Origin of the sequence: Stenotrophomonas sp. TWI1149 (genome assembly GCF_039673155.1) — a bacterium.
GTDB classification, from domain to species: Bacteria; Pseudomonadota; Gammaproteobacteria; order Xanthomonadales; family Xanthomonadaceae; genus Stenotrophomonas; species Stenotrophomonas maltophilia_AA.
On sequence record NZ_JBDJLB010000015.1, the window covers coordinates 1 to 114,349 of the forward strand.

Sequence of the window (114,349 nt, forward strand, 5' to 3'; positions counted from 1 at the left end):
GGCGCAACAGCGGGCGCGGTAGCTGCAGGCATGGGCGCGGGCGTGGCAGCCACGGCGGTGTGCGGCACTTCGGGGGTCACCGGCGGCTGCGCCACCGGCGCCGCGGCCGGGGCCGATGCCGGCGTCACGTCCTGCAGCGCGGGCGCGTTGTTCGTCGGCGTCGCCGCAGCCGGGGGCGCCTGCGTGGGCGGCAGCACTTCCAGCTGCGCCACGCCGACCGGCGAGGCCGGGGGTTTGCTGACCGGTTCGCCGCGCAGCAGCCACCACAGCGCGACACCGAGGTTGAGGATGACCAGGACGACGATCAGGGCACGGGTGAGCATCGGCTGATCCTAGCCTGCCGACGGCGGTTGATGCACGGCCCAGCGGGCCAGCCCGTCGAGCACCAGCGAAGGCTGGAATTCGGCATCGCCGAGCAGCGGCAGCAGGGCGGGTGCACCGCCCCCGTGGACCAGCAGGTGCGGCAGCGTGCCGAGCCGTTCGCCCCCCCGTACGCGGCTGCGTTCGATCAGCGCCACCGCGGCACCATCGCAGCCGGACGCCAGCGCATCGGCGGTGTCATTGGCGAACTCGCTGTAGTCGCCGCCGGCTGCGGGCAACTGCACCGCACGCGCATGCAGCGCTTCGCGCATGGTGGTCGGCGAGGCCGCGATGCGGCCGCCGTGGTGCTGGCCATCGGCATCGAGCAGATCGATGGTCAGCGCTGTGCCCACGCCGGCGATCAACACGGCCTGGCCCCGCGCCGCCACGGCCAGCAGCGCCAGATAGCGGTCCACGCCGAAGCGACCAGGATCGGCATAGGCGATCCGCACCCCGGCGTACTCGGCCTCGGTGCGCGCCACGCGCACATGGCGGAAGCGCGCCTGCAGCACATCCAGCATGGCGGCGGTCAGCGAGGGCGCTGCGACGCTGGCGACATAGGCGGTGTCGCCCGACGGCAGCGCATCCAGTGCCGCGGCCGGCATCGCTTCGGCGCCATGCGGCCATGCCTGCACATCGCCCGCGCGCACGCCCTGCAGCGGGGCGAACTTGAAGCGCGAATTGCCCAGATCAAACAACCAGTCGCTCATTGCGCCCTCACGCTGACTTCGCCCGCATGGAAAACCCGTTCGCTGCCGTCGATGCGCACGCGCAGCGCGCCATCGTCGGCCAGACCCAGCGCCGTGCCGGCAAACAGCACGCCGCCTTCTTCCACCTGCACCTCGCGCCCGGCCAGGCTGTCCAACACGGCATAGCGCGCGAGGAACGGCGCAAGACCGTCCTGCTCGAACGCGTCCAGTGCCGGCAGCAGGACCGCGAGGATGCGTGCGACCACGGCGTTGCGCGACGTCTGTGCGCCGGACAGCGTGTCCAGATCGGTCCAGGGCTGGGTGATCTCCGCGGCGAACGCGGCGGGCATGCGCACGTTGACCCCCAGGCCGATCACCGCACGCGCGGGCCCGGCGAACTCACCGCCGCCCTCGATCAACAGGCCGCCGAGTTTGTGTCCATCGACGACAAGGTCATTCGGCCACTTCAGCGCGACATCCCGAAAGCCCGCCTCGCGCAGCGCCTCGGCCACCGCCACCCCGGCGACCAGGCTCAGCCCGCCCAACCGCGACAGGCCACCGGCAAAGCCGCGCAGCACGGAGAGATAGATGTGCGCCGCCAGCGGCGAGGCCCAGGCCCGTCCGCGGCGTCCGCGGCCACGGGTCTGGCGCTCGGCCAGCAGGACCATCGCCCCGCGCTCCGGCGCGCTGCAGCGCAGCAATTCACTGTTCGTTGACGCGACCGACCAAGCCACCTGCAGGGAGGCGAGCTGGCCCGCGGCCGGGGCCGGCAGCGCGGCCTGGATCGCGTCGGCATCCAGCAGATCCAGCGGTTGCTGCAATTGGTAGCCGTCACCGGCGCGCCCGTCGATATCGACGCCCGCCGCTCTAAGTCCTTGAATCCGCTTCCAAATCGCGGCGCGGGTCTGGCCCAGTTCGCGCGCCAGCGCGTCGCCGGACAAGCGCCCGGCGCCCAGTTTGGCCAGCAGTTGGCGGTCGTCCACGGCAGCTTCCATCGGGTAAACGGGAAAAGTATGCGGGAAAGCCGCCGCCAGCGCCCGCCCGGAGCCTTCCAATCCCCCGGCGGAATCGGGCTAGAATCGGGAACTTCACCCGCCGCTGGATGTTGACGATGCGCCCGTTCGCCCATTGCCTGCTCCTCCTGATGGCCCCGCTGGCCGCGCATGCTTCCGATGCGCTCACCACGGCGGGCCGCGGCGCGTGTGTCTATTCGGCCAGTGAAAACGAGCGCAGTGCGCCGGCATCGGCATCTGCATCCGCCGCACCCGCCACCGTCAAGCCCAGCGCCAGCAGCGGTACCAGCACCGGCGGCGGCGGCGATGAGGACGTGCTGCCGCGCCTGCGCGCGCCGAAATGGCACAGCTTCCTGCCGGGTATGTTCCGCTGATCGAACGACTGTTGGGCTGGCTGCGCCGCACGCCACGCGAGATCGACCCCACCCTCTGGGGCACCACCTGCCGCCGCGCCGCCTGGCTGCAGCAGCTGGACGCTGCCCGCCGCGAACGCCTGCGCGTCCTCGCCGCCCGCTTCCTGCACGAGAAAACCATCAGCCCGGCCGCCGGACTGCAGCTGGACGACGCCGATGGCGTGCTGCTGGCCGCGTTGTGCTGCCTGCCGCTGCTGGAGCTGGGTGAGGTGGGTCTGCGCGGCTGGTCGCAGCTGATCGTCTATCCCGACGCGTTCCGCGTCCACCGCAGCCAGGTGGATGCCGCCGGCGTGCTGCACGAATGGGACGATGCGCTGATCGGCGAATCCTGGGACAGCGGTCCGCTGATCCTGTCGTGGGCCGACATCCAGGCCGACATCGCCGATCCGGAGGCCGGGTTCTGCGTGGCGGTGCATGAGATGGCGCACAAGATCGATGCACTGGACGGCGCGATCGACGGCACACCGCCGTTGCCGCGTGCGTGGCAGAAACAGTGGGCGGCGGATTTCCAGCAGGCCTATGACGCGTTCTGCGCTGCGGTGGACCAGGGTCGGGAAACGCAGATCGATCCGTATGCGTCCGAGGCGCCGGAGGAGTTCTTCGCGGTGGTCAGCGAGTACCACTTTTCCGCACCGGCGCTGCTGGCATGCGAGATGCCGGCGGTGGCCACGCATCTGCAACGGTTCTATGGTCCGTCGCCCCTGATGCGGTGAGGTGCGCCACGACCAACGGTCGTGGGCTACCTGTCCGATGGCTGGGTCGCGACCAACGGTCGTGGGCTACCTGTCCCGTGGGAATGCCGGCGATACAGATCGATGATGCACGTTGGGTGGGTACAGGCCATCGGTAGGTACCGACCATTGGTCGGTACGGCCTTTACGGCCCCGGCGGCAACTTCACTTCGAAGCGTGCACCACCCAGCTCCGGCGAACGCTTCACCTGCAGCTCGCCGCGGTAATCCTTGATCAGATCCTGCACGATCGACAGACCGATGCCGTGGCCCTGCACGCGCTCGTCGCCACGCACGCCACGCTGCAGCACCTTGGCGATGTCCTCCGGTGCGATGCCCGGGCCATCGTCATCCACCGACAGCACCAGGCCCGCACGACGCGCACCCGGTGCCGGCAACGGATGCGCGGTCAGCAACACGCGGCGCTTGGCCCACTTGAACGCGTTCTCCAGCAGGTTGCCGAGCAGTTCCTGCAGATCGCCGGGCTCGCCATGGAAACGCGCGGCCGGATCGATGTCGAACTCGCACAGCACGCCCTTGGAGGCGTAGACCTTCTCCAGGCCACGCACGATCTCTTCGGCGTTGGACTCGATCGGCAGGGGGGCGGAGAACAGCTTGTGGCCGGACGACGCCGCGCGCGCCAGCTGGTACGACACCAGGTTGTTCATGCGCCGCAGCTGCACGTCGAATTCTTCGCGCAGATCGTCATCGCGCGCGCCGCTGTCGAGCTGCGTGCGCAGCACCGCGAGCGGTGTCTTCAGGCTGTGCGCGAGATCGGCCAGGGTGTTGCGCTGGCGCTCGAGGTTTTCGCGCTCGCTCTCGATGAAGGCGTTGATGCTGTCGGTCAGCGGCTCAAGCTCGCGCGGATGGCGTTCGCTCATGCGCTCGGTTTCACCGCGCTGGACCTTGGTCAGTTCGTTGATCACGCGCCGCATCGGGCGCAGGCTCCACTGCAGAATGACCGTCTGCAGCAGCAGCAGGATCAGGCCGATGCCGCCGAGGTAGAACCATACCCGCCCGCGGAACACGCGCAGCTGTGCGCCGAGCGCACGCGAGTCTTCGAGCACGTAGATGGTGTACGGGAATTCGGTGGCCGGATCGGCGTCGGCATCCCAGACCAGGCCCATGCCATAGCGGTAGGCCGAGCCCTCGCTGCCGTCGATCTGGATCATCGGCAACGGGCCTTCGAAGACTTCCTGACGCGGGGCCAGCATGCCGCCGCCCACGGTCGGCAGCATCGGGCCTTCGGCGGACATGGAGTTGCCCTTGCCGTCCGGCATCACGACCTGCAGATAGAGGCCGCTGCCAGGAACGTCGAAGCGCGGATCCGGCGGCTGCTCGCGGATGTACAGCGAGCGGTCGCGGGTGAAATCGATGCCGGCCGCATACGCGGTGGCGTAGTTCTTGAGCCGCTCGCGCAGGTTGGCCTTCGCGGTATCGGCGAAGGCGGCATCCAGCGCATAGCCGGCCAAGGCCAGGAAGGCCACCAGGCCCACCGAGGCGGCCAACAGCTGGCGCGCCTGCAATGAGCGCGGCCGCCAGCGTTTAAAGAACCACAGACGGCCGGACATCATCTATCGCCAGCCGCGGCTCAGCCTTCGTTGCGCGGAATGGCGAAGCGGTAACCGCGGCCACGCACGGTTTCGATCGGCTTGAGTTCGCCGTCGGCATCGAGCTTCTTGCGCAGGCGGCCGATGAAGACTTCCAGCACGTTCGAGTCGCGGTCGAAGTCCTGCTGGTAGATGTGTTCGGTGAGGTCGGCCTTGGAGACCAGTTCACCGGCATGCATCATCAGGTACTCGAGCACTTTGTACTCGTAGCTGGTGAGGTCCACGTTGCTGCCGTTGACGCTGACCGTCTGCGCGGCAAGGTCCAGCGCGACCGGCCCGCACTCCAGCGTGGGCTTGCTCCAGCCGGCGGCACGGCGCAGCAACGCATTGACGCGGGCCAGCAGCTCTTCGACATGGAACGGCTTGACGAGGTAATCGTCGGCGCCCTGCTTGAGGCCCTCGACCTTGTCCTGCCAGCTTGAACGCGCGGTCAGGATGAGCACCGGGAACTTCTTGCCCTCGTCGCGCAGCGCCTTGATCAGTTCCATGCCCGACATCTTGGGCAGGCCCAGATCGATGATGCCGACGTCGAACGGTACTTCGCGGCCCATGTACAGACCTTCCTCACCGTCCTGCGCAGCATCTACGGCAAAGCCTTCGCGCTTGAGCCGGGCTGCCAGTGTTTCCCGCAGCGGGGCTTCGTCTTCGACCAGAAGGATACGCATGAACTCTCCCTAGTGTCCTGGGTATGGCCCCATGGGGCCAGTGGGTAATGCAGATGACTGCGGACAACTATCCCTGTTCAGGGGTTATCGCCGCGTAGTGATGACATATCCGAGCGCGGCGTGCGGGGCTGTGAACGCGATGTCGCGGGATCGTCCATATAGCGGACGCGGCCGCGGTCATCCATGTACTTGACCCGGTTGATGTCGCGCCCGTCGAAGGGCACGCGCTCGGCGCCGAGGATGTGTCCACCGGTAGTCCGCTGCACCCGACGGACCGCATCGGACAGCGAGCGCTCCTGCGGACCACCGCGTTCGGCCGTGCGCATCATCTCGGCACGGGCGGCTTCCGGCGGCATCTGCGCCCACGCACTGGCGGAGGCAGCTGCGCCCGTCGCCAGAAGGGCGAAGGCAGCGATGCGGCGGTGGCGGGTCACGGAGAACATCGGTCTGATCCTAGCGGAGCGCGGCTAAACGTTCAAAAGTTGTGAATCGGCAACCGCCAGCCTGGGCCGGCGCTTTACGAATCTTTAGCGAATTCTTGGTTTTAGCCAGTGAATCCGGTCTGAACTTTTCCGGTTGCCTCCCCGCTTTGTTCATCTAAGTGAACATTGGCGGCCAAAGCGAGGCCCTTGTCAAGCTGACAGGGTGATGCGGTTCACGCCGCGACGCGTTCGGCCTGGGCGCGGGTCACCGCCAACGCCTGGTCGATCAGGCTCCAGTCGGCCCCGACGCGGTGCGAGCCTTCGCTCAGGATCTGGCGGAAGGCGCGCCCACCGGGTTGGCCGTGGAACAGCCCCAGCAGGTGGCGGGTGATGTGCTTGAGCGCCAGCCCGCGGGCCAGCTGAGCCTCGATGTACGGCTGCATGGCGCGCAGCAGCGCCTCGCGCGACTGCAGCGGGGCACCGGTCTGGGCCGCCTCCAGCTGATGCAGCACGTAGGGGTCGTGGTAGGCCGCACGGCCCAGCATCACTCCGTCCAGCGCCGGCAGCTGGGCCTGCGCGGCCTCGACCGTGGCCAGACCGCCGTTGAGGACGATCTGCAGCTGCGGGCGGTCGGCCTTGAGACGGTGCGCCCAGTCGTAGCGCAACGGCGGCACTTCGCGGTTTTCCTTCGGCGAGAGGCCCTTCAGCCACGCGTTTCGCGCATGCACCACGAACATCGCGCTACCGGCGTTGGCCGATTGATCGACGAAGTTGACGAATGTTTCGTAGTCGTTGTCGTCATCCACGCCCAGGCGGCACTTCACCGTCACCGGGATGTCCACCGCTGCGACCATCGCGCCCACGCACTCGGCAACCAGGGCCGGCTCGCGCATCAGGCAGGCACCGAAGCGCCCGGCCTGGACCCGGTCGGAGGGGCAGCCGCAGTTGAGATTGACCTCGTCGTAGCCCCACTCCTGCGCGATGCGTGCGGCCTGGGCCAGCACGCCCGGATCGCTGCCACCGAGCTGCAGCGCAAGCGGATGCTCGCTGCCGTCGAAGCCGAGCAGGCGCTCACGGTCGCCATGGATCACCGCGTTGGCGTGCACCATCTCGGTATACAGCCGTGCACCCGGCGCCAGCAGCCGGTGGAAATACCGGCAATGGCGATCCGTCCAGTCCATCATCGGAGCGACGGACAGGCGCAGGGAGGCGGCGTAACGCGCGGTGGCGTCGGTGATGGGCTGGGTCATGGGGCGCGGGGCTATCTGGATTCACTGGCAATACCAGCGCAATCAATAGTTTACCCCCCTGAGCTGAATACTGCCCGGGGGAGCCGAAGCTGCACCCCAGGGCCGACGGCGCTGCGCGGATACCGCGCGCGTCCCGGGAGACCCGTCGAACAGCCTCACGGCGCGTACGTGGGCCCATCCCATCCATCAAGGTACTTCGGCAAGTCGTCCGACACGTCGACGACGCGCTGCCGATAGAACAGGTGCATGGTGGGAGCCAACGCCGCGTCAAGCTGCCCGTCGGTCGCACGGGCAACCAGCGCATTGGGGACGACGCGCATGCCCAGGCGATTGGTGCCGAAGAGAATGTCGCCGCAGACGCCACAGAAGGTCTTCGCCACCTGTTTTCCGGGATGCTGGAATGTCAGCGCCACGCCGTCTTCAACACGAACGGCAGCGGCTTCCCATGCGGTTGCGGACAACAAGGACGTCCCGTAGAAGCCCCTGCAGGTGGAACAGTGGCAGTTCGCACGCGCTGCGGGCGCGCCATGCAGTTCAACGGAAACCTTGCCGCACAGACAGGTAAAACGAAGTGACATGGTGACCTCGATGGCGCGACGAGCGTTGATTGTAGTGCGCCATCGGCGACCACACCCTGGCCGCGTCCGCTGGCCAGAACCATCACTGTAATGTCCGTCGCGCCTGTCATGGTTATTTCCGCAGGGCTGGCGCAGGCTTGACCCGAAACGCACAGCCACAGGCGAGAATGCCCCCATGAACCCTCCCGCGCACACCGCCTGATGTCCCTGCTCCGCCCTGGCACCTTCGACCCCAGCACCGAACAAGGCGTGCTGCGCCTGTCGATCGCCGCGTCGCTGGCAATGGCCGCCGCCGCGGTGGCCTTCGGCCTGCTGGCCAACTCCTCGCTGATCATCTTCGACGGCATCTATGGCCTGATCGACGTGGTGATGACCTGGCTGTCACTGCTGGTGGTCCGCCTGATCAGCCTGTCGACCCACGTGGATACCCTGCAGTCCCGCTTGAACCAGCGCTTCACCATGGGTTTCTGGCATCTGGAGCCGATCGTGCTCGGGGTCAGCGGCACGCTGATGATCGGGGCCGCGCTGTACGCCGCGGTCAATGCGGTGGACGCACTCATGTCCGGCGGGCGCGAGATCGCGCTGGGGCCGGCGATCCTGTTCGCGGTGATCTCGATCGTGGCCGAAACCGGGCTGGCGCTGTTCGTGCGCCGTGCGAACCGGTCGATCGGCTCGGACTTCATCGCGCTCGATGCGAAGAACTGGGTGGTCGCGGGGAGCATGTCGGCGGCGTACCTGGTCGCCTTCGTCGGCGGCTATGTGCTGGGCGGCACCGAGTGGGCGTGGCTGGTCCCGTACATCGATCCGGCGATCCTGCTGGTGGTCTGCCTGTTCGTGGTGGTGGCGCCCTTGGGCACGGTGCGCCAGGCGCTGTCGGACATCCTGCTGATCACGCCGCTGGACCTGCAGGCGCATGTCGACGCGGTGGCGCGCGACATCGTGGCCAAGCACGGTTTCCTGGAGTACCGCAGTTACGTGGCCAAGGTCGGACGCGGTGAGCAGATCGAACTGTTCTTCGTGGCGCGCGCGGACGATCCGCCGCGGCCGCTGATCGAATGGGATCGCCTGCGCGATGAGATCGGCGAGGCGCTGGGCGAGGAGTCGCCGGATCGATGGCTGACGATCATGTTCACCACCGACCGGGAATGGGCTATCTAGAAAAGGCTACGACTTGCGGGGCGGTCCCTTCAACGTCCGCGCAGTCTCGGCTTTCCACGGCCTCAGTTCTCACTGGGAGGCCGCGACGGCTTTTGCGGCTGTGCCGGGCTTACGGTGACCCTTCCGGTGCCCCCACCGCCTCCGCCTCCACCGCCAATCGGCCCGGTGTATCCACCACCACCACCACCACCACGGCCACGGCCTCCGCCACCGCCAGGCCTGCCCGGCGGTTTCGAAACCTGATTACGTGGGTTTGTACCCTCCCAGTCTCCAGACTCATTTTTTACGTAGTCAACACACCTTGATCCATTGCATATCACGATCACATCACCGACAAAAACATTGAAGTTTGGTGAACCGAGCAGGCCAGGCGTTTTCAACTTTTTAACATATGTAGAGATAAAGACGCCGGTGGTCCCATCAACCGGCGGGTATCCCAACCCACAGGAAGTACAAGTCAATGGTCCATATCGATTTTGATTTGCGAAAATCGCTCCTGCCGCCGTCAATCCCGCAACAAAGATTCCACCAAAGATTGCCACGACAACTATTCTCTTCCTCATTGCTTATCTCTCGATTGCCTCTGGCAACATCCGCGTACGATTTCTTCAGCCAAGCGGCGCCCTTGCGATTGCTGCCGCCATGACAGTTCGTTTCTGTGCTGCTCAGTCAGCTCTGACATGTAGGGCAGCGGATGTGTTTGATACGCAGCAAGTGCGTACGCAAATGCTTTGATAGGGTCTTCTCGAACAATCACGCCATTGGTGTGTGCGCGCGAGAGCGATAGCAGTGCATCGTGACTTCCAGATGCAGCAGCGCCTTCCAAGTATCGCGCTGCGCGTGCTTTCCATTCGGACACGCGCTCGGAATCTTTCAGATAGTTGCTGCGCCCGCCTAACGTGTACTCCGGATTGACGCCGTACATCAGCATTGCCTCAATGCTCCCTTGCTGAGCAGCTCGGGTAAGCCAGTCTCCCTCCATTAATTCTTGGTCCACTAGAAGTGATTCACAGGCCCGGAATCGCTCTGCTGCTTCTGCATCGGCAGAAGTTGCATTCGGAAGCATGAAAGCCGCGCACTCTCGCGTGGAAAGAAATATCTCGTAACTTGCGACCGCGTCACCGCTATCAGACGCATGAAGCAGGGAGGTGACAAAGGAAAGAGCGTCTGCATCAGAGCGCAATGATCCCCTGCGCGTGATGCTGAAGACGCCGTTATTGATAGACGTCACGACTCTCGGGTCGAGCCTTCTTGAACTTAGGAGCGCCTTGTATCCTGAGCTGATAACCGTCGCTGGATGATTCATCACTGGTTCTTGATTGCTCTTGTTGCCAAGGCGTGAACTCTCTGAAATAGGCTCCGTCCTTGAAGGCTTGGCGGTCGCGTCCATCGATGTGACATAGACCCACAAGAGCGCAGCAAGACAAGTCCCTCCAATTGCCAGCCAAGTGATCTTGGATCTGCTGGCCCCACGCACGGGCTTGTCTGATTTCTCGATCACTGTAGAGCTAGAAAGGCTCACGTTTATCTAAGCTCGGATGCGCGAGCGAGCGCGACAGCGCAACTATGAAGGTTACCTTCCACTCATCAGATCAGTCGCTCTAGTAGGCGACTGTAAGTTTTATCCGCGCTAATGCATCGGAACTAACTTGCTGCGTGGACCAGACTCCATCCAGGCACCGCTTCCAGCCTCCGCTGCCGCCGCGACTGCCCGGTCTGCGCCTTTAACGCGCGCTAGAATGCTTCTTCGCTGCCGTAGCCCACCTCGATGGCGATGCGCTTGAGCGAATGGCTACGGCGTAGCGCCTGCTGCACGAGGCAGGTGTGCCGGCCCTGCAGATAGTGGCCGGGCGTGCTGCCGATGGTGTGGCGGAAGCTGTCGGCAAAGGCGCTGCGCGACATGCCGGCGCGCTGCAGCAGCATCACTCGTGCCCAGCTATCCAAAACAGAGAATGGCATCCGTCAGAGACAATCATCTCAAGAAGATCCGTGAAGGACGTGGCGATGAGAGTTGTTGAATCAGCCGTAGGGTAAATGTCCCAGTGGGAGTCATTACTTCGGCATTTGAGATTTCTGGCGGCAGAACCCCCGTTGAATTCTTACCAAAGGGTTCGAATTGTGGTCTCTCGTCATCAGACCTTCATGACGCAACAGCCCCATGCTTCCACTGCCGCGGCGACTGCCCGGTCTGCGCTTTGAACGAGCGCGACAATGCCGCTTCACTGCCGTAGCCCACCTCGATCGCGATACGCTTGAGCGGATGGCCGCGGCGCAGCGCCTGCTGCACGAGGCGGGTGCGCCAGCCCTGCAGATAGTGGCCGGGTGTGCTGCCGATGGTGTCGCGGAAACTGTCGGCGAAGGCGCTGCGTGACATGCCGGCGCGCTGCGCGAGCGACTCCAGCGTCCACTCGTCGGCCGGCGCTTCGTGCATGGCGACCAGCGCGTGGCGCAGCCGCGGATGGGCCATGCCGGCGAGCAGGCCGACACGGATCTGGCCACTCTCCATCAGCGCACGCAGGATCTGGATCAGCACCACCTCGAACAGGCGATCCAGCAGGGCCTGGCGGCCGCAGCGCTGCGCGAACGCTTCTTCGAACAACAGCGACAGCACCGGCTGGCCGCCATACAAGCCCTCCAGCGGCAGGCACACGATCGGCGGCAGTGCCGCGGCGACCGGGTTGTTGGCGCCCCCTTCGAACTGCAGATGGGCGCAGGCGAAATCCGCACCCCGCGTGGCATCGGTGACGAAGCGGTGCGCGAGCGGGCGCGGGTACAGCAGTACGCTGGGCGTGGTGATCTGCAGCGTGCTGCCGTCCGGGTGCTCGACACGCACCTCGCCGTCGCGGATCAGATGCAGCTGGCCGCGCTCGCCGTCGGCCGGCAGATCGTTGATGCCGCACAGCGCGCCGGCGTGGAAGACCTCGGCCGAGACCGCGAAACGGTCCAGCAGGGATTGCAGTCGATCGACCATGGCGGACTCCAGATCAAGTTTTCTGGACGAAATGTTGCCACAAGTACGAGGTAGGCGCGCACAGTACACCTGCCATCTGGCCCACCCCTTTCACTCCGCAGGAGAGTCCCATGTCCATTGCCAACGTTCTGTATACCGCCCAGGCCACTGCCAACGGCGGCCGCGACGGCCGCGCCGTCTCGTCCGACAACGTGCTGGACATCCAGCTCTCCACCCCGCGCGAGCTGGGCGGTGCCGGCGGCCCGGGCACCAACCCGGAGCAGCTGTTCGCGGCCGGCTACTCGGCCTGCTTCCTGGGCGCGCTGAAGTACGTGGCCGGCCAGGCCAAGGTCGCCCTGCCGGCCGAAACGCAGATCACCGGCAAGGTCGGCATCGGCCAGATTCCGACCGGCTTCGGGATCGAAGTGGCGCTTGAAATCTCGGTCCCGGGCCTGCCGCGCGAGCAGGTCGAAGAACTGGTGCAGAAGGCCCACATCGTGTGCCCGTACTCGAACGCGACCCGCGGCAACATCGATGTGACGCTGACCGTGGTCTGATCCACCCGAGGCGCGCGATGCGCCTGCAATCCACGTACGGCCGGGCCTTGTCCCGGCCGTACGCGTGTGTGCGCGCCGTGATGCCGTGAGTCAGGATTGCTTCGTATACTGCCCGCCGGACAATGGAATGAAGGAATCAGGCATGCAGGCGAATTTCAAACAGTCCCTTCTGGTCGGCATCACGCTGACCGCGCTGATCGCCAGCGGTGCGGCGATGGCGCGCTCGCCGGTCTCCACGGCGCAGCCCGGCAAGGGCATCAGTGCCTCCTTCACCACCTGCCAGCAGCGCGCCCAGGGCGCGATCGCCCAGGCAGCGTGCATCTCGCAGGAAACCAAGCTGCAGGATCAGCGCCTGAACCGGGTCTACAAGGCGCTTCAGGGCAAGCTCGACGCCGCCGGCAAGACCAAGCTGGTTGCGGCGCAGCGTGCCTGGCTGGAGTCGCGCAAGCGCGACGGCGAGCTGGAGACCGTGATCTTCGACAGCACCCAGCCCGGCAACCTGCAGGGAAGCGAGATTGAAATGCGCCGCCTCGGCGCACGTGCGGACCAGTTGCAGGGCTACGTCGACCTGCTCGACTGAGCCGCGCCACGCTGGAATGCAGACCCGGCCCCCGGCCGCCCCCCGATTGCACAGAAACAAGGAAGTAAGCCATGCCCGACAACATCGATACCCGCAACCTGGATGCCACCTCCGGCGCGGTCTACTTCGCGGTAGGCCGTGGCACCGAAGGCGGCCCGGCGTCGTACCATCTGTCCATCGCCGGCATCACCCGCGGTACCCGCGAGCCGGACTGGGGCGAGGTCAGCAGCGTCGCGCAGAACAGCGGCTACAGCCTGGGCGCGATCCAGGTCGATTTCGGCCAGCGCGGTACCTGGCCGGTCGGCGCGATCGGCGATCGTCCGCTGGCGGCGGGCGAAAAAACCTATGTGGATGCGGTGATCGACCAGGCCCAGGCCTACGCGAGAACGCACAATCTGCCGTTCACCAACGATCGCGCCGACCTGCGTGGCGACCTGCTCAGCCACGGCAACGGGCTCAGCGGCCGTTCTTCGATCCGCTTCATGGACGAACAGACCCGCGACAGCATCAACGCCTGGGCCGGTTCGGACGAAGGCAAGCAGTGGATCCACGCCAACATCGATTACCCGCAGGTGCGCAACGCCACCCAGACCGCGATGTCGATCCTGGACGCGCACGGCAGCCATATTCCCGATGAGCGTCGTTTCGAGGCGATCAGCCTGCTGGCCAAGACCGCCAACCAGATGCCCGGCCAGCTTTCAAAGCTGGAAAAGGTGCTGGAGAACGGCGGCGACTACGACGCCCTGCGCACCAAGGCCGGCGAGATCCGCGCCACACACACCTACTACGATGGCCCCAAGGCCGCCGACATCGCCGCGCGCTACGAAGACGCCTACGCGAACAACAAGGACGCGATGGACCGTGCCCACACCAAGGTCAGCAGCCGTGACTACGCGCCGGCCGGTGAGCGCAATGATGCGGACATCCGCGTCGCGCTCGACCAGATCCATCCGCCGCGCCAGCAGAGTGCCGCCTCGAGCGTGCTGAAGGAAGGCGCCAGCGGCAAGGAGGTGGGCAAGCTCGAGTCCAATCTGGCGGTCCTCGGCTACACCGCCGCCAACGGCCAGGCCCTGAACGCCGACAAGCGCTTCGACGGCGACACCCGCGCGGCGGTGGAAGCCTTCCAGCGCGCGCATGGGCTGGAGCCGGTGGACGGCAAGGCAGGCCCGGCCACCCTGGGCGCGATCGACCGTGAAGCACGTCAGCTGCAGACCGCACTGGCCGCGCAGGGACATACGGATGCCAACGGCCGCGCGCTGAGCGTGGACGGGCACCTGGGCGCCGGTACCCGCGCCGCGCTGGGTGCTTACCAGCAGGCGCACGGTCTGGACCCCAGCGGCGTACTGGACGCGCAGACCCGTGAAGCGATGGCCGCACCGGCGCGCACCCAGGCACCGGCCGACAGCGCGCCTGCGCCGGAACCGGCGCAGCGCGATGGCGCCGCGCTGCGGCCGCTGAGCGACCCGGGCAACGCCCAGCACGTGCTGTACATGGAAACCCTGATGCGCGTGCATGAAGCCGAAGAGGCCCGCGGCATCGGCCACGGCCCGCACAGCGAGCGCCTGGCCGGCGCCCTGACGGTGGAAGCCGCACGCGCCGGCCTGCACACCATCGACCGCGTCGAGCTCAACCAGGACGGTTCGATGGCGCGCGCCGTGCAGGCCAATGCGCTGCGCGACGAGGCCGCGTTGAACCGCACCAGCGCGCCGGTGCAGACCGCCGACGCGATGGGCCAGTCGCTGGAAGAAAGCACGGCCCGCGCGCAGCAGGCCGGCGACCAACAGCGGGAGCAGCGGCTGATGGATCAGCAGGCCCAGCAGCATGGCGCACGGGCCATGTCGGCCTGAACCCGGCCGCCAGCGACCGGGCTTTACCGGTCGCTGGTGACCAGCTGCACCACGCTGGAGAAATCCAGTTTGCCGCGACCGGCCTGGTGGTTCATCGAGTACAGGTTGCGGGCCAGCTCGCCCAGCGGGATCGAGGCGCCGACACTCATCGCCGCTTCCACCGCCAGGCCCATGTCCTTGAGCATCAGGTCGCTGCCGAAACCGCCGCTGTAACCGCGCGACGCCGGGGCGTTGTCCAGCACGCCGGGCCACGGGTTGCACACTTCGGTGGCCCAGCTGCGACCGGTGCTGACCGCCATCATCTGCGAGAGCACCTTCGGGTCCAGCCCGTGTGCGACGCCCAGCGCGATTGACTCACCGGTCACCGCCATGATCACGCCCAGCGCCATGTTGTTGCACAGCTTGGCGACCTGGCCGGCACCGCTGGCGCCGACATGGAAGATGTTCTTGCCCATCGCCTGCAGCAGCGGGCGGGCGCGTTCGAGCGCCTCGGCTTCGCCACCGACGATGAAGGTCAGGGTGCCGGCCTGGGCACCGGCGGTGCCGCCGGAGACCGGGGCATCCAGCATCTGCAGGCCACGTGCGGCGGCTGCTTCGGCGACCTTGCGGGCGGTGGCCGGGGCGATCGTGCTGCAGTCGATGACCAGCGCGCCGCCGGGGATATCCGCGAGCAGGCCGTCATCGCCGAGGTAGACGCCTTCGACATGGCGGCTGGCCGGCAGCATCGAGATGACGATCTCGGCGTCGGTCAGCGTATCCAGCGCCGAGGTGGCGGCAGTGGCGCCGGCGTCGACGGCGGCCTGCACCGCGGCAGGCACCAGATCGAACACGCGCACGGCGTGGCCGGCTTTGGCCAGGTTGGCGGCCATCGGCCCCCCCATGTTGCCCAACCCGATGAATGCAATACGGCTCATGCGTGGCTCCTTTCAGGGACGGTGGCACCGAGGTCGGCCAGCGGATGCGCGGCATCGGACCACGGCGAAACGAAGAAGGTGCGGGCCCACTCGGCCGTCGCGTCAGCCAGCGTGCGCGGCTGCCACTGCGGGGTGCGGTCCTTGTCGATCAGCAGCGCACGGATGCCTTCGGCGAAATCGCCATGGGCCGCCGCGTGCAGGGCTGCGATGTATTCGATGCGATAGACCTCGGCCAGCGAGGCGCCCTCGGCCAGGTGCTGCAGCTCGAACGCGAGTCGCGCCGAGCCCGGCGCACCGGCGGCGAGCGTCGCTTTGGCGGTGCTCAGCCAGGCATCGTCCGTCTCCAGCGCAAGGACCGCCTCGACGATCGCGCCGACGTCGTCGCTACTGCACAGCGCATCGATCGTCGCGGCGTTGCGCAGCAACGGGCCGGTGGCCGCATCGCTGGCGTGCTGCTGCAGCAGCGCGGTCAGCTGTTCGTGATTGCGCTTGGCCTCGGTGCTCCAGTGCACGTCCGCCAGCGCGTTGAACACGGTCTCGCGCTGCGCCTCGGCGATGTGGATATCCGCCAGACCGGCATAGATCGCATCGCCTGCGTTGAGCGGCGCGCCGGTCAACGCCAGGAACAGGCCGCCATGGCCGGGCACGCGCGGCAGCAGCCAGCTGCCACCGACATCCGGGAACAGGCCGACCGTGATCTCCGGGAATGCCAGCTTGGAGCGCTCACTGACCACGCGGTGGCTGGCGCCGGACATCAGGCCGATGCCACCGCCCATGACGATGCCATGGCCCCAGCACAGGATCGGCTTGGGATAGGTGTGGATCGCGTAGTCGACGCGGTATTCGACGTCGAAGAATTCGGCCGCGTAGGCGTTGTCGCGGATATCGGTCTTCCCGCTCCCGCGGTACTCGACCATGCTGCGGTACAGGCTGTGCAGGTCGCCGCCGGCGCAGAACGCCTTCTCGCCCGCGCCCTGCAGCACCACCAGCGCGATGCCGTCATCGCTGGCCCAGGCATCCAGCCGCTCGCGCAGCAGGTGCGCCATCGGCAGCGAGAAGCCGTTGAGGGTGCGCGCTGCGTTGAGCGTGGCGATACCGATGCGCGTGCCATTGCCGGCCTGGCGCTCTTCGAACAGCACCGGGGCCGCGTCGTTGGCGACGACGGTGCTCATGCGTTCTTCCACTGCGCGGCGCGCTTTTCCAGGAAGGCGTTCACGCCCTCGGCCTGGTCGGCGCTGTCGAACAGATCGACGAAGGCTTCGCGCTCGGCCACCAGTGCCGAGGCGTGGGTGCCGGTGCGGGTGGCCTGCACCAGGGTCTTGCAGGCGGCGATGCTGGTCGGGCTCTGCTTGCCGGCCTTGTGCGCCCACGCCAGGGCCAGGGCCAGGGCCTCGCCCTTTGCAACCTTCTCTTCCACCAGGCCGATACGCAGCGCGGTGTCCGCATCGATGCGTTCGCCGAGCAGGATCATGCGCTTGGCCCAGCCTTCACCGACCAGGCGCGGCAGGTTCTGGGTGCCACCGGCGCACGGCAGCAGGCCGACGGTGGCCTCCGGCAGCGCCACCTGGGCGTGTTCTTCGATGATGCGCAGGTCGCAGGCCAGCGCGCATTCCAGGCCACCGCCCATCGCGTAGCCGTTGATTGCCGCGATGGAGACACCGCGGAAACCAGACAAGGCTTCGAAGGCCTCACCGAAGCGGCGCGCGGCTTCACGAGCGGCCGCCTTGTCGCCGGAAGCGAACTGCTTGAGATCGGCGCCGGCCGAGAAGAACTTTTCGCCGTCGCCGGTGATCACCAGCGCGTAGATCCCGCGGTCTGCATTGAGCGCGCCCACGAGATCGCGCAGCGCGGACAGGCTGTGCACGGTCCAGGTATGCGCCGGCGGGTTGTCGAGGGTGATGACCGCGACGTGGCCATCGGCCTCGACCTTCAGGCCGACATGATCATGCTGGCGCCAATCCATCATCGCAGTTCCTCTTCGGTGTTGAGCAGGTGGCGGGCCACGATCACACGCATGATCTCGTTGGTGCCTTCCAGGATCTGGTGCACGCGCGAATCGCGCAGCAGCCGTTCAATCGGGTATTCGCGGATGTAGCCGTAGCCGCCGTGAATCTGCAGTGCGTCGTTGCAGATGTTGAAGCCGGCATCGGTGGCGAAGCGCTTGGCCATCGCGCACCACACATTGGCATCGCTGGCACCGGCGTCGAGCTTGCGCGCGGCGGTATGCACCATCTGCCGGGCGGCGACCAGCTGGGTGGCCATGTCGGCCAGCTTGAACTGCAGCGCCTGGAACTCCGACAGCGCCTTGCCGAACTGGCGGCGCTCGCCCATGTAGCGGCGGGCGGCATCCAATGCGCCCTGGGCAGCGCCCAGCGAACAGGCGGCGATGTTGATGCGGCCGCCGTCCAGGCCCTTCATGGCCAGCTTGAAGCCGCTGCCTTCCTCGCCGAGCAGATGGCTGACCGGCACGCGCACGTTCTCGAACGTGATGCCGCGGGTCGGCTGGCTGTTCCAGCCCATCTTCTCTTCCTTGCGGCCGTAGCTGATGCCCGGCAGATCGGCCGGCACCGCGATCGCACTGATGCCACCGGCCCCGGCGCCGCCGGTACGGGCCATCACCACCAGCAGCTCGGTGGCACCGGCGCCGGAGATGAAGGCCTTGGAGCCGTTGAGCACGTAATGGTCGCCGTCGCGTACCGCACTGGTCTTCAGCGAGGCCGCATCCGAGCCGGCACCCGGCTCGGTCAGGCAGTACGAGGCCAGCTTGGTGCCGGACGAGAGGTCTGCACCCCACCCCGCACGCAGGCTCTCCTGGCCCCATTTGGCCACCATCCACGACGCCATGTTGTGGATGCTGACATAGGCCGCCGTGGACGGATCCACATTGGCGAGCTCCTCGATGACGACGGCGGCGTCCAGACGGCTCAAGCCGCTGCCACCGACCTCGGGGTCCATGTACAAACCACAGAACCCGAGTTCCCCTGCCTTGGCGATCGCCTCGCGCGGAAAGATGCCCTCCGCATCCCATCGCGCGGCGTGCGGCGCCAGTTCGGCCTGGGCGAAGTCACGCGCTGCCTCTCTATAGGCCTGCTGCGCTTCGTCGAGTTCCATCGTCATCGAGTGGCTCATGGTCGAACTCCGTTGTTGCTTACTTCAGGCTGATGGTGGTGTTGACGCCATGACCCAGCGTCTCGTCATCGAACCAGCGCGAGGTGATCGTCTTGGTCTGGGTGTAGAACATCACCACCTGCTTGCCGTACGGGCCCAGGTCGCCGAGCTTGGAGGCGCGCGAGCCGGTGAACGAGAACAGCGGCACCGGCACCGGGATCGGCACGTTGATGCCGACCTGGCCGACGTCGATGTCTTCCTGGAACTTGCGCGCAGCCGCACCGGACTGGGTGAACAGCGCAGTGCCGTTGCCGTTCGGGTTGGCGTTGATCAGTTCGATGGCGTCCTCCAGCGTCTCCGCTTCCAGGATCACCAGCACCGGCCCGAAGATTTCCTCGTCGTACACGCGCATGCCCGGGGTCACGCCGGCGAAGATGGTCGGACCGACGAAGTTGCCCTTCTCGAAGCCATCCACCTGCGGGTTGCGGCCGTCGAGCACCAGCTTGGCGCCCTGCTCCACGCCCGAAGCGATCAGGCCTTCGACACGTTCACGCGCGGCGCAGGAGATCACCGGGCCGACATCGGTCCCGGCGACGCTGCCACCGCTGACCTTCAGCGTCTTGGCCTTGGCCACCAGGTCCGGCACCCACGCGCGTGCTTCGCCCACCAGCACCAGCGTGGAGGCGGCCATGCAGCGCTGGCCGGCCGCACCGAAGGCGGCACCGACCATCGCGTTGAGGCTCTGTTCCTTGTTGGCGTCCGGCAGCACCACGGCGTGGTTCTTGGCGCCCATCATGCACTGCACGCGCTTGCCGGCCAGCGAGGCGCGGTTGTACACATGCGTGCCGACGCGGGTGGAACCCACGAAGGAAACCGCCTTGATATCCGGGTGATCGCAGATCGCGTTGACCACGTCTTCGCCACCGTGGACGACGTTCAACACGCCCTTGGGGATGCCGGCTTCCAGCGCCAGTTCGACCAGGCGCATGGTGACCATCGGGTCCTGCTCGGACGGCTTCAGGATGAAGGTGTTGCCGGTGGCGATCGCCATCGGGAACATCCACAGCGGAATCATCGCCGGGAAGTTGAACGGGGTGATGCCCGCGCAGACGCCCAGCGGCTGCAGCAGGGTGTAGGTGTCCACGCCGTTGGCCACGTTGTTGGCCAGCTCACCGAGCTGCAGGTTGCCGATCGCCGCAGCATGCTCGACCACTTCCAGGCCGCGGAACACATCGCCTTCGGCATCCGGCACGGTCTTGCCCTGCTCGGCGCTGAGGATGTGGGCCAGCTCGCTCATGTTCTCGCGGATCAGCTGCTGGTACTTCAGGAAGATGCGCGCACGGGTGCCGATCGGGGTCTTGCGCCAGGTCTTGAACGCTTCCTTGGCCGAGGCGACGGCGGCGTCGACCTCGCTGGGGGTGGCGAACGGGACCTGGGCCAGGACGTCCTGGGTGGCCGGATTGACCACGTTCTGCCAATGCGAGCTGGCCGATTCGATGAACTGGCCATCGATCAACATGCGGATACGGGGCGCTGCAACAGTCATGGACAATCCCGACGGGTCGAAAGTTGTTGGCATTATTCACAGTGCCATCCTCGATTTCCGGGCTGTATACGCTTAATCTGGCCAATGCCCGCTACGATTCTTGTGAATTCTGTGAATAGCCAGCCCGTCCAACGCCAGATCGGCCTGCGCCTGCTCAAGCTGCGCGAGCAGCGGGGCTACAGCCAGCTGGCGCTGGCCAAGGCCCTGGGGCTGTCGGCCAGCTACCTGAACCAGATCGAGCGCAACAAACGGCCACTGACCCCGGCGGTGCAGGGCAAGCTGCGCGAGGTGCTGGGTGATGTCAGCGACCTGTTCGAGGTCGATGACCCCGGCGCGCTGCAGGAATCGCTGGGCGAGACCCTGCGCGACCTGGGCCTGGCCGATGTCAGCAGCACCGAACTGCGTGCCATGGCCGGCAACCTGCCGCAGATCAGCCGTGCCCTGCTCGACCTGCACCGCCGCCACCTGATGCTGCGCGAGCATGCCGCCGCGCTGGAGTTCCAGCTGGGCGACGTGCATGCGGGGCAGGCGCTGCCCGCCGGCGACCAGGTGCGTGACTTCTTCAACCGCATGCACAACCACATCCCCGAGCTGGATGACCTGGCCGAGCAGTTGTTTGGCGAATGGGGGCTGGTGGCGGGGCATGTCGCGCCGCGCCTGCGCCAACTGCTGGCCGACCGCCACGGCGTGCTGGTGGAAGTGGGGCCGCTGCAGGCCGGGCGCGAGAAGCGCGTCTACGACGGCGGCAGCCGCACCTTGTGGCTGCCCGACTACCTGGAGCCGGGCCAGCAGGCGTTCCAGATGGCCGCCGAGCTGGCCCTGCTCGGGTATGCGGCGCAGATCGATGCGGTGATCGCACGCGCGGGGTTCGGTGAAGCCGAGCAGATCGCGCAGGCGCGGATCGGCATGTCCAACTATTTCGCCGGTGCGCTGGTGATGCCGTATGCGCAGTTCCTGCGTGCCGCCGAGCACAGCGCGTACGACATCGATGCGCTGGCCCATCGTTTCGGCGTGGGCTTCGAGGCGGTCTGCCATCGCTTGAGCACACTGGCGCGACGCAGCGCGCCGGGGCTGCCGTTCTTCTTCATCCGCGTGGACCGCGCCGGCAATGTCTCCAAGCGGCATTCGGCGACCGACTTCCACTTCTCCCAGGTGGGCGGCTCCTGCCCGCTGTGGATCGTGTACGAAGCCTTCAACCAGCCAGGCCGCGTACTGACCCAGACCGCACGCATGCCCGACGGGCGCCGCCATTTCTGGTTGGCGCGGCAGGTGAGCAGTGGCCCGATCGGGCATGGCCAGCCGCGCAAGACCTTCGCCGTGGCACTGGGCTGTGATCTGCAGCATGCCGAGCGCCTGATCTACACGCGCGGGCTGGACATCCAGAGCCCGGGCAACTCGGTGTCGATCGGCCCGGGCTGCCGGGTGTGCCCGCGCGAGGACTGCATGCAGCGCGCATTCCCGCAGCTGCCGGGACGGGGCTGATACGGCCCGGTGGCGGTTGGATCGTGCCGGCCAACGGCCGGCACCTACCGGGTTACAGCACTACCGACCGCTGACCCGTTCCCCCGACAAGGTAGTGCCGGCCGCTGGCCGGCTCCACGTAGCGCGCAGTGCCGGCCAACGGCCGGCACCTGCCGGTTTGGAGGACACCGATCTAGTAGATCGGCGTCACCTTCATCTGCGGCAGCGGTCGCGGTGCGCCATCCGTGAGGTCCGGCCCGAGGTCTTCCCAGGTCTGGCCCTGCTCGACCATGTGCCGCCACAGCTGCTGCGACTCGCGGCGTTTGTCTTCCGAGCTCAGGCGGTAGGACGGCGGCACCGGCGTGCCGGTGGCCACACTTTGATACGCCGCTTCGTACGCCGCCACCCGTTGTGCGGGGTCATCGGTGCGCGCCACATCCAGCGTGTAGCGCTGGTAGGCCGAGGCCAGGTTGCGCCAGCGGATCCAGTAGTGATTGGCGAAGGAAAAGTCGCAGAAGCGTTCGCCAGCGATGCTGCCCTTGTCGGCGATGCGGCTGAGCACGGCCTGCGGCATGTCCAGGTTCATGCCGCCCTCGTCGCCCTCCAGCGCGACATGCACGATGCGGTCGCGGTAGCCCGGTGCGCGGGCCTGCAGCACATCGCGCCAGTTCTGCATGGTCGACACGATCGAAAACAGGAAGCCGGACATCTCCGCCGCCGCCAGCGGCTGCGCGATGGAATGGTAGCTGCGCTGCCAGCCATGGCGGTTCTCGGTCGGCAGGAACACCGCCTGCTCCGCACGCGCATGCGGGTCGCCATGAGCCAGCACGCTGACCGCCTCGGCGTGGCGCGGATACACCAGATTGATGCCGAACGTCGGCCAGCGCGGCAGCGCGGCGTCGAACAGGTGGATCGGGAAATTGCTGCTGATCCCACCATCGGAGAACCAGCAGACGCGGAAGGCCGCGATCACCGGGCCACAGCTCTGGCCGCCACTGGTGAGCCCTTCCATGCTGTCGGCGACGTTGGTGTTGTCGCGCCGTGGCTCGGCGTCCGCGACCGGCTCGCAGCGACGCTCGCGGCGCGCCGGCTCGTGCAGCGGCACCGCGCTGATCAGCAGCGGGAAGCTGAGGCTCATGCGCGTGGCGACCAGCACCGGCAGTTCCTCGCCATCGACCAGGCGGTAGTAGTCGCGCCCATCGACGTGCTCCGGCGTGCCTGCACGTGCCACCAGCCAGTCGACCACGCTTGCCGGGAACAACTGCGCGAACTCCTCGCGCAGGAACCAGAAATGCGCCGCACTGAACGGCAACGTGCGCGGCTCGCTGTGCGAGATGCAGGTGGTGATCATCTGCAGGGTGATCGCGTGCGCGCCGCCCGGCTCACCGGGATAGCGCGGCGCGGCGTGCAGATCGCCGAAGGTCAATGGCTGGTCGTCCGGCTTGCCGGCCAGTGCCTGCAGCCGTGCGTGCAGCCAGTCGGTCAGGGCCGGCGCGGACGCATCGGGCTGGGTACTGCCATTGCACAGGCCGAGCAGGTTGCGCCGTGCCACCCGCGCGACGCGCAGCGCCGAGGCCAGCACGCCGGCGCCATACGCGCACAGCAGCGAGGGCAGCAGCGTGGCCCAGATGCCGTCGATGCCACCGGCCAGGTAGCCGATGCCGAGCAGCCCGGCGAGCGCAACCAGCAGCTCCACGGGTGCGATCGCGAACACTGCCGCGAGCAGGCAGGCGATCTTGCGCAGCAGGCCGGCCTTGCCAGTGAGCATCACCAGCAGGCGATACGCGGTACGCGCGCCGTAGGCCGGCTGGAACAGGCTGTGGATGAACCCCTGCCGCGACAGCTGCGCCGAAACCTCGGCCAGCCCGGGAAAGCCGACCGTCGCCGCGACCGGCTCACCGGCCTGGCGACGCCGATCACCCAGTGCGGCGGCCGCTGCCACCGCTGCGGCGATGGCCCCGGCCGAGGTGCCGCCGATGCTCTTGAAGCGGTACTCGCGGGCCAGCGACAGCACCGCATTGGGATACACGATGCCGCTGGTGATGCCGCCCTTCATGACCAGATCGCAGTACTTGTCCGCCACGTTGCCGCCCTCTGTCCGCCGGTGCGCGGCCGATCCGCGCACCCTCCCCGCCTGGTCCCGCAACGATGCAGGGACCGGGGAGGTCGATGGCGACAGTATCGCCCGCGCGCTTCTCAGGGCCTGAGAAGCGCGGCACGGAACGGCTTATTCGGCCTTGCCGGACTGCGGCACGCGCCTTACCTGGGACAGGTCGTAGCCGAGCGCGGCGATGCGGGTCATGGCCGCCTGGTAGTCCGCATCGGAGATGGTCGGCGTGCGCGCCATCAGCCACATGTAATCGCGTTTGCTGCGCCCGACGATGGTCTGCCTGTAGTCGGAATCGAGATCCACGATCACGTACTCGGCCTGGATCGGCCAGATGAACTGCATGCCCCAGACGGCGCCGCCGGTGCCCTCCTTGACCGTCCCGATCGGGTGCATGGTCTTGATCGGGGCCTGGAAGCTGCCCTTGCGGTAGCGGAAGGTAGTCTGGATGCGACCGTCCGGACGCAACGCATAGGACTCCACCGCATCGAACGCTTCACGCTCGGGGCGGCTGGGGATATGCGCGATCACATACCAGTCGCCCATGAAGCGCGGCACGTCCACGTGGGCCACGGGCGGGATCGGACGGGTGTTGCCACTGCAGCCGCCGAGCATCATGCCGACGGCCAGCAGGGGGATGAGAGCGCGGATCGACATGACGGTTTCCTCCAGGAACGTGGGGTGATCACGGACGGTTGAACAGGTAATGGGCCACCTGCCACTGTTGGCCCTGCTGATAGCCGAACAGCTCCGCGCAGGCCATCCAGAACATGCGCCAGCGCTGGTGCCACAGCGCGGCCGAGGCATCGCCGTAGGTCTGGCGCAGCACAGCCATCACCGCCTCTTTCTCGCGGTCCTGGTTGGCCAGCCAATGGTTGGCGGTGCGCTCGTAGTGGGTGCCATCGAGCAGCCAGCGCTGCTGCAGCTGCAGGTGCTGCTGGAAGAACAGCAGGGTATCGGCGGCCGGCATCAGGCCACCGGTGAAGAAGTGGCGACCCATCCAGTTGTCATCGCCCTCGGTCTCGAACGGGTACATCAGCGTGCGGTGCACGAAGATGTGCACGAACAGCTTGCCCTCCGGGCGCAGCCAGCGGTGGATGCGCTGCAGCAGCTGCGGGTAGTTGCGCATGTGCTCGAACATCTCGATCGACACGCAGCGATCGAAGGTCTCCGCATCCAGCATCAGATGGTTCACGTCACGGGTCAGCACGGTGACGTTGATCAGGCCACGCGCGCGGCACTGGCCCAGGATGTACTCGCGCTGGCTGTTGGAATTGGATACCGCGGTGATCTGCGCGTTCGGATAGCGCTCGGCCATCCACAGCGTCAGCGACCCCCAGCCGCAGCCCAGCTCCAGGATGTGCTGCCCATCGGCCAGCTGTGCGCGCTCGCCGTACAGCGCCAGCATCGCCTCTTCAGCCTCGTCCAGCGTTTCCGTGCCGGTGGCGTAGTAGCAGCTGCTGTACTTCAGGCGCTTGCCCAGGCAACGGTGGAAGAACTCGGCCGGCACCTCGTAGTGCTGGCGGTTGGCGGCATCCACGTGCAGCGCCACGGCGCTGCTGGCCAGCCCGGCGATGCGCGCGGCAAAGCGCTGCGACTGCACCTGCTGGCCGCCGGCGAGCTCTTCGCGCAGGCGCTGCTCGCACTGGCGGCGGATGCCCAGCCGCAGCAGGGCATCGGGCAGCAGTCCGCGTTCGGCCAGGCCGGTCAGGCCCGGTGCGTAGTCCGGTAGCGGAAGACGGTCACTGGCGACATTCATGGGGAAGATTCCTTGCGGGCATGCGACGAGCGGGAGGGGAACCACGGAAACAGCATCGGCGTGGTGCGCTGGTACTCGCGGTAATCCTCGCCACGCGAACGCAATGCCTGCGCCTCGGTGAAGGGAATCCCGCTGACCCAGCGCAGGAACACGTACATCACCAGTGGCCCGGACCAGGCCAGCCACCACAGCGGCGACTGCACGGCGAGCAGCACGTAGGTGAACCAGTGCAGCCACTCGAAGAAATAGTTGGGATGCCGCGAGTACCGCCACAGCCCGTCACGGCAGGTCTTGCCCTTGTTGGCCGGATCGGCACGGAAGCGCGCCAGCTGACGATCCGCCAGCGATTCGCCGCCCACGCTCAGCAGCCACATCGCGATGGCCGCGATCAGCCAGCCCCAGCCCTGGGGTGCCGGATTCACCGACACCGCCACGAACGGCAGCGCGAACAGCACGATCAACAGCGCCTGGAACTGGAAGAAGCCGAAGATCTTTCCCTGGTGGCCGTTCCAGTGCCTGCGCAGGTGCTGGTAGCGGCCATCCTCGGGCTCGCTGCGCACGCGGTGCCACAGGTGCAGTGCCAGGCGTGAGCCCCACAGGCCGCCCAGCACCGCCAGCGCGATCCGCGGCATCGCCGCGCCGTCGCCCAACAGTGCCAGCAGCAGGGCCGACGCGCCGACGCCCTTGGCCCAGAGCACATCCACCACGCCGATGTTCTGGTGCCGGCGCTGCCACCACCAGCCCAAGGTCATGATCACGGCGGCGTACAGCCACACCCACCACAGCATCTTCATCGTGTCTCTCCCGGAACGAGTGGGCGCATCGGTGCGGCGTGGCGCTGCCAATGACGGGCGCACGCCGCAAGTACCGGCAGCGCGATCGCCCAGCCGATGCCAAGCAGCAGCACGCCGTGCCACTGCGGTGTAGCGAACACCACCGACGACCAGCCGCGCGCGGCGGACAGATACGCCAGCGGCGCCAGCAGCAGGCCGACCAGCGTGGCAATGACCAGATGACGCTGCAGCACCGCGAACGACACCGTGAGCGTCATCGCGAACGCGGCCCACAGTGCGAGGATCCAGACCGGGGCGACCCACGCGAGTTCATTGCCGGCCGCGTAAAGCACCCACCCGGAAGCGCCGGCCAACCCGTCAACGACCAGCCCGCAGCCGATCGCCACCAGCATCAGTTTGAGTTCGACCGACGGTTGTGCCGACAACGCCAACTGGCTGCCCACATACACCGCCGCCGCCACCAGCGCGGGCCAGCGCAGCCCGTGGCCGGCACCGATCACGGCGCACAGCCAGACCAGCTGGTTGCCGATCACGTTGGCCCAGAAACGGGGCACCTCAGCCCTCCCCGGCGATCAGCGCGGGCCGGTAGCCCGGACGCGCCATCAGCAGGTGCGAGACACCGATGGAGCGCTCCAGGAAGCCACCTTCGCAGTACGCGAGATAGAACTCCCACAGACGGATGAAGCGTGCATCGAAGCCCTGCGCGCGCACTGCGGGCAGCTGGGCCAGGAACCGCTGGCGCCACGCGCGGAGGGTGAGTGCATAGGACGGGCCGAAATCGTGCTGGCCGATCAGCTGCAGGTCGCTGCTGCGGGTCTTGGCCGCGACGATCGCGTTGATCGAGGGGATGAAGCTGCCGGGGAACACGAAGCGCTTGATGTAGTCCACGCTGCGCCGGGCCTGCTCGTAACGCTGGTCTTCGATGGTGATGGCCTGCAGCAGCGCGAGGCCATCGTCCTTGAGCAGGCGGGTCAGCGTGGCGAAGTAGGTGTCCAGGTACTGCGCGCCGATCGCCTCGATCATCTCGATGGAGACCAGCTTGTCGTACTGCCCGTCCAGATCGCGGTAATCCTTGAGCAGCAGGGTCACCTTGTCCTGCAGGCCGGCCGCCTCGACCCGCTGCTTTGCCAGCGTGTACTGCTCGACCGAGATGGTGGTGGTGGTGACGTGGCAACCGATATGGCGCGCCGCGTACAGCGCGAAGCCGCCCCAGCCGGTGCCGATCTCGACCACGCGGTCGCCCGCAGTCAGCTGCAGCTGCTCGCAGATGCGCGCCAGCTTGCGCTCGGACGCAGCCTCCAGCGTGTCGTCCGGGCTGGCATACAGCGCCGAGGAGTACATCAGGTCCGGCGACAGGAACAGCGAGAAGAACGGATTGCCCAGGTCGTAGTGCGCGGCGATGTTGCGGCGGCTGCCTTCGCGCGTGTTTCGGCGGAGCCGGTTCCAGCCTTTCAGCAGCCAGCCGCCCAGGCGGGCCGGGCCGCGCTCCATGCCGTCGAGCAGATCGCGGTTGCGTACCAGCAGCTGCACCAGCGCGACCAGGTCATCGCAGCGCCAGTCACCGCGGATGTAGGCCTCGCCCGCACCGACACTGCCCTGCGCGGCGACCGCGCGGTAGAAGCCGGGGTCGTCCACCCAGACCGTCACCTGGGGCGTGGCGTCCGGATCGCCGATCACCACATCGCCCACGGCGTCGCGCAGCCGCAGATGCCCGCCGCGCAGCGGCGCCAGCTGCGCCAACAGGCGTGCGCGCAGGAACCCTTCGAGGGCGGACGGTTGCGGCACGGCCACCGCACGGGTCATGTCGTTCATGGGGATTTTCCGGCAAGAGAAGGATGGTCGTGGACGGGGGTGCGCTTCAGCCACAGGCGCAGCGCCTGCCAGTGGATCGCGGCAACGACCTTGAGGGTCATCAGCGGGTAGCGCAGCAGCACGCCGGCCAGGCCACGACCGGTGAGCGGATGGCGCCGCATGACCAGGTCGGCATCGAACTGGCATGCGCCCTCGCGCCAGACCTGCATGTGCACGTGCAGGTCGTCGCCCGGCGCGGTGAAGCGCCAGCGGTACTCGCAGTCCATCGGCATGAAGGGCGAGACATGGAACTGCTTGTCGAACGTCCAGCACAGCGCGCGGCCCCGGGCGTCGGCCTGCGCTACCGGCAGCACGTAGGCATGGCGCTCCTTCCACGGCGTGTTGGTGATCTCCGCGACGATGCTGTCCAGCGTGCTGCCATCGGCGGCATAGCAGTAGTAGAAGCTCACCGGATTGAACACATGCCCGGCATAGCGCGGATGCGTCAGCAGGCGGATCGGTCCGGCAGGCGCGCGGCCCAGTGCCTCGGTGATGCGTGCGCGCACGGCATCGGCCAGCGGCTGATCGGGTACGCCGAGATAATCGCTGCGGCGGAACTCGACCACGTTGCGGCGGCCGACCGACCACAGCCAGCGCCGCTCGAACAGGCGCGGCAGTTCGTCCAGGTCCAGCAGCAGCTGCGCGATCGGGTAGCGGAATGCATGCGCGTGCGGCGCGTGCCGCCGATGGCGCATCCAGCCGCGGTAGATCGCACTGGCGCTCATGCCGGCAGCGCCTCGGCCAGCGGCCAGTACGACTCGGCATCCAGCGCCTGCAGCGCATCGACCACGCGTCGCGCACTGCGGATGCCATCCTCGTGGAAGCCCCAGCCCCAGTACGCACCGGCGAACCAGGTACGGCGGTGGCCCTGGATCTCCGCCCAGCGCTGCTGCGCCCGCACCATCGCGTGGTCGTGCACCGGATGGGCGTACTGCAGGCGGCGCAGCACGGAGGCCGGATCGATCGCAGCGCTGCGGTTGAGGGTGACCACCAACGGCGTCGGCGTGTCGATGCCCTGCAGCAGGTTCATGCAGTAGCTCACCGTGCACGGCGCCAGCGGATCGCGCGGTACGTGCGCGTTCCACGCCGCCCACGCCTTGCGGTCGCGCGGCAGCAGGCTGGCATCGGTGTGCAGCACGACCTCGTTGTGCTGGTAGCGGATCGCGCCCAGCACCGCGCGCTCGGTGAGATCGGCATCGGACAGCAGGGCCAGTGCCTGGTCGCTGTGGCAGGCCAGCACCAGCTGGTCGAAGCCTTCCAGCCCGGTAGCGCTTTGCACGCGCACGCCATGCTCGTGGCGCTCCACGCCGAATACCGGGCACTCCAGGCGCTCACGCACCTGCCAGCGACGGCGCAGCGCGTCGACATACCGCGCCGAGCCGCCCTGCACCACGCGCCACGGTGCGCGCCCGGTCATCTGCAGCATCTGGTGATTGGCCATGAACTGCACGAGGTAGCGCGCCGGGAACGCGGCCAGACTGGCCGTCGGCGACGACCACAGCGCCGAGGCCATCGGCAGCAGGTGTTCGTCGATGAAGGTGCGGCCGTAACGGCCCTTGTCCAGGAATTCGCCCAGCGAGGGGCCTTCATCGTCGCGCTCGAGCAGCGCCGGCGCCTCGCGGTAGAAACGGCGCAGGTCGCGCAGCATGCCCCAGAAGCGCGGCGACACCAGATTGCGGCGCTGGCAGAACAGCGTGTCCAGCGAGGTGGCGTTGTACTCCAGCCCGCTGCGTTCGCTGTGCACCGAGAAGCTCATCGTGGTCGGCTGCGAGGCCACGCCCAGTTCGTCGAACAGTCCGGTCAGCAACGGATAGTGCGCGGGATTGAACACGATGAAGCCGGTATCCACCGCCTGCGTGCGGCCGTCGATCTCCACCTCGTGCGTGTGGGTATGGCCACCCAGGTAGTCATTGGCCTCGAACAGCGTCACTTCGTGCCGCTGGCTCAACCACCACGCACTCGCGAGGCCGGCGATGCCCGATCCGATCACGGCGATACGCATGTCAGTGCTCCGCCTTGGCCAGCACCCAGGCCGGCACGGGTTTGAGATCACGCACCAGCCCGAGCGCCGCCATCGCCCGCAGGCCATACCAGGTGACATCCACTTCCCACCAGTAGAAGCCCTGTCGCGCGGTCCCCGGGAAGAAGTGATGGTTGTTGTGCCAGCCTTCGCCGAAGGTCAACAGGGCGAGCCACAGATTGTTGCGGCTGTCGTCCCCGGTGTTGAAACGCTGGCGGCCGAAGCGGTGCGCCAGCGAATTGATCGTGACCGTGGCATGGAACAGCACGACAGTGGAGATGAAGAACCCCCACACCAGCATCTGCCCACCGGTGGTGCCCCACGACGGCGCGATGCGCTCCAGCAGGGCACCCAGGCCGAACAGCGCGGCGGCCAAGGCGATCGGCACCAGCGTGTCGAAGCGATCCAGCCAGCGCAGCTCCGGGTACTTCGCCAGGTCGGGGATGCGCGACCAGTCGGTACGGAAGCCCTCGACCGTGAGGAACCAGCCCATGTGGCTCCACCAGAAGCCATGCACCGAGGGCGAATGCGGATCGGCCGCCGTGTCGGTATGGCGATGATGATTGCGGTGATGCGCGGCCCACCACAACGGGCCGCGCTGCACGCTGGAGGCGCCGATCAGCGCGAAGAGGAACTGCACGGCGCGCGAGGTGCGGAAGGTACGGTGCGAGAAGTAGCGGTGGTAGAAGGCGGTGATCGCGAACATGCGCACCGCGTACAGCGCGACCGCCACGCCGACCGCGACCCAGGACACGCCCACCCAGATCACCGCCAGGCAGGCCAGGTGCATCGCGGCGAACGGGATCGCCCGCACCCAGTCCACGCGCTGTGGCTGGCCGGTGGCGGCCGCCGCATCGGTGCGGGTGTCGAACCAGCGCAGCAGCGTTGCCCAGCGGCGTCGCTGTGCGGTGCGTCCTGCGTCGGGGGTGGGGCTGACCGACATGACTCGCTTCTCCTGAGGCGTTATCAGGAGATACGGGAGCGGGCGCCGTTTGGATGCACGGATCCGGAAAAATAGTCCGGACCCATGCGGTTACAGGTTCGCGATATCGCCCTTGGCGATGATCGGGCCGGTCGGAATGCCCTGCGGCGCGCCGGTGGAGGGCTCCAGCGTGATCGCCAGCACCGAGCCGTTCACAAGTGCATCACGCAGGGTGTCGGGCACGGCCACGGTGTGGGCACGGTTGATCGAGACGAGGCCCAGCGAACGCGGGGCGCCACCGGCCGGGATCAGCCACAGCTCCGGCGCGCGACCGGCCGCGTCTGCCGGTGCCGGGACGGGCACCATCAGCACCTTGCCCTGGGTCGTGTCGACCGAGGCCAGCCAGCCCGGCGTGCCATCGTCGTGCAGCAGCGGGGTCACCGGCTTGGTCGCCTGCTCCGGTTCGGCCGGGGCCGTCGGGGTGCTCGGCGTGACCGCCACCGGGGTGGACACCGGTGCGGCAGGCTCCAGATCGCGGCGGCTGAACACGGCCACCAGCGCCAATGCGGCGGCCAGCGCGGTCATGCCCTGCCAGAACCCGGTGCGCTGCCACAGCCGCGGCGAGGCCGTGGCTGCCGACGGCCAGCCCAGCGAGGTCCGGATGCGCGGCCACAGATGCGCGGGCACGGCTTCGCTTCCGAGCGACTCCAGCATCGGAGCGAGGCGGTTTTCCCACTGCGTCACCAGCCGGCCGAAGCCGGGATCGCTGGCGATGCGGCGCTCAACCTCGGCGCGCCGGGCAGCGTCGAGCACCCCCAGCACGTACTCGCCGGCGAGGATGTCGGCGCTCGGCGGTTCGCCGTCGTCATGCAGATCGTGGCGGTCGCGGCTGTTCATCGTTCCAGGCACACCCGCAGTTGGCCCAGGCCCCGGCGGATCCAGCTCTTCACCGAGCCCAGCGGCGAGCCGATGCGGCGCGCGAGTTCTTCATAGCTGGCGCCATCGAGGAAGGCCAGCCGGATCAGCGAGCGACGGCGCGGCTCCAGCGTGTCCAGGCAGTCCTGCAGGCGCTCGTGATCGGATGCCTGTTCGGCCACCTGGGCGGGCTGCGGCGCGAAATCGGGCAGTTCCTCGGCCACCGACAGATCATCCAGCGCGCGCGGCGGCGCGGCGCGCAGGCGGTCGATCGAGCGGTTGCGGGCCATCATCGACAGCCAGGTCATGGCCGCGGCCTTGGCACGGTCGAACTGTGCCGCCTTGTGCCAGACCGTGGTGAAGACCTCCTGCAGCACCTCTTCGGCATCGCCGCGGTCGCGCAGCACCTGCAGGCAGATCGCGAACAGGCGGCCGGAGGCAAGCTGATAGACCGATTCGAACGCCTGGCGATCGCCTCCGGCGACCCGGACGAGCAACTCGTCCAGGCGGTGTGATGCGGCGGCGGCGGCGTCCAGCTCGGGCATTGCAGGCTCAATGTCGATAACGGGCGTATCGGCATCCTGCTTGCTCCCGGCGCTGTCTGCAAGGGGGCGCTCAGGCACCGCATGTCTTCACCAGCGGCTGCGTGCGGGCAGCGGACAACTCGGCCGCAGACGTGGCGACCGGTGCGGCCGGAAACTCGACCCGCACCTGCGGGAACCTGCCCTTCTCATCGCGGATGTTGCCGGTGCCGGTGAACTGCAGAAGACGCTGGTCCGCAGTGGCATAGACCAGGGTGACCGGGGGCACCGCGAAACCGAACCACGCATCGAGCTTCATCTGCAGCTGCTCGGCCGGCTGGCCCTGCCAGGTCACCGCACCGGTACGTTGCAATTTCAGTGGTACCAGGCGCTGACGGCTGGGCAGCAGGAACTGGAACGCCACGCTCTGCCCCGCCTGCAACGCAGACCAATGGCTGCGCACCGCCGCGTCGAAACCGGCATCCACCACCGCGCCCGGCGGAACCGCGATGGCGCGGCTGAATGTCGGTGCCTGCGCGCTGGCGCGGACCGATACCTGGCGAGTGGCGGCACCGCCGCGCACACCTTCCTGATAGCCGTCGCGGCCATCGTCTAGGGTGAAATCCGGTGTCTGCGGGCTGCCTTGCGGGGTTATCCACTTGCGCGCGAAGGGGCGCCCATCGCTGCAGCGGTACAGCACCAGCCGCGACTGTGCCTCGGGCGGCCCCTGCAGCCAGTGGCTCTCGCGGTACAGCAGGGTGCTGCCGACGGCCGCATAGGCGCGGCCCTCCTGGCGCTGGATGGATTGCGCCATGCCCGGCAACGGGCACAGCGCCAGCAGCAGGCACGCGGCGATGGGGACAGGCGGGTGGCGCATGCGCGACTCCAGGTGATTGTCCTGAAGAGATACGCAGCAAGTGCCCGGGCGGATGCAGCGGGCGGCAATCCGTACTCTGGTCGTCCCGGGCCAGAAGGCCCAGTACACCCCCAGCCAGGCGGACTGGTCACGGGCGTCGCTGGCGAACTGCCCGTTGTAGGTCAGATCCACCGTGACCCGGGCGCTGGGTGCAGACCGCAGCCCCAGGGCCGACACCGCGCCGGCGCTGGCGCGTTTCTTCGAGACCAGCGAAGGCTTCTGGATGAATCTGAAGATGGTCTACGACGCCGCCAAGGCACGCGATGAACTGGCAGAGGTCTTATCGAGGATAGTTCCCTATCACCACAAGACGTGAAGCGTAAGTGCCGATCTCAAGGAAGAGGGCGGGCGGCGAATTGCCTGAAAAGTGCTTGCGGTATGAGGCCTGTTCGCCGGCCGGCCTGACCAGAATCGGTCCGAGCAACCGGCCAATACAGTTTACTTCTTGCTCACCTTGACGGGACCGGCCTAAGTAAATAGATAATTCATTTAGGACCGCATCTTACAGGGGGAATGGAACTTGGGAATTTTTGATAAGGGCGTGGAGCCACAAGAGTTTGAAAGCTTCAAGAAGGCTGTGAGCAGCCGATTTGACGAATTGGAACGAAAGGTTGTTTCTTCCACATCTGAGTCTGCGGAGGCGGCGCGTGAGTCTCTAGCCGCGATCCAAGCTCATCGCTTGACGGTTGATCATACCGCAGCAGAGATGTCGTCAGCTCGATCGGAGATATCCGAGGCACTGCAAGAGATTTCTAACGCAATGTCGAGTCTCACCTCGGGAAAGGAGAGGTTCTTAGAGGATGCAAGCACGCTTGAGCAATCCGCAAGAGCTGCACTGAACGTCTACGCAGAAGCGTCGGCTGCCAACGAATCCGTACAGCGCTCTGTTTCTGAGGCCCAAGCTCGCCTGGAGAAGGTCGATGGATTTTTGGAACAGGCCGACGCGATCCCGACTGAACTCGAGGCTCTGTCCAAACAGTCTCAGGATGCGAAGTCCCAAGCAGACAACATCAAGTTACTCCTTAATCATTCGTTGAAAAGAAAAGCCGAACTCGACGAACTTCACAAGGAAGTCTTCGGGCACGACGTTGAAGGCGAGGACGGCAACACCGAGCGGGTGGACGGCCTTCGAGACGAGTTGGAAAAGACGTATGAATCAATCAACTCTCGCCTCTCAGCGCTGTCCAATGAGTCGGACAACGCCGTTTCAAAAATTGAGGAAGACCATCGCAAGGTTCTGGAAGGTCAGCAGCTCGAGTTCTCGTCGCTTATAGATGGCGGCAGATCATCGCTTTCGGACGTTTCTGAACAGCTAAAGGCCCTACTCCCAGGAGCCCTCGCAGCTGGGCTTAGTGCCGCCTATGAAAGCAAGAAGGACGACGAATCAGCCTTCTTGAAGCTACATGAGAAGAGCTTTAGGCATGCAGTTTTTGGCCTCATCGCAGTATCCCTGATTCCATTCGCCGTTGGCATCTACCAGCTTGTGCATGGTGTTCTGCTGACAGAGGTTATTAGGGACACGCCGCAGATGGTCATCTCCATTTTGCCGCTCTACTTCCCCGTTCTATGGCTGGCCTACTCTTCAAACAAGCGACTCAACTTATCTAAACGTCTCATCGAGGAATACACGCACAAAGCGGTTCTCGGCAGAACATTCTCAGGCCTTTCGAACCAGATTGAATCTCTGTCCGATGGCGGCGAAGTAAAGAATGAGCTAAGGACCCGACTCCTCTTCAACGTACTTCAAGTGAGCGCTGAAAACCCTGGCAAGTTGATCACTGACTACAACAAGACCGATCACCCTGTGATGGATGTGCTGGAGAAGAGTGCGAAATTGTCTGAATCGGTTGAGACGCTCTTGAAGATTCCCGGCTTCGGCGCCCTTGCAAAGGTACTGTCTGAGAAACGCGACAACCTGCTGAAGCAGCAGGACTCCAAGATCGAAGCTGGTATGGCCGCAAACGAAGAGCTGGACCCACGGCCCACTGACGGCTCGAAGGAAGCCTAATGATTAACGCATCGACTCATCCTTCTCGCCGTGGAGCCACGTGGAACTTCTCCTTGACCAGCGGTTCGGTCCGAACTAGATTGTCCGGGCCGAAGGTATCCATCGCTTCATGCAGATGAAGGGATGGATTTAAACGGGAATCCGGTGAAGGCGCCTCGTGCGCCCATTCCGGAGCTGCCCCGCAGCGGTGAATGGAAACGACTCCTGCCAACAGCACTGGGCCTTCGCGCCTGGGAAGCGGCAGGTACTAGGTGGGCGTCCGCGCCCGTGTCCATCAGCCCGAATACCGGCCCCGGCCGGAGGACACGACCGTCCTCCGATTCGACCTGGAACGTCCGCGGGGAGGTTGCCGGGGCCTGCCGCCACGCCGCCTGCATGGCGCTGCCCCCGTGCGTCCGCTTCACGGCATCCGGTTCGCCCGCGGGGGCGAAGGTCGCTGGCGGGGCGGAACGGGCTGCAAGGCCCCGGACGGCGCGCGGTTCCTTCGTTCCTCAATGCCCCTACGCAATGAGGACACGTTCCAATGACCACTGTTACCACCCTGGGTTTTCCGCGCATCGGCGCCAAGCGCGAACTCAAGCGCGCGCTCGAAGCCTTCTGGTCCGGCGAAAGCAGCGCCGCGTCGCTGCAGGACACCGCGGCCGAACTGCGTGAACGCCACTGGCAGCTGCAGCGCGAGGCCGGCGTGGATGTGCCGCCGAGCAACGATTTCAGCCTGTATGACCAGGTGCTCGATGCCGCCTTCCTGTTCGATGCGATCCCGGCCCGCTACCGCGCGCTCGCCGATGCCGAGCCCCTGAGCGGCTACTTCGCGATGGCGCGGGGCCTGCAGCGCGATGGCATCGACCTGCATGCGCTTGAAATGACCAAGTGGTTCGACACCAACTACCACTACCTGGTGCCCGAACTGCGTGCCGGCCAGACCTTCACGGTGCGCGGCGACAAGCCGCTGGCCGAATACCGCCAGGCCAAGGCGCTGGGGATCGAGACCCGCCCGGTGCTGATCGGGCCGGTGACCTTCCTGCGGCTGTCCAAGACCACCGATGGCAGCAACGCGCTGGACCTGCTCGATGCGCTGCTGCCGGTGTACGTGCAGCTGCTGGGCGAGCTCAAGGCCGCCGGCGCTTCGTGGGTGCAGCTGGATGAGCCGCTGCTGGTGCAGGACCTGGACGAGGCCACGCGGGCCGCGTTCAAGCACGCCTATGCGGTGTTGGCCCAGGCCGCCCGCCCGAAGGTGCTGGTCGCTACCTACTTTGGTGCGCTGGAGGACAACCTCGATCTCGCCGCGTCGCTGCCGGTCGATGGCCTGCATGTGGATCTGGTCCGCGCGCCGGAACAGTTGGATGCGGTGATCAAGGCGCTGCCGGCCGGTCGCGTACTGTCGGCCGGGCTAGTCAACGGCCGCAACATCTGGCGCACCCACCTGGACAACGCGCTGGTGCTGGCGCGCTACGCGCACGGCCATGTGGGCAGCGATGCGCTGTGGCTGGCGCCCTCGTGTTCGCTGCTGCACAGCCCGGTCGATCTGGACCACGAAAAGAAGCTCGATGACGAACTGCGCAGCTGGCTGGCGTTCTCCCGGCAGAAGCTCGGCGAGCTGCGCGTGCTGGCCGACGCGATCGATGCGCCGGCACGCGCCGAGGCGCCGCTGGCGCACTCGCGTGCGTGCATCGAATCCCGTCGCCGCTCGCCGCGCGTGCACAACCCGGCCGTCGCCGCGCGACTGGCCGCGCTGGCCCCGGCCGATGCCCAGCGCCACAGCCGCTACCCGCAGCGTCACCTGGCCCAGGCCGCCGCGCTCAAGCTGCCGCGCTTCCCGACCACCACGATCGGCTCGTTCCCGCAGACGCTGGAGGTGCGTGAGGCGCGCGCCCGCAACAAGTCCGGCAAGCTCTCCGATGCCGACTACGATGCCTTCCTGGCAACCCAGACCGAGCACTGCGTGCGCGTGCAGGAACAGATCGGGCTGGACGTGCTGGTGCACGGCGAGTTCGAGCGCAACGACATGGTCGAGTACTTCGGCGAGCAGCTGGATGGATTCGCCTTCACCAGGAACGGCTGGGTGCAGAGCTACGGCTCGCGCTGCGTGAAGCCGCCGGTGATCTTCGGCGATGTGACCCGCCCGCAGCCGATGACGGTGCGCTGGTCGCAGTACGCGCAGTCGCTCACCCAGCGGCCGATGAAGGGCATGCTGACCGGCCCGGTGACGGTGCTGCAGTGGTCGTTCGTGCGCGATGACCAGTCCCGCGCGGATACCTGCCGCCAGATCGCGCTGGCCCTGCGCGATGAAGTGACCGATCTGGAAGCGGCCGGCATCGGCGTGATCCAGATCGACGAGCCGGCGATCCGCGAAGGGCTGCCACTGCGCCGCGCGCAGTGGCGCGACTACCTGGACTGGGCGGTCGAAGCCTTCCGGATCAGTGCCAGCGGCGTGCGCGATGCGACCCAGATCCACACCCACATGTGCTATTCCGAGTTCAACGACATCATCCACTCGGTGGCCGCGATGGACGCGGACGTGATCTCGATCGAGACCTCGCGCTCGCGCATGGAACTGCTGGATGCCTTCGTGCGCTTCCAGTACCCCAACGAGATCGGCCCGGGCGTGTACGACATCCACTCCCCGCGCGTGCCGGACAAGGCCGAGATGCTGGCACTGCTGCGCAAGGCCGCCGAGGTGCTGCGTCCCGAGCAGATCTGGGTCAACCCGGATTGCGGGCTGAAGACCCGTGGCTGGCCGGAAACCCGTGCCGCGCTGGAAGCACTGGTGGCCGCTGCGCGCGAGCTGCGCGAGGAAACCGCGGACGCCAACGCCGCCTGATCTGCCCTTTGTAGACTGCCCAAGGACCCCATCGCCGCCGTTGCCGGCGGTGGGGTCGACGAGAAATCCATGAACACGCCCCAGCTGACACCGATCGACCGTCCCACCCTGTCCCTGCCCGATGGGCACACCAGGCTGCTGCTGCATTCGTGCTGCGCGCCGTGCTCGGGCGAGGTCATGGAGGCGATCACCGCCTCCGGCATCGACTACACGATCTTCTTCTACAACCCCAACATCCACCCGGTGAAGGAATACGAACTACGCAAGCAGGAGAACATCCGCTTCGCCGAGAAACATGGCGTGCCGTTCGTCGACGCTGACTACGACACCGACACCTGGTTCTCGCGTGCCCGCGGCATGGAGAACGAGCCCGAGCGCGGCATCCGCTGCACGATGTGTTTCGACATGCGCTTCGTGCGCACCGCGCTGTATGCGCACGAACATGGCTTCCAGGTGATCAGCAGCTCGCTGGGCATCTCGCGCTGGAAGGACATGAACCAGATCAACGACTGTGGCCACCGCGCCGCCGCACACTACCCGGGCATCCAGTACTGGGATTACAACTGGCGCAAGGGCGGCGGCGCCGCGCGGATGGTGGAGATCAGCAAGCGCGAGCAGTTCTATCAACAGGAATACTGCGGCTGCGTGTACTCACTGCGCGACGCCAACCGCCACCGCCGCGAGACCGGGCGCGAGCGGATCACGCTGGGGGTGCTGTATTACGGCGATGGCACCTCCAAGCAGGGCGACGCCGACTGACCGTTGCGGGGGCGTCGGCTAGACTGGACGCCCCCACAGCCGTGAAGCCGCCATGAGCCGTTACCCCGCCGATGTCGCGTTGGTCGTGATCGACCTGCAACCGGACTTCATGCCCGGTGGCGCGCTGGCCTGCGTGGACGGCGATGCGATCGTACCGGGCATCGCCGCGGTGCTCGCCGAGCGCCATTACCGCACCGTGGTGGCGACCCAGGACTGGCATCCGGCCGACCATGCCTCGTTCGCGAGCCAGCACCCGGGACAGCTGCCGTTCGAGGCGATCCTGCTGCACGCGCAGCCGCAGACCCTGTGGCCGGACCACTGCGTGCAGGGCAGCCCGGGCGCTGCATTGCACCCGGGCGTGGACTGGACCGTGGCCGACCTGATCCTGCGCAAGGGCACCCGGCGCGACGTGGACTCCTACAGCGCCTTCCGTGAGAACCACGGCCCCGACGGCACCCGCCCGGCCACCGGACTGGCGGGCTGGCTGCATGAGCGCGGCATCCGCGAGGTGCATGTGTGCGGCCTGGCGCGCGATTACTGCGTGCTGTGGAGCGCCCAGGACGCGGTGAAGTCCGGGTTCCGGGTCAAATTCCATTGGGACCTGACCCGGCCGGTCACCGAGGCCAATGACGGCATGGTGCGTGAGGCGTTGGCGAAGGCAAAGATCGCGGTTGCCTGACGGGCGAACCCGGGCGCCGGCCAGAAAGCGTACCGACCAACGGTCGGTACCTACCGGATCAAAGCGCAGGCAGCATCAGGCAGCCGGCACCGCACCCGGTTCAGCGGAACACGACGGTGCGATGCCCGTTGCGCAGAATGCGATGCTCCACATGCCGGCGTACCGCGCGGGCCAGTACCTGCGATTCGGTATCGCTGCCCAGCCGCACCAGGTCGCGCGGCGTCATCGCATGGTCCACGCGTGCGACGTCCTGCTCGATGATCGGGCCTTCGTCGAGATCCGGGGTCACGTAGTGCGCGGTCGCGCCGATGATCTTGACCCCGCGCGCGTGCGCCTGGTGGTACGGCTGCGCGCCTTTGAAGCTGGGCAGGAAGCTGTGATGGATGTTGATCGCGCGCCCGGCCAGGGCCTCGCACAGGCGCGGCGACAGAATCTGCATGTAGCGCGCCAGCACCACCAGGTCGATCTGCTCGCGTTCGACCAGGTCGATGATCTGCTGCTCCTGCACGGCACGGTTGTCGGCGTTGACCGGCAGGTGATGGAACGGCACGCCGTAGGAACCGGCCAGGGCGGCGAAGTCCTCGTGATTGGAGGCCACCGCCGCGATGTCCACCTGTAGCTGCCGGCTGTGCGCACGGAACAGCAGGTCGTTGAGGCAATGCCCCTGCCTGCTCACCAGCACCAGCAGGCGCGCACGGCGGCGGGCGTCATGCAGCTGCCAGTCCATCCCGAACTCGGCGGCCAGCGTGGCCATGCGCGCTTCCACGTCACCCAGCGACTGCTCGGCGGCACGGTCGAAATGCACGCGCAGGAAGAACCGGCCGCTCTCGTCGTCGCCGAACTGCTGGGCATCGAGGATGTTGCAGCCCAGCTCGAACAGCAGGCCGGACACACGGTAGACGATCCCGGTACGGTCCGGGCATGACAGGGTGAGGATGGAATCGGGGCGCATCCGGCCAGTGTAAGCGAGCACCGCCGACGTGCGGACAATGCTCTCAGATGCAACCAAGTCGATAGGCCTACCGGGGATGGGGTCGACCTGCTTCGTTGCTTAGTTCCAAGCGTTCCAACGCTCTCCGAATGGTATCAAGCTCCGCGCCGTCCCCATTCCATCCAGTCGCACTGACGACAAGCGCTCCATTGTGCAGCAAATGGAACACCGGCGTCTCAAGCGTTTCCATCGGCTCCCATGCTTTGCCAGTTGACTGCGCATACATGGGATACGTCGGGTGATTGTCGTTCCATGCACGCATGGAGCCTTCCGGCCAGGCAGGCTCCCTAGGGACAACGAGCTGTATATAAGGGAGTAGCCACGCGTAACGCGGGTTGCTCAAAATTGCATCCAATGCTCGCCTGGAGAACCCGCACGAAGGGTGAACAGTAGCGATGACTTGTATACCTGCTTCAACGCGTGGAGAGAGAACCATGTGCTTAAGCCGACCCTGATCGACCATGTCAATGACATTCAATCCCCCCCCTAGTTCCGTATCCAGCGTTGGCAACGCAGGAACAGGGATCCCGTATCGCTTCTGCAGCTCATTTGCATCATCGAAGCGCCTTATGGATACGAGAAGACCATGCAACTTCAGGTGGTGCCGCAGTTCGGCCTTATCACGATCTGCAAGAGCCGAGTGCAGGCATTGGAGTCTTTCCACCCATTGAGCATTCCTGCGATAGAAGGCTATGAGCGCTGTCGAAGAGAAGACATCATCAACATCTTCATCTTCCATGCCGGCACATCCCCGCCGAAATATCGTTTCATCAACCAATGCACCGTAGGTTTCATTAAGCAATCTTCCGCGCTGTTGGGGGTGTAAGCCCCAACAGCGCAATTTCCTGAGCCACGATCTTCTCGTGAATACTTGGACTGGAAGAGTGCACCTGAACATCAGGCATCGATATCGCCAGAACCAGCAAGGTAGCGATCATCGCCGGCACGAGCTCAGCAGCCGGTCATACAAATCTGCTGGGATGATGCACTGCACGTGGATCGGCCGGTACATGCATAGCCGATATGATCATCCTCCATCGGCGGCCGAGCGAGACTTCGAATTTTCTCGTCATCCAAAGTCTCCACACGCAACTGTGGTAGTTTTTCCAACGTCCTCTCTGCACCGAATAGCGAAAGAAGCCTGTGGGCATCGCGGTAGGTCAGCTCGCTGACAATGTCCTCATACCCAAGACTGGTAATTCCCGCTTCATTGAAACGCAACGAGGCAACGAATCGCTGACGCGCCGGAGTTGACAGAACGCGGAGCGGCGAATCAGGCGATAGATTTTGGATATGCTCCTGTAAGCGGACTTGGCTGTTGATCGGCGCGTGTCGCTGCGCGATCAGTAGTTGCTGTATCTGGAAATCTGACTCTGTCCTGGCTTTGACTTCTATTTGTGAAGGCGCTGCCAATGCACTGAATGAGACAGCGATAAGTATCGATGAGACATAGGCAATTCGGACGTTCATGGTGGAGTCCTTTGTAGAGTTGGCCGCTTAGCTCTCACGGCCATCGCAAACTATTCCTACTCTGCTACCGGAACTGCCGCTTTTGTCACAGGATCGCCAGAATCGCTTGATCGCTGATTCTTGATTGATATGGAATTGATCGAACCCAGGCGTCGGGCACCTACACCGACGCCGGATCCACCTTCTCCACATCGATGCCATAGCGGTCGATCGCCACCTGCAGCTGGGCCCGTTCGATCCGGCCCTCGTCGGCCAGCGACTTGAGCGCGGCGAGCACGATGAAGTGGCGGTCCACTTCAAAGAACGTACGCAGTGACTCGCGCGTATCCGAGCGGCCGAAACCATCGGTGCCCAACGCGGTGAAGCGGCGGCCGTCGATGAAGGGGCGGATCTGGTCGCCGACGATCTTCATGTAGTCGGTGGCCACGATCACCGGGCCCGGGTGCGCGGCCAGGCACTGCTGCACATACGGCACCCGCGGCTCCTCCACGGGGTGCAGCAGGTTCCAGCGCTCCGCCGCCAGGCCATCACGGCGCAGTTCGGTCAGGCTGGTGGCGCTCCACACATCGCTGGCGATGCCGAAGTCCTGCTGCAGCAACGTGGCCGCGGCTTCCACTTCGCGCAGGATCGCGCCGCTGCCCATCAGCTGCACGCGCAGCGCCGGGTCACTGTCGGCGACAGCCGGGTGCAGCAGGTACAGGCCCTTGAGGATGCCGGCTTCGCTGCCTTCCGGCAGTGCCGGGTGCGGATAGGCCTCGTTGAGCACGGTGATGTAGTAGTAGATGTCTTCCTGGTCCACGTACATCCGGCGCAGGCCGTCCTGGATGATCACCGCCAGTTCGAAGTTGTAGGTCGGGTCGTAGGACACACAGCTCGGGATCACCGAGGACAGGACGTGGCTGTGGCCGTCGTCGTGCTGCAGGCCCTCGCCCATCAGCGTGGTGCGGCCGGAGGTGGCGCCGAGCAGGAAGCCACGGGTGCGTGCATCCGCAGCGGCCCAGGCCAGGTCACCGACGCGCTGCAGGCCGAACATCGAATAGAAGATGTAGAACGGAATCGTGGCCAGGCCGTGGTTGCTGTAGGCGGTGCCGGCGGCGATCCACGAGCAGATCGCCCCGGACTCGTTGATGCCTTCCTGCAGGATCTGGCCGTCCTTGGCTTCCTTGTAATAGCTCAGCTGGCCGGCATCCTGCGGCGTGTACAGCTGGCCGAGGTAGGAGTGGATGCCGATCTGGCGGAACAGGCCTTCCATGCCGAACGTGCGCGATTCATCGGGCACGATCGGAATGATCAGTTTGCCCAGTTCGGGATCCTTGAGCAGCGTGGTGAGGATGCGCACGAAGCCCATCGTGGTGGACTGGCCACGCTCGCCACTGCCCTGCAGCTGGGTGGCGAACGCCGAGAGCGCCGGCACCGGCAACGGATCGACATGGGTCACGCGCGCCGGCAGCTGGCCGCCCTGGGCCTGGCGACGCTGTGCGAAATAGCGCGCTTCGGCACTGCCCGGCGCGGGACGCAGGTACGGCATGTCCTCCAGCTGGTCGTCGCTGACCGGCAGGTCAAACCGATCGCGGAACGCGCGCACGGCGTCGGCGCTCATTTTCTTGAGCTGGTGGTTGATGTTCTGGCCTTCACCGGCCTCGCCCATGCCGAAGCCTTTCACCGTCTTGGCCAGGATCACGCTCGGCCGACCATTGCCGGCGACGGCCTGCGCGTAGGCGGCGTACACCTTCTGCGGATCGTGGCCGCCGCGGGCGAGTGCCCAGATGTCGTCATCGCTCAGGTCCGCGACCAGCGCCAGCAGTTCGGGATACTTGCCGAAGAAATGCTCGCGCACGTAGGCACCGTTCTGCGACTTGAAGGTCTGGTAGTCGCCGTCCACGCATTCCATCATGCGTTGGCGCAGCAGGCCGGTGCTGTCCTTGGCGAGCAGCGCATCCCAGCCACCCCCCCAGATCACCTTGATGACGTTCCAGCCGGCGGCACGGAAGGTGCCTTCCAGTTCCTGGATCACCTTGGCGTTGCCGCGCACCGGGCCGTCGAGCCGCTGCAGATTGCAGTTCACCACGAACACCAGGTTGTCCAGGCGCTCGCGGCCGGCCACCGAGATGGCGGCCAGCGATTCGGGCTGGTCCATTTCACCATCGCCAAGGAACGCCCAGACCTTGCGGCCCTGGTGCTCCTTCAGCCCGCGGTATTCCAGGTAGCGCATGTAACGCGCCTGGTAGGCGGCGGTGAGCGGGCCCAGCCCCATCGAAACCGTGGGGAACTGCCAGAAGTCCGGCATCAACCGCGGGTGCGGGTACGAGGACAGTCCGTCGCGGTCGGATTCGCGGCGGAAGTTGTCCATGCGTTCGGGCGCGATGCGGCCTTCGACGAACGCGCGGCCGTAGATGCCGGGCGCCGAGTGGCCCTGGATGTAGATCATGTCGCCATCGAAGGTATCGGTGCGGCCACGGAAGAAGTGATCGAAGCCGACGTCGTACAGCACCGCCGCGGACTGGTAGGTGGCGATGTGGCCACCCACGTTGGAGTGCTTGCCGGCGCGCAGCACCATCACCATCGCGTTCCAGCGGATCATCGCGTTGAGGCGGCGCTCGATGCCGAGGTCGCCCGGATACGCCGGCTGGCGTTCGACCGGAATGGTGTTGGTGTAGGCCGTCCACACGCGGCCATGCAGGTCGCCATGGCGGGCCGTGTCCAGCTCGCTCAGCTGGTCCATCAGGTAATGCGCGCGCGGGCGGCCGGCGGCGTGGATGACCGCCTCCAGCGACTCACGCCATTCCTGGGTTTCCTGCGGGTCGGTATCGAGAGGGGCGAGCGCTGGGTTCATGTGCATCTCCGGGAAAGGCGGCCAGGCCGTGCGCAGGACGCGACGGCAGCGGGGGCGGCACAGCGCGGAAGCGGCGTCGCCCGGGCAACAGCGCCGGGCGAGCGGGCAACCTGGCGGTTGCGGGACAGGCACGATAAGCAGCCGCCGCCGGGGCGGGTAGACCGGATGGGCTTGGCGCTTTATAAAGAAATTCTTTCCAATGGAGCGCGAGAATGGCGGCCAGCATGAACATTCTCCAGTCAATCCGCAGCTTCATCCGGACCGCCGATGCCGGCAGTCTGGCCGCGGCCGCGCGCACGCTGGGGGTCAGCCCGGCGGCGGTGGGGCAGAACATCGCCCGGCTGGAGGCCCATCTGGGCGTGCGCCTGCTCAACCGCACCACGCGCACGCTGGCCCTGACCGAACGCGGCGCGCTGTACCTGGCCCAGGTGCGCCATATCGAGCGCGACCTGCAGCGCGCCCAAGCCGCGGTGACCGACCTCGATGCCACGCCCGAAGGACGGCTGCGGATCGCCAGCAGTACCGCGTTCGGCCGGCACGCGCTGGCGCCGTTGCTGCCCGCGCTGCAGACCCGGTTCCGGCGCCTGGCGATCGAACTGCTGCTCACCGACCGCAGCGTGGACCACGCGCACGAAGACGTGGACGTCAGCATCCGGATCGAGCCGCAACTGGAGGAAGGCCTGGTGGCGCGGCCGATCGCGCAGGTGCCGTTCGTGTTCTGCGCGGCGCCCTCGTACCTCGCGCGGGCCGGCATCCCGCTGACGCCGGAGGCGCTGCGCGAGCATCGTTGCCTGCTGTTGCGCTACCCGCTGGACGGGCGTTACCTGCCGTGGGGCTTCGTGCGCGATGGCATGCGATTCGATGCCGAGGTGACCCCGGCGCTGGTCAGTGACGACATCGATGCGCTGGCCGCCATGGCGGTGGCCGGCGGCGGCATCACCCGGCTGGCGGCGTTCGTGGCCGCGCCCTATCTCGCGCGTGGCGAGCTGCAGGCGCTGTTCGAACCCGGCGATGCGGCGAGCACCCAGGCCTCACCGGAGCCGATGCGGTTGTTCCTGTGCGTCAGCGATCGCCGTGATCTGACGCCCAAGGTGCGGGCGCTGATGCAGCACATCATCGAGGGGCTGCCGCCGGCGTGGCGGGTGGATGTCGGCTGAGTGCAGGGTCACCCGGAGGCCGGCCAGCGGCCGGCACTCCCGTCAGCGTGTCAGCGTTCCGGCGCGATGAACACACCGCGCGCTTCGCGCGGTTCGCAGCGCAGGTACTGCGGGGCCGGGGCGACAGAATCGCCCAGTGCCGCGGCGGCATGCCACGGCCAGCGCGGGTCGTAGAGGATGCCGCGGGCCAGCGCGATCGCATCGGCATGGCCGTGGCGCAGGATCGATTCGGCCTGCGACGGCTCGGTGATCAGGCCCACCGCGATGACCGGCATGCGCAGCTTGTGCGCCTTGATCGCCTGCGCGAACGGCACCTGGTAGCCCGGCGACAGCGGGATCTGCTGGCGCGGGTCGTTGCCACCGCTGGAGACGTGCAGGAACTGGCAGCCGCGCGCATCCAGCACGTGCGCCAGGGTCGTGGTCTGTTCGATATCCCAGCCGCCGGCCACCCAGTCGCTGGCGGAGATGCGCACACCGACCGCGATGCGATCGGAGACGGCCTCGCGCACGGCATCAAACACGCGCACCAGCAGGCGCATGCGGTTTTCCAGCGAGCCACCGTACGCATCCTCGCGGCGGTTGCTCAGCGGCGACAGGAACTGGTGCAGCAGGTACCCGTGCGCGGCATGCAGTTCGATCAGGTCCATGCCGACGCGTTCGGCGCGACGAGCGGCGGCCGCGAAGGCTTCGACCACCGCATCGATACCGGCCAGATCCAGTTCGGTCGGCGTCGGATCGGTCTTGGCGAACGGCAGCGCAGACGGCGCGACCGTGGGCCAGGCACGCGGATCGGACGGGTCCATCGCGCCGCCGCCTTCCCACGGCTTGTTGACCGAGGCCTTGCGGCCGGCGTGACCCAACTGCACGCCCAGCGGCATCGGCGACCACTGCTTGACCGAGGCCACGACCGAGGCCAGCGCGGCTTCGGTGGCGTCATCCCACAGGCCCAGGTCGGCCCAGCTGATGCGGCCTTCCGGCAGCACGGCGGTGGCTTCCAGGATCAGCAGGCCGGCGCCGGACTGCGACAGCTGCCCGAGGTGGATGCGGTGCCAGTCATTGGCAAGGCCGTCGACGCAGGAGTACTGGCACATCGGCGCGATCACGATGCGGTTGGGCAGGGTCAGCGGGCCGAAGGGGATGGAGGAGAAGAGCTGGCTCAAGGGGGGAACTCGGGAAGAGGAAATGGAACCGGGCGCCATTGCACTCCTGTGCGGCGGCGGAGGCAACCGTGCCAATGGATCAGTGTTTCGTAGCGGCTCAGGCGGCGGCGGTTCCTGGCAGCAGGAAGGCCAGCGCGTCGGCGCAGGACTGGTCGACTTTCAGGCTCAACAGCGCGTCCGCGCGGGTAAGGCCGCGGTTGAGCGCGGCGATCGGCAGCCCGGACTGGGCCGCGGCCTGCACGAAGCGGAAGCCGGAATAGACCATCAGCGAGGAGCCGACCACCAGCACCGCATCGGCCTGCTGGAGATGCGCGTGGACGGTCGCGACCCGCTCGCGCGGCACGCTTTCGCCGAAGAACACCACGTCCGGCTTGAGCACGCCGCCACACAGCGGGCACGCCGGCACCTGGAAGGCGGAGAAATCCATCTCCAGATCGGCATCGCCATCGGGCGCCTGCCCGGCTTCAAGATGCTCCCAGCCGGGGTTGAGCGCCAGCAGCCGGTGCTGGAACGCCTCGCGCGGGGTGCGGGCTTCGCAGCCCATGCAGCGCACCTGGTCGAGCCGCCCATGCAGATCGATCACCGCCTCGCTGCCCGCCCGCTGGTGCAGGCGGTCGACATTCTGGGTGAGCAGCAGCTCGACCTGGCCACGGGCTTCCAACGCGGCGAGCGCGGCATGCGTGCCGTTCGGTTGGGCCCAGCCGAACCGGGGCCAGCCCAGCAGGCTGCGCGCCCAATAGCGCTGGCGCGTGGCCAGCTCGCCCATGAAGGCCTGGTAGGTGACCGGCGGGCTGCGCTTCCACTGCCCATCGGCATCGCGGTAATCCGGGATGCCCGAATCGGTGCTGCAGCCGGCGCCCGTCAGCACGAACAGGCGCTGGGCGCGGTCGATGAACTCGGCGAGGGGGGTGCTCATGATCAGCAGATGGGGGCGCAGGCGTGGAGAGGCAATCGCTGGCCGCTCACGGACCCGGGATGTCGCCCGGCAGCGGCGGAACGGTGGTCGGATGGCCGTCGGCATCCAGCGCGATCATCACGAAGTGCCCGCGCGTGCAGAGCTTGCGCTCGCCGTTGTGCAGGTCCTCGGCGATCAGTTCGACCTCGACCTTCATCGAGCTGCGCCCGACCTCCACGATGCGGCCGACGGTCTCGACCATCTGGCCGATGCGGATCGGCAGCTTGAAATCGACCTGGTCCGAGCGCGCGGTGACCACGGTGCGGCGCGAGTAGCGGGCAGCGGCGAGGAACGCCGCCTTGTCCATCCACGCCAGCGCCTGGCCACCGAACAGGGTGCCCATGTGGTTGGTGTGGTTGGGGAACACGATCTCGGCCATGCGGACTTCGATGGGCGGGACGGTCTCAGGGTTGGGGGTCATGGCGGGGGCCGGGAGTGGGGTGGGGTGGGGTGGCGCGGATGATACGACAGGGGGTGGGTTGGTCGCGTAGAGCACAACAAAAAGCCCCGGAACATGTCCGGGGCTTTTCGGAATCACGACGTAAGCGTCAGATCAGAACGACATGTCGAACGACACTTCGCCCTTCACGCCCACCTGGTAGGCCGAGGAACGGCGCTCGAAGAAGTTGGTCAGCTCCTGCACGTCCTGCAGCTCCATGAAGCTCAGCGGATTGCGCACGTTGTACTTCTTTTCCATGCCCAGGCGATGGAAATGATTGTCCGCGCAATGCTGCAGATACTGGCGCATGTCGCGCGTCGAAATGCCCGCCACGCCGCCCGACAGCACGTCCTCGGCGAACTGCACTTCGCACTCGATCGCGTCGGCCAGCATGTCGTAGACCTCCTGCTTCATCGCATCGTCGAACAGGTCCGGCTCTTCCTCGCGGATCACGTCCACGCACTCGAACGCGAACTCCATGTGCGCGCTCTCGTCGCGGAACACCCAGTTGGTGCCCGAGGCCAGACCGTTGAGCAGACCGCGCGAACGGAAGTAGTACACGTACGCGAAGGCCGCGAAGAAGAACAAACCCTCGATGCACGCCGCGAAGCAGATCTGGTTGAGCAGGAACTGGCGACGCTCGTCACGGGTCTCGATGCGCTTCAGGTTCTGGATCGAATCGATCCACTTGAAGCAGAAGTCGGCCTTCTTCTTGATCGAATCGATGTTCTCCACCGCGTCGAACGCCTTGGCGCGCTCGTCCGGATCCGGCAGGTAGTTGTCGAGCAGGGTCAGGTAGAACTGCACGTGCAGCGCTTCTTCGTACAGCTGGCGCGACAGGTACATGCGCGCTTCCGGCGCGTTCAGATGCTGATACAGGTTCAGCACCAGATTGTTGGACACGATCGAATCGCCGGTGGCGAAGAACGCGACCAGGCGGTGGATCAGGTGGCGCTCGCCCGGCGACATCTTGCCGTGCAGGTCGCTGATGTCGATCTGGAAGTTGATTTCCTCGACCGTCCAGGTGTTCTTGATCGCATTGCGATACATGTCATAGAACTGCGGGTAGCGCATCGGGCGCAACGTCAGTTCGAAACCGGGATCGAGCAGCATTTGACTCGGCTTGTCGGCCATGGTGTTTCGTCCTTCTTGGCGACTACCGACCAACGGTCGATAGCTACCGAATGTGTGATTTTCCGGCGGAACCGGTGTTCCCGGGTAGGCAACGACCGTCCGTCGGTCCACCCGGCGGTGCCGGCCCGGTGGGCCGGCACGCCTTGTTTACTGGCACGCCTCGCAGCTTTCCGGGTTTTCCAGCGAGCAGGCGACGGCCTCGACCGGGGTGTAGCTGCTGACGGTCGTCTTGGCGATCTTGGTCGCCGGGCGCGAACGCAGGTAGTACGTGGTCTTGATGCCCTGCTTCCAGGCGTACATGTACATGGAGGACATCGCGCCGATGTTCGGGCTTTCCATGAACAGGTTGAGCGAGGCGGACTGGTCGATGAACGCGCCGCGGTCGGCGGCCATGTCGATCAGCGAACGCATCGGCAGTTCCCAGGCGGTGCGGTACACGTGGCGCAGCGTTTCCGGGATCTGGGTGATGCCCTGGATCGAGCCTTCGGCCAGCTTGATCGCGTCGCGCATTTCCGGGGTCCAATGGCCGAGCTTCTTCAGCTCGTTCACCAGGTAACGGTTGACCTGCAGGAAGTCGCCGGACAGCGTTTCGCGCTTGAACAGGTTGGACACCTGCGGCTCGACGCACTCGTAGCAACCGGCGATCGAGGCGATGGTGGCGGTCGGGGCGATCGCGATCAGCAGCGAATTGCGCAGGCCGTGTTCCTTGATGCGCTCACGCAGGGCGTCCCAACGTGCGGTGTCTTCCGGCACCACGTTCCAGGCATCGAACTGCAGCTCGCCGCTGGCCGCACGGGTGTCGGCGAAGGACGGGTGCTTGCCGCGTTCCTGCGCCAGCTCGCACGAGGTTTCCAGCGCGTGGAAGTAGATCGATTCGGCGATCTTCTTCGACAGCGCGCGGGCCTCGGCACTGTCGAAGGCCAGGCGCTTGCGGAAGAACACGTCCTGCAGGCCCATGCAGCCCAGGCCGACCGGACGCCAGCGCAGGTTGCCGCGGCGGGCGGTTTCGATCGGGTAGAAGTTCAGGTCGATCACGCGGTCGAGCTGGCGCACGGCCAGGCGCACGGTGTCGGCCAGCTTGTCGAAATCGAACTCGCCGTGGGCATCGAAATGGTTGCCCAGGTTGATCGAGCCCAGGTTGCACACCGCGGTCTCTTCGGCCGAGGTGATTTCCAGGATTTCGGTGCACAGGTTGGACAGATGGATCACGTTGCCCGGACGCAGGGTCTGGTTGCTGGCGCGGTTGCACTTGTCCTTGAAGGTCATCCAGCCGTTGCCGGTCTCGGCCAGGGTACGCATCATCCGCGAGTACAGCTTGCGTGCGGAGATCGTGCGCTGGGCCTTGCCCTGGGCTTCGGCCTGCAGGTAAGCCTGCTCGAAGGCTTCGCCGAACAGATCGGTGAACTCGGGCACCACGCTCGGATCGAACAGCGACCATTCCTGGTCGGCCTCGACGCGCTGCATGAACAGGTCCGGCACCCAGTTGGCCAGGTTCAGGTTGTGCGCACGGCGCGATTCGTCACCGGTGTTGTCACGCAGCTCGAGGAAGTCCTCGACGTCGGCGTGCCAGGTTTCCAGGTACACACAGGCCGCGCCCTTGCGCTTGCCGCCCTGGTTCACCGCCGCCACGGACGAATCCATGGTCTTCAGCCACGGCACGATGCCGTTGGAATGACCGTTGGTCGACTTGATCAGCGAACCACGCGAACGCACCCGGCTGTAGCTGACGCCGATGCCGCCGCTGAACTTGGACAGCTGCGCGATGTCGCCGTACTTGGCGTAGATCGACTCCAGCGAATCCTGCGGCGAATCCAGCAGGAAGCACGAGGACAGCTGCTCATGCGTGGTGCCGGAGTTGAACAGCGTCGGGCTGGACGGCAGGTAATCCAGGTTGCCCATGCGCTTGTACAGCGCCAGGGTTTCCGGCACGTCTTCGCTCAGCGCGCTGGCGATGCGCAGGAAGAACTGCTGCGGGGTCTCGATCACCTTGCGGGTGTGCGGATGACGCAGCAGGTAACGGTCGTACAGGGTACGCAGACCGAAGTAATCGAAATGCAGGTCCAGCGACGGATCGATCGCGTCGTTGAGCTTGCGGGCGTTGATCTGCACGAAGTCGAGCAGGCGCGCGTTGATCAGGCCCACTTCGTGGCCGCGGCCGACCGACTGCGAGAACGCATGGATTTCCTGGCCGGACACTTCCTTGGCGATGAAGTTGGCCAGCAGGCGCGCGGCGAGGCGGCCGTATTCCGGTTCTTCACCGATCAGCAGCGCCGAGGTGCGGATCGACAGTTCGTCCAGCTCCTGGGTGGTCGCGCCGTTGTACAGGCCGGAGATGGTCCGGGTCGCCACGCGCATCGGATCCACCGCATGCAGACCTTCGCAGCAGCGCTGTACGGCGCGCACGATCTTGTTCAGGTCCACCAGTTCGGTCGTGCCGTTGCGCTTGGTCACGCTCATGGCGGTCGCGGTGGGCGGCGAGGTCAGCAGGAATTCGCTTTCCTTATCGATGTCGGTGCTGGTTTCGATGCTCACGGCGTTTTCCTCTGGGCGTGATTGGAAGTGGTACAGCGTCGCCTGCGTTGCAGGCCGAACCGGCGCACGGATCTACAGGGTGGACCTGCGGCGTCGCAGGAGCCGCGACAGCGCAGGCAGGCCTGCGGGCGGATTCCCCTGCGTCACCGGTCCTCTCCCCCCGGAGAGTCGTGCGACCGGCACCACACGCTGTACGTGCGTGCGGTTGTCAGTAGGTCTTCAGGCCATCGGCGTGAAGGCGATTCACCCGTCGACTTGTGGTCGGCGGGACCGACGGCCACAAGATAGTGGGGGTACCAGGTGTCGTCAACGCCAAATGTAGTGAATTTCCCCAATCCCTTGCGGCGCAAGGACCGGGCCTGAGGGGCGTCCGACGAACGGTCTGGACCTGTCGAAACCGAGTGCGCAGTCAAGGCCGGATGACCGGATTGTCCTCCTCGAAAACAGAACAACGGGCGCTCACATGGCCCTAACGAATCGCCGCCGGCCAGGGTGACTTCCGACCCGCGCCGGGGTCGCCGCGGGGTGCCACGCTCCGATGCGTCTCCTTTATATGAACGCGACCATGCGCCTGCCCCTGACCGGATGTCTGATGTTGGGCCTGACCCTGGCTGGCACCGCCGCTGCCGGCCAGAGCAAGGCGCCGGAGCTCTCCTCGCGCCAGTGCGGGGTGAGCACGCCCTACAACGTGCTGGTGGACAGCGGCGGGATCTGGCTGCGCAACCGCGAGCAGGTGCCCGCGGAAATCTTCTTCCACGATGGCGAGCTGAACATCGACCGCCAGCCGATCCCGGTCAGCGACGCCGACGCCCAGCGGCTGCGCCAACTCGAATGGGGCACCCGCCAGCTGGTGCCTGCCGTGGCCGGGGTGGCCGGGGAGGCCACGGATATCGCCTTCGATGCGCTGGGGGCCACGGTGGAGATCATGACGGGCAGCCGTCGCAAGGCACGCGAGGTGGAAGGGCTGCGCAAGGATGCCCACGATTACGTCGGCCGTACCCTGGGCCGCGGGATCTGGGAGCAGGACCTGTTCGGTACCCAGTTCGAGGCCCGGATCGAGCAGGCCGCCGAGTCGATGTCGGCCTCGCTCGCCCGCGGCGTGCTGTGGACGATGCTGACCGGCGGCTCGGATCGGATCGAGGCGCGCGCCGAAAAGATGGAGGCCGACCTGGAGCGTCGCATGGACGTCCGCGGGCAGGCGCTGGAGGCGCAGGCCCGGTCGCTGTGCACGCAGGTGCTGGCGCTGGATGCGATCCAGCAGTCGCTGGAGGTGCGCTACCAGGGCAAGCCGCTGGCGATGATGGTGATGGACCGCGAGGAGGACGCGGCCGCGCCGATCGCGCACGAACAGCCGCGCGGGGACGCGTTGGTGTTGCCGCCGTTGTAGAGAGCATCCACGCATGGCGTGGATCTACATCACGGCCTGTCCGGGCCCGGCGTGGGATTACGCGCGGTGCGGGGTACCCAGGTATTCGGCGCTCTGCATTTCGATCAGGCGCGAGGCGGTGCGCTCGAACGCGCCCTGCAGGCGGACGCCCGAATACAGCGCCACGGGGGAATCGGTCGCGGTGCAGACCAGATTGACGTGGCGGTCGTACAGCTCGTCGATCAGGTTGACGAAGCGGCGCGCGGCATCTTCGTTGAGCGTGTCGAAGTGCGGGATGTCGCCCAGCAGCACGGTGTTGAACTCGTGCGCGATCTCGATGTAATCCGAGGGGCCGCGCGGGCCTTCGCAGAGCGCCTTGAAATCGAACCAGACGATGCTCTTGCCGCGGCCGCGCACCGGAATCTTGCGCGCCTCGATCTCGATGTTGCCCGCCTTGGCTGGCTGCCCACCGCTGAGCTCGGCCCAGCGGCCGGCCAGCCAGGCATCGCTGCCGGCATCGATCGGGGACTGGTACACCGGCGAGCGGGTCAGCGCACGCATGCGGTAGTCCTCGGTGCCTTCGGCGTAGAGCTCCACGCAGTAGGTCTGCAGCAGTCCGATCGCGGGCATGAAGCTGTCGCGCTGCAGGCCGTTGAGATACAGGTTCTCGACGGCGGTATTGGAGGTGGTCACCAGGGTCACGCCCTCGGCGAACATGCGCTCGAGCAGGCGCGCCAGCAGCATCGCATCGCCGATGTCGGTGACGAAGAACTCGTCCAGCACCAGCACGCGCAGCTTGCTGCGCCACTCCTGGGCGATCTTCGCGAGCGGATCGCTCTGCCCCTGGTGCTCGCGCAGGCGCTCGTGGATGCCGCGCATGAAGCGATGGAAATGGGTGCGGTACTTCTGCTCGATCGGCAGGCCGTCATAGAACAGATCGACCAGGAAGGTCTTGCCGCGCCCCACCCCACCCCAGAAATACAGGCCCTTGACCGGTTCGGGCTTCTTCCAGAATGCGGAGAGGCGATCCAGCCAGCCGTCCTGCGCGCTGTCGACCAGCGCGAGATGGATGCGATCCAGCTCGGCCAGGGCGGCGTGCTGGGCCGGGTCGTTCTGCCATTCGCCCCGGGCCACGCCATCGGCGTAGCGCTGCGACGGGGTCATCACGGTGTCGCTCATGCCGCGTCGGGGGCCGCGTCAGGGGCGGGATCCGGCAGCCACTGCTTGAGGCCGTGGATGAGCGCGCCGCGCAGGTCGACGATCTTGCGGTGGAAGAAGTGGCTGGTGTCGGGCATGCGCACCAGTTCGTGCGGTGCATCCAGGCCGTCCAGCCAGTCATAGACCGCCTGCGGATCGACGATCTCGTCTTCCTCGCCCTGGATCACCAGCCACTGGGCCGGCGGCTGCATGCCGTCGAAGTCCCAGCGCCCGGCGGGCGGCGCGATCGAGATCAGCGTGGTCGGCTGCAGGTCGCCGGCGGCGCGCAGGGAGACGTAGGCGCCGAAGCTGAAACCCGCCAGCCACAGGGCCTGGCCCGGCCGCTGCGCACGGACCCAGGCGGCGACGGCCTTGAGGTCGTCCTGCTCGCCCACGCCATTGTCGAACGTACCGGCCGAGTCGCCGACGCTGCGGAAGTTGAAGCGCACGGTGGCGATGCCCAGGTCGCGCAGCGAGCGCGCCGCCATGGTCACCACCTTGTTGTGCATGCTGCCGCCCTCGGTGGACAGGGGGTGGCAGACGATCGCCACCACCGGCTGCACCGCGACATCGGCCTCGGGCAGATCAACCACGACATCCAGCGGACCGACCGGTCCGTCCAGCGTCAGCGCACCGCTTTCTTGGGGAAATGGGGGATTGTGCATGGCGTCATAATACCGTCCCTCCGCGTGCTTCACCGCCGCCCCCGCCGGATCCGTACATGCACTATCTGGTTTTCAGCGTTCTCTGCAGCGTGCTGGTCTCGGTCCTGCTGAAGCTGGCGCCGCGCCAGCGGCTGGACATGCCGCAGGTGGTGACCTGGAATTACCTGGTCGCCAGCGTGCTCAGCGCGGTGCTGCTGCGGCCCTCGCTGGCCTCGCTGCAGAGCGCGCATGCGCCGTGGGCTGCCCTGCTCTGCCTGGCCGTGGCGCTGCCGGCGATCTTCCTGATGATGGCCCGCGCGGTGACCCGCGCCGGGATCGTGCGCAGCGACGTGGCCCAGCGCTTGTCGCTGCTGCTTTCGCTGCTGGCCGCGTTCCTGGTGTTCGGAGAGACCGCAAACGGCTGGAAGCTGGCCGGGCTGGGCCTGGGCCTGCTGGCGATCCTGGGCATCAGCGTGCGCCCGCGCGCCGGGGCGGCCGAGCCAACCGGCGGGCGGGCCTGGCCGTGGCTGCTGGCGGTGTGGGTGGGCTATGCCCTGGTCGACATCCTGCTCAAGAAGGTGGCCTTGTCGGGCACGCCCTCGATGGCCGCGCTGCTGGCCAGCTTCAGCCTGGCCTTCGTGCTGATGCTGGCGCTGCAGCTATGGCGCCACCTGCGCGACATCGCCCGCCTGCAGTGGCGCAACGGGGTCGGCGGCGCCCTGCTCGGCCTGCTCAACTTCGGCAACATCCTGTTCTACGTGCGCGCCCACCAGCACCTGCCGGACAGCCCGGCGGTGGTGTTCGCGGGCATGAACATCGGCGTGGTGGTGCTGGGTGCACTGGTGGGCATCGTCGGTTTCGGCGAGCGCACCAGTGTGTGGAACCGGGTGGGCCTGGGGTTGGCCGTGGCGGCGATCGGGTTGATCGCGTGGGGCACGTGGTGAGCGATTGATGTGGTGCCGGCCCGCGGCCGGCACTCCCCGGGCAACGCGACGGTGACCGGGCGTGCCGGCACACCCGTGCGGTATCAGCGATCAAACCCCAGCAGCAGCGGATCATGGTCCGAGCTGCGCCATGGGCCGGCTTCGTTGCGGTCGCGGTAGCCGACATCGTCGGCCTCGTCGGCATTGATGTGCCACTCCGCTGCCGCGCGCAGGCGCTGCGCCATGCCCGGGCTCAACAGCGCGTGATCCAACCGGCCCGTCATACCGTTGTAGACATAGCTGTAAGGCCGTTCGACCTTCGCCACCGCGAACGCATCCTCCCAGCCGGCCGCGTGCAGGGTGCGGATCGGGTCTTCCATCGCGTAGGCGTTGAAGTCGCCCAGCAGCACCGCATCACGGGTGCCGGCACCGGTCGGGTCGCTTGCCAGCCACTGGTCCAGCCGCGTGGCCGAGGCAACGCGGGTGGCGTTCCAGCAGGCCTGGCCGTCCTTCTGGTCGGCGTCCGCGCCGGTCGCTTCCGAGCAGCCCTTGGACTTGAAGTGATTGGCCACGACCACGAACGGCGCACCCTTGCCGGCGCGGAAGGCCTGCGCCAGCGGCACACGGCTGCGCTCGCCGAAGGGCTCCTGCTCCAGCACGGCGGGGGCACCGACCGGGGTCACCCGCGAGGCGCGGTAGATGATGCCGACCCGGATCGGGTTGTCGCCCGGGCCCTGCTTGGCATCGATGAAACGCCAGTCGGCCTCCTTGCCACGATCCGCATTGAGCGCGTCGACCAGCTGTGCGATCGCCGACTGCGGGCCGTAGCCATCGTTCTCCAGTTCCATCAGCGCGGCGACATCGGCACCGAGGGCGTTGATGGTCGCCACCAGTTTGGCCTTCTGCGCCTGGTGCTCGGCCAGGGTGCGGGCGCCGCGCAGGGTCGGGTAACCGCCGCCCTGGCCGTCGCCATTGAAGAAGTTCTCGAGATTGAACGCCGCCACGTGCAGCGCGCCCGCCACCACCGGCACCGCCGGGCGCTCCAGCGCGGGCAGGTTCAGGGGACGGGTCACCTGCAGGCGGGTGGTGCCCGTGGGATCGATGCGGACGATGCCTTCGACATTGCGCAGGACCATGCCGGTGCGCAGGTTTGCGGCCATCGGCAGGTACGCCACCGGGCCGGGATCGCGGGGATCGCGGGCATCGCTGCCATCATCCAGCACCAGCCGGCGATGCAGGTTGTCGGCCACCACCTGCGCATGCCCCGCCGTGCCCGGTACGGCCACTTCGCTCGGCTGCCAGAGGCGGCCGCCGAAGGCCACGGTCAGCTCACCGGAACGCGACAGCCCATCGGTGCCGGCCAGGGTCAGCGGCGCGGCGATGCGGACCTTCTGGCCGTCCAGCGTGCGCCAGTCGGTCGGCGGCGCGGTCAGGGTGACCGTGGCCGACGTGGTCGGCGCCGGACGCACCTGCGGCGAGGTGGCGGGCTGCGGCTGGGCGGCATGGACCGCGCCGGACAACGCCAGCGCAAGGGCGAACACGAGGGGGGTACGGCGCATCGGAAGCAGGACTCCAGGGAAGTGCGACAAGGCTAACCATATAAAGTGAAACGCCGCCCTTCGGCGGCGTCGGTGGCCTGATCCGGCAAAGCCGTCATTTCAGGTTGGCGAGCATCCAGTCGACCGTGGCATGGATCTGCTCCTCGGTCAGCGCCGGATTACCGCCCTTGGGCGGCATGATGCCGCCGTCCGGGCCGGTGTAGCCCTCCACGGCATGCTTATAGAGCGTGTCCTTGCCCTGGGCGATGCGCGCATCCCAATGCCCATGGTCCAGCGTCGGCGCCTTGCCGACGCCATTGGTATGGCAGGCGGTGCAGAGGTTGTCGTAGATCACCTTGCCGTCGGTGGTGCCGCCATAGGCCACCTGCGAGGCGGCTTTGACCAGCGCGGCAGCGTGAGCGGCGGCCTGCGCGGCGGCACCGGTGCTGCCCGCATAGACCGCACCGGCGGGCGCGATGCGCTGTTCGGTGCGCTTGGCCGCCATCGGCGAGACTTCCGGGGGAATGCTGGTATGCAGGTAGGCCGCGAAGATGATCAGGCCAAGTGTGATGGCCATCAGCAGCGCGATGACCATGGAAAAGCGTTTCAGGAACTCGAGGTCGTAATTCCGCACTCTCTATACCCCTGGCTGGTAGTCGTTGGACCACGGCTTGTCGGCCGAGTATGACCAGCGTCGGCGGCGCTGCGCAAGCGACCTGCCGGTGTCGCAATGCAGCATCCGCGCGGCTCAGGCGCCGGCGGCGCGCAGGCAGAAAACACAGATCGACTCGACCAGCGCATCTTCGTCGCCATGCGCGTCGCGGCTCAGAGCGGTCGGGCCGACCAGCGCCTCGGTGAACGCGCCCACGATGCAGGCCGCGGCGACATGGGTGTCCTGCTGCGGGAAGGTGCCTGCCTCCACGCCATCGGCGACGATGCGCCGGAACACATCGCCGAACAGACGGCGGCAGCGGATGCGCTCGGCTTCCACTTCGGGATCGACCGGCTCGGCGATGAAGGCATAGGCCAGCCCGGGGCCTGCCAGCGCGCGCCGCACGAAGGCGGTGATCGCGCGGCGCAGGCGCTCCGGCGCGGGCAACGGCTCGGCCGCGATCGCCTCGAAGATGCGCAGTTCGTGGTCCACCGCGGCGGTCAGCACCTCGACGAACAGCTCGGCCTTGGACGGGAAGTGCCGGTAGATCAGGCCGGTCGAGACCCCGGCTTCGGCCGCCACGGCGGTCACCGGGGCATTGCGGTAGCCGCCGGCGGCCACCAGCGCACGGGTCGCCAGCAGGATGCGTTCGCGGGCGCCGGCAAGGCGTTCTTCCATCAGGGCGGAGCGTTTATAGGCCATTTGTTGATTCTATGTTCAATTTTTGAATTTGTGTTCACTTCTTTGTCGAACCCGGCTACGCTGGGGGTACATCGCCCGCGGGACGGCCCTGTCAGCCCGTCCATCCCTCCCGGCGCGTCCCATCCCTTGTTGTTGCGGAGTCGCCCATGCACGTCCCGACCATGAACTTCGATCTCGGCGAAGAGATCGACCTGCTGCGCCAGAGCGTGGCCCATTTTGCCTCCGCTGAAATCGCGCCGCTGGCCGCCCAGGCCGACGAAGAGAATCTGTTCCCCAATGCGCTGTGGCGCAAGCTCGGCGAGCAGGGCCTGCTCGGCCTGACCGTGGAAGAGGAATACGGCGGCAGCGGCATGGGCTACCTCGCGCACGTGGTGGCGATGGAAGAGATCTCGCGGGCGTCCGGCGCTATCGCGCTGTCCTACGGCGCGCACTCGAACCTGTGCGTGAACCAGCTGCGCAAGAACGGCAACGAAGACCAGAAGCGGCGCTACCTCCCCGGCCTGTGCAGCGGCGAGCTGGTCGGCGCGCTGGCCATGAGCGAACCGGGCGCCGGCTCGGACGTGGTCTCGATGAAGCTGCGTGCGGACAAGCGCGGTGATCACTACGTGCTCAACGGCAACAAGATGTGGATCACCAACGGCCCGGATGCCGATGTGCTGGTGGTCTATGCCAAGACCGATCCGGATGGCGGCGCCAAGGGCATCACCGCGTTCCTGATCGAAAAAGGCATGAAGGGCTTCTCCACGGCGCAGAAGCTGGACAAGCTCGGCATGCGCGGCTCCAACACCTGCGAGCTGGTCTTCCAGGATTGCGAAGTGCCCGAAGCCAATGTGCTCGGCGTGGTCGGCGGCGGCGTCAAGGTGCTGATGTCCGGTCTGGACTATGAGCGCGTGGTGCTCTCCGGTGGCCCGCTCGGCCTGATGGCCGCAGCGATGGATGTGGTGATGCCGTACGTGCACGAGCGCAAGCAGTTCGGCGAGGCGATCGGCACCTTCCAGCTGATCCAGGCCAAGCTGGCCGACATGTACGTCGGCCTCAACGCCTGCCGCGCCTATGTGTATGCGGTGGCACGCGCCTGCGACCAGGGCCACACCACGCGCCAGGATGCAGCCGGCGCGATCCTGTACTCGGCCGAGAAGGCCACCTGGCTCACCGGCCAGGCGATCCAGATCCTCGGCGGCAACGGCTACATCAACGAGTACCCGACCGGTCGTTTGTGGCGCGATGCCAAGCTGTATGAAATCGGCGCCGGTACCTCGGAGATCCGCCGCATGCTGATCGGCCGCGAACTGTTCCAGCGCACCAAGTAAGGGCCCTGCCATGACCGTACTGAGCACCCAGCTGCAACCGGGCAGCGACACCTTCGAGGCCAACCGCGCCGCACTGCAGGCGGTGGTCGACGACCTGCGCGCCACCCTCGCGCAGACCGCGCTGGGCGGCAGCGAAGCGGCACGCGCCAAGCACACCGCACGCGGCAAACTGCTGGTGCGCGACCGCATCGATGCCCTGCTCGATCCGGGCAGCGCCTTCCTGGAAATCGCCCCGCTGGCCGCGCACGGCATGTACGGCGATCCGATTCCCAGCGCCGGCGTGGTGGCCGGCATCGGCCGGGTCTCGGGCGTGGAGTGCGTGATCGTGGCCAACGATGCCACGGTCAAGGGTGGCACCTACTACCCGATGACGGTCAAGAAGCACCTGCGCGCGCAGGAAGTGGCCGAACAGAACCGCCTGCCCTGCATCTACCTGGTGGATTCCGGCGGCGCGTTCCTGCCGCTGCAGGACGAGGTGTTCCCGGACCGCGATCATTTCGGCCGCATCTTCTACAACCAGGCCAACCTGTCCGCGCAGGGCATCCCGCAGATCGCCTGCGTGATGGGCAGCTGCACCGCCGGTGGCGCCTACGTGCCGGCGATGAGCGATGAAACGGTGATCGTGCGCGAGCAGGGCACCATCTTCCTCGGCGGCCCGCCGCTGGTGAAAGCGGCCACCGGTGAAGTGGTCACCGCCGAAGAACTGGGCGGTGCCGACGTGCATACGCGCATCTCCGGCGTCGCCGACCACATGGCCGACAACGACCTGCAGGCGCTGGCCCGGGTCCGCGCGATCATCGCCCAGCTCAACTGGCGCAAGCCCGAGCCGGCGCTGGCGGTGCAGGCCCCGGTGGAACCGCGGCATCCGGCCCACGAGCTGTACGGCGTGATCCCGGCCGACACGCGCAAGCCCTACGACGTACGCGAAGTGATCCTGCGCCTGGTCGACGATTCGCGCTTCGATGAGTTCAAGCCGCGCTACGGCAACACCCTGGTCACCGGCTTCGCGCATCTGCACGGCTACCCGGTGGGCATCATCGCCAACAACGGCATCCTGTTCTCCGAGTCCGCGCTGAAGGGTGCGCACTTCATCGAACTGTGCACGCAGCGCGGCATTCCGCTGGTGTTCCTGCAGAACATCACCGGCTTCATGGTCGGCCGCAAGTACGAGCACGGCGGCATCGCCAAGGACGGGGCCAAGCTGGTGATGGCCGTGGCCTGCGCCAAGGTGCCGAAGTTCACCGTGGTGATCGGCGGCTCGTTCGGCGCCGGCAACTACGGCATGTGCGGCCGCGCCTACTCGCCCAACTTCCTGTGGATGTGGCCGAACGCGCGCATCGGCGTGATGGGCGGCGAGCAGGCCGCCAGCGTGCTGGCCACGGTCAAGCGCGATGGCATCGAAGCCAAGGGCGGACAGTGGTCGGCCGAGGAAGAAGACGGCTTCAAGTCGCCGATCCGCGAGCAGTTCGAATCGCAGGGCCACCCGTACTACGCCAGCGCCCGCCTCTGGGATGACGGCGTGATCGATCCGGCCGACACCCGTCGTGTGCTGGGCCTGGCGCTGTCGGCCAGCCTCAACGCCCCGGCGAAGAAGACCGACTTCGGCGTGTTCCGCATGTAATGCACGGGCGGTGCCGCCTGGCACCGCCGCCCCTGGCCCGCGCAACGAGACCACCATGTTCACCAAGATCCTGATCGCCAACCGTGGCGAAATCGCCTGCCGCGTCATCGCTACCTGCCAGCGCCTGGGCATCGCCACCGTGGCGGTGTACTCCGACGCCGACCGCAACGCGCGCCATGTGCGCCTGGCCGACGAGGCCATCGCGATCGGCCCGGCGCCGGCGCGTGAGAGCTACCTGCGCGGCGACGCCATCCTGGAGGCCGCCCGCCGCACCGGCGCGCAGGCGATCCATCCCGGCTACGGCTTCCTCTCGGAGAACGCCGGCTTCGCGCAGGCCTGCGCCGAGGCCGGCATCGTGTTCATCGGCCCCTCCGCTGCGGCGATCCGCGCGATGGGCGACAAGAGCGCGGCCAAGGCGCTGATGCAGCAGGCCGGCGTGCCGCTGACCCCGGGCTACCACGGCGACGAGCAGATCCCCGAGTTCCTGCGCCAGCAGGCCGACAGCATCGGCTACCCGGTGCTGATCAAGGCCAGCGCCGGCGGCGGTGGCAAGGGCATGCGCCGCGTGGATGAAAGCGCGACCTTCACCGAGGCGCTGGCCAGCTGCCAGCGCGAGGCGCAGTCGGCGTTCGGCAACGCCCACGTGCTGGTCGAAAAATATGTCGAGCGCCCGCGCCACATCGAGATCCAGGTGTTCGGCGACAGCCACGGCAACGTGGTGTACCTGTTCGAGCGCGACTGCTCGGTGCAGCGTCGCCACCAGAAGGTGCTCGAAGAAGCGCCCGCCCCGGGCATGACGCCCGAGCGCCGCGCCGCGATGGGCAAGGCCGCCGTCGATGCCGCGCGCGCGGTCAACTACGTCGGCGCGGGCACCGTGGAGTTCATCGCCGGACCCGATGGCGATTTCTACTTCATGGAAATGAACACCCGCCTGCAGGTGGAGCACCCGGTCACCGAGTGCATCACCGGCACCGACCTGGTCGAGTGGCAGCTGCGCGTGGCCAGCGGCGAGCCGCTGCCGCTGCAGCAGGAACAGCTGCAGATCCGCGGGCATGCACTGGAAGCACGCCTGTACGCCGAAGACGCCGACCGCGGTTTCCTGCCGTCCACCGGCACCCTGCGCCACCTGCGCCTGCCGGCCAATATCGCGCACGTGCGCGTGGACGCCGGTGTCGAGCAAGGCGATGCGATCACCCCATTCTACGACCCGATGATCGCCAAGCTGATCGTCTGGGACGTCGACCGCGATGCCGCCCTGCGCCGCATGCAACAGGCGCTGGCCGAGTGCGAAGTGGTCGGCGTGACCACCAATGCCGCCTTCCTGCGCCGGCTGGTGATGACCGATTCGTTTACCCAGGCCAAGCTGGACACCGCGCTGATCGAGCGCGAGCAGGCCGCACTGGCCCCCAACGATGGCGACAGCGATCCGGCGCTCTGGGCGCTCGCCGCGATTGCCGGCGTGGCCACCAGCGAGGCGGCCCACCGTGACGCGCGTGACCCGCACTCGCCGTGGCAGGCCCAGGATGGCTGGCGCCTTGGCGCGGCCGCCGCACGCGCGCTGACGCTGGAGCACCGGGGTGCACAGCGCAGCGTGGCCGTGCAGGGCGCGGGCGAACAGTGGACCGTCCACATGGACGGCAACGCGCTGCAGGGCAGCGGCCGCCTGGCCGGTGATGCGCTGCGCGTGCAGATCGGCGAGCAGCTGCACCGTGCCACCGTCATCCGCGATGGCAATGAGCTCTACCTGTTCGGCAGCGAGGGCGTGCAGCGCTTCACCCTGCATGATCCGGTCAGCGAAGCGGACCAGTCCGTCGCCGATGCCGGCAGCCTGGTCGCGCCGATGCCGGGCCGTATCGTTGCCACGCTGGTGGCACCGGGCACGGCGGTCAAACGCGGCGCACCGCTGCTGGTGCTGGAGGCGATGAAGATGGAGCACACGCTGCAGGCACCGGCCGATGGCACCGTGCAGGGTTACCGGGTCAAGGCCGGGGATCAGGTGGGTGATGGGGCGGTGCTGGTGGATTTCGAGGCGGCGTAGTTACCCGCACTGCGGCCGGCCGGATCAAATTCGGCCGTGCTGCGCTCTACCGCACGGTAGCCCACACCGCAGATCGCCAGCGCGCCCTGTTCCACGCCATCCAGGCCAAAGGCCCGGTCCACGTCACCTTCGTTGATGGCCGCGGTCACAAAAGCACCCAGGCCGGCTTCCGTGGCCGCCAGGTACACCATCTGCGAGATGTGTCCTGCGTCCAGCGTGAGCGCACGATACGCCTTGGCGTGGTTGCGATACTTCCAGAAGCTGCGTCCAAAACGAGGGGCGAGCACGATCAGGACCGGCGCATCGGCGAACCATTCCTGCCCCGATACCATGGCGCGAGCCAGCGATGGCAGCGTGGGAACGGGCGGCGATGGCAACGCCAAGAGCGCGTGGTCCAGCGCGTGATAGTGGTAGAGGCCGGACGCGAGCCCGTCGACGCGCTGCACCAGCAGCCATACCTCGGTCGGGTGCAGCCCCCCGCCCGAAGGGACGTTTTTCTTCAGGATCAGCATGTCCTGCTCGACCTGCAGCGCGGCGTGAGCCATGACGCTGCGCTGGAGGAGCTGGGCCAGCATCGGGAGCGGCAGCGCACGCGCGGGATCGAAGTTGCGACAGGTGGTTCTGGCCGCCAGCAGGGCATCGAACTCGGATTCCTGCACGTTCGGCAGCGGCTGGTACTGGCCCTCCAGAGGATGCACGGCAGGCGGCGGCGCACCCAGCGTCCTGCGCAGACCGACTGCGGTATCCAGGCCCTGCCCGCGCATGTCCGAAACGCTGTCCACGCCCTGCCAGCGCGAGTGCCGGTGCGCCACGGCGGACAGCGGCCACCAATGTGCCTCCTTGATCCGCTGGTCGCGCGCCAGAAGGTCTGCGTGTTCCGGCTGATCGCCCAGCAGCAGGCCGTTGCTCAGCAACTGGCCCCAGCGGGGATCGGCCATGTCCTGCGCCGACAACGTCCGCCACTGCGTTGCGCTGGTGCGGCCAAGCAGTTCGCTTTGCCCGGCGTCGATCTCCACCGGGCCATCCAGGTGCCCCGCAAGCGCCAGCCAGACATGGGTGCTGTTGGCCTCGGTGCTGCCGCGCAGAAGCGCCTGCAGGCCGAACGAGACGGTTTCGCGCGGCTCCAGCAGTAGATGGGTACAGCGGCGAACGCGCATCGATATTCCTGTCGTAATGCAGAGGTAAGCTTATCCCGATGTGCGGTGACCGCACACAGAGGCCTCCGCCGGCGCGTTGTGCTCAACCGGGGAGCGCTTGTGCCGATAGAACACTCTCTTGCCCTGGAAATCGACCATGACGCCTGCTTCCGCCCAGCTCACCCCGACCCAAGCCATGCTGCTGCTCGACCATCTGATTGGCGATACGGCGTTCCGCACGCTGTTTTCCGCCGATGGCGCGGCAGCGCTGGCCTCGATCGGCATCGACCCCGACGGCTGTACCGACTGCCTGGCTGTCGTGGACCTCGCCACGCCTTCGGAACTGCTCGCGCTGCGCAGCGAACTGGAAACCTATCTGAGCACGCATACCGCGTCGATGACGGTGGTGTTCTGTTTCGAAGCTGGCAAGGTTGGCGACACCATCAGCTGACGGTCGCCTCACTGCATGCCGGTCGCCTTGACCGGCACGGACCAGGTGGCCACATCATGCGCGTTCAACGGCTGCCAGACCTGGATCGCCGCCACCTCGGCAATGGCTTGCCCACGATGCGTGGCCAGCCATTGCTGCTCCTGCAGGACGCCCGCCCCATCCTGCTGGGCCCTCCTGGCCTGCAGCAGCACGACATGTGCCTGCACCGGCTCGGACCCGTCCAGCAGCGGCTGCAGCATTTCTACCGCCGCATCGGCCTTGCCGTCGATCAGCAGTGCATTGGAGGACACGATGCGCCGCCACTTGGCGACCACCGGGCTGTGCTGGCGTTCCAGCAGCGCCGCGTTGTCGCGCAATAGTGTGTCGGCCAGCGGATGCTGGCCCTGGCGTTGCGCAAGGTAGACCAGCGCCAGCAACTGCAGGCTGCGGTCGGCGATGTTGGGATGATCGCGCTCGTTCAACAAGGGAATCAGCTGCGTTGCGGTCGCTGACAAGGTGCCCTTGTTGGCCCCCCCGCACAGCGTCTCGACGGTGGCATGCACCAGCTTCTGATGGATCTGGTAATCCGCCAGGCCCGGTTTCGCGACATCCTGGCGCACGGCCGAACGCATGGCGTCGCAGTCTCCCTGGTCGGCGGCGAGCAGCACCTTTGCTCGAAGATGCATCAGATCCTGCAGGGCGTCCTCGCCTTTGCCCATGCGCTCCACCAGGCGCCTGGCTTCTGCATACCGGCGCAGGCCGACCAGAACATCTACCTGGGTGTCGTCGATACCGTCGCGGCGGAGCGTACGCGCCTGCTGCAGGGTGTTCTGCGCCTCATGGAACTGGTTGCGGGCCAGCTGGATGCGAGCGAGGTGCACCATGGGGTATATGCGCAGGTAGTCCTGGGGAACGGACGCCGCACGGGCGAAGGGCTCTGCCTCCTGGAAGCGGTTGTCCTGGATCAGATACCAGGACGTGTTGGAAGGACCGGCATAGAAATCCGGGTACACCCCGGCAAGTACCCGCCACTGCTCGACCGGCCACCCGCCCGGCTCCAGCTCCGCCTGCCAGCCTTTCAGGTACAGCTGCTCGCGGTGCGGCAGCCGCCCCTTCAACGCCAGCGCTTTTTCCAACTGCTCGCGCGCACTGCTGCGATCGGCGGTACGCGCGAACGATTTGGCCAGGCCGATATAGGCCAGCGCGAACGCCGGATCGATCTCCAACGCGGTCTGATACAGATTGCGCGCGTCATTGAAACGGCGCTCGCCCAGTGCCGTCTCGGCCAGCGCATACGAGCGCAGGGCGCGCAGACTGGCAGTTGAGGCACTGGGCAGCGGCATGGACCGCTGCAGACCTGCGACGGATTCGCCCAGTCCGGCCCTCAGTTCGCCGATCACCTTGTCGACCGCCTCCACCGCATTGCCGGTCCCGGACGCCAGGGCCGTGTACGTCTGGATCACCACGTCCTTGCCAGGGTCGATCAGCGAGATCTGCACCTCGTATCCACCACGCCGCGGGATGACCTTCGGTACCAGGACCGCCCGGGCACCTTCGCGTACCGCCACGTCCACCGCGCGCGATCGATCCAGCACGGCATCCACGGGATCGCGTGCCAGTTCGAGGCTTTCACGGACCTTGCCGTCGGACAGTACATTGACGTACTTCGACTGTTCCAGGCCCAGCAGCATGGCCTGACGCAGCGAGTCATCGAAAATGGGCTCGCCGGTCTGGTTGGTGACATCCGACAGCACCACCCAGTCACGCTCAGCGAAGGCGATTGCCGGCTGCGACCGCGTCATCATCCAGGCCCCCAACAGCAGCGCGACGGCCAACGTGGCTTCCGCCACCATGGCCGTTGGCTGGCGCCAGAAAGGCAGGTCGCGGGCGGCCTTCGACGTCGCCCGGGGGCGACCGCTGGATGGCATGTCCGATGACATCACCCCGAACACGTCCATCGGCTGCGCCACGCCCTTGAATCGCCAGCGTCCGAACGAAGTCCATTTCAGTCCGTTGTTTTTATCGCGCAACGCAACGCCGGCACGCCGGACCATCGACTCAGCCGTCGCCGACACGAGAATCTGCCCGGGCCGTGCCAGCTGCATGAGCCGCGCCGCCATCGGCTTTGCCAGCCCTTCCACTTCCACCGGCTTGGAGCCCAGCGCGATCGCTTCGGCGCTGTTGTCCCACAGGATGACCTCACCGACATGCAGGCCCGCGCGTGCGCGGATGGGGTGCTGCAGCGATCGACCCAGTGCACCCAGGCCAGCGTGGTAATCCAGGGCGAATCCGAGCGCATCGATGGGCCGCTCGAACAACAGAAACAGCCCGTCCGAGCGATCGATCTGGTGCCCGTTCCACTGCTGCTGCAACGCCAGCACCAGCCGGTCATGCGCCTGGAACAGCTCAGCCGCCGCCGCATCACCGATGCGCTCCACCAGGATCAGCGAGTCGCACAGATCGGTGAACAACAGCGCCCGCATCTGCGGGGCCTGGGTCGACGTTCCGTTGTCGCCGTTCATGCCGATCTCCCGATCAGGGTGTGGCGGTCGCTGATCGCGACCAGTGCAATCGGTTGCCGCCCAGCCGCTTGGCCTGGTACAGCGCATTGTCGGCCCGGGCGTACCACTCGCTCCAGTCGGTCCGCGGGTCGATCAGGCAGACGCCGATGCTGACCGGGCACACATGCGGTACGCCGTGGGCGCGGCCGATCAGGCCATGCACCGCGCTGAGGATGAACTCGGCGGCGTGCTGCAGGCTGTCCTGGTCGGCACTGCGCAGCAGCAGGCAGAATTCGTCGCCACCGAGCCGGCAGGCCACGTCCGGCTCGGTGGCCACCGAGCGCAGGATGTTGGCCACGCTCTGCAGCACGCGGTCGCCGGCCTGGTGGCCGTGCACGTCGTTGACCTGCTTGAACTGGTCGCAGTCGATCAGCAGCAGGCCCTGCGGCGCGCTGTCTTCCTGGGCACGGCATTCCTGCAGGTACAGCGCCAGACCACGCCGGTTGTGCAGGCCGGTCAGTTCATCGGTGCGTACCAGCTCGCGGGTGTGGGTGAGCTGATGGGTGGTGACGTAGAGATTGTCCAGCGCGGTTTCGAGATCGTGGTTGCGGCGGCGCAGCTGGCGGATCAGCACCTGCTCGTTGCTGACCACGCGCATGATCGTGCGGCGCAGGAAGTAGGCGAGCAGGCCAGGATCGCGGTCGACCAGGCGCTGGAAATCCTCGTGGTCCAGTTCCAGCACGATGCTGTCCTCGACCGCACGCGCGCCGGCCGTGCGCTGGTGATCGCCGATCAACAGGCCCAGCTCGCCGAAGAATTCATTGGGGCCGAGCGACTTCACGACGAGGTCTTCGCCGAAGTCCAGTTCGATGCAGCCGCTGACGATCACGTACATCGTGTTGCCGGCGTGGCCGCGGTGGAACAGATGCGTGCCTGAAGGCAGCTTGCGTTGCCGGCCGAACTCGGAGAACAATGCCGACTCGCCAGTGCTCAGGATGGCGTGCACGATCTCAGCCATCGCCTTTCGGTCGATGTCTGGTTCCTGTTCGCACATGATCGCCGCCGCACCCTTGCCGGTCATTTCCGAACACCCGCTTTCCAGCGCCCCCTGGTGAGCGATGGAGGATAGCACTCCTCAAAACTGTGCGCCCTATCCCATTTCCGACTTTCAGACCCCAACATCGTTAAACGGCGTGGGTTCTCCCGTGTCTGGCCATGTGAAGACGGGTCCGGACTACGGAACAGGGCGGCAGGTCCCCCGACCGGCCGCCCTGCGGGCCTTCCCTGGCCGCCCTTCCGGGCTATCAGGCCGCCCGTTCCGCGTTGAACTGCTCCTCCTCGGTGGACCCGCTCAGGGCGGTGGTCGAGGACTGGCCCTGCTGGATCGCCTGGGTCACCGCGTCGAAGTAGCCGGTGCCGACCTCGCGCTGGTGCTTGACCGCCGTGAAGCCCCGGTCGGCGGCGGCGAACTCGGCCTCCTGCAGCTCCACGAAGGCGCTCATCTGGCGGCGGGCGTAGCCGTGGGCCAGGTTGAACATCGAGTAGTTCAGGGCGTGGAAGCCGGCCAGGGTGATGAACTGGAACTTGTAGCCGTAGGTGGCGATCTCCTTCTGGAAGGTCGCGATCGTGGCGTCGTCCAGGTTCTTCTTCCAGTTGAAGCTGGGCGAGCAGTTGTAGGCCAGCAGCTTGCCCGGGAACTTGGCATGGATGGCCTCGGCGAACCTGCGGGCGAACTCCAGGTCCGGCTTGCCGGTCTCGCACCAGATCAGGTCGGCATAGGGCGCGTAGGCGAGGCCGCGGCTGATCGCCTGGTCCAGGCCGTTGCGGGTCTTGTAGAAGCCTTCCACGGTGCGTTCGCCGGTGGTGAACGGCTGGTCGTTGCCATCCACGTCGCTGGTCAGCAGGTCGGCGGCCTCGGCATCGGTACGTGCCACCAGCAGGGTCGGCACGCCCATCACGTCGGCAGCCAGGCGGGCGGCGTTGAGCTTTTCGATCGCCTCGCGGGTCGGCACCAGCACCTTGCCGCCCATGTGCCCGCACTTCTTGACCGAGGCCAGCTGGTCCTCGAAGTGCACGCCGGCCGCACCGGCCTCGATCATCGCCTTCATCAGTTCGAAGGCGTTGAGCACGCCGCCGAAACCGGCTTCGGCATCGGCCACGATCGGCTGCAGGAAGTCGATGTCATCCTTGCCCTCGGCATGGTGCAGCTGGTCGGCGCGCAGCAGGGTGTTGTTGATGCGCTTGACCACCGCCGGCACCGAATCGGCCGGGTACAGCGACTGGTCCGGGTACATCTGCCCGGCCAGGTTGGCGTCGGCGGCGACCTGCCAGCCGGACAGGTAGATCGCGTTCAAGCCGGCCTTGACCTGCTGCATGGCCTGGTTGCCGGTCAGCGCACCCAGTGCGTTGACGAAGTCCTTCTCCTGCAGGTACGTCCACAGCTTCTCCGCGCCCAGCCGTGCCAGCGAGTGCTCCACGTGCACGGTGCCGCGCAGGCGCACCACGTCGGCGGCGGTGTAGTTGCGGATGATCCCGGCCCAGCGCGGGTCGGTGTTCCAAGCGTGCTGGATCTGTTCGGCGGTCTGCAGGGTGCTCATGTCGAATCTCCAAAGGGAACGGATGCGGTAACAGCAGGTGGATGGCGGGGGTCAGTCGAGACGGTCGTAGGCGGGCAGGGTCAGGAAGTCGGTGAGCGCTTCGCGGCGACTGAGTTCGGCCAGCAGCCCGATGGACTCGGGGATGCGGGCGCTGCCCGGCAGCGCGGTGGTATCGCCCAGCCGCGCCGGCAGCTGGGCCAGGGTGGCGTCGAGCAGGGCCAGGTCGATGGCGGTGCCGTCGTCCAGGTGCTGGCCGGGGGTATGCAGCCACTGCCACAGCTGGCTGCGGCTGATCTCGGCGGTGGCCGCGTCTTCCATCAGGTGGTGGATCGGCACGCAGCCGTTGCCGTCCAGCCAGGCGGCCAGGTAGCGCACGCAGACTTCGACGTTGCCCTCGAAACCGGCGCGGGTGATGGTGCCGGTGGGCGCGGCGATCAGGTCGTCGCGGCCGACCTGCACGTCGTTGCGCAGCACCCGGTGCTGGTTCGGCCCGGGCATGTGTTCGTCGAAGATCGCCTGCGCGACCGGGATCAGCGCGGGGTGGGCGACCCAGGTGCCGTCATGGCCGGCGGTGACTTCGCGCAGCTTGTCCGCCCGCACCCGCGCCATCGCCTGCTCGTTGGCGGCCGCGTCGTGGTTGATCGGAATCTGCGCGGCCATGCCGCCCATCGCATGCGCGCCGCGGCGATGGCAGGTGCGGATCAGCAGCTCCGAATAGGCCTTCAGGAACGGCTGGGTCATCGTCACCTGGCCGCGCTCGGGCAGCACCTTGTCGGCGTGCCGGCGGAAGGTCTTGATGTAGGAAAAAATGTAATCCCATCGGCCACAGTTCAGGCCGACGATGCGATCGCGCAGCGCATGCAGGATCTCGTCCATCTCGAACACCGCCGGCAGGGTCTCGATCAGCACGGTGACCTTGATCTGCCCATGCGGCAGGCCGAGCATGCCCTCGATGTGCGACAGCGCGGTCTCCCACAGCGCTGCCTCTTCCATGCTCTGCAGCTTGGGCAGGTAGAAGTACGGCCCACGCTGCCTGCACATCAGCGTGCGGGCGTTGTGGAAGGCGAACACCGCCGCATCGAACAGACCACCGGCGATCGGTTGGCCATCGATGCGCACGTGCTTCTCATCCAGGTGCCAGCCACGCGGGCGGACAATCAGCACGGCCTGCTCGTTGAACGGGCGCAGGGTGTACTGCTTGCCCGGCTTCCCATCGACGGACGGGCCGGTGTGGGTCAGATCGCCACGCACCGCGCCGATCAGCGCCTGCTGGCCGGCCAGCAGGTTACGCCAGGCCGGGGCGGTGGAATCCTCGAAGTCGGCCATGAACACCTTGGCGCCGGAGTTCAGCGCGTTGATGACCATCTTGGGGTCGGTCGGGCCGGTGATCTCCACCCGGCGGTTCTGCAGCGCCTCCGGCAGCGGGGCGACCTGCCAGTCGCCGCTGCGGATTTCGGCGGTATCAGCACGGAAGTCCGGCAGGCCGCCGCCATCGAAGAAGGCCTGGCGGACCACCCGTGCCTGCAGCCGGCGCTGACGCTCCGGCTCCACCGCCCGGTGCAGCGACACCAGCAGCGCCAGCACCCCCGCCGGCAGCAGCGCGGACTGGCCGGCCAGCTGGGTGGTGAGGGCAATGCCGGGGGTGGCCGGTGCATCGGCGGGGGTGGGCTGGGCGGTGGCGTAAGCGACGGCGGACATGGTGGGCTCCTGCGGTGCGGTTGAGCTCCACCGTGCGCCGCCGTGCCGATATTTGACAAAGCAGTTATTGCAATGCCTTACATAAGATGTGCTTATACTCATGACGCCATGACCACGCCGCGCACGCCAAGTCCCCGATTTTCCTACAAATCCGACCGGCTCAAGCCGCTGCGGGCGTTCTGTCAGACGGTCCGCCTCGGCTCGGTCTCACGGGCCGCTGAGGCGCTGTTCGTCAGCCAGCCCGCCGTCAGCCAGCAGTTGCAGGCCCTGGAGCGCGAACTCGGGGTCAACCTGTTCGAACGCAGCGGCCGCCGCCTGGTGCCCAGCCGCGAAGGCCAGCTGCTGTATGACATGGCGCTGCCGCTGGTGGAGAACCTGGACGGGCTGGAGGCCAGCTTCCGCGACAAGGTGAAGGGGCTGGATGCCGGCGAGCTCAACATCGCGGCCAACAGCTCGACCATCCTGTACCTGCTGCCGCGCATCGTGGAGCGCTTCCGCCAGCGCCACCCGGACGTCCGCCTGACCCTGCACAACGCGATCAGCGCCGACGGCACCGACCTGCTGCGCAGCGATGCGGCGGACCTGGCGGTGGGCTCGATGACCGACGTGCCGGCCGATCTCAGCTACGCCCCGGCCTATCGCTTCGAGCAGGTGCTGATCGCCCCGCCCGATCATCCACTGGCGCATGGCGAACTGAGCCTGGAGGCGATCTCGCAGTACCCGCTGGTGCTGCCGCCCAAACGCCAGATCACCTACCGGCTGGTGGACCAGGTGTTCCAGCGGCATCGGCTGCCCTACACCGTGGCGCTGGAGGTCGGCGGCTGGGAAGTGATCAAGCAGTACGTCGCGATGGGCATGGGCATCTCGATCGTGCCGGCGCTCTGTCTCCACGATGCCGACCGCGAAAAGCTGGTGACGCGCTCGATGAGTGCGTGGTTCCCGGAGCGGAGTTATGGCGTGATCGTGCGGCGCGGGCGTTTCCTGTCACCGCAGGCGCGGGCATTCATCGAGCTGATCCAGCCGGACCTGTTCAGTCCGCGCAGCTATGACGAGAGTGGACATTCGGAGCGGTGAGGCGATTGTGGGGTGTCTCAAGCAGAGTACAAAGGCCCTTACTTCCTGGACCAGTGCCATAACTCGCTCATTGAGCGCTCAATGGCTCTCACGCGCATTGCGCTCACGCCTCACGCCTCAGGCCGGCAATCCTGTAACTTCTTAGCGCCTTGGACCTCTGGGACAGGGCGCACCTAACATTACGATGCAAGTGCGTTGACCACGTCCCAAGCAAGGATGTCAGAAGCCTCAGCGTCTGCGTTCTTGGTAAAAGCAATGACGATCTCACCCTCCGGCGTTCATCGAGTTGATCCAGCCGGGCCTGCTCAGTCCCACGGCCATCACGAGAGTGGGCATTTGGAGCGTTGGGCTTGGATACTTCAATACCATCGCAACAGTCGCCCGCCGCGGAACGGGACCTCGAAGGCTCAGAGTGTGCGCTTTTTTTATCCCTTTAAGACGACAAGCGTCATTCTAGGAATCAGGCATGCCATCCACGCCTACAGGACGATGGCATGTTCATTGGGAGAAAGTGGATTCCCCAGGCGGCGTAGACCCTCTCACTCGAGGCCGAGCGCTCTACCGGGACCGGCCTTCAAATATCACGTTCTGAATTACCCAACGAACAAATTGATCAGCCTATTTCTGCGGCAGCCCGATGACTGCCGCAGCCGGATGACCCCGACGATTTGGGACGTCCTGAGCAGACGCATTCGCCATCTCTATTCCAACGTGTGGATCCCACCCAGCCAAAGACGGCAGAACCCATCCCATTTAGATCAAATCACTCCTTCATCGCTTGTAAAATCATTTACGAAGAACGTATTTCGCTTCAACCCTGTCAATCAAGTAATAAACAAGCATGGTTGCAATAAATGAACCAAGCATCATATTCAAGTAGAAATCAATTGACTCTGGATAGTTTTGACACATTTCAGCCATCTTCAAATCAACCGACTCCGAAACGCACTGTCTGAGCTGCTTGTAAATACTTGAAGCCTTGCTCTGGAAGCGAACCACCAAGACTACAGACAGAACTTTGGCGAGCATCGTAACCCGCCCCAAGGTTTTTGGTGTCATATCACTCACACTTCTCGACTGAATTTTCCATGACAACGTTTCCATCCCTGTCTTTCATCTGGTAGTCGACTGCGAAACCACCTCGACTTCCTTGACTGACTGTCGTTGTTTCAACGTAACCTCCGTAAATTGTTGGTGTGTTTGACAGACCCTCAACTGCGGATGAAACCGCCCAGCCCGCGGCCGCACCAACCGCTTTATTCTTAGGTCCCCATATCGCTATCGCAGTACCAATTACATTGGAAACAAAACCAAGCCCTTCAGTGTTGCTCTTATTTCTGTCAACTGCCTCGTCGGCACTTATCTTTTTTGAACTAATTTCCTTGCTGGCCGTAGATGCTCCGCACACGCAATCACGCAGCCCAAATGGGTCAATTCGACTTATCGGATTGCCAAGCGCGTAGCTATAGGTATTCAATCTACCCTGGAGACCAATTGGATCACTCTGCACATACCGCGCAATGCTTGCGTCGTAATCCCTGAATCCGTTGTACCAGAGCCCCGTTTCGGCATCGTGGTACTGGCCCGGGAACCCAATATTCAGCCCACCGATGCTGTCCTGCTGAACACTTCGGCCATAGGCGTAGTTGTACGCCTTCCACACCGTCTGCTGGCTGGCGCTCGTAGCAAATTCAGGCCGTCCCAGATGATCAGTGTGTACGAAGTTAACTTGGCCACCACGGTCCAGGCCTACCAGCTCGCCGCCAAACCAAAGGTAGTTCGTCCAAGTACCGTCCGTCAGCTCCGATGTCAGCTGATTCTGCCCCGCGTAGTAGTAGCGGCTCGTACTTGCGTTGAGCTTCGCTACACGCTGACCTTGCGCATTGAGCATATAGTTCGTCACGGCCCCATTGACGTTAGCTTGAGTCATCCGGTTGAAAGGGCTGTAGGTGTAGGTCTGAACACGCGACCCACTTGTTTCGCTGATGCGGTTGCCCACTGCGTCGTACTGGTACTGGCGACTTACACCGTCACTGGTGTAGTTCAGTACGCGGTTGCTGTAAGGATCAATGCTGTACTGGGTTAGCGAGCTTCCCGCCTGGTAGCGATCATGGTTTCCGCCCGCATCGTACGAAAGCTGGTTGATCACGCCGAATCGCGTCAGCTTGGTCAGGCGACTCAGCGCGTCGTAGCCAATGACCTGCGTCATGTCCGGCGAGACCCCGTCACTTATCCGGGTGATCTCATTGTCCGCGCTGTGCTGGTAGCCCCAGGCGCTCAGTGCGGTGTTGTCCTTTCGGCGGACAGACATGGAGGTGAGGCGACCGTCCAGATCGTGGCCGTATCCACGTACAAGACCATTGCCGTAAGAGAGGCTATTTCGAGCACCCGTGGCTTTGTAGCTCGCGGCTGTAATCACCGGCTTGGTCACACCGTTGATGGTGACGGACATCGTACCGAGTCGACCGCCGACACCGTACTTATAGTCAACGATGTTTCCATTGGGATAAGTGATCTTGCTGGGCCTGCCAATCCCGTCAAAGCCGTAGGTGGTACTGTGATCGGTCGTTACCCCACCTGCGATGATCCAATCCCGTCGTATCAGAATCTCACCCGCAGGGTTGTAGGCAAAGTGCGTCGCGGTATCTGGAGCCCCCAAGCCACAAAGGCGCCCTAAGCCCCAACTGCACCAGTCATAGGTGTAGCTGTGCTGCTGACCATCGGAGTTGATCGTAGTAAGCCTTCCCAATCCGTCATAGGTAAAGGACGTCGTACTGCCATCGTTGCGCGTTGTACCCGTCCGCAGGCCGCTGGGGTTGTACTGATGACCCGTGACGCCGGTGTCGGGACTGCTCTGTTTCCAGAGCTGTCCAAATCCGTCGTACTCATAGGTAGTGAGCAGGTTGCGCGGGTCCTTTACGCTGGTGACTTGATCCACCTTGTCGTAGGTCAAGCTTGTCACTCCGCCGGCGGCGTCGATCTGTTTAGTCATCCTGCCAAGTACATCGTATTCCATGCGGGTAATACGATTCTGCGAGTCGATCACTTGCAACAATCGCCCCTCCATGTCATAGCCATAGCGAACGTTCTGGCCACTGTTACCGCGCTCGGCTATGACGCGCCCCAGTTCGTCGTATTCGTACTCGACGCTGGCCACGACGGTGTTCAACGCCATCAGTGTAAGCAGCATGGTGGACATCAGGGCGCTCCTTCCTGGAGGGTGGACTTCCGCATGAAGCTGATGACCTCTTCGCAGTCTTGGCCGAAATCACACGATGGTGGGTCGTAATAGGGCGCTACATAGACGATTGCGTGTCCGTGCGTCCCCCAAGTTCCAGAACCACTTGCCATTATCGCGATATAGCTTACCTGACGGGTAAAGCTGCTGTGGTTAGGTGGAGCGATAGTACTATCAAAATAGAAAGACTGACCGGGATATATAGGGGTCGTCAGTGATATTCTTTGATTGACCTGCTGATCTTCCCCCCAAAGAATATAGTTATCTGCTTGCCAAACGACATTCCCGGTATTTTCCGCAGTTCCGCGTAGAACGGTCGACTCACCATTGACAATATTTTCCTTATCCGCACCGTAGTAGATCTTCACTGACTTGATGTACGTCGGAACAGATTGGCTGCCAGATCCACCAATAACCAAATTTGGCCCGCCTGATGGCGATATCCCATGGACATGAATACTCTTTCCGCCATGTGCCTGTCGGACGCCGTAGTCCAGCGGTATGCGGAAACGATGCTTTCCGTTGGACTGGCACGATTTGGATATGGCGGAGTCACTTGCTAGGTTTGCGTTTCCAGTGAGCGCGTGTACACCAGATCCCGCCGCTCCACCTACATAGATATGCACAGGAATGGAGCCAGCGGAGCCAATGGAGCAGGCCCATCCCTCAACGAAGTAGTTCCAATTCTGGTCTTTGGAAACGCCAGTGATCTGCCCGGTGACCTGCGCCATTGGGATCGCCAGTGCGCCTGAGTTTCCAATGGCGCGGTGGTATGCACTTCCTCTGGGCGACAGCCCGTGCACGAGAATCTTCTGCCCACCAAACTGCTGCCGATGTGCGAGCGAGATTGGCACCTGGAAGCTGTATGCACTGCCAGTCGCTTGGCAGGCTGATGCGACAGCAGCGCTGCTCGCTAGGTTCGCAGTGGTAGCCCCGAGAAGAGTGCCCCGCTCTGAGAACACTTCGACCTGGATAGGAGTATTGGATCCGGTAGTACACGCCCAGCCCCGCACAGACCAGTTCCACTGCGCGTCGTGTGCGACCTGGTCGACGTACCCTACGACAGCGGTATCAGCGGCGTAATCATTGTGCAGCACCTCGGTGCGGGTAATGTTGGAGGCGGCGTCATACGTGTACCGGGTCCATGCATAGGTACCATCACCTTGCGGTTTGACTTGGGTCTGCAGGCGTTTTGCAGCATCGTAGTCGTAGCGTACGGTCACGCCATCTGGCTGAGTAGTGCTGGCGAGGTTTCCCGCACCGTCATAAGCGAGGGTTGTGGCGGCCCATGCATTGCCCACCATCGATCGCCGCGATATCAACCTGCCTCGATTATCATAGCTCACCTCTGTCACATGCCCGTTGGCGTTCGTTACGCGGCCGGGCATACCAAAACTGTTGTAGTCGCCATAAGTGGTGACGTGGCCCAGCGCGTTCGTCACACTCAACAGATCGCCTTGCGTGCTGTACCTGTACGTAACATCATCTTGTTCGAGTGGTCCGTCTACCTTCAAGGAAGCTCTTAAACCGTTACCGTGATAGCTGTGTACGTAGTTGGTGGCGTGTTTCTGATTGGGAACACCGTACTGTGTGAGGTTTCGGCGGACGATCGACGTGATGTTGCCGCGCGTGTCATATTTGTAATCAGATTGACGCACCCCTACGATCTTCTCACTCACAATGCGGTGTTGTGCGTTCCAAGTCGTTTCGATCGTGCGCGCGAGCGGCGTTCCTGCGGCCTGAACTTTCCTGACCTCACGCCCTTGCGCGTCATAGTCATAGTCAGTCAACGTGCCTTGGAAATCCGACAGGATGTCCGGTAGACCATTGCTGTCGTAGGTCAGCTCTTTGTAACTTGCTGAGCACCTTGGCGACTGGTCTCCTGCCACCGAAATCAGCTTGCCGTTTTCGTAGACGTAAGTAGTGCGCCTACCCAAGGGATTGGTATGGGTGACGCTCATCTTGATGGCGCGTGTTTTGGTCAGGTTGATCGAGGCCGCTCCCACCGTAGACACGCTGCGTCCAGAGCTGGGCACATGCGCTTCATAGCAGACGTAGCCTGCGCGCGCGTCATACTCGCACCAGCCCGTATCGGGATTACCTATTTCAGCGCCCGGCCGTAGGGGCGGCGGCGGCGGCGTGACCTGTTCGCTTGACAGTACGTTGTAGCTGAATTCATTTCGTTCAACGCCGCCCGCGTGTTCGGTGCGGATTGTGCGCCGCTGATCATCGTAGGCAAAGGTCGAGTAGCGAATCCCGTTGAATGACTTGCCGGTAAGTCCTCCGGGATAGCGGCCATCCTCGTAGTGATAGCTGATCGTGGTGGCTGGCGCGCCCGGCAGCGTCGTACTCGCGAGCCGGGCGCGTGAACCCGCAAAGACGTTCGGCGTGTAGCTGTAGCGAATCGCGTTTCCGGCTGGGTCAACGACCTGGGTAAGTTGGCCGTTTGTCCAGGTGAACTGAACGCTGCGGCCGGAGGAGTGTGTAACCTTCTGCAGATAGCGATTGCTGTAGATGAAGTTCCAGGCTACACCCTGCTCGTTCTTCCGCTGCGTAATATACCCTTGCGCATTGTACTTCTCGGTGCCGCGCTCTTCGTTGTGCACGGTAAAACTGCCATCGGCGTGTCGCTCAATATAGGCAACCGGCTGTGCTCTGTCGTCGTACCAGCGGCCGGACGAGAGGTCTCGTAGAAACTTGAGCCGACGCCCATCGGGGCGTTGTAGCCAAGCGAGGTCATCTCCGTCGGACAGGATAAGCGAGTAGTCAAAGTTGCTCAGCCAATGATGGCCAAACAGACCTGTAGCGCTCCAGTGGTGGTTGTAGCTGCGCTGTAGGTAGAGACCCATCTCACCAGCACTGGTGAAATCAGTCTCTATCTCGATCTTGTTGCCGGTGTATAGGACGACAGGGTTGCCGGCTCCTTGTGTGCCCGGCTGGGACTCACTGCCACATGGATCCCGGCTGTCCGTCTCTTGAGCAGTATCCGTACTTACTTGGATCGGAGCCGGGGTTAATGATGGATCGCCGAAATTCCTGCCTCCACCACCGATTCCGCCAGAAAAACCCACTGTCTCGGGCCTTACCTTCGATGCCAATACTTGAATGGCCTCATAGTCAACAGTCTTGCCTTCTTCGGACCACGCTGCGGTCGCTGTGGTTCCAATTAGCGCGGTTGCGATGATGACCAGTCGTTTCCGGGTGTCATTTGCACTGAGCATCATGCTCGATTCCTTCCTCTATCCAGTCCAATGGATTACGGTGGCGACCTTGATGGGCTCGCACGTCTCGTTCACGTTGAGTGTATTTGTTCGTTCACGCGAAGTACACACGTGCCGTGCGTGTGCCGCAGGCGATGCATCTCGACCGGCCGGCGAGAGAAAAGATGGACTAAGCGGCACTGGCTTCATGGCAGGTAGCTGAGATGCAGCTCGTCCCCGCGAACCATCTAACTCGACTGTCGTGACTCATCGTTCCCTTTCCAAGCCACACCCCCCTATCGGTTGTATTGGAGGCTCCTGTGTGCGGAAGGCCATAATCTCCCCATGTCCATCGAACTCCGCCACCTGCGCTACTTCCTGGCCGTCGCCGAGACGCTGCACTTCGGTCGGGCGGCCGAGCGGCTGGGGATGTCGCAGCCACCGCTCAGCCAGCAGATCCGTCAGCTGGAAACGCTGCTCGGCGCGCGGTTGTTCCTGCGTGCGAACCGCCGCGTGGAACTCACCGACGCCGGGCGCGTGCTGCAGGAACAGGCGCGCGAGGTGCTGGCGCGGGTGGAGAGCGCGATCGATCTGACCCAGCGCGCGCAGCGCGGGGAAACCGGTGAGCTGCGCATCGGGCTGACCCGGGCGACGCCGCTGTCCACGCAGATTCCGCGTGCGATCTTCGCCTACCGCCAGCAGTTCCCGCAGGTGCAGTTGAAGCTGCGCGAGATGAACACCCTGCAGCAGATCGATGCGCTGATGGCCGGCGAACTGGATGTCGGGTTGATCCGCAAACGTGCCCTGCCCGCGCCGCTGATGTCACGCAAACTGTTCAGTGATCCGCTGGCGCTGGTGGTGCACGACCAGCATCCGCTGGTGCGTGATCTCCCCGCCGATGCGGCGGTGGCGCTACGGCTGTTCGCGCATGAGCCGTTCGTCGGTTTCCTGCGCGAGGTCGGCGCGGGCATCCACGATCATTTCATCGCGTTGTGCCGCAGCGCCGGCTTCACGCCGCGCATCGTGCAGGAAGCCGGGGAAGCTTCGACGCTGATCAGCCTGGCGGCCTCGGGCCTGGGCGTGACGGTACTGCCCGCCTCGTGCAGCCATATCCAGGTGGACGGGGCGCGCTTCGTCGCGCTCAGTGATCGTGCCGCCAGTTCGGAAGTGCACGTCGCCTGCCGGCGGGGTGCGGCGTCGCCGTTGATCGGGCACTTCACCCGTCTGCTGCAGGGTGTCAGCGGCTGAGCGCGAGCGCGGCGGTGCCCGGTTGCACGCGTTGCCCCAAGCGCCAGGCGATCACGCCACCGGCCACGGTCAGTACGCCGACGAAGCCGCACACGCCCAGCCAGTCCCAGTGCGTGTAGAACACGCCGCCGAGCACACCGGCCACGCTGGAACCCAGGTAGTAGGCGAACAGGTACAGGGCGGATGCTTCGGCCCGCATCGCACCGGCGCGGCTGCCGACCCAGCTGCTGGCCACCGAGTGACCGCCGAAGAAGCCGAACGTGACCAAGGCGATGCCGGCGGCCATGCAGCCCAGCCACGGCATCGCCAGCAGCACGATGCCCAGCGCGATCAGCCCGTAGCAGATCGCCAGCACGCGGCTGCGGCCATGGCGGTTGGCCTGCTGCCCCATCCAGGCCGAGCTGAAGGTGCCGACCAGGTACACGCTGAAGATCAGGCCGACCACGGTCTGGCTGAGGCCGTAGGGCGGCGCCAGCAGGTGGAAACCGAGGTAGTTGTAGAGGGTGACGAACACGCCCATCAACACGAAGGCGGTGGCGAACAACCACGGCAGGCCGGGATCGCCGAACAGACTGCGCCAGCGCGCGGGCAGTTCGCGCAGGCCGCCACGGCGGCGCTGGAAGTGGCGCGACGGCGGCAGCTGGATCCACAGCAGCACGGTACTGAGCAGCGCGATCAGCGACACCACGCCGATACCCCAGCGCCAGCCCCAATGGTCGGCCACGATGCCCGCGATGAGACGACCGCTCATGCCGCCGATCGCGTTGCCGCCGATGTACAGGCCCATCGCCAGGCCCAGCGCGCGGCTGTCCATTTCTTCGGCGAGGTAGGTCATGCCCACCGCCGGTACGCCACTGAGCGCGATGCCGAGCAGCGTGCGCAGCACCAGCAGCGTAGTCCAGTCATCCACCATCGCCGTGGCGACGGACAACACGCTGGACGCCAGCAGCGCCGCGACCATCACGCTGCGGCGCCCGATGCGGTCGGAGATCAATCCCGCGATCAGCATGGAGACCGCCAGCAGACCGGTGGTCAGCGACAGGGTCAGCGCACTGTTGGCCGCGGAGACACCGAAGTGGCGACTGAATTCGGGCAGCAGCGGCTGCACCGTGTAGAGCAGCCCGAAGGTGGAGAAGCCGGCCAGGAACAGCGCGGCCGCCGTGCGCCGGAACGCCGGGGTGCCCTGATGGATCTGGTCGCCGGCCGGCGCTGCGGTGGTGGTCGGGGGGCTGCGGTCGGGAACCGCTGCGGTGTCGCCATTCATGCCGGTAAGGCCCGCGTGGACGGGCCGGAGCGAGGAGTCAGCGCTCAGGATAGGCAGCGCGGACAGGTCGATCCATAACCTGATAGGTCTGGATCGAGACGATCCAGATATCGATTCAGATCACGGCCGGGATTACAGCGCCTGCCACGTCAGGCCTTCGCCGCGCCGGTAGTAGACGTGCGATGCCTTGCCATACAGCGCGCTGGCCTGGACCAGGCCGAAGAAGCGGCCGTCGGCGCTGTTGCCGCGGTGGTCGCCGAGCATCAGCACCTCGCCCGCCGGGACGGTCAGCCCGGTGATGTCGGGCCCGCCGCCCTGGCCCAGATCCAGCTGCGCCAGATGTTGGCCGAAGTCTTCGATTTCGCCGACGCCGGCCTGGGCCAGCGGATGGCCGTTGATGCTCAAGTGGCCGTCGTGCAGCTCGACCCGATCCCCGCCGACCGCCGCGATGCGCTTGATCAGGCGGGTGCCGTCCTGCGGCGAATCGAATACCGCCACGTCACCGCGCTGCGGCTGGCCGGTGTGCAGCAGCTCCACCGAGGTGAACGGCAGGCGCACGCCGTAGGCGCGCATGTCCACCACCACCCGGTCGCCGGGCATCAGCGTGTGCTGCATCGAGCCGCTGGGCACCTGGTAGTGGTTGGCCAAGGTGTCGCGCGCCGCCGCGAGCAGGCCGAGCATGACCAGCAGCGGCAGGGCTTCTTTCTTGAGCCAGCGCAGCAGGCGGTGGTCGGCGGGGGCAGAGGCGGCGGCGGGGGTGGCCATACGGGCGCTCCAGGGAGTGTGTGGCTGTGACCGGACGGGAGGCGGGCAAGTTCCCTGGCCAGGTCCGAAAAAGCTACGCACTGTTTACGCCGGGCCGGCCGGGTCGGCATCGCGGTTTTACGGGGCGCGGCCGCATCGTGGCGACACCGCGCCGAAGGGCGCTTCGAAGAGACGCTCCATGACCATCCTGCTGATCCGGCATACACCGTCGAACGCCGTGCCGGACGCGTCGCCGCTGCCTGCGCGGGTCGCCGGGCACCGCCTGGCCTGCCGCGACTGCGACTCCCTGCCGGCGCTGGTGCGCTGCCTGCAGCGTGCCCAGCGCAGCCGTCCGGCGCTGGTCCTGATCGCCACCGCGGCGGTCGATGCACCGCAGTGGGCCCGTTATGGCCAGGCGCTGCGCACCGCGCTGGAGGATCTGCCGGCGCCGTACATCGAGATGGCCAGCAACGACGACGACGCGCTGGACGAGCACCTGCATCCGCAGCATGCCCCGGCCGCGCGGGTGGTGTGCAGCAGCGGCCGCCAGGATGCGTGTCGCCTGTCGTTGGCGATCGCCGCTCATCGCCTGCAGGCCGTGGAGGGCTGAGCCATGTCGATCTTCATCATCCGTGGGCCGGAAGCGGCCGGGCAGCTGATCCGTACCGCGCAGCCGCTGCCGGCGCTGGTCCTGAAATCACTGGTGCATCGCGCGATCGATGCGGGCACCACGGTGGCGATCCGCGCCTGCGGCTCGGAGCAGGAGCTGCTGGATGCGCTGCGCGTGGCCGATCACAGCCGCGGCGAAGTCACCCTGCTCGATCCCGGTGCGTGCGTGGACAGCGCGCGCCTGCAGCGTCTGCTGCCGCATCTGCACAACGCCTACGTGGAAGTGCACGACGACGACGCGCGCGCCCCCGAGGCGTGCCTGCCGGCGGACGTGGGCCAGCGCATCGGGGTGGCGCGCGGATACTGCGCGCAGAGCTACATGCACGCGCTGGAGATCGCGCTGGATCACCTGGGGTGCAGTGAGATCGCCGAAGGCGTGCACGTAGGGACGTGATGCGCGGGGTCGGTGGGGCGGGCGCTGGGCCCCTATGCCCTTGGAGGCGAAATAAAGGGGGAGGGGGCGGCCGCAGGCCGACGCCGGAGGACATTCGCCGGAAAGGGCATAGGGGCCCAGCGCCCGACCCAGCGGAGCAGCAGCCCCAAAAAAAACGGCAGGGTTTCCCCTGCCGTTTTCGTTTCAGCGTGTACCGGTGGCAGGCGTACCGACCAACGGTCGGTACCTACCGGGATGCCGCGATTATTTCAGGCCACGATTGACCAGCAGCGGTTCCACCGACGGATCCTTGCCGCGGAACTCGCGGTACAGATCGGCCAGCTCCACGCTGTTCCCGCGCGAGAGGATCTTGTCGCGGAACACCTGGCCGTTCTCCGGGGTCAGGCCGCCGTTCTCCTTGAACCACTCGAAGGCGTCATGGTCGAGCACTTCGGCCCAGAAGTAGGCGTAGTAGCCGGACGAATACCCGCCACCCCAGATGTGATCGAAGTAGCTGGTGCGGTAGCGCGGCGGCACCTGCGGCAGGTCCACCTTGAACTTCTTCAGCGCGGCCGCTTCAAACGGGGCGACGTCCTGCAGCTTGGCGTCGGCCGGCTGAGTGTGCCAGGCCAGGTCGAGCAGTGCGGCCGAGAGGTACTCGGTGGTCGCATAGCCCTGGTTGAAGGTGCGCGCCTTGAGGATCTTGTCGACCAGCGCCTGTGGCATCGGCTCGCCGGTCTTGTAGTTCTTGGCGTAGTTGGCGAAGACCTTCGGGTCCAGCGCCCAGTGCTCGTTGAACTGCGAGGGGAACTCGACGAAGTCGCGCGAGGTGCTGGTACCGGCGATGGACGGGTACTTCACTTTCGAGAACATGCCATGCAGCGCGTGGCCGAACTCATGGAACATCGTGGTCACGTCATCGAAGCTCAGCAGCGCGGGCTGGCCGGCGGCGGGCTTGGTGAAGTTGCACACGTTGTAGACCACCGGCTTGGCACCGGTCAGGCCGTCCTGTTCGACGAACACATCCATCCAGGCGCCGCCAGACTTGCTGTCACGCTTGAAGTAGTCGGTGTAGAACAGGGCCAGCGAGGTGCCGTCCTTGTCGAACACTTCGTAGACCTTCATGTCCGGGTGGTAGGTCGGGATGTCGGTACGCGGCTTGAAGGTGATGCCGTACAGCTGCGTGGCGGCGTAGAAGACGCCGTTCTGCAGCACGTTGTCCATCTCGAAGTACGGCTTGATCTGCGATTCGTCCAGGTCGTACTGCGCCTTGCGCACCTGTTCGGCGTAGAAGTCCCAATCGGAGGCAGCGAGCTTGAAGCCGCCCTTCTGCGCGTCGATCACCTTCTGCATTTCGCTGATCTCGCCACGCGCCTTGGCGGTGGCGGCCGGCACGGTGTCGGTCAGCAGCTTGAGCGCGGCGGCCGGGGTCTTGGCCATCTGGTCGGCCAGGCTGTAGGCGGCGTAGTTCTCGAAGCCGAGCAGCTTGGCCTTCTGCGCGCGCAGCTGGGCCAGGCGCTGGATGGTCTCGCGGGTGTCGTTGGCGTCGCCCTTTTCGGCGCGGGTTTCCGAAGCCTTGAGCACGGCAGCGCGCTGCTCGCGGTCGCTCAGCGAGCCGAGCACCGGCTGCTGGGTGGTGTTCTGCAGCGGCAGCAGGTACTTGCCCTCGAGGTTGCGGGCCTTGGCATCGGCGGCGGCGGTGTTGATCGCATCCTCGTCCAGGCCGGCCAGCTTGGCCTTGTCATCGACGACCACGGCACCGGCGGCGGTCGCGGCGACCAGGCGGGTGTGGAACTGCGTGGCCAGCGTGGTTTCTTCCACGTTGAGCTTGCGCAGCGAGGCCTTGTCGGCATCGTTCAACTGCGCGCCGGCGCGCACGAACTCCTGGTAGTCACGCTCGACCAGGCGCTTCTGCACCGGGTCCAGGCCCAGCGCGTCGCGCTGGTCGTAGATGGTCTTGATGCGGGCGAACAGCTTCGGGTCGAGGTTGATCTCGTCCTGGTGCTCGGCCAGCTTCGGAGCGACTTCTTCCTGCACCTTCTGGCGTGCATCGTTGGTGTCGGCCTGGACCAGGCCGAAGAAGATGCGCGACACGCGGGTCAGGGTCTCGCCGCTGCGCTCCAGCGCTTCGATGGTGTTGTCGAAGGTGGCCGGCTCGGGGTTGTCGGCGATCTTGCGGACTTCGGCCAGGTGCTGCTTCATGCCTTCGTTGAAGGCCGGCAGGTAGTCACCGTCCTTGATCCTGTCGAACGGCGGCGCCTGGAACGGCAGCGTGCTGGCGCTCAACAGGGGATTGGCGGAGGCATCGGCCGGCTGCTGGGTCGGGGCGGGCTGGGTATCGGTCACGGGGGTGGACTCCTTGCCGGAACAGGCCGCCAGCGCCAGGCTGATGGCAGCGGCCAAAACTACGGTACGCGACATGAAACGGGCTCCTTGGATGAGGGCGCGGGACGGAAAATCCCGCAGCCGATCACCCTACTCCCAAAGCCCGCAGGCGGCATGTGCCGGTCGTGGCGCCTGGCTGTGCGGGGCGTGGGGGCTATCCCGCCCGACCCGCGCGGCGGCGCTCAGACGGTGCCGCGGGTCTTGCCCTGCCAGGGGCGGTAGTACGCGCGGATCGCGGCCATGTCGGCCACGTCGTTGCCGGTGGGATGGAACAGCGGGCCGATGCCGATGGTCTTTTCCGGGTAGTGGAAATAGGCGGCCAGCACCGGCACGTCGGCCATGCGCGCGATCTTGAGGAACCCGGCCTTCCAGTGCTGCACGGCCTTGCGCGTGCCCTCCGGGGTGATCGCGTACCACAGGCGGTCCGAGCCGCGGATCAGGCTGACCGCCTGCTCGACGGTGCCCTGCGGCGAACTGCGGTCCAGCGGGATCACGCCGAGCCTGCGCAGCAGCGGGCCCAGCGGCCACCAGAACAGCGAGGCCTTGCCCAGCACCTTGACCTGCATGCCCAGCGCGATCTTGGCCGCCATGCCCCAGAAACCGTCCCAGTTGGACGAGTGCGGGGCGATGATGAACACCACTTTGGGCACATCGGGCAGGGTGCCGGTCACTTTCCAGCCGCCCAGGCGCAGCGTGCAGCGGGCCAGCCAGCGGAGGAAGCGGTTCGGTTTGACCTGCGGCATGTTCGGCGGAACCACCGGCAACAACGGACTTCGGTTGTTCAAGCAATCACTCCCAATTGCGTGTGGTGCGCCCGCGCTTGATCTGCGCGCGCCCCTTTTTGGCGTCCAGACGACGCAGTTTCGACCCGTAGGTCGGCTTGGTGGCCACGCGTGCCTTGGGCACGCTCAGCCCCGCCTGGATGAAGGCGGCCAGTCGATCGCGCGCGTCCTCGCGGTTACGGTCCTGGGTTCGGAAACGCTGTGCATCGATGACCAGCACGCCTTCGCCGGTCATGCGCCGGTCGCGGCGGGCCAGCAGGCGCGCGCGCAACGGCTCGGGCAACGAAGGCGAGCCGGCGACGTCGAAGCGCAGTTCGACGGCGGTGGAGACCTTGTTGACGTTCTGGCCACCGGCGCCACTGGCGCGCACGAATCGCTCGACGAGTTCCGTGTCCGGAATCGTCAGGTGCGCGCTGATGGTGACTGGCCCGTTGCCCATGGGCGGCATTGTAAGGGGAGGACCCGCCGGCCGGGGGACTGCAACGTGCGTGGATATCGTCGATAACGTCCTCAATTACGGCCTGATGACGCCATCGCAGGTATTCTCCGCAGTCCACGCAACGCAGGATGCTCCGCCATGTCCCTGATCCGCACGATGGCCCGCCGCGGCCTGACCCGCCTCACTCTGGCCCTGGTCCTGGGCCTGGCCGCGATCGCGCCGGCCCTGGCCGCACCGCCCTCGGATGCCGACATCAACCGGCTGCTGGCCGCGTCGCGCGCGCAGAGCATGCTCGATACGATGCTGCCGCAGATCGAGGCGATGCAGCGCCAGCAGTTCCAGCAGGTGGCGCAGCAGCGTCAGCTGGACGCGACGCAGCAGGCGCAGCTGCAGCGGATCGAGCAGCGGACCAGCCAGACGGTGCGCCAGGCGCTGTCCTGGAAGGAGCTGCGGCCGATGTACGTGGATCTGTACAAGCAGACGTTCAGCAAGGAAGACGTGCTGGCGATGGCCGAGTTCTACGAGAGTTCGGCCGGGCAGAGTCTGTTGGACAAGACGCCGGCACTGATGCAGAACGTGATGGTGGCGATCCAGGCCAAGATGCAGCCGCTGTTCGTGGATCTGCAGAAGGACCTGGAGGCGATCGTGAATGAGCCGGCGCCGGCGGCCGCGCCCGCCAGGAAGTAACCGGTAGCGCCGACCGCTGGTCGGCTATCGCGCGGCATCAGGCGTCAGGCGAGTTCCCAGCCAAACAGATCCATGGCCTTGCGGAACTCGCCGTCCACCGGCGCGCTGATGTCCATCGGCGTGCCATCCGGATGCGGGAAGCGCAGGCGCTCGGCGTGCAGGAGCATGCGGTGGATGCCCTGCATGCGGAAGCTGCGGTTGTGGCGGCCGTCGCCGTGGCTGGTGTCGCCGATCAGGTGATGCGAGAGGTGCTTGAGGTGGCGGCGGATCTGGCGGAAGCGGCCGGTCTGCGGCTGGCAGCGCAGCAGGGCGTAGCGTGAGGTCTCGAACTCGCCCATCGGGATGGCGATCTCGCCCACGGCGACGCGCTGGAAGTGGGTGATCGCCTGCTTCTTGACCGGTTTGCCGGGGCCGCCATCGAGGTCGTGGTCGACGGTGAAGGCGTCTTCGGCCGGCCAGCCGCGGCAGATCGCGAGGTAATCCTTGGTGACGTCGCCGCCCATCAGCGATTTGCCGAGCACGCTGGCGCTTTCGCGATCGAAGGCGAGCAGCAGGCAGCCGCTGGTGGCGCGGTCCAGGCGGTGGACGAGGAAGATCGGCTTGCCAAGCTGTTCGCGCAGGCGGTCGGCGAGGAAGTCGTCTTCGCCCCGGGCGAGCTTGCTGTCGTGGACCATCAGCCCGGCGGGCTTGTTGACCACGGCAAGCTGGTCGTCGAGGTACAGCAGCTGCAGGGGAGGAAGCGCCGCGGGCGGCTCGGCGAGGGCCTCTGCCTGCAGCTCGAGGGCGCTCATCGGCGCCACCAGGCACTGGCCAGCGAGAACACGCCCGCCGCGCCGGTCACCCAGCTCCACACCGGGGCATCGCCGAAGTACCAGCCGCCCGGCTGCAGGCCGTACAGCACCGCGGCGACGATCATCAGGCCGACGCCGGCGATCGCGGCCACCGCGCGCTTCTGCAGCTTCTGCACGCTGACATTCAGCGCGGCCAGATCGCGCGAGCGCATCGACAGTTCGTGGTCGCCTTCCACCTGCTGGCGCAGCCAGGCGTGGACCAGGCGCGGCATGTCCGGCGTATGCGTCATGATTTCGGGCAGGCGCTTGCGCACTTCCTTGAGCACGCGGCGCGGGCTGTAGCGCTCGCGCAGGATGCGTTCCAGCACCGGCCGCGCGACCGCCCAGATATCCAGCTCGGGATCGAGCTGACGGCCGACGCCTTCGATGTTGAGCAGGGTCTTCTGCAGCAGGATCAACTGCGGCTGCAACGTGAGCTCGTAGCGCTGGGCCACGCGGAACAGCTTGATCAGCACCTCGGCCAGCGAGATCTGCGACAGCGGGCGGGTGAAATAGGGTTCGCACACCGAACGCGCGGCCGCTTCGAGTTCATCGATGCGCACGTTGTTGGGCATCCAGCCGGCTTCGACATGCAGCGCGGCCATGCGCCGGTAATCCTTGTTGAAGATGGCCATGAAATTCTCGGCCAGGTAGTACTGATCTTCTTCGGAGAGCTGGCCCATGATGCCGAAGTCCAGCGCGATGAAGCGCGGGTTGTCGCGGCGCGCCGGATCGGTGTCGACCCAGATGTTGCCGGCATGCGCATCGGCGTGGAAGAAATTGTCGCGGAACACCTGGGTGTAGAACACCCGCACGCCCTTGGCGGCCAGCGCCTTGCGGTCGATGCCGGCCTTGTCCAGCGCGACGATGTCATCCGACGGAATGCCCCACACGCGCTCAAGGGTCAGCGCGCGCTCGGCGGTGTGGCTCCAGATCACTTCCGGTACGTACAGATCGTCCGAGTCGATCCAGTTGCGGCGCAGCACGCTGGCATTGGCGCCTTCGCGCTGCAGGTCCAGCTCGGCGGCCAGGGTGTTCTCGACCTCGGCGACCACTTCGCGCGGGCGGATCTTGTCGGCGCGCGGGTGCGCGCGTTCGATCAGCGCGGCGGCCGACTTCAGCAGCGCGATGTCGGCGTCGATCTGCTTTTCAATGTCGGGGCGCAGCACCTTGACCACCACCTGGCGGCCGTCGGCGAGCGTGGCCGCGTGCACCTGTGCGATCGATGCCGAGGCGAGCGGCTGCAGGTCGAAGCTGGCGAACGCTTCGCTGACCGGGCGGCCGAGCGCGCGCTCGACGATGGCCTGCGCGGTGGCGCCGTCGAACGGCTTGACCCGGTCCTGCAGCAGGGTGAGTTCGTTGGCCACATCGGCCGGGATCAGGTCACGGCGGGTGGAGAGGATCTGGCCGAACTTGACGAAGATCGGGCCGAGGTCCTGCAGCGCCAGGCGCAGGCGGGCCCCGCGCGACTGTGCGGCGATGTCGGCCGAGGCACGCGGCACGAACGGCTTGGCCAGGCGCAGCCAGCGCTCGGCCGGGGTGCCCTGGAGCAGATCGTCGAGGCGGTAGCGCAGGATGATGCGGCCGATGCGGCTGGCCCGGAAGATCGCCTTCATGCGCCCACCTGCCGCAGGCGCTGCACGCGCACGGCCAAGCGTTCGACGTCATCACGCATCACGTCCACATCGTCGTGGAAGGCATCCAGTTCTGCTCGCGGTACCACGTCGCGCGACTCCTCGGTGACAAATTCAGCGGCGCTGTGCGCTAGGTCGGACGCGCCGCGGCGGGCGTGCTGCAGGGCCGAGCGCAGGGCGTTGGCGATCTGCACGCCCATCACCTCGCCGAACACGCGCACGAACGGCTGCTGCCAGTCCGGATCGAAACGGGTCGCCAGCTGCTGCAGGCGGCGGGCCAGCTCGGCATCGCCGGAGACCTTGACCCGCCCGGCCGGCGCGTCGCCGCCGCGGCGTGCGTTGGCCAGGAACGGCAACTGGGCCAGCACCCCGCCCAGCGTGCTGCGCACGGCCAGGTCCGGCTCCTGCTGCGGATCGACCGGACCGACCGTGAGGCGTTCACCGTCCACCCCGATCCGCATCGCCAGCGCGGGCGATTCCAGGGTCAGGGCGATGTGGCGGCCATCCAGCGCGGCCAGCGCGCTGCGGGTGTCCGGGTCCAGCGCCAGCGCGCGGTTGAGCGTGAGCTGCAGCGCATTGCCGGCCAGCGGCTTGAGGGAAGAGAGCAGGGAACGGGCCATCAGCGCATTCTACCGCGCCCCCTTGAACGACGGGCGGCGAGCGCGACGACACGGCAGAGGGTGTTTGCCGGGCACCGACTCGGTTCATGCTATGGCGCCCAACACAGCGGCAGGAGCGGCAACAGGCATGGGCAAGACCCGGGTAGGCATCATCTTCGGCGGCCGGTCGGCCGAACACGAGGTTTCGCTGCAGTCGGCGAAGAGCATTCTCGATGCCTTGGACAAGGAGCGTTTCGAGGTCAGCCTGATCGGCATCGACAAGCAGGGCCAGTGGCACGTCAGCGACCCGCATGACTTCCTGCTCAACGCGGGCGATCCGGCACGGATCGCATTGCACCGCTCGGGCAATGCGGTGGCGGTGCGGCCGGGCCTGGAGCGCCAGCAGCTGGTCCCGACCGATCCGGCCACCGCGCTGGAGCAGATCGACGTGGTGTTCCCGATCGTGCACGGCACGCTGGGCGAGGATGGCTCGCTGCAGGGCCTGCTGCGCATGGCCAACCTGCCCTTCGTCGGCTCCGGCGTGCTGGGCTCGGCGGTGGCGATGGACAAGGACGTGGCCAAGCGCCTGCTGCGCGATGCCGGGCTGGCGGTGGCGCCGTTCGCCTGCTTCAACCGGGTCACTGCGGTCCACGCCGATTACACCGCGCTGGTTGCCGAGCTGGGCACGCCGCTGTTCGTGAAGCCGGCCAACCAGGGCTCCTCGGTGGGCGTGAGCAAGGTGCGTACCGAAGCGGAATTCCATGCCGCGCTCGCGCTGGCACTCTCGTTCGATCACAAGGCGCTGGTGGAATCGGCGATCGACGGCCGCGAGATCGAATGCGCGGTGCTGGGCAACGAGCACCCCGAAGCCAGCGTCTGTGGCGAGGTGGTCGTGCACGATGATTTCTATTCCTACGACACCAAGTACATCAGCGAAACCGGTGCGGACATCGTGGTGCCGGCGGCGATCACGGCGGCGCAGCAGGCCCGTATCCGGGACATCGCGGTGCAGGCCTACCAGGCGCTGGACTGTGCCGGCCTGGCCCGGGTGGATGTGTTCCTGACGCCGGCCGGTGAGGTGGTGATCAATGAGATCAACACGCTGCCCGGCTTCACCCGCATCAGCATGTACCCGAAGCTGTGGGCGGCCAGCGGCCTGGATTACACCGCGCTGATCACGCGGCTGCTGGAGCTGGCGATGGCCCGGCATGCGCATGAGCGCGATCTGCAGAGCTCCATCGCAACGACGGCCTGAGCATCGTTGCCGATGTCAGGCCGTCATGGTTTCCGCTGCGCGTCCCACGCCGGAGAGAGGTGGCGTGGGACGCGCGGGACACTAGGTCCGCTTGCGGAACATCGACACCACCGCCAGGATCAGGAAGACGACGAACAGGATCCAGGCGACGTTGCTGGCGGCGCCGGCAATGCCCGAGAAACCAAGTACCGCCGCGATGATGGCGATGACAAAAAAGATGACGGCGTAATGCAGCATGTCGACCCTCGCGTTGATGCGTGCCGGAGTTGGCGTGGGGCCATGTTCACCAACCTGCGGTGTTCAGGGAGTGATGGATTCCTGTGCGTTCGATGAAGATGCCAGCCGGACCAGCCCTTCTTCGATGCTGACCCGGGGCACATAGCCGAAGTCGCGGCGAGCAGGTTCCATGCTGTACCAGTGCGGGGTGCACAGCTGCTCGGCCAGGAAGCGGGTCATGGGCGGCTCGCCACGCAGGCGCAGCAGCGGCCACAGCCGCTCGCAGACCGCGCCGATCCGGTAGGCCGCCTTGAAGCTGATCGACTTCGTCACCGGCGGCGCATGCACCGCGGCCAGCAGCTTGTTGAGCAGCTCGCGCATCGGCAGCGGCTCGCCGTTGGAAATGAAGTAGGCCTTGCCGGCGCAGGCCGCCCCCGGCGCGAGGTGCTCCAAGGCCAGGAAGTGGGCGAGCGCGGCGTTGTCGATGTAGGTGGTGTCGACCTTGTTCTGGCCGTCACCGACGAAGCGCAGGCGGCCGGCGCGGGCACGCTCGGCCAGGCGTGGCACCAGCTGCTGGTCGCCCGGGCCCCAGATCAGCCGGGGGCGCAGCGCGATGGTGGCCAGGCGTGCATCGTTGGCCGCCAGCACGCGCTGTTCGGCGATGGCCTTGGTGGCCGCGTACGGTGCCTGGAAGTTCTCGCCGTAAGGCACCTCGTCCGCGCCGAGCCCTTCGACCGGGTGGGTGGCGCGGTGGGTCACGCTGGGCGTGGAGGTGTAGACCAGCCTGCCGACGCCGTGCGCACGGCAGGCCGCGATGACGTTGTCGGTGCCGACCACGTTGGCCTGGTGGTAGCTGTCATAGCTGCCCCAGGCACCGGCCTTGGCTCCGTTGTGGAAGACCGCATCGACCCCGGCCACCGCGTGCATCACCGCCTGCGCATCGGCCAGGTCACCGCGGATCTGGCCCACCCCCATCGCCTGCAGCGCGGGATAGTGGCCCCGGTTGAACGCCAGCACCTGGTGTCCGCGCTCGATCAGCCCCTTGCACAGGGCCTGGCCGAGGAATCCACCGCCGCCGGTCACGAGGATCTTCATGCGCGCTGCTCCAGTTGCGTGGTGGCCCAGACCGCGAGCTTCTCGCGGCCGATCTTGGCGTTGTGGCGGATGTCGACCGGGAAGCCCGGGTGGGGCAGGAAGCGCTCGATGCGCGTGGTATGCGCGTGCGCGGCGGCCTCGCGGCGCAGCCGCTCGACCAGCGCGGGGGAATCGACGGTACCGGGCAGCAGCTCGTAGCACAGCACCGGCACCTGCCGGCCCGGCGCACCCACGCCGACCAGCGCGGTCCGGGCGATGCCATCGAGCGCGTTGAACACCGGCTCGACCTGCTCGGTGTAGAGCGGGCCCTGCGCGGTTTCCACGCGCTGGGTCTTGCGCCCACAGAACCACAGACGGCCCTGCGCATCGAAGTAGCCCACATCGCCCATCCGGTGCACGACCCGCGTGCTGCCCTCGGCCAGGGTCTCGGTGATCTTCGCCGCGGCGGTGGCCTGCGGGCGGTTGAAGTAGCTGTCGGTGGCGGTCGGGCCGGCCACGGTGATCTCGCCGACCTCGCCGGTACCCAGCACGCGGGCCTGCGACCAGGCCGGCAGCGGCGCGTCGTCGATGGCGATGATGCGCACTTCGTTGGGTGCGACCACGCGGCCGACGCAGGTGCCGGCGCCGGCCTCGGTGGCCTGGCGGGTGTTCTCCAGCTCACGGCCTTCGATCACCGCGACGGGCAGGCACTCGGTGGCGCCATAGGGCGTCCAGAACTGGGCGTCGTCGGGCAGCAGGCGGCGGATCCGCGCGACCACGTCGGGCGGCACCGGCGCGCCGGCCGAGGTGACCCGGCGCACGCTGGGCAGCGGCTGGCCATGGTCGGCCAGCACCCGCATCAGCGCCGGCGAACCGAACAGCTGGGTGACGCCGAAACGGGTGATCGCGTCATGCAGCTTGCGCGGATCGGCCTGGGCCGGACGGGTCGGGTCCATGTCCGGGATCACCGAGGTCAGCCCCAGCGCCGGATCGAACAGCGCGAATGGCGGGAAGGTCGGCAGGTCCACCCCACCCGGCTCCATCCCGAAGGCGGCGCGCAGCAGCTCGACCTGGCCGACGAAATGACGGTGGCGGTAGACCACGCCCTTGGGCACGCCGGTGGAGCCGCTGGTGAACAGGATCGCGGCGACATCCTCGCCATCGGTCGGGGCCAGCGCAGGGGGCACCGTGGCGCCCTGGGCTTCCAGCCGGGCCAGGGTGGTGCCACCCCAGCCCCAGCGGCGGCCGACGGTCACCAGCAGGCGCGCGGAGCGGCACCAGCGCAGCACCAGGCGCGCCACGTGGGCCAGGCCGATGCCGATGAAGGCCTCCGGCTGGGCCTCGTCCAGGCACTGTTTCAGCGCGCGCTTGTCGATGCCGGGGTCGACCAGCACCGGCACCGCGCCGTTCTTGAACAGCGCGAACATCAGCAGGAAGAACTCCGGCGAGGGCCGCACCATCACCACCGCGCGCACGCCGCGGCCGATGCCGTGGGCCGCCAGGCCGGCCGCCATGGCATCGCTGCGGGCATTGAGGGTGCGGTAATCCAGGGTGACGTCATAACGCGCCATGCCGCCGGGCCCGGGCTTGCCTGGGCAGCGGATGGCGATCTGGTCGGGGCGTTCACGGGCCAGCTCGGGCAGGCGCGCGGCGATATTGATGGCGCTGTTCATCCGTTCATTGTCGCCGCTGCAGAAAATTCTTGCGCGCCGGCCGTTGGCGTGGAAAATTCGCGGCCTTCCCACCCATCCACGCATGGCGTGGTTCTACGCGTCTCCAGCCGGTGCCCCCATGCCCCATCCCTGCCTCACCTGCGGCGCCTGCTGCACCCAATACCGTGTGGCCTTCCATTGGATGGAATCGGACGAGGTCACCCCCGGTGGCGTCCCGCACGAGCTCACCCAGGTGCTGGACCCGCACCGGCTGTGCATGCGCGGCACCCTGTCCAAGCCGGTGTACTGCGTGGCGCTGGATGCGGAGATCGGGGTGTATTCGCGCTGCAGCATCCATCCCAGCCGCCCCAGCGTCTGCCGTGAGGTGGATGCCTCGTGGGAATACGGCAAGGCCAGCCCGCAGTGCGACAAGGCGCGCGTGGCGCACGGCATGCCGGCGCTGACCCTGGCCGACTGGCGCTGGCGGGACGAGGCGGGCAATGACGATGATCATCCCGATGACAACGGGAATTCCCCGGCGCCGCCGCAGGCACCGATCGCGGCGTGACGCGTACCGACCAACGGTCGGTACCTACCGGATCGACGCTGGGCAGGTGACGACCGTGGGTCGTCACGCCGGTCAGATCGGGTTGCGATCCAGGAACGCGCGGATCTTCGGCACCAGCACCTCGTGCTTGTCTTCCAGCACGTAATGCCCGGCATCCTCGAAGGCATGCACTTCGGCCTGCGGCAACGCGGCCTGGAAGCCCTTCAGGAAGTGGTGGTCGAACACGAAATCGCGCAGGCCCCAGCCGATGAAGACAGGTCGGTCGGCGTACGACGGCAGCGTCTGGCCGGACCGCTCCAGCAGTGACCAGGCCTTGTCAGCCGGGGTCAGCGGGATGTCCTGCATGAAGCGGATGGTGCTGATGCGGTTGGCGTAGCTGTTGTACGGCGACACGTACGCGCGGCGCACGTCCGCCGGCATCTTCCGTTCCACGCCCAGCCACGAGGCACCGGACGAGAAGGCGTTGAAGGTGCGGATGATCCACTCGCCCACCTTCCAGTGGCGGCCCAGCGCGATCTGCCACGGCATCGTCTTGGCGGCCGGCATCGGGAAGGCGGCGGTGTTGAGCACCACCAGGCGCTTGACCTGGGCATGGTGCGAGAGCGCCCAGCCGAAGCCGATCATGCCGCCCCAGTCGTGCACGGCCAGGGTCACCGGGCCGGTGATGCCCAGGTGCGCGAGCAGCGCATCCAGATCGTCCACGCGCGACTGCAGGGTGTAGTCGTAGTGCGCGTCATGGGGCTTGTCCGACAGGCCCATGCCGATATGGTCCGGCACGATGCAGCGGTAGCTGTCCGACAAGCCGGCCACCAGGGTGCGCCAGTAATAGCTCCACGAGGGGTTGCCGTGGACCATCACCACCACCTCGCCATCGCGCGGGCCTTCGTCGAGATAGTTCATCGACAGACCGGGACGCACCTCGAAGCGGTGCGGATGGGCGGGGTAACCGGGCAGCTGGGGCATGCAAACGCACCTGTGAAAAGGGCCGGCAGAACCGGCCCTTGATGTTCAATTCCAACGCCGCAGCAGGCTGCGGCGAGTGGTTTACCAGACCACTTCGGCCATCGAGCAGTTCAGGCCCGAGCCGATGCCGAGCAGCGCGATGCGATCGCCCTTCTTCAGCTTGCCCAGCTGCTTGAGCTTGCTCAGCACGATCGGCACCGAGGCCGGGCCGATGTTGCCGTGCTCGCCGAAGATCGTCATCACCTTCTTCGGGTCGATGCCGAAGTTCTTGATGAAGGCGGCGGTGTGCGGCTGGCTGACCTGGTGGATCACGAACTGGTCCAGTTCCTCCACGGCCCAGCCCAGCGCTTCGCGGGCGGCGACGAAGGTCTTCTGTGCCAGCTTGATGCCTTCGATCAGCAGCATGCGGGTGTCGGTGACCATGCGGTCCAGGTTGCCGCGGCACAGCTGGTTCCACTCGGTGGCCGAGCGGGTCACGCCACCGCGGTAACGCGGGGCATCGGGCACCAGCTCGGTGCGCGCCATGACCATCGCCGCGGCACCGCAGCCCAGGGTCAGGGCGGCCATCTCGTTGCGGAAGTCATCGGCGGTCACGCCCGGCAGGGCCATGCGCTCGAGGGTCTTCTCGTACACCAGGTTGGCGGTTTCACCGTCGACGATCAGCGCGTAGTCGATCTCGCCGCGTTCCAGCATGCGGGCGGCGATGTCCATGCCGTTGATGAAGGCCAGGCAGGCATTGGCGACGTCGAAGGTCATGCATTCGTCGCCGACCCCCAGGTTGCCCGAGACGATGCTGGCCGTGGACGGCTCCAGGTAATCGCGGCTGACCGAGGTGTTGACCAGCAGGCCGATCTTGTCGGCGCCGATCCCGGCGTCTTCCAGTGCCTTGCGGGCGGCCAGCGTGGCGGCGTCGGAGGCCAGCATGTCGGCATCCCACAGGCGACGGGCATGGATGCCCGCGATGTCGCCGAGCACGTCGGTACGGATGCCAAGGCGATCCAGCGTCGGCTTCAGCCGTTCGTTGATTTCCTTGGACGTCAGCGTGTGCGGCGCGTCGATGTGCGCCAAGCCGGCGATCGAGACATTCTTGAAGAGCATCAGTTAGCGCCAAGGCTCAGGCAAAGGGGGCGTTATTGTAAGCCGGCACGGCTTTCACCGCACCTTTACGAATTCACGCCCGGGCGTATGGTCCGGGCGCGGTGTGAAGGGTTCAGCGTGGCGGGCACTGGAAGGCCAGGAAGCGCTGGCTGCCATCGGCAGGCAGGCCCGAGGCCTGCACGGCGTTGGCACCGGCACTCGGCGCCTCGTTGCGGGCCAGGGTTTCCAGCTCTTCCTGCACGCGCAGCGGGTTGCGGTTGTAGAAGGCGACCTTGCTCTTCACGGTCACCACCACCTCGCCCTTGCTCTGGCAGCCGCTGGGCGCAGGGCCGGCCGGCAGCACGCGGACCGTCTTCCCGGACGACTCGATCGGTACCCAGGTACAGGCGGAAACGCTGAGGATCAGGGCGGACAGAAGCAGAATGCGCATGGACAAGGCCTGGCTGGAATACATGAGGGAGTGTGCGGGAAACATCTGAATCGGGGGTGATCAGGTGCCGGGACAGCTCCCGGCACCCGATGTGCTGGCCGGCGCGGTGGCCGGCCAGCGGTCGGCATCACCGAGCCTTGGGCTTCGCGGCCGCCGGAGCGACCGCAGCGGCCGGGGCCTGGACGGCGTTCCCTTCCGCATCGATCACCTGCACCTGGCCGAGGTTGAGCGCACGCACCGGCGCCTCGGTCTGCTTGAGGTCACCGACCACCACCCAGGTCAGTGCGTTCGGGTCCAGCGTGGCCGCGGCCTGCTGCACCTGGGCCGGGGTCATCGCTTCGACCTCGGCCTTGCGCTGGACCACATAGTCGTCCGGACGCTGGTAGCGCACGATCCCGCTGATGGTGCCCATCACCGCACTGGCGGTTTCATAGGCACCGGGCAGGCTCAGGTTCTGGATGTTGCGGATGCGGGTGACTTCCGCGGCGGTCGCCGGCTCGGTGCCGTCGGCGAATTCCGCGATTTCCTTGCGCATCTCCTTCATCGCCTCGGCGGTCTTGTCGATCTGCACCGGCGCCACGGCCATCCACGGGCGCTGGCCCAGGGTGCTGCTGGCGGAAGTGCGGGCGCCGTAGGACCAGTGCTTGTCCTCACGCAGGTTCATGTTGAGGCGCGACGTGAAGTCACCGCCCAGCACGCCATTGGCGATATCGAAGCGGGTTGCACCCGGGTCCATGGTCGACGGCACCACCTGGCTGGCGAACAGATTGGCCTGCACCGCGCCAGGCTGGTCGATCAGGTACACGCGCGACTGCGCAGGACGTGCCACGGCGACCGGGGCCTTGACCTGCGGCGCCGGGCCTTCGGCCTTCCAGCTGCCCAGCTGGCGTTCCAGCAGCGGCACGATTTCCTTCAGCGTGGTATCGCCGACCACGATCAACGTGCCCTGCTCGGGACGCAGCCAGTCGCGATGGAAACCGACCAGGTCCTCGCGGGTCATCGACTGGATGTCCACTTCATTGCCGCTGCCGGTGAACGGAATCGCATACGGATGGCCCGCGCCGTACAGCAGCGTCGGCATGACCCGCATCGCCACCGCGCTCGGGTTCACCTTTTCCTGCTGGATGCCGGCGATCCAGGTGGCCTTGATGCGGTCGATCTCGGCTTGGTCGAAACGCGGCTGGCGCAGCATGTCGGCATACAGGGCCAGCGACGGCGCCAGGTTTTCCTTCAGCGCGGACAGGTACACGCTGGTGCTGTCCAGCGAGGCGGAAGCATCGAGCTTGGCGCCCAGCGCATCGGCCGCATCGGCGAACGGCAGCGCGCCGAGCTTGCCGGCGCCTTCGGTCAGCAGGCCCATGGTGAAGTTGGCCGTGCCGGACTTGCGGCCCTGGTCGGCGGTGAAGCCGCCCGGGAATTCATAGCTGAACTGCACGACCGGGATGTCGTGACGCTCGGCCAGGATCACCTGGGTGCCGTTCTTCAACGTGGCGCGGTGCAGCGCCGGGAATTTCAGATCCGGGAAGGTCTTGGTCTGCGGCACGCCGGTGCTGCGGTCGACCTGCTTGGGCAGCGTCGTGAAGCTGGGGTCCACGGCGGGCACGGTGAACGGCTTGGGCGTTTCCGAGGGCAGTTCGGCCAGGGCAACGCGCGCGCCCGGCTCGACCACGATGGTGTGGTCGCCGATGCCCAGCCACTTGGCACCGACATCGCGCACCTGCGCAGCAGTGGCCGCATCGATGGTCGCCAGCGATTTGCGGAAGCACCCCGGGTCACCTTCGTACACGGTGCACTCGGCCAGCGCATCGGCCTTGCCGCCGAAACCACCGATGCGCTCGATGCCGCGGATGAAGCCGGCGCGGAACGCGGTCTTGCCACGGCTGAGCTCATCGGCGGTCGGACCGTCCTTGGCCAGGCGCTTCACTTCCTCATCGATGATCGCCTCGACCTTGGCCGGGTCAACGCCCTGCTTGACGCTGGCCATGATCACGAAGTTGGAGCCCAGCTGCGAGCTGTAGGCACCGGCGCTGATGTTGTCGACCAGCTTGTCCTGGTGCAGCAGGCGCTGATCGAGGCGCGAGGACTTGGCCCCGCCGAGGACCTGCGCGAACAGCTGCAGCTGGTCGATGTCGGTGGTGCCGACCTGCGCCACGTTCCAGGCGCGGTAGATGCGCGCCTGCGGCACCTTGTCGGTCATCACTTCGCGCGTGCTCTTCTCGCGCTTGGCCACGTCCACCTTGGGCTGGGCCATGCTCGGGCCGGCCGGGATGTCGCCGAAGTACTTGGCGACCTTTTCCTTCGCGGTGGCCACGTCGATGTCGCCGGCCAGCACCAGCACCGCATTGTTCGGGCCGTACCAGGTGCGGAACCAGGTCTTCACGTCATCCAGCGAGGCGGCGTTGAGATCGTTCATCGAGCCGATCACGCTGTGGTGGTAAGGGTGACCGGCCGGATACATCGCGCGGGTCAGCTTTTCCCAGACCTGGCCATACGGCTGGTTCTCGCCCTGGCGCTTTTCGTTCTGGACCACGCCGCGCTGTTCGTCCAGGGCGGCCTGGTCGATCGCACCGAGCAGATGGCCCATGCGGTCGGACTCCATCCACAGCGCCATGTCCAGCGCGGTGGTCGGCACGTTCTCGAAGTAATTGGTGCGGTCGGTATTGGTGGTGCCGTTCTGGCCGGTCACACCGACCTGCTTGAAGGGCTCGAAGTACTCGCCGTCGTGGTTCTCGCTGCCCTGGAACATCAGGTGTTCGAACAGGTGCGCGAAGCCGGTGCGGCCGGCGGGCTCGTCCTTGCTGCCGACGTGGTACCAGATGTTGACGGCCACGATCGGCGCCTTGCGGTCGGTATGCACCACCACGCGCAGGCCATTGGGCAGGGTGAACTGCTCGAACGGAATGTCGACCTTGGCCACCGTGGCCGGCTTGGCGAGGACCGGTGCGGGCGCCAGTGAGCCCAGCGCGGCGGAGAGCGCGACAGCCAGCAGCGCAGCACGCGGTCGAAGTTGGACGGTCATTCCGGTTCCTTGGTCATGAAAGTGAAGCCGGATGCTAGCGCGCCGCCCAGGCAAAAGGCATCGGCCAACAGTCATTGGGGTCGAAACGGACAGCCTGCGGGCCCTGCGGCGGACAACTGTCCGGACAGCGGACACCGTCATACCGGGGAAAACCCTTTTAAATCAACGGCGAAAAGTTGGCACGCGGCCTGCTTGGTACTGGGCAAGGGAAGCAAGGATCAAACCGAAACTGACTGGATGCTGAACAAAAGCAAGAAAGCTCAAATTGTTCTTGCAAGCCCCGAATCGGTGTACTACCTTACTACCACACCACTGCCCAACAACACTAAACAGGACCTCGCCATGAACACCAAGACTCTCGCCATCGCCATCGCCCTCGCCGCCGGTTCCGCGTTTGCTTCGTCGGTGCAGGCCGCCCCCGCCATCGTCACCCTGGAGACCGTGCAGGTCCGCCCGTCGGCCGACCAGATCGCCCAGGCCGAGGTCGAGCGCACCAGCAGCATCCCGACCCTGGCCGTCGTTGAAGTCCGCCCGACCGCCGGCCTGATCGCCGATTACCGCGCCGAACTGGCTGCCAACCGCCGCGTCACCACGCTGGCCGCCATCGAAGTGCGCCCGACCGCCGAACAGCGCCAGGCCCTGGCTGCCGAACAGACCACCGCCCGCGGCTACGTCGCCACCTTCACCGCTGCCGCCACTGCGGTGGCCAACGAAGTGATCATCAACCTGCCGACCCTGCAGGTGCGTCCGTCGCCGGCCGACCTGCAGGCCCTGGCCCTGGAAACCGCTGCTGCCGCCGCCTCGACCGCTGCCTCGACCCTGATCCGCCAGTAAGCCGTCGCTGCAGCGTCCTGCAGCCTCGGCGTACACTTCGCCGATGACTGCCACGCCCACGTTCCATGTCGTCCTGTTCCAACCCGAAATCCCGCCGAACACCGGCAATGTGATCCGCCTCTGCGCCAATACCGGCGCGCGGCTGCACCTGATCGAGCCGCTCGGTTTCGACCTGAGCGACAAGCAGCTCAAGCGCGCCGGCCTGGACTATCACGAGTACGCCCGACTGCAGGTCCATCCAGACCTTGAGACCGCCCTGCAGGTGATTGCCCCCAAGCGCCTGTTCGCGCTGAGTACCCGCGGCAGCGTGCGTTACGACACCCCACAATTCGACGATGGCGATGCCTTCCTGTTCGGCCCGGAAACCCGCGGCCTGCCCCAGGACCTGCTCGACAGCCTGCCCGACGGCCGACGCCTGCGCCTGCCGATGCAACCGGACAACCGCAGCCTCAACCTCTCCAATACCGTGGCCGTGGTGATGTACGAGGCCTGGCGCCAGCACGGGTTTGCCGGCGGGGTGTGACGTTGCGTCAGGTGTGCCGACCAACGGTCGGCACCTACCGGCTGCGTAGCACCTGACCGTTGGTCAGGTGACCTCAGAACGCGTTGATGCCGGTCAGCTCGCGCCCGATCACCAGCTGGTGCACGGTCTCGGTGCCCTCGTAGGTGATCACCGATTCCAGATTGAGCGCGTGCCGGATCGCGACGTGCTCGGTAGTGATGCCGGCGCCGCCGAGCAGGTCGCGGCACTCGCGCGCGATGTCGATGGCCATGCGGCAGTTGTTCCACTTGGCCAGGCTGACCTGCTGCGGCTGCAGCTGGCCGGCGTCCTTCAGGCGCCCCAGCTGCAATGCCAGCAACTGCGCGGTGGTGATCCGCCGCGCCATGTCGGCCAGCTTGATCTGCGCGCTCTGCGTGGCGGCCACCGGCCGGCCGAACAGCACGCGCTGCTTGGTGTAGGCCAGTGCTTCATCCAGGCAGGCCACCGCAGCGCCGATCGGGCCCCAGCTGATCCCGTAGCGGGCCTGGTTCAAGCAGCCCAGCGGACCTTTCAGGCCCTGCACGTTCGGCAGCCGGTTGCGGTCGGGCACGCGCACGTTGTCGAAGAACAGCGCACCGGTGAGCGAGGCGCGCAGGCTCATCTTGTGCTTGATCTCCTGCGTGCTGAACCCGGCCATGCCCTTTTCCAGCACGAAGCCCTGGATGCCATCCTCGGTATGCGCCCAGATGATCGCGATATCCGCCACCGGCCCGCTGGTGATCCACATCTTGCTGCCGTTGATCACCCAGTCACTGCCGTCGCGCACCGCGCGGGTCTTCATCGCCGCCGGATCGGAGCCGCCGTGCGCCTCGGTCAGCCCGAAGCAGCCGATCACCTTGCCGGTGGCCATGTCCGGCAACCAGCGCAGGCGCTGTTCTTCGCTGCCATAAGCGTAGATCGGGTACATGCACAGCGAGCTCTGCACCGAGACGAAACTGCGCAGGCCCGAATCGCCGCGCTCCAGTTCCTGGCAGATCAAGCCGTAGCTCACCGCGTTCAGTCCGCCGCCGCCGTATTGTTCCGGCAGGCTGGAGCCGAGCAGGCCGAGCGAGGCGATTTCCGGGATCAACTCGTCCGGGAAACGTCCGTCGTCGAAGGCATCGCCGATGATCGGCAGCACCCGCGTATCGGTGAAGCGCGCCACCGTTGCCTGCACCGCGCGCTCCTCCTCGCTGAGCAGCGAACGGATATCGAACAGATCGAACGGATTCAGTGACATGGCATCCCGGCAGGTGGCGGTGGAACAGGCCCCCATTGTGGTCGTTGTCGTGGAATGGGCCAAGGGAAGCGGCAATCGCCGGCACGCGCGCGACGTGCTGCACCGCAGCATCCGCGCACCGAACACGCGGCGACACCGCTGTCATCGTCGGCGATCTAGGCTTAAATGCGCCGGGCCGGTACTCTGGCGCACTGATCCAACGTTTCGCCGTGGTGTGACACGCGCGATTCCCAGGCAACCGCCGCCCGTTCAACCGCGGCACTACCCAAGAGTTACGCAGCCCCATGAGCGAAGAAATCAACGTCCTGCCCCCGCGTGAAGTGATGGAATTCGATGTGGTGATCGTGGGTGGTGGCCCTGCCGGCCTGGCCACCGCGATCCGGCTGCGCCAGCGCGCGATCGAGGCCGGCCGCGAGCTGTCGGTGTGCATCCTGGAAAAGGGCTCCGAACCGGGCGCGCACATCCTGTCCGGTGCGGTGATGGACCCGCGCGCGCTGACCGAACTGTTCCCGGACTGGGCCGAGCGCGGCGCGCCGCTGAAGCAGAAAGTCACCCGCGACGAATTCCTGTTCCTCAATGAGACGGGCTCGCGCAGCACGCCCAACGCGCTGCTGCCGGAGTGCTTCCACAACGAGGGCAACTACATCGTCAGCCTGGGCGAAGTCACCCGCTGGTTGGCGCAGCAGGCCGAGGCGCTGGACGTGGCGATCTTCCCCGGCTTCCCGGCGGCGGAAGTGCTGTACAGCGACGACGGCGCCGTGATCGGCGTGGCCACCGGCGACATGGGCATCGAGAAGAACGGCCAGCCCGGCCCCGCGTTCGAGCGCGGCATGGCGCTGCACGCCAAGTACACGGTCTTCGCCGAAGGCTCGCGCGGCCATCTCGGCCGCCAGCTGATCGCGCGCTTCCAGCTCGATGCCGGCAAGGATCCGCAGGCCTACGGCATCGGCATCAAGGAACTGTGGCAGATCGATCCGGCCAAGCACGAACCGGGCCTGGTGGTGCATGCCGCCGGCTGGCCGCTGGACAATGACACCTACGGTGGCGCGTTCCTGTACCACGCCGAAGGCGGCAAGGTCTCGATCGGCTATGTGGTCGGCCTGGACTACAAGAACCCGTGGCTGAGCCCGTTCGAAGAGTTCCAGCGCTTCAAGACCCACCCGGACATCCGCAAGCACCTGGAAGGGGGCAAGCGCATCGGCTACGGCGCGCGCGCGATCACCGCCGGCGGTTTGATGTCGCTGCCCAAGACCGTGTTCCCGGGTGGCGCGCTGGTCGGCTGCGAGGCCGGCTACCTCAACGTCAGCCGGATCAAGGGCAGCCATGCCGCGCTCAAGACCGGCATGCTCGCCGCGGATGCCGCCTTCGATGCGCTGGTCGCCGATCGCCAGCACGATGAGCTGAGCGCGTACCCGCAGGCGTTCGAGGCCAGCTGGCTGCATGCCGAACTGCTGCAGTCCAAGAACTTCAAGCAGTGGTTCAAGAAGGGCCAGACCGTGGCCGCACTGATGACCGGTGTCGAACAGTGGCTGCTGCCCAAGCTCGGCATCCGCAACCCGCCGTGGACGCTGCGCCACAGCACGCCGGACCACGCCTGCCTGGAACCGGCGTCGAAGCACGCGAAGATCACCTATCCCAAGCCGGATGGCGTGCTCACCTTCGACCGGCTCAGTTCGGTGTTCCTGAGCAGCACCAACCACGCCGAAGACCAGCCCGGCCACCTCACGCTCAAGGACGCCAGCGTGCCGGTGCGCATCAACCTGGCCGAGTACGCCGGGCCGGAAGCACGCTACTGCCCGGCCGGTGTGTACGAGTTCGTCGGCACCGAAGGGCATGAGCAGCTGCAGATCAACGCGCAGAACTGCGTGCACTGCAAGACCTGCGACATCAAGGACCCGACCCAGAACATCGTGTGGGTCACGCCGCAGGGCGGCGGCGGCCCGAACTACTCGGGCATGTGACCGGCATGGCCTGCGACCACCGGTCGCAGGCCGTCGGGCGCGGCAGTTGCCGCCGCACTGGCTATCCTGATCGTCCTGCCGGACATCTGCGCTGCGCCATGCCCCCTGCGTTCCGATCCACCCTGCCGCTGCTGGTCTGCCTCGTGCTGACCGCGTGCGCGCGTACCCCGCAGACGCCGGAACAGATCCACCAGCAGGATCTGCAGCGCGCGTTCGCGATCTGCGCCGGCTGCCACACGGTCAGCGCCGGTGGCGTGCACCGCTTCGGCCCGAACCTGCATGGCGTGATGGGCCGCCGTGCCGGCAGTGTCGCCGGCTACCCCTACTCCAACGCGATGCGCGAGGCCGGGCTCACCTGGAACGAACAGACCCTGGACGCCTTCCTGCGCTCGCCTGCGCAGGTGGTGCCGGGTACCCGCATGGTCAACGCCACCGTCGACCCGGAGCGTCGGCGCCAGGTGATCGAATACCTGCAGCAGCAGCGCTGATCGCCCGGGCGGCGCTCAGGACGCCTGCAGCCGCACAAGATAATCGCGCAGCGCCGCATCGAACGCACTGATCGCCTCGGCGTGCGCCGCCACGCCATCTTCGTCCACGCGGTCCATCAGGCCCCGTGCCTGGACCGCCAGCGCGCCCGCACCCAACGTTGCCAGGCCACCCACGATCCGGTGCAGCACCTCCACCAGCGCGGGCCCCGCCCGCTCATGCAGGGCCGCCTGCAGCCGCAGCAGATCGGCGGCGGACGTCGTGCACAGGCCCTCGATCAACACGTCCGCCACATGCGCCGATCCAAACCGGCGCACCAGGGCGGCGCGGTCGGGCGGCGCGTCGGTGACGCCCGATGCATCCGGTGCGGCTGACAGGGTCGGCGGTACCTCCGGCAACCAGTGCAGCAGTGTCTGACGCAACGTGGCCAACGCCACCGGCTTGATCAGCAGGTCATCGATGCCGGCCTCGCGGCAGCGTTGCAGGTCGTTCCCCATCGTGCTGGCGGTCAGTGCGATCACCGGCATCCGGGCGCTGCCGCGGTCACGCTCCTGGTCACGGATCCGCCGGGTCATGGCATACCCGTCCATGACCGGCATCCGGCAATCGGTGAGGACCAGGTCGAAGCGGGTGCGCGCGAGCAGCGCCAGCGCCTGTTCGCCATTTTCGGCCAGGAGGTGTGGCAGGCCAAGCTGCTGCATGCGCCAGCCCATCACCGCCTGGTTGGTGGGATGGTCCTCGACGATCAGTATCCGCCGCTGCAGCAGCGCGGCCGACAGCGGCAGCACCTGCGCCTGTTCTTCGGCGGCGCCAGGCTGCTCGTCGATCGGCACGGTGGGCAGGGTCAGCTGCACCTCCACGCAGGTGCCTTCACCCGGTGCACTGTGCAACATCAGCGTGCCGTGCATCAGCGCCACCAGCCGCTGGCAGATGCTCAGGCCCAGGCCGGTGCCGCCGTACTGGCGGCTGGTCGCCGCGTCGGCCTGCGCGAAGGGCGCGAACAGGCGCTCGCGCTGCTCGGGCGAAATGCCGATGCCGGTATCGCGCACGGTCAGGCGCAGCCGCTGCGCGCCCTCGGCATCGGTATCGAGCACCCCCAGCGCGATGCCGACCTCTCCTGCGTGGGTGAACTTGATGGCGTTGCTGAGCAGGTTGAAGGCGATCTGGCGCAGACGCAGGCCGTCGACCAGATGCATGGCCGCCACGTCATCGTCGATCTGGATCTGCAGGTCCAGTCCCTTGGCCACCGCCTGCGGAGCGAGCAGCTGCTGCACATTGCCGAGCAGCGCACGCAGCGCGACCGGGTGCGGCTGCAGCGACAGCGCACCGGCCTCGATCCTGGAATAGTCCAGCAGGTCATCGATAATCTGCCGCAGCATCTGCGCCGAGTCTTCGATCACGCCGATGATGCGGCGCTGCTCCCCGTCCAGCGAGGTATGCGAGAGCACCTCCATCATGCCCAGCACGCCCGACATCGGCGTGCGTATCTCATGGCTCATCGTGGCCAGGAACTCGGATTTCGCGGCCGTGGCGCGCTCGGCGGCCGCCTTGGCCAACGCCAGCGCATCGGCCTGCGCGCGCGCCTCGGTGACATCCACCCAGTAGCCGCTCCACAGCAGTGCGCCATCCTCGGCGTCGTAGGGCAGCGCGCGCGAACGCACCCAGCGCAGCGTGCCGCGTGGGGAGGTGCGGAATTCCATGTCCAACGGGGCGAAGTCGCGGGCGGCGCGTTCCATGGCCTGGCGGACACCGGCGCGGTCGCGCTCGTCGATGCGGTCCATCAGCACGCTTTCATCGGCCATCGCTTCGGCGGCGGTGACCCCGAACAGCGCTTCGGTGTCACCGGCGATATAGGGCAGGGACACTCGGCCGTCGCGCTCGCGACGTCCCTGGTAGACGATCGCCGGCAGGTTGTCGGTGACCTCCGCCAGCCGCTGTTCGACCCGCCTGCGCATCGCCACTTCCCCGCGCAGGCGCCAATGGCCCCAGCCATGCACCAGCAGTCCGGTCAGCAGCACCAGCGCCAGCGGCACCGCCCAGCGCGCGATCGCGCGCCAGTCCAGATCGCTGCGGTACTCGGCCGTGAGCCAGTCGCTGCGGATCGCCTCGTGCTCGCGGGCGCTCATGTTGACCAGCACCCGGTCGAAGGTCGTGGCCAGCGGTGCGTACTGGCGCTTGACCGCCAGCGACAGCCGGTCGCTGAAGCCGGCCGGCGCGGCCACGTGCAGCTGTGCGGGATAGTGCTCGCGCACGATCCGGTCGACGATCGCCAGGTTGCCGATGTACGCATCGGCGTCGCCATGGGCCAAGCGTGCCAGCGCCAGTTCGGCACTGCGCGCAGGCACGATGCGGGCGTTGGGCGCCTGCTGCAGGACGTAGCCGCGCAGGCGGTCCGGATCGGTCAGCAGGATGCTGCGCCCGTCCAGGTCGCGCACGCCCAGCACCGGGGCACTGCCCGTGGCGGTGACCACCACGTTGGGGACGGTGATGAAGGGCTGGCTGAACACCCAGTCGTCGCCCAGGTAGATGGAATCGTTGGGGATGCCCATGATCGCGTCGACGTCGCCGCGCCGCAGTTGTTCGCGCACGTCGAACCAGTCGTGGGCAGGGACACGGGTGAGCCGCGCACCGACGTTGCGCAGCAGCCGCAGGTACTCGGCCGACACACCGCTGGGTTGGTCGGCGCTGTCGATGAAGGCCAGCGGCGCCGCATTCGGTGCGAAGGCGAGCCGCAGTGGCGTCGCCAGCACGCGCTTCTCGGCGTTGCCCAGGATCAACTGCGACTGCACCGACCACACCGGTGCCTGCAGCCAGCGCCGCCGCAGCCGTTCGCGCTCGGGCTCGGCCAGAGCGGCCAGTCCCATGTCCAGCGCCTCGGCCAACGGCTGCTTGGCGTTGGGCACACCGAAGTGCAGGCGTTCCGGTGGCAGGTCACTGGGGCGCAGCAGCGCCACATCGGTCAGCCGCCGCTCGGCGATCAGCGCAGTGGCGACGTAGGCATTGCCGATGTAGACGTCGGCCTCGCCTTTTCCCACCATCGCGAGCGCGGCGGTGGTGTCGTCGGCCACCACGCGGCGGGCGGCGGGAAAGCGCGCGCGGACGTCTTCGCTGGTCACGAACCCGCGTTCGGTCACCACGCGCAGGCCGCGCAGATCGGGATCGGCCGATGCCCGCGTATCGCCGGGGCGACCGACCAGGGCCAGCGGGGCATCGGCATAGGGTCGCGTGTAGACCATGCAGCGGGTGCGGTCGGCGGTGAGGGTGATGTTCATCACCACGTCGACCTCGCCGCGGCACGCCGCGTCGAGCACGTCGGTCCAGTCGCGGTACATCCGCACCTTCACCTGCACGCCCAGCTGCTGCGCGAGCAGGCTCAGATAGTCGTAACCCAGACCCACGGGTTTGCCATCGCGCAGGGATTCGAACGGCGGCCAGCCGCTGTCGTACATGCCAAGGATGATGGTAGGGTGCCTGCCAAGCCACTCGCTCTGCCGGGGCGACAAGGCGGGAGGGTTGGCGGCGGAGGCCGATACGGCCCAGGCCATCGCGAGCAGGACCAGCACCAGCCAGCGAACGACGTGGGTACGCATGCTGCCTGATCTCCGTAGAATGATATCCCCATCCCGGCACGGCCCGACGGCTGCCTTACAGGCAATACTAGTCCATGACCCTGCGCATTATCATTGCCGATGACCATCCGGTCGTAAGGATCGGCACGAAGGCCGTGATCGAGTCCAGTGGCGTTGGCCAGGTGGTGGCCGAAGCCAGTACCGTGGCCGAGCTGATGACCGCGCTGTCCGAACACCCGTGCGATGTCCTGGTCACCGATTACGCGATGCCCGGCGGCCAGCAGGCGGATGGCTTCGCGATGATCGCGATGATCCGCCGGCGCTTTCCCACGTTGCCGGTGCTGATGCTCAGCGTGTCCAACAACCTGGCGATCCTGCGCATGGTGGTCGCTACCGGTGTGCTGGGCCTGGTCGACAAGACCTCCTCGATGGACGAACTGCCCACCGCGATCCAGACCGTGCAGCGTGGCATGCCCTACGTCAGCCAGACGCTGAAAGAGCGCATTGACGCGATCGGCACGAACAGTGTCGAAGAAGGCGAAGCCAAGCCGCTGTCGCCGCGCGAGGTGGAAGTGCTGCGCCTGCTCGGCAGCGGCATGACGGTCAAGGAGATCGCCCTCCATCTGCACAAGAGCGTGAGCACCATCAGCCGCCAGAAAGGCGATGCGATGTTGAAGCTCGGCCTGAAGGGCGACGCCGAGCTGTTCGATTACCTGCGCGACGGCGAACGCTGATCGCCGCCGTCCGCTGACGGCGTGGCGACTATCAACCCGCCCTCCCTCGTGAAACCATGGCTACAATCGCTGTGCGGAAAACAGGACCATCATCGGACGCTCCGCCTCTTCCGCAAGCGCTGGGTTAGCGTCAATCTGCTCCGCAGTCGGCCCCCACTCATTTACGTGGCGGATAGCAAAGCCGGCGGCAATCAACGCGTTCAATGTCGTGCTCAATGTCCGGTGGTACTTCACCACCCCGTCAGCCAGCCAGTTGCTGACGCGCTGGCCTTCGTTCTGGTAACTATTGACCGCCCAAGAACGCTGACCTTCTTCATCGGTGAGCCAAGCCTGACGTGGTGAGCACGTATAGATCGGGTGCTCCACCGTGAAGACAAACCAACCGCCAGGCGGCAGTGCCTGATGGGTGGAAGCAAACAGCGGGCCGATGTCCGGAAGGTAGTGCAGCGTCAGTTGGCTGTAGACCACGTCGAACGCCTGGCTCGGCAGTACGAGCTGCTCCAGATCGCCACGCTGGTAGCTGATGTCGATGTCGTCGGTGAGCTCTCGAGCTCGTGCGAGCATTTTTTCGGACAAGTCGATACCGAGCACCTTGGCAGCTCCGGCGGCTCGTGCCCTGCGGCAGAACCAACCGTATCCACAGCCAAGGTCCAGAACCCGTTTTCCCGTCAACACAGGGAGCATAGCCTGGATGGCCGGCCACTCGGGAGCGGCCTCCAGACCGAACTGCGAGCGCGGCAGTCGGGCATAGTCATCAAAAAAGGCCTGATTGTCGTAGATGTTCTAGGACACGCTGGACTCCGAATCAAATTCAATTCTAGAACCGGTCAACGCTACAGGAAACACCCTTACTGGCAGTTCCAGCCCCCGTCTGGCCGGAGCTGAACGGACATGCCGACCTCCGCGTGAGGAGACGGCCTTTAAGGATTGGCTGATGGAGTGGCTTGATGCGTCTCCATAGCATGCTTTCATGCATCGCCTCCTTCCACAGCACCCCGCGATTGACGCTCCTGCCGTCGCAGCCACCGTGCTGCTGCGGTGGCTGTCGGCGTGCATCCTGGTGTGCCTGGTCGGTACCGGGATCTTCTACGTCCTCGTTCAGCTGGGCGATGACGTCTCCGTACACAGGCGCGGGATGAACGCTGCTGCGTATCGAGCGCAGCTTTATGTGGACCAGCGCGAAGCCCTCCTGAACTATCTGGTCGACTCGGTCGTCAACGTCCACACCTCCAGCCGGAAGGCGCGCGCCTCGACGCGTGACGATGACCGGAACGTTCGTCGACTCCGATTGGGTACGGCGGGCGACGGACAGGAATTGACTCTGCTCCTGTCGGCACGGGCTGAAGAGACCTTGGCCGATTTTGGCGTGCGCTTGGTGCACATTGACGGCACCTCAGTGGCCGTTCGCTCGGCTGCTCACGAGGAGCCGAGCGCCAGTTTCATCTCTCGACAACACACCGTGGGAAGCCCGCTGGCGCCGGATGGTGAACGACCTGGCGATAGCCGGGTGCGCTGGGTTGCACCAACACAGACGGGTTCGCCTATTTATCTTTATCGGGCGATCGGCGGCGCGGAACCAGACGCTTCCCACTGGCTGGGATTGGCGATTGACTCGGACGCCATGATCAAGACCCTGAATGGCAACGGCATTGGCGACTTTGCTTTGCTGGACAAGCACGGGGAGGCAGTCCTGACGCAAGGGGAGCGCTCCCCTTCCGCAAACTGGATGCGTCGGCATGCGCAGGACGAGTTCGGATGGATCTGGGACGGCGCTCGTCCCGAGGGCCTGGCACTGGTCAAGGGCATTGGCGAGGACGGCTGGCGGCTGGTGTACCACGCGCCCCTGAGCCTGCTGCTGGTTGATATCGCGCCCCATCTGGGCATTTCGCTGCTGATGTCCCTGGCTGGCGTGGTTGCGCTGCGTGCGCTGACCCGACGCATCGACCGCCAGTTGATCCAACCGGCGCTGCTACAGCATCGACAACTCCTGGAGAGCTTCGATTTCGGCAGCACGGTGATCGAGATGGCGCCGGTCGGAGTTTGCGTGCTGCGCGGCCACGATGGCACCCCGATGGTGGAGAACCAGCTTGCACGTGACTGGCTTGGCAACGATGCCGCAGCAGGCGACTGGCTGGGCAATCTGCGAACCGGCAATGCGGATCCGTTGGGCGAACGTCGCAGCGCGGACTACACCACCAGCGATGGCCGACAACTCCAGGTGCTGGCCGCTCGGACCCGCTATCACGGCGAAGATGTCCTGCTGTGCGTTTTCAACGACGTGAGCCGACATCGTCAGATCCAGGCGGCCTTGTCCGCGGCAAAGCAGGCGGCTGACGCCGCCAGTCAAGCCAAGACTGCCTTTCTTGCCACGATGAGCCACGAGATCCGGACCCCTCTGTATGGCTTGCTCGGCACGCTGGAGCTGTTGGCGCATACGTCACTGGACGCTCGACAGAGCCAGTACCTTGCAACCATCGAGCAATCCTCTTCGGCCCTGCTTCAGCTGATCAGCGAGATTCTCGATGTGACCAAGATTGAATCGGGTCAGCTCACCTTGGTCGTGGCACCGTTCTCCCCCTTGGATCTGGCGGAGTCGACCCTTCGTGCGTATGCGGCA

General features: G+C 66.4%; 98 protein-coding genes, 2 pseudogenes and 1 riboswitch (1 of these 101 cut by a window edge). Of the genes and pseudogenes, 32 read left to right on the forward strand and 68 right to left on the reverse strand.

Going from position 1 to position 114,349, the window contains the following annotated elements:
- The 3 genes and pseudogenes from ABE424_RS16245 to birA all read right to left on the reverse strand — a co-directional run.
- Positions 1-323, reverse strand: a pseudogene (locus ABE424_RS16245) (SPOR domain-containing protein); the annotation flags it as partial.
- A 9-nt stretch (positions 324-332) separates the two neighbouring features.
- Entirely contained in the window at positions 333-1,070 is a 738-nt protein-coding gene (locus ABE424_RS16250; protein WP_346491703.1) for a type III pantothenate kinase, read from the reverse strand.
- Positions 1,067-2,032: a bifunctional biotin--[acetyl-CoA-carboxylase] ligase/biotin operon repressor BirA gene (gene birA / locus ABE424_RS16255; RefSeq protein ID WP_346491704.1), complete on the reverse strand. Its 966-nt coding sequence runs from the start codon at positions 2,030-2,032 to the stop codon at positions 1,067-1,069. The genes ABE424_RS16250 and birA overlap by 4 nt, the downstream gene beginning before the upstream one ends.
- A 128-nt stretch (positions 2,033-2,160) precedes the next feature.
- Between birA and ABE424_RS16260 the strand changes: the two genes are divergently transcribed.
- Positions 2,161-2,436, forward strand: coding sequence for a hypothetical protein (locus ABE424_RS16260; RefSeq protein WP_319209739.1), 276 nt, complete (start codon positions 2,161-2,163; stop codon positions 2,434-2,436).
- Complete coding sequence (locus ABE424_RS16265; RefSeq protein WP_346491705.1) at positions 2,403-3,188, forward strand: M90 family metallopeptidase; 786 nt, start codon at positions 2,403-2,405, stop codon at positions 3,186-3,188. The genes ABE424_RS16260 and ABE424_RS16265 overlap by 34 nt, the downstream gene beginning before the upstream one ends.
- 163 nt (positions 3,189-3,351) lie before the next feature.
- On the opposite strand, the gene ABE424_RS16270 is transcribed toward ABE424_RS16265, so the two are convergent.
- From ABE424_RS16270 to ABE424_RS16290, 5 genes are all read right to left on the reverse strand, one after another.
- Positions 3,352-4,776, reverse strand: coding sequence for a sensor histidine kinase (locus ABE424_RS16270; RefSeq protein ID WP_346491706.1), 1,425 nt, complete (start codon positions 4,774-4,776; stop codon positions 3,352-3,354).
- 20 nt (positions 4,777-4,796) lie between these two features.
- Entirely contained in the window at positions 4,797-5,480 is a 684-nt protein-coding gene (locus ABE424_RS16275) for a response regulator transcription factor (protein ID WP_019185514.1), read from the reverse strand.
- 77 nt (positions 5,481-5,557) lie between these two features.
- A complete protein-coding gene (locus tag ABE424_RS16280) occupies positions 5,558-5,923 on the reverse strand; it encodes a hypothetical protein (protein ID WP_176990160.1) in 366 nt (121 codons plus the stop codon).
- Between the two features lie 212 nt (positions 5,924-6,135).
- On the reverse strand, positions 6,136-7,152 hold the full coding sequence (gene dusA, locus ABE424_RS16285; RefSeq protein ID WP_346491707.1) for a tRNA dihydrouridine(20/20a) synthase DusA: 1,017 nt from the start codon (positions 7,150-7,152) through the stop codon (positions 6,136-6,138).
- A 155-nt stretch (positions 7,153-7,307) separates the two neighbouring features.
- Complete coding sequence (locus tag ABE424_RS16290; RefSeq protein WP_346491708.1) at positions 7,308-7,730, reverse strand: GFA family protein; 423 nt, start codon at positions 7,728-7,730, stop codon at positions 7,308-7,310.
- Between the two features lie 201 nt (positions 7,731-7,931).
- Here ABE424_RS16290 and ABE424_RS16295 point away from each other — a divergent pair, with 201 nt between their 5' ends.
- Positions 7,932-8,888 carry a cation transporter gene (locus tag ABE424_RS16295; protein WP_346491709.1) on the forward strand — a complete coding sequence of 319 codons (957 nt, stop codon included), beginning with the start codon at positions 7,932-7,934 and terminating at the stop codon, positions 8,886-8,888.
- 559 nt (positions 8,889-9,447) lie between these two features.
- Here ABE424_RS16295 and ABE424_RS16300 read toward each other — a convergent pair.
- From ABE424_RS16300 to ABE424_RS16310, 3 genes and pseudogenes are all read right to left on the reverse strand, one after another.
- The gene (locus tag ABE424_RS16300) at positions 9,448-10,278 is read right to left on the reverse strand and encodes a hypothetical protein (protein WP_346491710.1); all 831 of its coding nucleotides are present in this window, start codon (positions 10,276-10,278) and stop codon (positions 9,448-9,450) included.
- A gap of 344 nt (positions 10,279-10,622) precedes the next feature.
- Positions 10,623-10,808: pseudogene (locus ABE424_RS16305) on the reverse strand (helix-turn-helix domain-containing protein); the annotation flags it as partial.
- Between the two features lie 220 nt (positions 10,809-11,028).
- A complete protein-coding gene (locus ABE424_RS16310; RefSeq protein ID WP_346491711.1) occupies positions 11,029-11,859 on the reverse strand; it encodes an AraC family transcriptional regulator in 831 nt (276 codons plus the stop codon).
- A gap of 110 nt (positions 11,860-11,969) precedes the next feature.
- Between ABE424_RS16310 and ABE424_RS16315 the strand changes: the two genes are divergently transcribed.
- The 3 genes from ABE424_RS16315 to ABE424_RS16325 all read left to right on the forward strand — a co-directional run bounded on the left by ABE424_RS16315 (position 11,970) and on the right by ABE424_RS16325 (position 14,822).
- Positions 11,970-12,395: an organic hydroperoxide resistance protein gene (locus ABE424_RS16315; RefSeq protein ID WP_019185509.1), complete on the forward strand. Its 426-nt coding sequence runs from the start codon at positions 11,970-11,972 to the stop codon at positions 12,393-12,395.
- 142 nt (positions 12,396-12,537) lie between these two features.
- Complete coding sequence (locus ABE424_RS16320) at positions 12,538-12,975, forward strand: lysozyme inhibitor LprI family protein (RefSeq protein ID WP_346491712.1); 438 nt, start codon at positions 12,538-12,540, stop codon at positions 12,973-12,975.
- A 71-nt stretch (positions 12,976-13,046) separates the two neighbouring features.
- Positions 13,047-14,822, forward strand: coding sequence for a peptidoglycan-binding protein (locus ABE424_RS16325; RefSeq protein WP_346491713.1), 1,776 nt, complete (start codon positions 13,047-13,049; stop codon positions 14,820-14,822).
- A gap of 23 nt (positions 14,823-14,845) precedes the next feature.
- Here ABE424_RS16325 and mmsB read toward each other — a convergent pair whose 3' ends face one another.
- From mmsB to ABE424_RS16350, 5 genes are read right to left on the reverse strand one after another with little or no spacing between them, the layout of a single operon-like run.
- Complete coding sequence (mmsB, locus tag ABE424_RS16330; RefSeq protein ID WP_346478443.1) at positions 14,846-15,736, reverse strand: 3-hydroxyisobutyrate dehydrogenase; 891 nt, start codon at positions 15,734-15,736, stop codon at positions 14,846-14,848.
- The gene (locus tag ABE424_RS16335) at positions 15,733-16,908 is read right to left on the reverse strand and encodes an enoyl-CoA hydratase/isomerase family protein (protein ID WP_346491714.1); all 1,176 of its coding nucleotides are present in this window, start codon (positions 16,906-16,908) and stop codon (positions 15,733-15,735) included. Before ABE424_RS16335 ends, mmsB begins: the two co-directional genes overlap by 4 nt.
- On the reverse strand, positions 16,905-17,702 hold the full coding sequence (locus ABE424_RS16340) for an enoyl-CoA hydratase (RefSeq protein WP_346491715.1): 798 nt from the start codon (positions 17,700-17,702) through the stop codon (positions 16,905-16,907). The genes ABE424_RS16335 and ABE424_RS16340 overlap by 4 nt, the downstream gene beginning before the upstream one ends.
- Positions 17,699-18,865, reverse strand: coding sequence for an acyl-CoA dehydrogenase family protein (locus ABE424_RS16345; RefSeq protein ID WP_346491716.1), 1,167 nt, complete (start codon positions 18,863-18,865; stop codon positions 17,699-17,701). Before ABE424_RS16345 ends, ABE424_RS16340 begins: the two co-directional genes overlap by 4 nt.
- A gap of 19 nt (positions 18,866-18,884) precedes the next feature.
- Entirely contained in the window at positions 18,885-20,390 is a 1,506-nt protein-coding gene (locus ABE424_RS16350) for a CoA-acylating methylmalonate-semialdehyde dehydrogenase (protein ID WP_176990171.1), read from the reverse strand.
- An 84-nt stretch (positions 20,391-20,474) separates the two neighbouring features.
- Here ABE424_RS16350 and ABE424_RS16355 point away from each other — a divergent pair, with 84 nt between their 5' ends.
- Positions 20,475-21,872: a short-chain fatty acyl-CoA regulator family protein gene (locus tag ABE424_RS16355; protein ID WP_176990172.1), complete on the forward strand. Its 1,398-nt coding sequence runs from the start codon at positions 20,475-20,477 to the stop codon at positions 21,870-21,872.
- Between the two features lie 172 nt (positions 21,873-22,044).
- On the opposite strand, the gene ABE424_RS16360 is transcribed toward ABE424_RS16355, so the two are convergent.
- The 12 genes from ABE424_RS16360 to ABE424_RS16415 form a co-directional block, all read right to left on the reverse strand.
- Positions 22,045-23,934 carry an RpoH suppressor gene (locus tag ABE424_RS16360; protein ID WP_346491717.1) on the reverse strand — a complete coding sequence of 630 codons (1,890 nt, stop codon included), beginning with the start codon at positions 23,932-23,934 and terminating at the stop codon, positions 22,045-22,047.
- Between the two features lie 144 nt (positions 23,935-24,078).
- On the reverse strand, positions 24,079-24,615 hold the full coding sequence (locus ABE424_RS16365) for a lipocalin family protein (RefSeq protein WP_346478449.1): 537 nt from the start codon (positions 24,613-24,615) through the stop codon (positions 24,079-24,081).
- Positions 24,616-24,643: 28 nt separating this feature from the next.
- Positions 24,644-25,717, reverse strand: coding sequence for a class I SAM-dependent methyltransferase (locus ABE424_RS16370; protein WP_346478450.1), 1,074 nt, complete (start codon positions 25,715-25,717; stop codon positions 24,644-24,646).
- Positions 25,714-26,511 (reverse strand): DUF1295 domain-containing protein, encoded by a 798-nt coding sequence (locus ABE424_RS16375; RefSeq protein ID WP_346491718.1) that lies wholly within the window; start codon positions 26,509-26,511, stop codon positions 25,714-25,716. The genes ABE424_RS16370 and ABE424_RS16375 overlap by 4 nt, the downstream gene beginning before the upstream one ends.
- Positions 26,508-27,065 carry a DUF2878 domain-containing protein gene (locus tag ABE424_RS16380; protein ID WP_346491719.1) on the reverse strand — a complete coding sequence of 186 codons (558 nt, stop codon included), beginning with the start codon at positions 27,063-27,065 and terminating at the stop codon, positions 26,508-26,510. Before ABE424_RS16380 ends, ABE424_RS16375 begins: the two co-directional genes overlap by 4 nt.
- Before the next feature lies 1 nt (position 27,066).
- Complete coding sequence (locus ABE424_RS16385; protein ID WP_346491720.1) at positions 27,067-28,323, reverse strand: cyclopropane-fatty-acyl-phospholipid synthase family protein; 1,257 nt, start codon at positions 28,321-28,323, stop codon at positions 27,067-27,069.
- A complete protein-coding gene (locus ABE424_RS16390; RefSeq protein ID WP_346491721.1) occupies positions 28,320-29,087 on the reverse strand; it encodes a DUF1365 domain-containing protein in 768 nt (255 codons plus the stop codon). The genes ABE424_RS16385 and ABE424_RS16390 overlap by 4 nt, the downstream gene beginning before the upstream one ends.
- Positions 29,084-30,364 (reverse strand): FAD-dependent oxidoreductase, encoded by a 1,281-nt coding sequence (locus tag ABE424_RS16395; protein ID WP_346491722.1) that lies wholly within the window; start codon positions 30,362-30,364, stop codon positions 29,084-29,086. Before ABE424_RS16395 ends, ABE424_RS16390 begins: the two co-directional genes overlap by 4 nt.
- Position 30,365: 1 nt before the next feature.
- Positions 30,366-31,325, reverse strand: coding sequence for an acyl-CoA desaturase (locus ABE424_RS16400; protein WP_179460495.1), 960 nt, complete (start codon positions 31,323-31,325; stop codon positions 30,366-30,368).
- Positions 31,326-31,415: 90 nt separating this feature from the next.
- Positions 31,416-32,201 carry an anti-sigma factor gene (locus ABE424_RS16405; RefSeq protein WP_346491723.1) on the reverse strand — a complete coding sequence of 262 codons (786 nt, stop codon included), beginning with the start codon at positions 32,199-32,201 and terminating at the stop codon, positions 31,416-31,418.
- Complete coding sequence (locus ABE424_RS16410; RefSeq protein WP_241696580.1) at positions 32,198-32,764, reverse strand: sigma-70 family RNA polymerase sigma factor; 567 nt, start codon at positions 32,762-32,764, stop codon at positions 32,198-32,200. The genes ABE424_RS16405 and ABE424_RS16410 overlap by 4 nt, the downstream gene beginning before the upstream one ends.
- Before the next feature lie 70 nt (positions 32,765-32,834).
- Complete coding sequence (locus ABE424_RS16415) at positions 32,835-33,617, reverse strand: hypothetical protein (RefSeq protein WP_346491724.1); 783 nt, start codon at positions 33,615-33,617, stop codon at positions 32,835-32,837.
- Between the two features lie 172 nt (positions 33,618-33,789).
- On the opposite strand from ABE424_RS16415, the gene ABE424_RS16420 reads away from it, so the two are divergent.
- The 5 genes from ABE424_RS16420 (at position 33,790) to pncA (ending at position 39,923) form a co-directional block, all read left to right on the forward strand.
- Positions 33,790-33,972 carry a hypothetical protein gene (locus ABE424_RS16420; protein ID WP_346491725.1) on the forward strand — a complete coding sequence of 61 codons (183 nt, stop codon included), beginning with the start codon at positions 33,790-33,792 and terminating at the stop codon, positions 33,970-33,972.
- Between the two features lie 204 nt (positions 33,973-34,176).
- The gene (locus tag ABE424_RS16425) at positions 34,177-35,664 is read left to right on the forward strand and encodes a hypothetical protein (RefSeq protein WP_346466241.1); all 1,488 of its coding nucleotides are present in this window, start codon (positions 34,177-34,179) and stop codon (positions 35,662-35,664) included.
- 76 nt (positions 35,665-35,740) lie between these two features.
- A riboswitch (cobalamin riboswitch) is annotated at positions 35,741-35,974 on the forward strand.
- A 213-nt stretch (positions 35,975-36,187) separates the two neighbouring features.
- On the forward strand, positions 36,188-38,485 hold the full coding sequence (metE, locus tag ABE424_RS16430; RefSeq protein ID WP_346491726.1) for a 5-methyltetrahydropteroyltriglutamate--homocysteine S-methyltransferase: 2,298 nt from the start codon (positions 36,188-36,190) through the stop codon (positions 38,483-38,485).
- 69 nt (positions 38,486-38,554) lie between these two features.
- Complete coding sequence (locus ABE424_RS16435) at positions 38,555-39,244, forward strand: epoxyqueuosine reductase QueH (protein WP_346491727.1); 690 nt, start codon at positions 38,555-38,557, stop codon at positions 39,242-39,244.
- A 52-nt stretch (positions 39,245-39,296) separates the two neighbouring features.
- The gene (pncA, locus tag ABE424_RS16440) at positions 39,297-39,923 is read left to right on the forward strand and encodes a bifunctional nicotinamidase/pyrazinamidase (protein ID WP_346491728.1); all 627 of its coding nucleotides are present in this window, start codon (positions 39,297-39,299) and stop codon (positions 39,921-39,923) included.
- A gap of 100 nt (positions 39,924-40,023) precedes the next feature.
- Here the strand turns inward: pncA and purU are convergent, their stop codons facing one another.
- From purU to aceE, 4 genes are all read right to left on the reverse strand, one after another.
- The gene (gene purU / locus ABE424_RS16445) at positions 40,024-40,875 is read right to left on the reverse strand and encodes a formyltetrahydrofolate deformylase (protein ID WP_346491729.1); all 852 of its coding nucleotides are present in this window, start codon (positions 40,873-40,875) and stop codon (positions 40,024-40,026) included.
- 67 nt (positions 40,876-40,942) lie between these two features.
- Complete coding sequence (locus ABE424_RS16450) at positions 40,943-41,653, reverse strand: hypothetical protein (protein WP_346491730.1); 711 nt, start codon at positions 41,651-41,653, stop codon at positions 40,943-40,945.
- A gap of 212 nt (positions 41,654-41,865) precedes the next feature.
- On the reverse strand, positions 41,866-42,384 hold the full coding sequence (locus ABE424_RS16455) for a hypothetical protein (RefSeq protein ID WP_346491731.1): 519 nt from the start codon (positions 42,382-42,384) through the stop codon (positions 41,866-41,868).
- 160 nt (positions 42,385-42,544) lie between these two features.
- Entirely contained in the window at positions 42,545-45,217 is a 2,673-nt protein-coding gene (gene aceE, locus ABE424_RS16460; protein WP_346491732.1) for a pyruvate dehydrogenase (acetyl-transferring), homodimeric type, read from the reverse strand.
- Between the two features lie 224 nt (positions 45,218-45,441).
- Between aceE and ABE424_RS16465 the strand changes: the two genes are divergently transcribed.
- A complete protein-coding gene (locus ABE424_RS16465; RefSeq protein ID WP_346491733.1) occupies positions 45,442-46,374 on the forward strand; it encodes a LysR substrate-binding domain-containing protein in 933 nt (310 codons plus the stop codon).
- Positions 46,375-46,424: 50 nt separating this feature from the next.
- On the opposite strand, the gene ABE424_RS16470 is transcribed toward ABE424_RS16465, so the two are convergent.
- From ABE424_RS16470 to ABE424_RS16490, 5 genes are all read right to left on the reverse strand, one after another.
- Positions 46,425-47,573 (reverse strand): NADH:flavin oxidoreductase/NADH oxidase, encoded by a 1,149-nt coding sequence (locus ABE424_RS16470; RefSeq protein WP_346478466.1) that lies wholly within the window; start codon positions 47,571-47,573, stop codon positions 46,425-46,427.
- 58 nt (positions 47,574-47,631) lie between these two features.
- Positions 47,632-48,450 (reverse strand): NAD-dependent protein deacetylase, encoded by an 819-nt coding sequence (locus ABE424_RS16475; RefSeq protein WP_346491734.1) that lies wholly within the window; start codon positions 48,448-48,450, stop codon positions 47,632-47,634.
- Between the two features lie 46 nt (positions 48,451-48,496).
- On the reverse strand, positions 48,497-48,910 hold the full coding sequence (locus ABE424_RS16480; RefSeq protein WP_346491735.1) for an acyl-CoA thioesterase: 414 nt from the start codon (positions 48,908-48,910) through the stop codon (positions 48,497-48,499).
- A gap of 132 nt (positions 48,911-49,042) precedes the next feature.
- Complete coding sequence (locus tag ABE424_RS16485; protein WP_176990191.1) at positions 49,043-50,062, reverse strand: ribonucleotide-diphosphate reductase subunit beta; 1,020 nt, start codon at positions 50,060-50,062, stop codon at positions 49,043-49,045.
- 147 nt (positions 50,063-50,209) lie between these two features.
- Positions 50,210-52,594 carry a ribonucleoside-diphosphate reductase subunit alpha gene (locus ABE424_RS16490; RefSeq protein ID WP_346478467.1) on the reverse strand — a complete coding sequence of 795 codons (2,385 nt, stop codon included), beginning with the start codon at positions 52,592-52,594 and terminating at the stop codon, positions 50,210-50,212.
- 592 nt (positions 52,595-53,186) lie between these two features.
- Here ABE424_RS16490 and ABE424_RS16495 point away from each other — a divergent pair.
- Complete coding sequence (locus ABE424_RS16495; protein ID WP_346491736.1) at positions 53,187-53,981, forward strand: DUF2884 family protein; 795 nt, start codon at positions 53,187-53,189, stop codon at positions 53,979-53,981.
- 57 nt (positions 53,982-54,038) lie between these two features.
- On the opposite strand, the gene zapE is transcribed toward ABE424_RS16495, so the two are convergent.
- Complete coding sequence (gene zapE / locus ABE424_RS16500) at positions 54,039-55,139, reverse strand: cell division protein ZapE (RefSeq protein WP_176990194.1); 1,101 nt, start codon at positions 55,137-55,139, stop codon at positions 54,039-54,041.
- Positions 55,136-55,822 (reverse strand): CocE/NonD family hydrolase, encoded by a 687-nt coding sequence (locus ABE424_RS16505; RefSeq protein ID WP_346491737.1) that lies wholly within the window; start codon positions 55,820-55,822, stop codon positions 55,136-55,138. The genes zapE and ABE424_RS16505 overlap by 4 nt, the downstream gene beginning before the upstream one ends.
- Before the next feature lie 56 nt (positions 55,823-55,878).
- On the opposite strand from ABE424_RS16505, the gene ABE424_RS16510 reads away from it, so the two are divergent.
- Positions 55,879-56,745 (forward strand): EamA family transporter, encoded by an 867-nt coding sequence (locus ABE424_RS16510; RefSeq protein ID WP_346491738.1) that lies wholly within the window; start codon positions 55,879-55,881, stop codon positions 56,743-56,745.
- Between the two features lie 83 nt (positions 56,746-56,828).
- Here ABE424_RS16510 and ABE424_RS16515 read toward each other — a convergent pair whose 3' ends face one another.
- The 3 genes from ABE424_RS16515 to ABE424_RS16525 all read right to left on the reverse strand — a co-directional run bounded on the left by ABE424_RS16515 (position 56,829) and on the right by ABE424_RS16525 (position 59,616).
- Positions 56,829-58,283, reverse strand: a complete 1,455-nt coding sequence (locus tag ABE424_RS16515; protein WP_346491739.1) for an ExeM/NucH family extracellular endonuclease — start codon at positions 58,281-58,283, stop codon at positions 56,829-56,831.
- Between the two features lie 94 nt (positions 58,284-58,377).
- Complete coding sequence (locus ABE424_RS16520) at positions 58,378-58,896, reverse strand: c-type cytochrome (RefSeq protein WP_070474313.1); 519 nt, start codon at positions 58,894-58,896, stop codon at positions 58,378-58,380.
- Between the two features lie 114 nt (positions 58,897-59,010).
- The gene (locus ABE424_RS16525) at positions 59,011-59,616 is read right to left on the reverse strand and encodes a TetR/AcrR family transcriptional regulator (RefSeq protein WP_123731088.1); all 606 of its coding nucleotides are present in this window, start codon (positions 59,614-59,616) and stop codon (positions 59,011-59,013) included.
- Positions 59,617-59,762: 146 nt separating this feature from the next.
- Between ABE424_RS16525 and ABE424_RS16530 the strand changes: the two genes are divergently transcribed.
- From ABE424_RS16530 to ABE424_RS16540, 3 genes are read left to right on the forward strand one after another with little or no spacing between them, the layout of a single operon-like run.
- Entirely contained in the window at positions 59,763-60,926 is a 1,164-nt protein-coding gene (locus ABE424_RS16530) for an isovaleryl-CoA dehydrogenase (protein WP_346491740.1), read from the forward strand.
- A 10-nt stretch (positions 60,927-60,936) separates the two neighbouring features.
- Positions 60,937-62,547, forward strand: coding sequence for a carboxyl transferase domain-containing protein (locus ABE424_RS16535; protein WP_070474306.1), 1,611 nt, complete (start codon positions 60,937-60,939; stop codon positions 62,545-62,547).
- Positions 62,548-62,602: 55 nt separating this feature from the next.
- A complete protein-coding gene (locus ABE424_RS16540; protein ID WP_346491741.1) occupies positions 62,603-64,585 on the forward strand; it encodes an acetyl/propionyl/methylcrotonyl-CoA carboxylase subunit alpha in 1,983 nt (660 codons plus the stop codon).
- On the opposite strand, the gene ABE424_RS16545 is transcribed toward ABE424_RS16540, so the two are convergent.
- A complete protein-coding gene (locus ABE424_RS16545) occupies positions 64,540-65,742 on the reverse strand; it encodes a putative peptide maturation dehydrogenase (RefSeq protein WP_346491742.1) in 1,203 nt (400 codons plus the stop codon). The two genes, ABE424_RS16540 and ABE424_RS16545, sit on opposite strands and share 46 nt — an antisense overlap.
- A 136-nt stretch (positions 65,743-65,878) precedes the next feature.
- On the opposite strand from ABE424_RS16545, the gene ABE424_RS16550 reads away from it, so the two are divergent.
- Positions 65,879-66,172, forward strand: coding sequence for an NHLP-related RiPP peptide (locus ABE424_RS16550; protein WP_346491743.1), 294 nt, complete (start codon positions 65,879-65,881; stop codon positions 66,170-66,172).
- Positions 66,173-66,180: 8 nt separating this feature from the next.
- Here ABE424_RS16550 and ABE424_RS16555 read toward each other — a convergent pair whose 3' ends face one another.
- From ABE424_RS16555 to aceB, 4 genes are all read right to left on the reverse strand, one after another.
- Complete coding sequence (locus ABE424_RS16555) at positions 66,181-68,673, reverse strand: putative peptide modification system cyclase (RefSeq protein ID WP_346491744.1); 2,493 nt, start codon at positions 68,671-68,673, stop codon at positions 66,181-66,183.
- A 13-nt stretch (positions 68,674-68,686) separates the two neighbouring features.
- The gene (locus tag ABE424_RS16560) at positions 68,687-69,733 is read right to left on the reverse strand and encodes a GGDEF domain-containing protein (protein WP_346491745.1); all 1,047 of its coding nucleotides are present in this window, start codon (positions 69,731-69,733) and stop codon (positions 68,687-68,689) included.
- A 223-nt stretch (positions 69,734-69,956) separates the two neighbouring features.
- Positions 69,957-71,249 carry an isocitrate lyase gene (gene aceA, locus ABE424_RS16565; RefSeq protein ID WP_346491746.1) on the reverse strand — a complete coding sequence of 431 codons (1,293 nt, stop codon included), beginning with the start codon at positions 71,247-71,249 and terminating at the stop codon, positions 69,957-69,959.
- A 51-nt stretch (positions 71,250-71,300) separates the two neighbouring features.
- Positions 71,301-72,947, reverse strand: a complete 1,647-nt coding sequence (gene aceB / locus ABE424_RS16570; protein ID WP_346491747.1) for a malate synthase A — start codon at positions 72,945-72,947, stop codon at positions 71,301-71,303.
- A 108-nt stretch (positions 72,948-73,055) separates the two neighbouring features.
- On the opposite strand from aceB, the gene ABE424_RS16575 reads away from it, so the two are divergent.
- Positions 73,056-74,021, forward strand: a complete 966-nt coding sequence (locus ABE424_RS16575; protein ID WP_346488372.1) for a LysR substrate-binding domain-containing protein — start codon at positions 73,056-73,058, stop codon at positions 74,019-74,021.
- A 786-nt stretch (positions 74,022-74,807) separates the two neighbouring features.
- Here ABE424_RS16575 and ABE424_RS16580 read toward each other — a convergent pair.
- From ABE424_RS16580 to ABE424_RS16590, 3 genes are read right to left on the reverse strand one after another with little or no spacing between them, the layout of a single operon-like run.
- Positions 74,808-75,089: a hypothetical protein gene (locus ABE424_RS16580; RefSeq protein WP_346491748.1), complete on the reverse strand. Its 282-nt coding sequence runs from the start codon at positions 75,087-75,089 to the stop codon at positions 74,808-74,810.
- The gene (locus tag ABE424_RS16585; protein ID WP_346491749.1) at positions 75,082-77,220 is read right to left on the reverse strand and encodes an RHS repeat-associated core domain-containing protein; all 2,139 of its coding nucleotides are present in this window, start codon (positions 77,218-77,220) and stop codon (positions 75,082-75,084) included. Before ABE424_RS16585 ends, ABE424_RS16580 begins: the two co-directional genes overlap by 8 nt.
- The gene (locus ABE424_RS16590; protein WP_346491750.1) at positions 77,220-80,483 is read right to left on the reverse strand and encodes a DUF6531 domain-containing protein; all 3,264 of its coding nucleotides are present in this window, start codon (positions 80,481-80,483) and stop codon (positions 77,220-77,222) included. The genes ABE424_RS16585 and ABE424_RS16590 overlap by 1 nt, the downstream gene beginning before the upstream one ends.
- A 321-nt stretch (positions 80,484-80,804) precedes the next feature.
- On the opposite strand from ABE424_RS16590, the gene ABE424_RS16595 reads away from it, so the two are divergent.
- Entirely contained in the window at positions 80,805-81,707 is a 903-nt protein-coding gene (locus tag ABE424_RS16595; RefSeq protein WP_346491751.1) for a LysR substrate-binding domain-containing protein, read from the forward strand.
- Here the strand turns inward: ABE424_RS16595 and ABE424_RS16600 are convergent.
- A complete protein-coding gene (locus tag ABE424_RS16600) occupies positions 81,697-82,971 on the reverse strand; it encodes an MFS transporter (protein WP_176990207.1) in 1,275 nt (424 codons plus the stop codon). The genes ABE424_RS16595 and ABE424_RS16600 overlap by 11 nt on opposite strands.
- Before the next feature lie 132 nt (positions 82,972-83,103).
- Positions 83,104-83,736 (reverse strand): signal peptidase I, encoded by a 633-nt coding sequence (gene lepB / locus ABE424_RS16605; RefSeq protein ID WP_346491752.1) that lies wholly within the window; start codon positions 83,734-83,736, stop codon positions 83,104-83,106.
- A 178-nt stretch (positions 83,737-83,914) separates the two neighbouring features.
- On the opposite strand from lepB, the gene ABE424_RS16610 reads away from it, so the two are divergent.
- Together ABE424_RS16610 and ABE424_RS16615 are read left to right on the forward strand one after the other, a co-directional pair.
- Entirely contained in the window at positions 83,915-84,325 is a 411-nt protein-coding gene (locus ABE424_RS16610; protein WP_046272279.1) for a hypothetical protein, read from the forward strand.
- Positions 84,326-84,328: 3 nt separating this feature from the next.
- Positions 84,329-84,778: a 3-dehydroquinate dehydratase gene (locus ABE424_RS16615; RefSeq protein ID WP_046272278.1), complete on the forward strand. Its 450-nt coding sequence runs from the start codon at positions 84,329-84,331 to the stop codon at positions 84,776-84,778.
- A 243-nt stretch (positions 84,779-85,021) separates the two neighbouring features.
- Here the strand turns inward: ABE424_RS16615 and dcp are convergent, their stop codons facing one another.
- From dcp to arfB, 3 genes are all read right to left on the reverse strand, one after another.
- A complete protein-coding gene (gene dcp, locus ABE424_RS16620; protein ID WP_346491753.1) occupies positions 85,022-87,178 on the reverse strand; it encodes a peptidyl-dipeptidase Dcp in 2,157 nt (718 codons plus the stop codon).
- Between the two features lie 146 nt (positions 87,179-87,324).
- Complete coding sequence (locus ABE424_RS16625) at positions 87,325-87,885, reverse strand: lysophospholipid acyltransferase family protein (RefSeq protein ID WP_346488516.1); 561 nt, start codon at positions 87,883-87,885, stop codon at positions 87,325-87,327.
- 46 nt (positions 87,886-87,931) lie between these two features.
- On the reverse strand, positions 87,932-88,363 hold the full coding sequence (gene arfB, locus ABE424_RS16630) for an alternative ribosome rescue aminoacyl-tRNA hydrolase ArfB (protein WP_121044396.1): 432 nt from the start codon (positions 88,361-88,363) through the stop codon (positions 87,932-87,934).
- Between the two features lie 156 nt (positions 88,364-88,519).
- Here arfB and ABE424_RS16635 point away from each other — a divergent pair, with 156 nt between their 5' ends.
- The gene (locus ABE424_RS16635) at positions 88,520-89,050 is read left to right on the forward strand and encodes a DUF2059 domain-containing protein (protein WP_346491774.1); all 531 of its coding nucleotides are present in this window, start codon (positions 88,520-88,522) and stop codon (positions 89,048-89,050) included.
- 44 nt (positions 89,051-89,094) lie between these two features.
- Here ABE424_RS16635 and ABE424_RS16640 read toward each other — a convergent pair whose 3' ends face one another.
- Genes ABE424_RS16640 through ABE424_RS16650 form a run of 3 tightly spaced genes read right to left on the reverse strand, consistent with a single transcriptional unit; the run spans position 89,095 to position 92,134 of the window.
- Positions 89,095-89,841 carry a pseudouridine synthase gene (locus tag ABE424_RS16640; protein ID WP_346491754.1) on the reverse strand — a complete coding sequence of 249 codons (747 nt, stop codon included), beginning with the start codon at positions 89,839-89,841 and terminating at the stop codon, positions 89,095-89,097.
- Complete coding sequence (gene ubiB, locus ABE424_RS16645; RefSeq protein WP_019184870.1) at positions 89,838-91,496, reverse strand: ubiquinone biosynthesis regulatory protein kinase UbiB; 1,659 nt, start codon at positions 91,494-91,496, stop codon at positions 89,838-89,840. The genes ABE424_RS16640 and ubiB overlap by 4 nt, the downstream gene beginning before the upstream one ends.
- Positions 91,493-92,134 carry an SCP2 sterol-binding domain-containing protein gene (locus tag ABE424_RS16650; RefSeq protein WP_176990214.1) on the reverse strand — a complete coding sequence of 214 codons (642 nt, stop codon included), beginning with the start codon at positions 92,132-92,134 and terminating at the stop codon, positions 91,493-91,495. The genes ubiB and ABE424_RS16650 overlap by 4 nt, the downstream gene beginning before the upstream one ends.
- 127 nt (positions 92,135-92,261) lie before the next feature.
- On the opposite strand from ABE424_RS16650, the gene ddlA reads away from it, so the two are divergent.
- Positions 92,262-93,368, forward strand: a complete 1,107-nt coding sequence (gene ddlA / locus ABE424_RS16655; RefSeq protein ID WP_346491755.1) for a D-alanine--D-alanine ligase — start codon at positions 92,262-92,264, stop codon at positions 93,366-93,368.
- Positions 93,369-93,449: 81 nt separating this feature from the next.
- On the opposite strand, the gene ABE424_RS16660 is transcribed toward ddlA, so the two are convergent.
- From ABE424_RS16660 to oleC, 3 genes are all read right to left on the reverse strand, one after another.
- Positions 93,450-93,605 (reverse strand): DUF1328 domain-containing protein, encoded by a 156-nt coding sequence (locus ABE424_RS16660; protein WP_019184873.1) that lies wholly within the window; start codon positions 93,603-93,605, stop codon positions 93,450-93,452.
- A gap of 63 nt (positions 93,606-93,668) precedes the next feature.
- Complete coding sequence (gene oleD, locus ABE424_RS16665) at positions 93,669-94,679, reverse strand: 2-alkyl-3-oxoalkanoate reductase (protein ID WP_346491756.1); 1,011 nt, start codon at positions 94,677-94,679, stop codon at positions 93,669-93,671.
- Entirely contained in the window at positions 94,676-96,331 is a 1,656-nt protein-coding gene (oleC, locus tag ABE424_RS16670; protein WP_346491757.1) for an olefin beta-lactone synthetase, read from the reverse strand. The genes oleD and oleC overlap by 4 nt, the downstream gene beginning before the upstream one ends.
- Positions 96,332-96,449: 118 nt before the next feature.
- Here oleC and ABE424_RS16675 point away from each other — a divergent pair, with 118 nt between their 5' ends.
- Positions 96,450-96,878 carry a YkgJ family cysteine cluster protein gene (locus ABE424_RS16675; RefSeq protein WP_346491758.1) on the forward strand — a complete coding sequence of 143 codons (429 nt, stop codon included), beginning with the start codon at positions 96,450-96,452 and terminating at the stop codon, positions 96,876-96,878.
- Positions 96,879-96,950: 72 nt separating this feature from the next.
- Here the strand turns inward: ABE424_RS16675 and ABE424_RS16680 are convergent, their stop codons facing one another.
- The 4 genes from ABE424_RS16680 to ABE424_RS16695 all read right to left on the reverse strand — a co-directional run bounded on the left by ABE424_RS16680 (position 96,951) and on the right by ABE424_RS16695 (position 102,388).
- The gene (locus ABE424_RS16680) at positions 96,951-97,841 is read right to left on the reverse strand and encodes an alpha/beta fold hydrolase (protein ID WP_346491759.1); all 891 of its coding nucleotides are present in this window, start codon (positions 97,839-97,841) and stop codon (positions 96,951-96,953) included.
- 81 nt (positions 97,842-97,922) lie between these two features.
- Positions 97,923-98,939, reverse strand: a complete 1,017-nt coding sequence (locus ABE424_RS16685) for a 3-oxoacyl-ACP synthase III (RefSeq protein ID WP_019184878.1) — start codon at positions 98,937-98,939, stop codon at positions 97,923-97,925.
- A 112-nt stretch (positions 98,940-99,051) separates the two neighbouring features.
- Positions 99,052-99,369 carry a DUF4156 domain-containing protein gene (locus tag ABE424_RS16690; RefSeq protein WP_176990219.1) on the reverse strand — a complete coding sequence of 106 codons (318 nt, stop codon included), beginning with the start codon at positions 99,367-99,369 and terminating at the stop codon, positions 99,052-99,054.
- Positions 99,370-99,496: 127 nt separating this feature from the next.
- Positions 99,497-102,388: a pitrilysin family protein gene (locus ABE424_RS16695; protein WP_346491760.1), complete on the reverse strand. Its 2,892-nt coding sequence runs from the start codon at positions 102,386-102,388 to the stop codon at positions 99,497-99,499.
- Between the two features lie 342 nt (positions 102,389-102,730).
- On the opposite strand from ABE424_RS16695, the gene ABE424_RS16700 reads away from it, so the two are divergent.
- Both ABE424_RS16700 and trmL read left to right on the forward strand, forming a co-directional pair.
- Positions 102,731-103,222, forward strand: coding sequence for a hypothetical protein (locus tag ABE424_RS16700; RefSeq protein WP_346491761.1), 492 nt, complete (start codon positions 102,731-102,733; stop codon positions 103,220-103,222).
- 43 nt (positions 103,223-103,265) lie between these two features.
- Positions 103,266-103,745, forward strand: coding sequence for a tRNA (uridine(34)/cytosine(34)/5-carboxymethylaminomethyluridine(34)-2'-O)-methyltransferase TrmL (gene trmL / locus ABE424_RS16705; RefSeq protein ID WP_319210824.1), 480 nt, complete (start codon positions 103,266-103,268; stop codon positions 103,743-103,745).
- 73 nt (positions 103,746-103,818) lie between these two features.
- Here the strand turns inward: trmL and ABE424_RS16710 are convergent, their stop codons facing one another.
- On the reverse strand, positions 103,819-104,982 hold the full coding sequence (locus ABE424_RS16710) for an acyl-CoA dehydrogenase family protein (RefSeq protein ID WP_346491762.1): 1,164 nt from the start codon (positions 104,980-104,982) through the stop codon (positions 103,819-103,821).
- Between the two features lie 284 nt (positions 104,983-105,266).
- Here ABE424_RS16710 and ABE424_RS16715 point away from each other — a divergent pair, with 284 nt between their 5' ends.
- Positions 105,267-106,943, forward strand: a complete 1,677-nt coding sequence (locus ABE424_RS16715; protein ID WP_346491763.1) for an electron transfer flavoprotein-ubiquinone oxidoreductase — start codon at positions 105,267-105,269, stop codon at positions 106,941-106,943.
- A gap of 98 nt (positions 106,944-107,041) precedes the next feature.
- Complete coding sequence (locus tag ABE424_RS16720) at positions 107,042-107,431, forward strand: c-type cytochrome (protein WP_346491764.1); 390 nt, start codon at positions 107,042-107,044, stop codon at positions 107,429-107,431.
- Between the two features lie 15 nt (positions 107,432-107,446).
- On the opposite strand, the gene ABE424_RS16725 is transcribed toward ABE424_RS16720, so the two are convergent.
- Positions 107,447-111,019 (reverse strand): transporter substrate-binding domain-containing protein, encoded by a 3,573-nt coding sequence (locus ABE424_RS16725; RefSeq protein ID WP_346491765.1) that lies wholly within the window; start codon positions 111,017-111,019, stop codon positions 107,447-107,449.
- A gap of 74 nt (positions 111,020-111,093) precedes the next feature.
- On the opposite strand from ABE424_RS16725, the gene ABE424_RS16730 reads away from it, so the two are divergent.
- Positions 111,094-111,732 carry a response regulator transcription factor gene (locus tag ABE424_RS16730; RefSeq protein WP_346491766.1) on the forward strand — a complete coding sequence of 213 codons (639 nt, stop codon included), beginning with the start codon at positions 111,094-111,096 and terminating at the stop codon, positions 111,730-111,732.
- Between the two features lie 60 nt (positions 111,733-111,792).
- On the opposite strand, the gene ABE424_RS16735 is transcribed toward ABE424_RS16730, so the two are convergent.
- Positions 111,793-112,512 carry a class I SAM-dependent methyltransferase gene (locus tag ABE424_RS16735; RefSeq protein WP_346491775.1) on the reverse strand — a complete coding sequence of 240 codons (720 nt, stop codon included), beginning with the start codon at positions 112,510-112,512 and terminating at the stop codon, positions 111,793-111,795.
- 190 nt (positions 112,513-112,702) lie between these two features.
- On the opposite strand from ABE424_RS16735, the gene ABE424_RS16740 reads away from it, so the two are divergent.
- Positions 112,703-114,349: the 5' portion of a response regulator gene (locus ABE424_RS16740; RefSeq protein ID WP_346491767.1), read on the forward strand. The gene runs 1,179 nt beyond the window's last position; the window shows 1,647 of its 2,826 coding nt (coding positions 1-1,647); it begins with the start codon at positions 112,703-112,705; its stop codon lies off the right edge, out of view.

Coding starts and splice junctions, on each gene's coding strand:
- ABE424_RS16370 (WP_346478450.1), bottom strand. CDS start 25,717: ATGAATGTCGCCAGTGACCGTCTTCCGCTACCGGACTACGCACCGGGC.
- ABE424_RS16560 (WP_346491745.1), bottom strand. CDS start 69,733: ATGACCGGCAAGGGTGCGGCGGCGATCATGTGCGAACAGGAACCAGAC.
- ABE424_RS16610 (WP_046272279.1), top strand. CDS start 83,915: ATGACCATCCTGCTGATCCGGCATACACCGTCGAACGCCGTGCCGGAC.
- ABE424_RS16660 (WP_019184873.1), bottom strand. CDS start 93,605: ATGCTGCATTACGCCGTCATCTTTTTTGTCATCGCCATCATCGCGGCG.
- ABE424_RS16335 (WP_346491714.1), bottom strand. CDS start 16,908: ATGAGCACCGTCGTCGCCAACGACGCGGCCCCGGTGCTGTTCGAAGAG.
- ABE424_RS16535 (WP_070474306.1), top strand. CDS start 60,937: ATGACCGTACTGAGCACCCAGCTGCAACCGGGCAGCGACACCTTCGAG.
- ABE424_RS16510 (WP_346491738.1), top strand. CDS start 55,879: ATGCACTATCTGGTTTTCAGCGTTCTCTGCAGCGTGCTGGTCTCGGTC.
- ABE424_RS16710 (WP_346491762.1), bottom strand. CDS start 104,982: ATGTCACTGAATCCGTTCGATCTGTTCGATATCCGTTCGCTGCTCAGC.
- ABE424_RS16435 (WP_346491727.1), top strand. CDS start 38,555: ATGAACACGCCCCAGCTGACACCGATCGACCGTCCCACCCTGTCCCTG.
- ABE424_RS16555 (WP_346491744.1), bottom strand. CDS start 68,673: ATGAACGGCGACAACGGAACGTCGACCCAGGCCCCGCAGATGCGGGCG.
- ABE424_RS16730 (WP_346491766.1), top strand. CDS start 111,094: ATGACCCTGCGCATTATCATTGCCGATGACCATCCGGTCGTAAGGATC.
- ABE424_RS16390 (WP_346491721.1), bottom strand. CDS start 29,087: ATGAGCGCCAGTGCGATCTACCGCGGCTGGATGCGCCATCGGCGGCAC.
- ABE424_RS16375 (WP_346491718.1), bottom strand. CDS start 26,511: ATGAAGATGCTGTGGTGGGTGTGGCTGTACGCCGCCGTGATCATGACC.
- ABE424_RS16385 (WP_346491720.1), bottom strand. CDS start 28,323: ATGAACGACATGACCCGTGCGGTGGCCGTGCCGCAACCGTCCGCCCTC.
- ABE424_RS16250 (WP_346491703.1), bottom strand. CDS start 1,070: ATGAGCGACTGGTTGTTTGATCTGGGCAATTCGCGCTTCAAGTTCGCC.
- ABE424_RS16530 (WP_346491740.1), top strand. CDS start 59,763: ATGCACGTCCCGACCATGAACTTCGATCTCGGCGAAGAGATCGACCTG.
- ABE424_RS16595 (WP_346491751.1), top strand. CDS start 80,805: ATGTCCATCGAACTCCGCCACCTGCGCTACTTCCTGGCCGTCGCCGAG.
- ABE424_RS16675 (WP_346491758.1), top strand. CDS start 96,450: ATGCCCCATCCCTGCCTCACCTGCGGCGCCTGCTGCACCCAATACCGT.
- ABE424_RS16340 (WP_346491715.1), bottom strand. CDS start 17,702: ATGATGGATTGGCGCCAGCATGATCATGTCGGCCTGAAGGTCGAGGCC.
- ABE424_RS16715 (WP_346491763.1), top strand. CDS start 105,267: ATGAGCGAAGAAATCAACGTCCTGCCCCCGCGTGAAGTGATGGAATTC.
- ABE424_RS16600 (WP_176990207.1), bottom strand. CDS start 82,971: ATGAATGGCGACACCGCAGCGGTTCCCGACCGCAGCCCCCCGACCACC.
- ABE424_RS16505 (WP_346491737.1), bottom strand. CDS start 55,822: ATGCACAATCCCCCATTTCCCCAAGAAAGCGGTGCGCTGACGCTGGAC.
- ABE424_RS16290 (WP_346491708.1), bottom strand. CDS start 7,730: ATGTCACTTCGTTTTACCTGTCTGTGCGGCAAGGTTTCCGTTGAACTG.
- ABE424_RS16540 (WP_346491741.1), top strand. CDS start 62,603: ATGTTCACCAAGATCCTGATCGCCAACCGTGGCGAAATCGCCTGCCGC.
- ABE424_RS16415 (WP_346491724.1), bottom strand. CDS start 33,617: ATGCGCCACCCGCCTGTCCCCATCGCCGCGTGCCTGCTGCTGGCGCTG.
- ABE424_RS16410 (WP_241696580.1), bottom strand. CDS start 32,764: ATGCCCGAGCTGGACGCCGCCGCCGCCGCATCACACCGCCTGGACGAG.
- arfB (WP_121044396.1), bottom strand. CDS start 88,363: ATGGGCAACGGGCCAGTCACCATCAGCGCGCACCTGACGATTCCGGAC.
- zapE (WP_176990194.1), bottom strand. CDS start 55,139: ATGAGCGACACCGTGATGACCCCGTCGCAGCGCTACGCCGATGGCGTG.
- ABE424_RS16635 (WP_346491774.1), top strand. CDS start 88,520: ATGGCCCGCCGCGGCCTGACCCGCCTCACTCTGGCCCTGGTCCTGGGC.
- oleD (WP_346491756.1), bottom strand. CDS start 94,679: ATGAAGATCCTCGTGACCGGCGGCGGTGGATTCCTCGGCCAGGCCCTG.
- ABE424_RS16615 (WP_046272278.1), top strand. CDS start 84,329: ATGTCGATCTTCATCATCCGTGGGCCGGAAGCGGCCGGGCAGCTGATC.
- ABE424_RS16315 (WP_019185509.1), top strand. CDS start 11,970: ATGTCCATTGCCAACGTTCTGTATACCGCCCAGGCCACTGCCAACGGC.
- ABE424_RS16495 (WP_346491736.1), top strand. CDS start 53,187: ATGTTGGGCCTGACCCTGGCTGGCACCGCCGCTGCCGGCCAGAGCAAG.
- aceA (WP_346491746.1), bottom strand. CDS start 71,249: ATGAGCACCCTGCAGACCGCCGAACAGATCCAGCACGCTTGGAACACC.
- ABE424_RS16270 (WP_346491706.1), bottom strand. CDS start 4,776: ATGTCCGGCCGTCTGTGGTTCTTTAAACGCTGGCGGCCGCGCTCATTG.
- ABE424_RS16480 (WP_346491735.1), bottom strand. CDS start 48,910: ATGACCCCCAACCCTGAGACCGTCCCGCCCATCGAAGTCCGCATGGCC.
- ABE424_RS16485 (WP_176990191.1), bottom strand. CDS start 50,062: ATGGCCGACAAGCCGAGTCAAATGCTGCTCGATCCCGGTTTCGAACTG.
- ABE424_RS16685 (WP_019184878.1), bottom strand. CDS start 98,939: ATGCTCTTCAAGAATGTCTCGATCGCCGGCTTGGCGCACATCGACGCG.
- ABE424_RS16320 (WP_346491712.1), top strand. CDS start 12,538: ATGCAGGCGAATTTCAAACAGTCCCTTCTGGTCGGCATCACGCTGACC.
- ABE424_RS16475 (WP_346491734.1), bottom strand. CDS start 48,450: ATGAGCACCCCCCTCGCCGAGTTCATCGACCGCGCCCAGCGCCTGTTC.
- ABE424_RS16450 (WP_346491730.1), bottom strand. CDS start 41,653: ATGGAAGATGAAGATGTTGATGATGTCTTCTCTTCGACAGCGCTCATA.
- ABE424_RS16300 (WP_346491710.1), bottom strand. CDS start 10,278: ATGGACGCGACCGCCAAGCCTTCAAGGACGGAGCCTATTTCAGAGAGT.
- ABE424_RS16350 (WP_176990171.1), bottom strand. CDS start 20,390: ATGACTGTTGCAGCGCCCCGTATCCGCATGTTGATCGATGGCCAGTTC.
- ABE424_RS16295 (WP_346491709.1), top strand. CDS start 7,932: ATGTCCCTGCTCCGCCCTGGCACCTTCGACCCCAGCACCGAACAAGGC.
- ABE424_RS16575 (WP_346488372.1), top strand. CDS start 73,056: ATGACCACGCCGCGCACGCCAAGTCCCCGATTTTCCTACAAATCCGAC.
- ABE424_RS16515 (WP_346491739.1), bottom strand. CDS start 58,283: ATGCGCCGTACCCCCCTCGTGTTCGCCCTTGCGCTGGCGTTGTCCGGC.
- ABE424_RS16720 (WP_346491764.1), top strand. CDS start 107,042: ATGCCCCCTGCGTTCCGATCCACCCTGCCGCTGCTGGTCTGCCTCGTG.
- aceE (WP_346491732.1), bottom strand. CDS start 45,217: ATGAACCCAGCGCTCGCCCCTCTCGATACCGACCCGCAGGAAACCCAG.
- ubiB (WP_019184870.1), bottom strand. CDS start 91,496: ATGAAGGCGATCTTCCGGGCCAGCCGCATCGGCCGCATCATCCTGCGC.
- ABE424_RS16650 (WP_176990214.1), bottom strand. CDS start 92,134: ATGGCCCGTTCCCTGCTCTCTTCCCTCAAGCCGCTGGCCGGCAATGCG.
- ABE424_RS16525 (WP_123731088.1), bottom strand. CDS start 59,616: ATGGCCTATAAACGCTCCGCCCTGATGGAAGAACGCCTTGCCGGCGCC.
- ABE424_RS16725 (WP_346491765.1), bottom strand. CDS start 111,019: ATGCGTACCCACGTCGTTCGCTGGCTGGTGCTGGTCCTGCTCGCGATG.
- purU (WP_346491729.1), bottom strand. CDS start 40,875: ATGCGCCCCGATTCCATCCTCACCCTGTCATGCCCGGACCGTACCGGG.
- ABE424_RS16325 (WP_346491713.1), top strand. CDS start 13,047: ATGCCCGACAACATCGATACCCGCAACCTGGATGCCACCTCCGGCGCG.
- ABE424_RS16265 (WP_346491705.1), top strand. CDS start 2,403: ATGGCACAGCTTCCTGCCGGGTATGTTCCGCTGATCGAACGACTGTTG.
- ABE424_RS16625 (WP_346488516.1), bottom strand. CDS start 87,885: ATGCCGCAGGTCAAACCGAACCGCTTCCTCCGCTGGCTGGCCCGCTGC.
- metE (WP_346491726.1), top strand. CDS start 36,188: ATGACCACTGTTACCACCCTGGGTTTTCCGCGCATCGGCGCCAAGCGC.
- ABE424_RS16545 (WP_346491742.1), bottom strand. CDS start 65,742: ATGCGCGTTCGCCGCTGTACCCATCTACTGCTGGAGCCGCGCGAAACC.
- pncA (WP_346491728.1), top strand. CDS start 39,297: ATGAGCCGTTACCCCGCCGATGTCGCGTTGGTCGTGATCGACCTGCAA.
- ABE424_RS16470 (WP_346478466.1), bottom strand. CDS start 47,573: ATGGCGCCCGGTTCCATTTCCTCTTCCCGAGTTCCCCCCTTGAGCCAG.
- ABE424_RS16355 (WP_176990172.1), top strand. CDS start 20,475: ATGCCCGCTACGATTCTTGTGAATTCTGTGAATAGCCAGCCCGTCCAA.
- ABE424_RS16690 (WP_176990219.1), bottom strand. CDS start 99,369: ATGCGCATTCTGCTTCTGTCCGCCCTGATCCTCAGCGTTTCCGCCTGT.
- ABE424_RS16455 (WP_346491731.1), bottom strand. CDS start 42,384: ATGAACGTCCGAATTGCCTATGTCTCATCGATACTTATCGCTGTCTCA.
- ABE424_RS16345 (WP_346491716.1), bottom strand. CDS start 18,865: ATGAGCCACTCGATGACGATGGAACTCGACGAAGCGCAGCAGGCCTAT.
- ABE424_RS16550 (WP_346491743.1), top strand. CDS start 65,879: ATGACGCCTGCTTCCGCCCAGCTCACCCCGACCCAAGCCATGCTGCTG.
- ABE424_RS16275 (WP_019185514.1), bottom strand. CDS start 5,480: ATGCGTATCCTTCTGGTCGAAGACGAAGCCCCGCTGCGGGAAACACTG.
- trmL (WP_319210824.1), top strand. CDS start 103,266: ATGACTGCCACGCCCACGTTCCATGTCGTCCTGTTCCAACCCGAAATC.
- ddlA (WP_346491755.1), top strand. CDS start 92,262: ATGGGCAAGACCCGGGTAGGCATCATCTTCGGCGGCCGGTCGGCCGAA.
- ABE424_RS16680 (WP_346491759.1), bottom strand. CDS start 97,841: ATGCCCCAGCTGCCCGGTTACCCCGCCCATCCGCACCGCTTCGAGGTG.
- ABE424_RS16395 (WP_346491722.1), bottom strand. CDS start 30,364: ATGCGTATCGCCGTGATCGGATCGGGCATCGCCGGCCTCGCGAGTGCG.
- ABE424_RS16260 (WP_319209739.1), top strand. CDS start 2,161: ATGCGCCCGTTCGCCCATTGCCTGCTCCTCCTGATGGCCCCGCTGGCC.
- oleC (WP_346491757.1), bottom strand. CDS start 96,331: ATGAACAGCGCCATCAATATCGCCGCGCGCCTGCCCGAGCTGGCCCGT.
- ABE424_RS16400 (WP_179460495.1), bottom strand. CDS start 31,325: ATGTCGGTCAGCCCCACCCCCGACGCAGGACGCACCGCACAGCGACGC.
- ABE424_RS16640 (WP_346491754.1), bottom strand. CDS start 89,841: ATGAGCGCCCTCGAGCTGCAGGCAGAGGCCCTCGCCGAGCCGCCCGCG.
- dcp (WP_346491753.1), bottom strand. CDS start 87,178: ATGTCGCGTACCGTAGTTTTGGCCGCTGCCATCAGCCTGGCGCTGGCG.
- ABE424_RS16590 (WP_346491750.1), bottom strand. CDS start 80,483: ATGATGCTCAGTGCAAATGACACCCGGAAACGACTGGTCATCATCGCA.
- lepB (WP_346491752.1), bottom strand. CDS start 83,736: ATGGCCACCCCCGCCGCCGCCTCTGCCCCCGCCGACCACCGCCTGCTG.
- ABE424_RS16405 (WP_346491723.1), bottom strand. CDS start 32,201: ATGAACAGCCGCGACCGCCACGATCTGCATGACGACGGCGAACCGCCG.
- dusA (WP_346491707.1), bottom strand. CDS start 7,152: ATGACCCAGCCCATCACCGACGCCACCGCGCGTTACGCCGCCTCCCTG.
- ABE424_RS16585 (WP_346491749.1), bottom strand. CDS start 77,220: ATGTCCACCATGCTGCTTACACTGATGGCGTTGAACACCGTCGTGGCC.
- ABE424_RS16700 (WP_346491761.1), top strand. CDS start 102,731: ATGAACACCAAGACTCTCGCCATCGCCATCGCCCTCGCCGCCGGTTCC.
- mmsB (WP_346478443.1), bottom strand. CDS start 15,736: ATGAGCCGTATTGCATTCATCGGGTTGGGCAACATGGGGGGGCCGATG.
- ABE424_RS16365 (WP_346478449.1), bottom strand. CDS start 24,615: ATGTCGATCCGCGCTCTCATCCCCCTGCTGGCCGTCGGCATGATGCTC.
- ABE424_RS16695 (WP_346491760.1), bottom strand. CDS start 102,388: ATGACCGTCCAACTTCGACCGCGTGCTGCGCTGCTGGCTGTCGCGCTC.
- ABE424_RS16465 (WP_346491733.1), top strand. CDS start 45,442: ATGAACATTCTCCAGTCAATCCGCAGCTTCATCCGGACCGCCGATGCC.
- ABE424_RS16310 (WP_346491711.1), bottom strand. CDS start 11,859: ATGGTCGATCGACTGCAATCCCTGCTGGACCGTTTCGCGGTCTCGGCC.
- ABE424_RS16280 (WP_176990160.1), bottom strand. CDS start 5,923: ATGTTCTCCGTGACCCGCCACCGCCGCATCGCTGCCTTCGCCCTTCTG.
- aceB (WP_346491747.1), bottom strand. CDS start 72,947: ATGTCCGCCGTCGCTTACGCCACCGCCCAGCCCACCCCCGCCGATGCA.